95 protein-coding genes, 1 tRNA gene and 1 pseudogene (1 of these 97 running past the window's edge) are annotated in these 115,343 nt (G+C 44.9%); 48 read left to right on the forward strand and 49 right to left on the reverse strand.

What is annotated here, in order from left to right:
- Positions 1–251 precede the first annotated feature (251 nt).
- On the reverse strand, positions 252–719 hold the full coding sequence (locus ABDW33_RS09690; protein ID WP_343689861.1) for a hypothetical protein: 468 nt from the start codon (positions 717–719) through the stop codon (positions 252–254).
- Positions 720–1,154: 435 nt separating this feature from the next.
- Positions 1,155–4,106: a DUF4157 domain-containing protein gene (locus tag ABDW33_RS09695; protein ID WP_343689862.1), complete on the reverse strand. Its 2,952-nt coding sequence runs from the start codon at positions 4,104–4,106 to the stop codon at positions 1,155–1,157.
- Between the two features lie 83 nt (positions 4,107–4,189).
- Between ABDW33_RS09695 and ABDW33_RS09700 the strand changes: the two genes are divergently transcribed.
- Positions 4,190–4,762, forward strand: a complete 573-nt coding sequence (locus ABDW33_RS09700) for a PDDEXK nuclease domain-containing protein (protein ID WP_343689863.1) — start codon at positions 4,190–4,192, stop codon at positions 4,760–4,762.
- Between the two features lie 452 nt (positions 4,763–5,214).
- Here ABDW33_RS09700 and ABDW33_RS09705 read toward each other — a convergent pair whose 3' ends face one another.
- From ABDW33_RS09705 to ABDW33_RS09715, 3 genes are all read right to left on the reverse strand, one after another.
- Positions 5,215–5,991: a hypothetical protein gene (locus ABDW33_RS09705; RefSeq protein ID WP_343689864.1), complete on the reverse strand. Its 777-nt coding sequence runs from the start codon at positions 5,989–5,991 to the stop codon at positions 5,215–5,217.
- A 137-nt stretch (positions 5,992–6,128) separates the two neighbouring features.
- A complete protein-coding gene (locus tag ABDW33_RS09710; protein ID WP_343689865.1) occupies positions 6,129–6,545 on the reverse strand; it encodes a DUF5958 family protein in 417 nt (138 codons plus the stop codon).
- Between the two features lie 3 nt (positions 6,546–6,548).
- Positions 6,549–6,872, reverse strand: a complete 324-nt coding sequence (locus tag ABDW33_RS09715) for a nucleotidyltransferase domain-containing protein (protein ID WP_343689866.1) — start codon at positions 6,870–6,872, stop codon at positions 6,549–6,551.
- 83 nt (positions 6,873–6,955) lie between these two features.
- Between ABDW33_RS09715 and ABDW33_RS09720 the strand changes: the two are divergent.
- The 3 genes and pseudogenes from ABDW33_RS09720 to ABDW33_RS09730 form a co-directional block, all read left to right on the forward strand.
- Positions 6,956–7,021: pseudogene (locus ABDW33_RS09720) on the forward strand (Fic family protein); the annotation flags it as partial.
- 9 nt (positions 7,022–7,030) lie between these two features.
- The gene (locus ABDW33_RS09725) at positions 7,031–7,435 is read left to right on the forward strand and encodes a hypothetical protein (RefSeq protein WP_343689867.1); all 405 of its coding nucleotides are present in this window, start codon (positions 7,031–7,033) and stop codon (positions 7,433–7,435) included.
- A gap of 83 nt (positions 7,436–7,518) precedes the next feature.
- On the forward strand, positions 7,519–8,643 hold the full coding sequence (locus tag ABDW33_RS09730; RefSeq protein WP_343689868.1) for a hypothetical protein: 1,125 nt from the start codon (positions 7,519–7,521) through the stop codon (positions 8,641–8,643).
- A 146-nt stretch (positions 8,644–8,789) separates the two neighbouring features.
- Here ABDW33_RS09730 and ABDW33_RS09735 read toward each other — a convergent pair whose 3' ends face one another.
- Complete coding sequence (locus ABDW33_RS09735; protein ID WP_343689869.1) at positions 8,790–9,218, reverse strand: hypothetical protein; 429 nt, start codon at positions 9,216–9,218, stop codon at positions 8,790–8,792.
- Between the two features lie 904 nt (positions 9,219–10,122).
- On the opposite strand from ABDW33_RS09735, the gene ABDW33_RS09740 reads away from it, so the two are divergent.
- The gene (locus ABDW33_RS09740) at positions 10,123–11,163 is read left to right on the forward strand and encodes a PDDEXK nuclease domain-containing protein (RefSeq protein ID WP_343689870.1); all 1,041 of its coding nucleotides are present in this window, start codon (positions 10,123–10,125) and stop codon (positions 11,161–11,163) included.
- 129 nt (positions 11,164–11,292) lie between these two features.
- Here ABDW33_RS09740 and ABDW33_RS09745 read toward each other — a convergent pair.
- The 3 genes from ABDW33_RS09745 to ABDW33_RS09755 form a co-directional block, all read right to left on the reverse strand.
- Positions 11,293–11,379: transfer RNA gene (locus ABDW33_RS09745), tRNA-Ser, on the reverse strand.
- An 85-nt stretch (positions 11,380–11,464) separates the two neighbouring features.
- Positions 11,465–12,499, reverse strand: a complete 1,035-nt coding sequence (locus ABDW33_RS09750; protein ID WP_343689871.1) for a type I asparaginase — start codon at positions 12,497–12,499, stop codon at positions 11,465–11,467.
- 56 nt (positions 12,500–12,555) lie between these two features.
- A complete protein-coding gene (locus tag ABDW33_RS09755) occupies positions 12,556–13,326 on the reverse strand; it encodes a TatD family hydrolase (RefSeq protein WP_343689872.1) in 771 nt (256 codons plus the stop codon).
- A 126-nt stretch (positions 13,327–13,452) separates the two neighbouring features.
- Between ABDW33_RS09755 and ABDW33_RS09760 the strand changes: the two genes are divergently transcribed.
- Positions 13,453–14,340: a hypothetical protein gene (locus tag ABDW33_RS09760; RefSeq protein WP_343689873.1), complete on the forward strand. Its 888-nt coding sequence runs from the start codon at positions 13,453–13,455 to the stop codon at positions 14,338–14,340.
- Between the two features lie 97 nt (positions 14,341–14,437).
- Here the strand turns inward: ABDW33_RS09760 and ABDW33_RS09765 are convergent, their stop codons facing one another.
- Positions 14,438–15,064 carry a polysaccharide deacetylase family protein gene (locus ABDW33_RS09765; protein WP_343689874.1) on the reverse strand — a complete coding sequence of 209 codons (627 nt, stop codon included), beginning with the start codon at positions 15,062–15,064 and terminating at the stop codon, positions 14,438–14,440.
- Positions 15,065–15,137: 73 nt separating this feature from the next.
- Between ABDW33_RS09765 and gltX the strand changes: the two genes are divergently transcribed.
- The gene (gene gltX, locus ABDW33_RS09770) at positions 15,138–16,670 is read left to right on the forward strand and encodes a glutamate--tRNA ligase (RefSeq protein ID WP_343689875.1); all 1,533 of its coding nucleotides are present in this window, start codon (positions 15,138–15,140) and stop codon (positions 16,668–16,670) included.
- A 127-nt stretch (positions 16,671–16,797) separates the two neighbouring features.
- Here the strand turns inward: gltX and ABDW33_RS09775 are convergent, their stop codons facing one another.
- Complete coding sequence (locus ABDW33_RS09775) at positions 16,798–18,486, reverse strand: glutamine--tRNA ligase/YqeY domain fusion protein (protein ID WP_343689876.1); 1,689 nt, start codon at positions 18,484–18,486, stop codon at positions 16,798–16,800.
- 241 nt (positions 18,487–18,727) lie between these two features.
- Between ABDW33_RS09775 and ABDW33_RS09780 the strand changes: the two genes are divergently transcribed.
- From ABDW33_RS09780 to fumC, 7 genes are all read left to right on the forward strand, one after another.
- The gene (locus ABDW33_RS09780; RefSeq protein ID WP_343689877.1) at positions 18,728–19,147 is read left to right on the forward strand and encodes a cobalamin B12-binding domain-containing protein; all 420 of its coding nucleotides are present in this window, start codon (positions 18,728–18,730) and stop codon (positions 19,145–19,147) included.
- Positions 19,148–19,200: 53 nt separating this feature from the next.
- Positions 19,201–19,944 carry a hypothetical protein gene (locus ABDW33_RS09785; protein ID WP_343689878.1) on the forward strand — a complete coding sequence of 248 codons (744 nt, stop codon included), beginning with the start codon at positions 19,201–19,203 and terminating at the stop codon, positions 19,942–19,944.
- 242 nt (positions 19,945–20,186) lie between these two features.
- Positions 20,187–20,963: an enoyl-CoA hydratase-related protein gene (locus tag ABDW33_RS09790; RefSeq protein ID WP_343689879.1), complete on the forward strand. Its 777-nt coding sequence runs from the start codon at positions 20,187–20,189 to the stop codon at positions 20,961–20,963.
- A gap of 111 nt (positions 20,964–21,074) precedes the next feature.
- Positions 21,075–21,257, forward strand: coding sequence for a hypothetical protein (locus ABDW33_RS09795; RefSeq protein WP_343689880.1), 183 nt, complete (start codon positions 21,075–21,077; stop codon positions 21,255–21,257).
- 55 nt (positions 21,258–21,312) lie between these two features.
- Positions 21,313–22,377, forward strand: coding sequence for a S41 family peptidase (locus ABDW33_RS09800; protein ID WP_343689881.1), 1,065 nt, complete (start codon positions 21,313–21,315; stop codon positions 22,375–22,377).
- 25 nt (positions 22,378–22,402) lie between these two features.
- A complete protein-coding gene (locus tag ABDW33_RS09805) occupies positions 22,403–23,461 on the forward strand; it encodes a histidine kinase (protein ID WP_343689882.1) in 1,059 nt (352 codons plus the stop codon).
- A gap of 811 nt (positions 23,462–24,272) precedes the next feature.
- Positions 24,273–25,673: a class II fumarate hydratase gene (gene fumC / locus ABDW33_RS09810; protein WP_343689883.1), complete on the forward strand. Its 1,401-nt coding sequence runs from the start codon at positions 24,273–24,275 to the stop codon at positions 25,671–25,673.
- A gap of 156 nt (positions 25,674–25,829) precedes the next feature.
- Here the strand turns inward: fumC and ABDW33_RS09815 are convergent, their stop codons facing one another.
- The 8 genes from ABDW33_RS09815 to ABDW33_RS09850 all read right to left on the reverse strand — a co-directional run bounded on the left by ABDW33_RS09815 (position 25,830) and on the right by ABDW33_RS09850 (position 38,083).
- Positions 25,830–26,804 carry a sulfite exporter TauE/SafE family protein gene (locus tag ABDW33_RS09815; protein ID WP_343689884.1) on the reverse strand — a complete coding sequence of 325 codons (975 nt, stop codon included), beginning with the start codon at positions 26,802–26,804 and terminating at the stop codon, positions 25,830–25,832.
- Positions 26,805–27,009: 205 nt separating this feature from the next.
- Positions 27,010–29,883, reverse strand: coding sequence for a TonB-dependent receptor (locus tag ABDW33_RS09820; RefSeq protein ID WP_343689885.1), 2,874 nt, complete (start codon positions 29,881–29,883; stop codon positions 27,010–27,012).
- 224 nt (positions 29,884–30,107) lie between these two features.
- Entirely contained in the window at positions 30,108–30,764 is a 657-nt protein-coding gene (locus tag ABDW33_RS09825; protein ID WP_343689886.1) for a lipoprotein signal peptidase, read from the reverse strand.
- A 53-nt stretch (positions 30,765–30,817) separates the two neighbouring features.
- The gene (locus ABDW33_RS09830) at positions 30,818–33,319 is read right to left on the reverse strand and encodes a bifunctional UDP-N-acetylmuramoyl-tripeptide:D-alanyl-D-alanine ligase/alanine racemase (protein WP_343689887.1); all 2,502 of its coding nucleotides are present in this window, start codon (positions 33,317–33,319) and stop codon (positions 30,818–30,820) included.
- Between the two features lie 278 nt (positions 33,320–33,597).
- On the reverse strand, positions 33,598–35,304 hold the full coding sequence (gene gldG, locus ABDW33_RS09835; protein ID WP_343689888.1) for a gliding motility-associated ABC transporter substrate-binding protein GldG: 1,707 nt from the start codon (positions 35,302–35,304) through the stop codon (positions 33,598–33,600).
- Positions 35,305–35,339: 35 nt separating this feature from the next.
- Positions 35,340–36,074 (reverse strand): gliding motility-associated ABC transporter permease subunit GldF, encoded by a 735-nt coding sequence (gldF, locus tag ABDW33_RS09840; RefSeq protein WP_343689889.1) that lies wholly within the window; start codon positions 36,072–36,074, stop codon positions 35,340–35,342.
- 249 nt (positions 36,075–36,323) lie between these two features.
- Complete coding sequence (locus ABDW33_RS09845) at positions 36,324–36,764, reverse strand: iron-sulfur cluster assembly scaffold protein (protein ID WP_343689890.1); 441 nt, start codon at positions 36,762–36,764, stop codon at positions 36,324–36,326.
- 101 nt (positions 36,765–36,865) lie between these two features.
- Entirely contained in the window at positions 36,866–38,083 is a 1,218-nt protein-coding gene (locus tag ABDW33_RS09850; protein ID WP_343690074.1) for an IscS subfamily cysteine desulfurase, read from the reverse strand.
- Between the two features lie 100 nt (positions 38,084–38,183).
- On the opposite strand from ABDW33_RS09850, the gene mce reads away from it, so the two are divergent.
- A complete protein-coding gene (gene mce / locus ABDW33_RS09855; protein WP_343689891.1) occupies positions 38,184–38,585 on the forward strand; it encodes a methylmalonyl-CoA epimerase in 402 nt (133 codons plus the stop codon).
- A 400-nt stretch (positions 38,586–38,985) separates the two neighbouring features.
- Here the strand turns inward: mce and murF are convergent, their stop codons facing one another.
- Positions 38,986–40,266, reverse strand: coding sequence for a UDP-N-acetylmuramoyl-tripeptide--D-alanyl-D-alanine ligase (gene murF, locus ABDW33_RS09860; protein WP_343689892.1), 1,281 nt, complete (start codon positions 40,264–40,266; stop codon positions 38,986–38,988).
- A 327-nt stretch (positions 40,267–40,593) separates the two neighbouring features.
- Here murF and ABDW33_RS09865 point away from each other — a divergent pair, with 327 nt between their 5' ends.
- The 6 genes from ABDW33_RS09865 to ABDW33_RS09890 all read left to right on the forward strand — a co-directional run bounded on the left by ABDW33_RS09865 (position 40,594) and on the right by ABDW33_RS09890 (position 45,306).
- The gene (locus tag ABDW33_RS09865) at positions 40,594–40,965 is read left to right on the forward strand and encodes a hypothetical protein (RefSeq protein ID WP_343689893.1); all 372 of its coding nucleotides are present in this window, start codon (positions 40,594–40,596) and stop codon (positions 40,963–40,965) included.
- 33 nt (positions 40,966–40,998) lie between these two features.
- Positions 40,999–41,547 carry a YceI family protein gene (locus tag ABDW33_RS09870; RefSeq protein ID WP_343689894.1) on the forward strand — a complete coding sequence of 183 codons (549 nt, stop codon included), beginning with the start codon at positions 40,999–41,001 and terminating at the stop codon, positions 41,545–41,547.
- Positions 41,548–41,579: 32 nt separating this feature from the next.
- Positions 41,580–42,500 (forward strand): DUF5777 family beta-barrel protein, encoded by a 921-nt coding sequence (locus tag ABDW33_RS09875; protein ID WP_343689895.1) that lies wholly within the window; start codon positions 41,580–41,582, stop codon positions 42,498–42,500.
- Between the two features lie 138 nt (positions 42,501–42,638).
- Positions 42,639–42,965 (forward strand): DUF4157 domain-containing protein, encoded by a 327-nt coding sequence (locus ABDW33_RS09880; protein ID WP_343689896.1) that lies wholly within the window; start codon positions 42,639–42,641, stop codon positions 42,963–42,965.
- Between the two features lie 119 nt (positions 42,966–43,084).
- On the forward strand, positions 43,085–43,471 hold the full coding sequence (gene apaG / locus ABDW33_RS09885; protein ID WP_072364286.1) for a Co2+/Mg2+ efflux protein ApaG: 387 nt from the start codon (positions 43,085–43,087) through the stop codon (positions 43,469–43,471).
- A 92-nt stretch (positions 43,472–43,563) separates the two neighbouring features.
- Positions 43,564–45,306: a c-type cytochrome gene (locus ABDW33_RS09890; RefSeq protein ID WP_343689897.1), complete on the forward strand. Its 1,743-nt coding sequence runs from the start codon at positions 43,564–43,566 to the stop codon at positions 45,304–45,306.
- A gap of 5 nt (positions 45,307–45,311) precedes the next feature.
- On the opposite strand, the gene ABDW33_RS09895 is transcribed toward ABDW33_RS09890, so the two are convergent.
- Both ABDW33_RS09895 and ABDW33_RS09900 read right to left on the reverse strand, forming a co-directional pair.
- Positions 45,312–45,605 carry a helix-turn-helix transcriptional regulator gene (locus tag ABDW33_RS09895; RefSeq protein ID WP_343689898.1) on the reverse strand — a complete coding sequence of 98 codons (294 nt, stop codon included), beginning with the start codon at positions 45,603–45,605 and terminating at the stop codon, positions 45,312–45,314.
- A 387-nt stretch (positions 45,606–45,992) separates the two neighbouring features.
- Entirely contained in the window at positions 45,993–47,042 is a 1,050-nt protein-coding gene (locus tag ABDW33_RS09900; protein WP_343689899.1) for a hypothetical protein, read from the reverse strand.
- A gap of 67 nt (positions 47,043–47,109) precedes the next feature.
- Here ABDW33_RS09900 and ABDW33_RS09905 point away from each other — a divergent pair, with 67 nt between their 5' ends.
- The 5 genes from ABDW33_RS09905 (at position 47,110) to ABDW33_RS09925 (ending at position 52,638) form a co-directional block, all read left to right on the forward strand.
- Entirely contained in the window at positions 47,110–47,793 is a 684-nt protein-coding gene (locus ABDW33_RS09905; protein WP_343689900.1) for a porin family protein, read from the forward strand.
- Positions 47,794–47,893: 100 nt separating this feature from the next.
- Positions 47,894–49,558, forward strand: coding sequence for an NAD+ synthase (locus ABDW33_RS09910; protein ID WP_343689901.1), 1,665 nt, complete (start codon positions 47,894–47,896; stop codon positions 49,556–49,558).
- 95 nt (positions 49,559–49,653) lie between these two features.
- On the forward strand, positions 49,654–50,925 hold the full coding sequence (gene serS, locus ABDW33_RS09915; RefSeq protein WP_343689902.1) for a serine--tRNA ligase: 1,272 nt from the start codon (positions 49,654–49,656) through the stop codon (positions 50,923–50,925).
- A 92-nt stretch (positions 50,926–51,017) separates the two neighbouring features.
- Positions 51,018–51,563, forward strand: a complete 546-nt coding sequence (locus ABDW33_RS09920) for a GNAT family N-acetyltransferase (protein WP_343689903.1) — start codon at positions 51,018–51,020, stop codon at positions 51,561–51,563.
- 1 nt (position 51,564) lies between these two features.
- Complete coding sequence (locus ABDW33_RS09925; RefSeq protein WP_343689904.1) at positions 51,565–52,638, forward strand: HesA/MoeB/ThiF family protein; 1,074 nt, start codon at positions 51,565–51,567, stop codon at positions 52,636–52,638.
- A gap of 21 nt (positions 52,639–52,659) precedes the next feature.
- Here the strand turns inward: ABDW33_RS09925 and ABDW33_RS09930 are convergent, their stop codons facing one another.
- The 3 genes from ABDW33_RS09930 to ABDW33_RS09940 form a co-directional block, all read right to left on the reverse strand.
- Positions 52,660–53,793 (reverse strand): PepSY-associated TM helix domain-containing protein, encoded by a 1,134-nt coding sequence (locus tag ABDW33_RS09930; RefSeq protein ID WP_343689905.1) that lies wholly within the window; start codon positions 53,791–53,793, stop codon positions 52,660–52,662.
- Positions 53,794–53,874: 81 nt separating this feature from the next.
- Positions 53,875–54,840, reverse strand: a complete 966-nt coding sequence (moaA, locus tag ABDW33_RS09935; RefSeq protein WP_343689906.1) for a GTP 3',8-cyclase MoaA — start codon at positions 54,838–54,840, stop codon at positions 53,875–53,877.
- Between the two features lie 3 nt (positions 54,841–54,843).
- Positions 54,844–55,206 carry a hypothetical protein gene (locus ABDW33_RS09940; protein ID WP_343689907.1) on the reverse strand — a complete coding sequence of 121 codons (363 nt, stop codon included), beginning with the start codon at positions 55,204–55,206 and terminating at the stop codon, positions 54,844–54,846.
- Positions 55,207–55,263: 57 nt separating this feature from the next.
- Here ABDW33_RS09940 and ABDW33_RS09945 point away from each other — a divergent pair, with 57 nt between their 5' ends.
- Together ABDW33_RS09945 and ABDW33_RS09950 are read left to right on the forward strand one after the other, a co-directional pair.
- Positions 55,264–55,494, forward strand: coding sequence for a MoaD/ThiS family protein (locus ABDW33_RS09945; RefSeq protein WP_343689908.1), 231 nt, complete (start codon positions 55,264–55,266; stop codon positions 55,492–55,494).
- Between the two features lie 11 nt (positions 55,495–55,505).
- Positions 55,506–55,922 carry a molybdenum cofactor biosynthesis protein MoaE gene (locus ABDW33_RS09950; RefSeq protein ID WP_343689909.1) on the forward strand — a complete coding sequence of 139 codons (417 nt, stop codon included), beginning with the start codon at positions 55,506–55,508 and terminating at the stop codon, positions 55,920–55,922.
- Between the two features lie 620 nt (positions 55,923–56,542).
- Here the strand turns inward: ABDW33_RS09950 and ABDW33_RS09955 are convergent.
- The gene (locus ABDW33_RS09955; protein WP_343689910.1) at positions 56,543–57,118 is read right to left on the reverse strand and encodes an NTP transferase domain-containing protein; all 576 of its coding nucleotides are present in this window, start codon (positions 57,116–57,118) and stop codon (positions 56,543–56,545) included.
- A complete protein-coding gene (gene moaC, locus ABDW33_RS09960) occupies positions 57,118–57,600 on the reverse strand; it encodes a cyclic pyranopterin monophosphate synthase MoaC (protein ID WP_343689911.1) in 483 nt (160 codons plus the stop codon). Before moaC ends, ABDW33_RS09955 begins: the two co-directional genes overlap by 1 nt.
- A 40-nt stretch (positions 57,601–57,640) precedes the next feature.
- Here moaC and ABDW33_RS09965 point away from each other — a divergent pair, with 40 nt between their 5' ends.
- Genes ABDW33_RS09965 through ABDW33_RS09975 form a run of 3 tightly spaced genes read left to right on the forward strand, consistent with a single transcriptional unit; the run spans position 57,641 to position 61,517 of the window.
- The gene (locus tag ABDW33_RS09965; RefSeq protein WP_343689912.1) at positions 57,641–58,846 is read left to right on the forward strand and encodes a molybdopterin molybdotransferase MoeA; all 1,206 of its coding nucleotides are present in this window, start codon (positions 57,641–57,643) and stop codon (positions 58,844–58,846) included.
- Between the two features lie 15 nt (positions 58,847–58,861).
- Positions 58,862–60,304 carry a DUF1800 domain-containing protein gene (locus tag ABDW33_RS09970; RefSeq protein ID WP_343689913.1) on the forward strand — a complete coding sequence of 481 codons (1,443 nt, stop codon included), beginning with the start codon at positions 58,862–58,864 and terminating at the stop codon, positions 60,302–60,304.
- Between the two features lie 10 nt (positions 60,305–60,314).
- Positions 60,315–61,517: a DUF1501 domain-containing protein gene (locus tag ABDW33_RS09975; RefSeq protein WP_343689914.1), complete on the forward strand. Its 1,203-nt coding sequence runs from the start codon at positions 60,315–60,317 to the stop codon at positions 61,515–61,517.
- On the opposite strand, the gene ABDW33_RS09980 is transcribed toward ABDW33_RS09975, so the two are convergent.
- The 3 genes from ABDW33_RS09980 to ABDW33_RS09990 all read right to left on the reverse strand — a co-directional run bounded on the left by ABDW33_RS09980 (position 61,514) and on the right by ABDW33_RS09990 (position 66,027).
- Positions 61,514–62,017 (reverse strand): hypothetical protein, encoded by a 504-nt coding sequence (locus ABDW33_RS09980; protein ID WP_343689915.1) that lies wholly within the window; start codon positions 62,015–62,017, stop codon positions 61,514–61,516. The two genes, ABDW33_RS09975 and ABDW33_RS09980, sit on opposite strands and share 4 nt — an antisense overlap.
- 131 nt (positions 62,018–62,148) lie before the next feature.
- Positions 62,149–64,206 (reverse strand): OPT/YSL family transporter, encoded by a 2,058-nt coding sequence (locus ABDW33_RS09985; RefSeq protein WP_343689916.1) that lies wholly within the window; start codon positions 64,204–64,206, stop codon positions 62,149–62,151.
- Positions 64,207–64,332: 126 nt separating this feature from the next.
- Positions 64,333–66,027: a peptide MFS transporter gene (locus ABDW33_RS09990; protein WP_343689917.1), complete on the reverse strand. Its 1,695-nt coding sequence runs from the start codon at positions 66,025–66,027 to the stop codon at positions 64,333–64,335.
- 174 nt (positions 66,028–66,201) lie between these two features.
- Between ABDW33_RS09990 and purD the strand changes: the two genes are divergently transcribed.
- The 9 genes from purD to ABDW33_RS10035 all read left to right on the forward strand — a co-directional run bounded on the left by purD (position 66,202) and on the right by ABDW33_RS10035 (position 75,646).
- Complete coding sequence (gene purD / locus ABDW33_RS09995; protein ID WP_343689918.1) at positions 66,202–67,479, forward strand: phosphoribosylamine--glycine ligase; 1,278 nt, start codon at positions 66,202–66,204, stop codon at positions 67,477–67,479.
- 297 nt (positions 67,480–67,776) lie between these two features.
- On the forward strand, positions 67,777–68,799 hold the full coding sequence (locus tag ABDW33_RS10000; protein WP_012787871.1) for a rod shape-determining protein: 1,023 nt from the start codon (positions 67,777–67,779) through the stop codon (positions 68,797–68,799).
- A 74-nt stretch (positions 68,800–68,873) separates the two neighbouring features.
- Complete coding sequence (gene mreC, locus ABDW33_RS10005) at positions 68,874–69,764, forward strand: rod shape-determining protein MreC (protein WP_343689919.1); 891 nt, start codon at positions 68,874–68,876, stop codon at positions 69,762–69,764.
- On the forward strand, positions 69,761–70,270 hold the full coding sequence (mreD, locus tag ABDW33_RS10010; protein ID WP_343689920.1) for a rod shape-determining protein MreD: 510 nt from the start codon (positions 69,761–69,763) through the stop codon (positions 70,268–70,270). Before mreC ends, mreD begins: the two co-directional genes overlap by 4 nt.
- 57 nt (positions 70,271–70,327) lie before the next feature.
- Positions 70,328–72,286, forward strand: coding sequence for a penicillin-binding protein 2 (mrdA, locus tag ABDW33_RS10015; RefSeq protein ID WP_343689921.1), 1,959 nt, complete (start codon positions 70,328–70,330; stop codon positions 72,284–72,286).
- Between the two features lie 2 nt (positions 72,287–72,288).
- A complete protein-coding gene (rodA, locus tag ABDW33_RS10020; protein ID WP_343689922.1) occupies positions 72,289–73,578 on the forward strand; it encodes a rod shape-determining protein RodA in 1,290 nt (429 codons plus the stop codon).
- Positions 73,579–73,686: 108 nt separating this feature from the next.
- Positions 73,687–74,436 carry an MBL fold metallo-hydrolase gene (locus ABDW33_RS10025; RefSeq protein WP_343689923.1) on the forward strand — a complete coding sequence of 250 codons (750 nt, stop codon included), beginning with the start codon at positions 73,687–73,689 and terminating at the stop codon, positions 74,434–74,436.
- Complete coding sequence (locus ABDW33_RS10030) at positions 74,437–75,249, forward strand: helix-turn-helix domain-containing protein (protein WP_343689924.1); 813 nt, start codon at positions 74,437–74,439, stop codon at positions 75,247–75,249.
- A 58-nt stretch (positions 75,250–75,307) separates the two neighbouring features.
- A complete protein-coding gene (locus tag ABDW33_RS10035) occupies positions 75,308–75,646 on the forward strand; it encodes a nuclear transport factor 2 family protein (protein ID WP_343689925.1) in 339 nt (112 codons plus the stop codon).
- A 66-nt stretch (positions 75,647–75,712) separates the two neighbouring features.
- Here ABDW33_RS10035 and ABDW33_RS10040 read toward each other — a convergent pair whose 3' ends face one another.
- The 8 genes from ABDW33_RS10040 to ABDW33_RS10075 form a co-directional block, all read right to left on the reverse strand.
- Positions 75,713–76,192, reverse strand: coding sequence for a hypothetical protein (locus tag ABDW33_RS10040; protein ID WP_343689926.1), 480 nt, complete (start codon positions 76,190–76,192; stop codon positions 75,713–75,715).
- Positions 76,193–77,917, reverse strand: a complete 1,725-nt coding sequence (locus ABDW33_RS10045) for a hypothetical protein (RefSeq protein WP_343689927.1) — start codon at positions 77,915–77,917, stop codon at positions 76,193–76,195.
- 122 nt (positions 77,918–78,039) lie between these two features.
- Positions 78,040–78,591 carry a sigma-70 family RNA polymerase sigma factor gene (locus ABDW33_RS10050; RefSeq protein WP_343689928.1) on the reverse strand — a complete coding sequence of 184 codons (552 nt, stop codon included), beginning with the start codon at positions 78,589–78,591 and terminating at the stop codon, positions 78,040–78,042.
- Positions 78,592–78,849: 258 nt separating this feature from the next.
- Positions 78,850–79,815 carry a transketolase C-terminal domain-containing protein gene (locus ABDW33_RS10055; RefSeq protein WP_343689929.1) on the reverse strand — a complete coding sequence of 322 codons (966 nt, stop codon included), beginning with the start codon at positions 79,813–79,815 and terminating at the stop codon, positions 78,850–78,852.
- Positions 79,816–79,955: 140 nt separating this feature from the next.
- Positions 79,956–80,984, reverse strand: coding sequence for a UDP-glucose 4-epimerase GalE (galE, locus tag ABDW33_RS10060; RefSeq protein WP_343689930.1), 1,029 nt, complete (start codon positions 80,982–80,984; stop codon positions 79,956–79,958).
- 373 nt (positions 80,985–81,357) lie between these two features.
- Positions 81,358–82,221 (reverse strand): glucose-1-phosphate thymidylyltransferase RfbA, encoded by an 864-nt coding sequence (gene rfbA / locus ABDW33_RS10065; protein WP_343689931.1) that lies wholly within the window; start codon positions 82,219–82,221, stop codon positions 81,358–81,360.
- A 286-nt stretch (positions 82,222–82,507) separates the two neighbouring features.
- The gene (locus ABDW33_RS10070; protein ID WP_343689932.1) at positions 82,508–83,512 is read right to left on the reverse strand and encodes an inorganic phosphate transporter; all 1,005 of its coding nucleotides are present in this window, start codon (positions 83,510–83,512) and stop codon (positions 82,508–82,510) included.
- A gap of 38 nt (positions 83,513–83,550) precedes the next feature.
- Positions 83,551–84,204, reverse strand: coding sequence for a DUF47 family protein (locus ABDW33_RS10075; RefSeq protein ID WP_146970137.1), 654 nt, complete (start codon positions 84,202–84,204; stop codon positions 83,551–83,553).
- Between the two features lie 277 nt (positions 84,205–84,481).
- Here ABDW33_RS10075 and ABDW33_RS10080 point away from each other — a divergent pair, with 277 nt between their 5' ends.
- The 5 genes from ABDW33_RS10080 (at position 84,482) to ABDW33_RS10100 (ending at position 94,152) form a co-directional block, all read left to right on the forward strand.
- On the forward strand, positions 84,482–85,318 hold the full coding sequence (locus ABDW33_RS10080) for a UDP-2,3-diacylglucosamine diphosphatase (protein ID WP_343689933.1): 837 nt from the start codon (positions 84,482–84,484) through the stop codon (positions 85,316–85,318).
- A 373-nt stretch (positions 85,319–85,691) separates the two neighbouring features.
- Positions 85,692–86,021, forward strand: coding sequence for a hypothetical protein (locus tag ABDW33_RS10085; protein ID WP_343689934.1), 330 nt, complete (start codon positions 85,692–85,694; stop codon positions 86,019–86,021).
- Positions 86,022–86,245: 224 nt separating this feature from the next.
- The gene (locus ABDW33_RS10090; RefSeq protein WP_343689935.1) at positions 86,246–89,020 is read left to right on the forward strand and encodes a TonB-dependent receptor; all 2,775 of its coding nucleotides are present in this window, start codon (positions 86,246–86,248) and stop codon (positions 89,018–89,020) included.
- A gap of 38 nt (positions 89,021–89,058) precedes the next feature.
- A complete protein-coding gene (locus tag ABDW33_RS10095) occupies positions 89,059–90,471 on the forward strand; it encodes a hypothetical protein (protein ID WP_343689936.1) in 1,413 nt (470 codons plus the stop codon).
- Between the two features lie 438 nt (positions 90,472–90,909).
- Positions 90,910–94,152: a TonB-dependent receptor gene (locus ABDW33_RS10100; protein ID WP_343689937.1), complete on the forward strand. Its 3,243-nt coding sequence runs from the start codon at positions 90,910–90,912 to the stop codon at positions 94,150–94,152.
- 726 nt (positions 94,153–94,878) lie between these two features.
- On the opposite strand, the gene ABDW33_RS10105 is transcribed toward ABDW33_RS10100, so the two are convergent.
- The 6 genes from ABDW33_RS10105 to ABDW33_RS10130 form a co-directional block, all read right to left on the reverse strand.
- Positions 94,879–95,202 carry a DUF1398 family protein gene (locus tag ABDW33_RS10105; RefSeq protein ID WP_343689938.1) on the reverse strand — a complete coding sequence of 108 codons (324 nt, stop codon included), beginning with the start codon at positions 95,200–95,202 and terminating at the stop codon, positions 94,879–94,881.
- Positions 95,203–95,262: 60 nt separating this feature from the next.
- The gene (locus ABDW33_RS10110; RefSeq protein WP_343689939.1) at positions 95,263–96,336 is read right to left on the reverse strand and encodes a helix-turn-helix transcriptional regulator; all 1,074 of its coding nucleotides are present in this window, start codon (positions 96,334–96,336) and stop codon (positions 95,263–95,265) included.
- Between the two features lie 326 nt (positions 96,337–96,662).
- A complete protein-coding gene (locus tag ABDW33_RS10115) occupies positions 96,663–97,067 on the reverse strand; it encodes a hypothetical protein (RefSeq protein WP_343689940.1) in 405 nt (134 codons plus the stop codon).
- A 269-nt stretch (positions 97,068–97,336) separates the two neighbouring features.
- Positions 97,337–97,651, reverse strand: a complete 315-nt coding sequence (locus ABDW33_RS10120) for a YHS domain-containing protein (RefSeq protein WP_343689941.1) — start codon at positions 97,649–97,651, stop codon at positions 97,337–97,339.
- A gap of 9 nt (positions 97,652–97,660) precedes the next feature.
- On the reverse strand, positions 97,661–97,879 hold the full coding sequence (locus ABDW33_RS10125; RefSeq protein ID WP_343689942.1) for a hypothetical protein: 219 nt from the start codon (positions 97,877–97,879) through the stop codon (positions 97,661–97,663).
- 261 nt (positions 97,880–98,140) lie between these two features.
- Positions 98,141–100,198 carry a M13 family metallopeptidase gene (locus tag ABDW33_RS10130; RefSeq protein WP_343689943.1) on the reverse strand — a complete coding sequence of 686 codons (2,058 nt, stop codon included), beginning with the start codon at positions 100,196–100,198 and terminating at the stop codon, positions 98,141–98,143.
- A gap of 133 nt (positions 100,199–100,331) precedes the next feature.
- Between ABDW33_RS10130 and ABDW33_RS10135 the strand changes: the two genes are divergently transcribed.
- Together ABDW33_RS10135 and ABDW33_RS10140 are read left to right on the forward strand one after the other, a co-directional pair.
- Positions 100,332–100,835, forward strand: coding sequence for a hypothetical protein (locus tag ABDW33_RS10135; RefSeq protein WP_343689944.1), 504 nt, complete (start codon positions 100,332–100,334; stop codon positions 100,833–100,835).
- 18 nt (positions 100,836–100,853) lie between these two features.
- Positions 100,854–102,113, forward strand: coding sequence for a replication-associated recombination protein A (locus ABDW33_RS10140; protein WP_343689945.1), 1,260 nt, complete (start codon positions 100,854–100,856; stop codon positions 102,111–102,113).
- Positions 102,114–102,250: 137 nt separating this feature from the next.
- Here ABDW33_RS10140 and pbpC read toward each other — a convergent pair whose 3' ends face one another.
- Positions 102,251–104,614, reverse strand: coding sequence for a penicillin-binding protein 1C (gene pbpC / locus ABDW33_RS10145; RefSeq protein ID WP_343689946.1), 2,364 nt, complete (start codon positions 104,612–104,614; stop codon positions 102,251–102,253).
- A gap of 189 nt (positions 104,615–104,803) precedes the next feature.
- Positions 104,804–110,383, reverse strand: coding sequence for an MG2 domain-containing protein (locus ABDW33_RS10150; RefSeq protein ID WP_343689947.1), 5,580 nt, complete (start codon positions 110,381–110,383; stop codon positions 104,804–104,806).
- Positions 110,384–110,891: 508 nt separating this feature from the next.
- Between ABDW33_RS10150 and ABDW33_RS10155 the strand changes: the two genes are divergently transcribed.
- Positions 110,892–111,338 (forward strand): GNAT family N-acetyltransferase, encoded by a 447-nt coding sequence (locus ABDW33_RS10155; protein ID WP_343689948.1) that lies wholly within the window; start codon positions 110,892–110,894, stop codon positions 111,336–111,338.
- 181 nt (positions 111,339–111,519) lie between these two features.
- Here ABDW33_RS10155 and ABDW33_RS10160 read toward each other — a convergent pair whose 3' ends face one another.
- From ABDW33_RS10160 to uvrA, 3 genes are all read right to left on the reverse strand, one after another.
- Positions 111,520–112,401, reverse strand: coding sequence for a DUF6048 family protein (locus ABDW33_RS10160; protein ID WP_343689949.1), 882 nt, complete (start codon positions 112,399–112,401; stop codon positions 111,520–111,522).
- Entirely contained in the window at positions 112,367–112,843 is a 477-nt protein-coding gene (locus ABDW33_RS10165; protein ID WP_343689950.1) for a DUF6452 family protein, read from the reverse strand. Before ABDW33_RS10165 ends, ABDW33_RS10160 begins: the two co-directional genes overlap by 35 nt.
- Positions 112,844–113,127: 284 nt before the next feature.
- On the reverse strand, positions 113,128–115,343 hold the 3' portion of the coding sequence (uvrA, locus tag ABDW33_RS10170) for an excinuclease ABC subunit UvrA (RefSeq protein WP_343689951.1). 661 nt of this gene lie beyond the right edge of the window; only the last 2,216 of its 2,877 coding nucleotides appear in the window; its start codon lies off the right edge, out of view — the gene reads right to left on this strand; the stop codon is at positions 113,128–113,130.

Here is a 115,343-nt window from a genome sequence, read left to right on the forward strand (position 1 = left end):
ATACTACGGATAAAGTTTTACCTCTTGCCATATTTAAATATAGGAAGAGTTAATAAAATATTGATTAACAATACATTTTTTTATACAAATAAAAGAGGGTGCCTCATTTATTTATGAGACACCCTCTCGCGGGCTACGAGGGATAACATTCGAACCAGTTTACAGATAGTTTATCTGGAATTGATACATTTATAAGTTTTTTATGTAGCTGATTTTTCATTTAATAAATCCAATCTACTTATATAGAAAAGTTAAATATATTGTTTCTGTATGTTTGAAAGTTCGACGCCCCACATTTTTAATTCTTTATAATAGTTAATGCATGCAACTCGATAACCTTGTTTGAGATAAAACCAAAAACATTCCCCGGTGGACTTTTTGATAAGTAAAACGGGTGGATTTTTTTTCATTGAATAATCAACATCAATAACTTTTACCCGCGGAAAATAAGGTTTGTGAGTAACGATTTTAGAGTTATATATAATATTATCGTCTAATTTGATTAAAATGCTATCATCAAAATTTTCTTCAAAAATCAAACGGATACATTTCGTTAATGTGTCAGAAAAATACTTTTCTCCTGAAAGCGTTTCTCCTGAACTGTCAATTGATGGTACAATTTGATTATTACAGCAGATATTCTGTTGCCCAAACGATTTTAATACGCATAAGAGGAAAGAAAATATAAAGAGAATATTTTTAATGCGGATTTTTCTCATCCTTATCTATTTGATTAGAGATTTGATTTAATTGTCCCTGGTTCAAAGAGCAAATCCAGCCATTATTGAGAGGAGGCTGCTTTATCATCCGCTTTGCGGATGATTTTCTGTTAGGGTTTACCAACCGGGAAGATACAATACGAGTGATGGAAGTACTCCCCAAGCGATTAGGGACTCCGGAGAGATTTTGAGAAAACAACGGATTCCCTCACCCACCGACGGCTTCGATCCGGCAGTCCATTTCCCTCAACATATTGGAGAGAAACTGATCCTCCTGGATAATGAAGGAGCTATACATGTATATAATGTATTGACACAGTAGGTTACGACGAAAAGAAGTTCGGTTTACATAAATATTAAACTTGCGGAAATAATTCGAACCGAACCCCCTTTTTAATTTTCTCAATCCGGCACATCGGACAGATCTATGTGTGCTCATAGCTCATTGAGGTTGATCACCATTTTTGCAGCAATTTCATAAGCATCTTTAGCTGTTACATTCATTGGCATATCATCCGGCGCAGCCCCCACATACAGATCTCTAAGGTCAGATAGCCCCGCTGTTGTATCAAGCTCCCGGCCATAGAAAATACGATTAAGGCTCTTGGCTTCTTCGATAAGCATGGTAGAAATGGTCACGATCTCATAAGCCTCATTTATTGTTTCGTCGGCGGCAAGTCCGGCTAAATGGCTCATTCCTACTAGCAGAACACCCGATTCGTCATGCTCTACCAACGTTTTAGCAATACCTTCATTTCTTTTTTTAACATTTAATTCTGCAAGCACAGCTTTCAATTCAGTACGCTCTTTCTCTGATATTGGTTCTGTCGTCGTACTTTCTGAACCTGTATTTTTATAAATATCCACACCGGTAACGTTTGCCCCTTGTTGATACAGGTTACGGAAAAAATGTTGGCGATGCGCTATATCACTGCCATCATGTTGTGTTGGTTCGTTATCATGATATGGTTCTACATGCTGCCTTACCTGGTCGGGTGTTGATTCGATATAAAAGCGGCTCACATTTAAACGTTGCATAGCTCCTACTAAAATAGTTACCATCACACGGCTGTAAGGATCATCATGGCCTTCGCCGACTATCACCAGCAATTTTTTGCCCAAGCGCTTCGCACGCTCGTGTGCCGCATCGATCTTTGCTCCGACAAAGGGCACATGTATCTGCAAGGCCTGGCCGATTAATTCTTCAAATTGCTTTATACTACTCCCCGACCCTAAATCTGACGAACTTGCATCCACTTTTTGCGGTGGGTTAGCAATCAACTCCAACAAAAGTGTGGCAAATGCTTCGTTACCTTGGTTGAGCGCTGCCTTTAAAGATGCTGCTACCTGATATTCAGGGTCCTTCACCCAAAGAAGTACCGACTTAAGATCTTTTTCAGTCACGTTGTCCAACTCGGATAAATTGGATATCTCTTCAGCGCGATCTTCATTCTCAAACGTTTCGAGCAACCAGTCTAAGATCGGCTCAATATCATCTTTTGCATCCTCATACATACGCTGAATAATTGCAAGCTGGCTGAACTGGCCAGGCTGTAGAACACGCTCCGGACCAGCCTCCTCATTATCCTTTATAAGTTGTTTTACCTGGGTAACAGCGTTAACAGTAGTATAGTACTCATCATAAATTTCTTGGAACTCAGCCCGGGTCAGTAGGTTATAGCGGACTGGTGATACATTTCCTTCATCTAACATTCGTAGAATGTCGGATACGTGGTCCTCCCCGATCTTCCATACTCCCGGTACCGTAAAATTTTTATTTGCTGCAAGGTGCATCACGAAAGATCGATATTCTTTAGCATCATTCATTGCCTGAGCCGGCGAATTTATCATCTGTTCGCCATTAGGGATCCATCCGTTTGCCTGACAACGATCGTGCAAATCCTTTAGTTTGTAGGTAACTCCGGTCAATGGCTCTGTCAATTCCTGGAATTCAACTACCAGCACAAGCGCTGTAACCATGTCCTTTAACTCAATGGCAACTCTCTGGATGTCGCTTACCCCTACGATCTTCGTTGCAGGTGGTTCAGGTTGTGTTAGATGATGTGTGTGTTTGTAAAATTCTTCTATGACGGCAATGTCTATCTGGATGGCCAGGTCGGTAGCACTTTTCTTCAGGCTCACTAAGGTGTTGCGCAGCTCTTCCCGGAAAGCTGCTTCAAGATCGACATCTTCCACTTCCTTGTCATGATCATCATTTTTTACGTTGGTTTGTGCCTGGTGTTCTACCTGAGATGAGTTATCGGGTTCAACCACCGGCACATCCTCCAGTGGTGCATCATCCACCTCCCCTGGTAAAACGTGATCAAGTTTAGTGAAAGCCGACTCCAACTTTATGGAGAAATCGGCCATGATATAGCGTACCCGTTCAAGGGTGGGATCGGCACTCTGGGTATTCTCACTTTCATCTTCCTGGTGTACTTGTGACCAATCTAGCTTAAACATGCTCTCGAGCCAGTAGTTATAAGACCCGGTTTTTGCAACCGACAAATTGTATTCCTTCTGTCTGCGGGGGCCACTGCTTTCTTCATGATCTTCGCCCACTACATTAAGCTTGTCTACCGCCAATGCAGCCAGTTGGGCAACAGGCATATACTGAGAAACTTCATTTTGTGTTGATTTGGTACTCTTAACCTGGTCAGCAACTGCGCTACTATTATTTTCTTCAGACTTTAGTTGCAGGGCTTTTGCACCCATTATATCGGCCTCACTTTCCAGACCGGGATCGTTATTTATAGCGGTACCATCTGTTTTTATGGTAGGCTTTACCTGCCCGCGCGCCTGTTGTACCACGTGCCAGGCCTCATGTGGCAAATGCCTTTCCTCCCCGGGCGCTATGTGGATATCGGTACCCTGTGCATACGCATGGGCATTAAGCTGGGCTGGTTTGGCCGAATTGTAATGCACCTTGACATTATCCAACGAATGGCCCGACAATTTCTCGATACCAGCTTTAAGGCTCCCGGGTAAACCTGTATTATCCGGCTTGTTTTGTTTTAACTGGAATGTCTTTGCCAGCGATGGCGCATTAACTGTTTTTTGGGGCCTTGGAGGATCGAATCGTGTTACTTGATGAGCTTGTGTAACTGCTTCGGCAGTAACAAACGGAATAAAAGGTGTTAATTGCACGACAGCATCGGCAGAGTTGATCACACCTTGGGTGTTGAATCCACGCTGTAAGAGGTCATTGCCCGTGACTGAATCAAATACTGAAACCACTGCAGGCTGTTTTACTTGTAAAGCATTGTCCTGGTCTTCGTCTTTTTTCTGCCAAACAGGCACTGCGGGATGGCTTGCCCCTCCACTTGTAATGTGCTGAGCTGAGGGCATTAACGGGTTTGAAACATCATTAGCATATGCTTGCGCCATAGGTGGACTTAATATTGGGTATTTATATTAAGGTAAGAAGAATAACTAAGATTACATTATATTAATTAAATATCGTATTTAGGATGCTACTGGTTGGTTACGCTATTGATGGAAATTGGAATAGCCGTACATTACAACGTAACGTAGATAGTCAATATCTAGGAAGAATGCTTAAACTTCCTGAAAATGAATCAAAGGAGGCTGCGCATTTTATTAAAGACCCATACCTTTTTGAGTTTTTAGGTTTACCGCTGGATAAGGAACAAACGGAGACTAAAATAGAATCAGCACTAATAAATCATCTGCAGCAATTTTTAATGGAGTTAGGAAAGGGTTTTGCATTTGTGGCCCACCAACAGCATATCGTTACCGATACTTCTGATTTTTATATTGACCTGGTGTTCTATAATTATTATTTGAAGTGTTTCGTATTACTCGAGTTAAAAACACATAAACTTACTCATGAAGCAATTGGTCAGATGGATATGTACGTAAGAATGTATGATGATTTGAAAAAGAGCGATGATGATAACCCTACGATTGGTATTCCCGAAGGATTGTTATGCGTTATATTAGTACTTAGTAACTTATTATTAAAGTCATACAGGGAGCTTTGTATGTTTTTACCCCCGACATTGTTATCAGCAATAGCTTGAATAGTGCGGCCCTCGTCATCGTAATATGTAGTCGTAGTCAACCAATTGTCAGTTCCAATCACCCTAACCTTGCTACCGCAGTGAAGCGATTTTTACCTAAACGCCAATTATTTTCATACTTCAGAGAAAGATGCAGGTATCCTCAAACGCCAGATTATTAGGCCTTGTTACTCCTTCATCTTGAGGTGATTTTTGTGTCCTTAAAATCCTCTAAAAATTCCAGGCAATTGAAGCAGGCGTGCACAGTGGACGCATGAGGTAAATATTTCATTTGAGGGCGAAATATATAAAAGCTTGTAAAATAAGTCAATGGCATTAGTCGTCATACCTCTGGCTGGCCCAACTTTTATGAACGCTAACTTAGTGTAATAGTGTATAAGAAATCTATTATTTAAGGGCTGGTGGGAATTTTTTCCCACCAGCCCTTAAAATAGCCCGAATAATCGCGTGTCTTATTCGTTAAAGATGGCTTTTATATATTCATTTTCCAGTTCTTTCACAACTACAGCGGCAAGCTGAGAAAATGCATTCATACCTATAAGAATATGTGGTGCGACGGCGAAATAGCTGAGTGCTTCCCACTCACTGCCGGACCAAAGATAGAGGAATGAATTTCCATCTCTCATTACTTCCATAGGATGTTCGTCATTTTCAATATCCGGTCCATCGGTATGGATCTTACAGGCATAATATGCTTCCGGAACAGACAGGTCTTTCAACTGAAAGGTCCCAATTGCAGATTCATCCATGCCAATGATCGAAATATCATACAACGTCATACCGTCCTTATCAAATTGAATTTCTATTTGATTAAGATCACAGAAGTTGTGCCTGTAGAGGATCGACTCTGGCTTGTGTCCTGACACACCAAATCTGAAATTGATAGGTATAGGATAAGGTTCATACCAATTGATAATCTTAAAGAATGGAATTGTATTTATTTTTTCAAAACTTATATTAAGCATATTATTGAATTTTCCATGTTCCCTTTGGTCTGATGACGTATTTTCATCCACGTCCAATCTATTTTCGATGAGGGCGACTTCATGTGGACTAGTCGAAGTCGTGTGCTCGGCGAGTAGAATACCATTAGCGTCAGTTATAACCATGAGCTTCATGCCTTTGCCACGCATGGTCTTTCCAACTCTTAGGCCCCTTTTTGCCACCGCAATTGTGCCATCTACAAACCATTCATGAACCTCGAAAAGTAATGGAATATGCCGCTCCATAATTGGGGACTGTTGCTACATCAGTATATTACTATCTTTGAAAACCGATGTCGAATTTGATCAGTTGAGTTTATTTTTACTCAATATATTTCATATTCTCAAAAGCTCGCAATTGCGAGCTTTTGAGAATATCAGTTTTAAGGTATTTTACTAATATTCATTTCATCAGACAAGTCCCAATACCACCATTTATTAGGATGATTCTTCTCTATTGCAAATCTTCTTTGATAAGCTACTTTGAATAAACTCAAAAGCAATAAGAATACTTTATTAAGTTCATTCTCTGGCAAATTTATAAGCTTTTCTAAGTTATGGGTTGCAACCCCTTTCTTCAATAAAACACAAGGCGTATAAGTAGGTTTCAAACCACTTCCTAAGATAGCTGGCTCAATATCACTAACTGTTGGTTTGGATTGTTGAATAAGGAAAAGCATATCGTTTAAAAAACTTCTCTTAGATACAACTTCTAATCCTTTAAAAATCAACAACAACGGTTCTGAATTAATTAAACCTTGTCCATACTTATTGATTAATATTTCGTATTCTATTATCATTTATCAGGGATTTATAGTTATGTAAGGCTTGGTAGGGTCAAGCTTTTCAAAAATATCAATATTCCTTGGAGTAATGTCTAATAAAGATTTTGAACCGGGCAAGGAATTCTTAAGTGACTTCTGCTCTTTATGAGTCAATCCCTCAATAACATAATCCCAATCAGAAAAAGATTTTGCCTCTCCTCTTGCACGACTACCTACAACAGTTATCGGCTGCTTTATTTTCGTTGCTGCATTTTCAATTCGCAAAAAATCTCCAGCACTTATTACTTTGGGGTCCACCCATTTTCCAAATTTGGTTGGACCAGCACCCAAAATTGGTGCCATAGCTTTTGAGGCAATTGTCCCCACTTCATCAGTTATTACTGTTGATAAATGCTATAATTAACCGACTCTTCAACTGACAAATCATAAAGGCTGCTATTGCACATCTATGGTTTGTTACTATTCATCCTTTTGATAATGGAAATGGTTATATTGCGTATTTGAGTGATTTCATAATAAAGAATAAACCTGACTATTATAGACTATTACAGAAAGTGCGCATCAGTGGAGAATGGGAAGAGTGGATTCTTTATATACTGAATGGAATTGAGCAAACGGCAAAGCAAACAATTAATCAGATTAAAGAGATTAATAGGTTATTTATTACCACACAGGAGAAAATAAAAATTGAAGCAGAAAAGCTATATGATAAAGAGCTTGTAGAACTATTATTTGAACAGCCTTATTGTAGAATTGATTATGTAATTGAACGGTTAGGCGTATCAAGAATTACAGCCTCTAAATATCTAAAAGGATTGGAAGAGATAGGTGTCTTAGAAGACAGGCGTGTGTGGAAGGAAATATTATATATCAACAAAAACTTGTTTGCACTGCTAAAAAGTTAATTAATCAGGCCTGATAGATATATGAACGAATTAGTTTATTCTTGCACCATAATCAACTAACATTCCAGTAATTCAAAGCGATAATGAAACGAAGCCTTTTCATTTCCCTCATGTTCTCACTAAAGTTGTTCGGTCAGAAAAATAACGAAGTGGTTTTTCGCTCTATGAAAGACGCTTTAGCTAACCCGGCAATTGTACACTCGCTTGACCTTTCCGGCCAAAATATGCTAGTACTTCCGAACGAAATAGTCCAATTCACAAATCTTGAAAAAATTGACATTGGTTCCAATACCAAACTGGACTTGAACCAGGCATTTGATCTTCTCACACAAATCAAAAGTCTAAAAGGACTTAGTCTGACAGACTGTAAAATACAAGTAATACCTAATAATATTTCTCAACTTATAAGCCTCGAAGATCTTAATTTAGATAATAATGAACTAACCGACTTTCCTGAACCTATCAAGCAATTGAAGGGTTTAAAGTATCTAAGTTTAATTAGCAATAAAATCAAAAAACTAAATTTCAAAAAAGGAGAATTATCAAATTTGATATATATAAATCTCTGTTATAATGAATTTATGAAATTCCCTGTTCAACTTTCAGTCCTCTCCAATCTCAAACGAATAATTATTTGGTATAACTCGATCAATGAAATTTCTAAAGAAATAGGACAACTAAAAAATATCGAAGAAATAAATCTTGACGGCAATGATCTTACTTCGTTACCCAAGCAATTTGAACGGCTTAGATCAATTCAAAAATTAGGTTTAAGAGATAACAATCTTTCGGAAACAAGTATTAATGTCGTTTACAAACTCCGTAATTTAAAAGATCTTGACCTACAGGGGAATAATATTAAGGTGCTATCAAATGAGATTGAAAATCTCCAAAAATTAGAACGCCTTTCTGTTTGCGACAATCCTTTAAAAGAGCTACCTGTTAAACTAGAAAAAGTCAAAACACTTCAGCAATTAGGATTGGGGGACCTGCACTACTTAAACTGGATAAATGCTTTTTCTATAATGGAAAAGCTACCGAACTTAAAAAGTGTTGGAATGTACACGATGAAACTTTCAACTATGCCTAAAGGCTTTGAAAAGCTTCAACAAGTTGATGTATTTTGGTTAACATTCAATTCATTTGACAGAAATGAGAAAAAACGAATTCGAGAACTGGTACCAAGAGCAAAGATTGAATTCGAGTGACGAACATTGGTGTTGCTAATAAGTTATACAGCACGTTGGTGTAATGATTACTGGAGGCTTAAATACAAATTTCCGGCTAAATAATTTAGATGATTTAGTCTGCCGTCTGCCGCAGTGATGCGGCTTTTGTTGCTTATTCTTTTTCATTATTCGATATAGCACAACCCTTTTATATTAGGGGTATGATATAAATCGTAAATGCCTTTCTTTGGTTCAATGCAAATGTTAGTAATTTCATCGTAAGTGTAGCATTGAACATCAAGAGAGTTTACAGGTTTAATTTTCACACCATTTATCTCTGGCACTTCATTTTTTCTAGAATGTAATTCAAAATTATAAGATTGTCCAATCGTTATTACCCTTTTACATTCTATGTTTTGATAATTTTCTTTTCTCACTACAATTTTATAACTACTGCCATTTCTAGTTGCATATATGGTGTACCAGTTGTTTACTGAATCGATTGATTTTATTAAATATAATGAATCGCTTTGGGGCATGTTGGTTAAAGTCTTTGTGTCAGCACAAGAACACAACTTTACAAATATCAGTATAGTACTTCCTAAAGTTTTCATTATGGTAATGTTTGAATTATTATTCTAGCTCCTTTTTACTAGTAACAGACCATTCAACTCTTGTAACACCTGCAGGATATCCTCCTTCAGGCGTCATGGACAGAATCTGTCCGGCGGCATCGTATAATGTTTCATTTATTGTACCAGACTGCCTAGTTGCTGTAGCAACTGGTAACCCGATGACGTATTTTAAGATGGCTGCCGTTGATTTTGGGTTTAGCGAGTAATAAAAAAGAGAAATTTTGCAAAAAGGAAGGTATAAAATTGGGACTAACTTCAAATGGACATCATAGTAAATATAAGGACATCAACGAAAAATTTTTATGGTTGGATGATATAACAAATTTAGATTTCGAACACCAAAAGAATTCAGAACAAACAACTTAGGAAGTTATCAATTTTCTTTAAAAAAGCAAGACCCGCTCATAGAGCGGGTCTTGCTTTTTCTGCGGGCTGCGGGGGACGAAGTTCGAACCAGTTTGTAGAAGATTTGTCTGCCATTCAATGTTTCAGTGGTGAATTAAATATAAAGATGCATTGAAAGCTGGAATATTATCTAATCTATCTATGTCACAGTGTATCCAGCAGATCTGATCTGTTAGTACTAAATACAACCATCCTTATTAGAGCATTTAACAATTAAATCGCTTTGCTCAGAGGCAATTGAAAAGCTAATTATCAACCTGTATGTTGCTCACGGTTGAAAATCCTACAACTGCAATGTCAATTGAATATAAAGGCTTATAACTCGTTGTTACATGTACTATTCTTTAAATGAAAATCAAGTTATTTAATTGAAAATAAAATACTTACATCGTAATACATCCTTTAAGGAGATTTGTTGTTAGTCTATGGATGTAGTAATTTTAATACATTCAAATATTTCAACCAAACAATCTCTGGAATGGAGGATAAATTGATAAAAGAAGAGAAAAAATTATTTGACGAAATAAGTCAGATAATTGAAAATAGTAAGCGCACAGTGCTAATAGCAGTAAATACTGAACTAGTGCTACTATACTGGAATATTGGCTCAAAATTAAATAATTATGTTCTGGGAAATCAAAGAGCTGGCTATGGAAGAGAAATAGTTAAGAAGTTATCTATTTCGTTAATAGAAGCCTTTGGTAAAGGCTGGGATGACAAAACATTAAGGCATTGCCTTCGTTGTGCGGAGATTTTTACAGAAGCACAAATTGTCTCCGCAGTGCGGAGACAATTGAGCTGGACCCACATAAAAACGATTGCCTATATAAAAGACGAAGTTCAGCGAGACTTTTACCTGACAATGGCCTCTAATGAAAGGTGGAGCAGCAGGCAGTTACAGGAGCGAATTAATTCTATGCTGTATGAGCGTACTGCTATCAGCAAAAAGCCTGAAATTGTAATCAAGAATGAGCTTGAATTATTACAGCATAAGAAAGAAATGACAGTAGATCTTACTTTCAAAGATCCATATATACTTGATTTTCTCGGTTTACGCGATACATATAATGAAAGAGATCTTGAGCAGGCAATTATATACCAGCTACAGTTATTCATATTAGAGTTAGGCAATGATTTTGCTTTTCTCGCCAGGCAAAAGAGAATTTCCATTGATGATACAGATTATTATATAGATCTGTTATTTTATCACCGTAAACTAAGGCGTTTAGTTGCTATAGACCTTAAACTAGGAAAGTTTGAGCATAGTCATAAAAGCCAGATGGAATTGTATCTCCGGTGGCTGGCTAAACATGAACAACAGCCTCATGAACTTTCTCCAATTGGATTAATTCTTTGTGCAGATAAGAATGATGAATTGGTTGAACTGTTAGAACTTGATTCAGCGGGTATACATGTTGCACAATATCTTCTTGAATTGCCATCAAAAGAATTGCTGAAACAAAAGCTACACATGGCAATACAGTTAGCACAACAGAGAATTAGGAAAAAAAATGCTTAGATGGCTAATTACATATCTTAAAGCAACTGATTTCGAATGCTGATGTAATTGACAACAAATATCTTAGATATTCATCAAAATAGGCTTAAACAATAAGACCCGCTCATAGAGCGGGTCTTATTGTTTAAGCGGAGAAGAAGGGATTCGAACCCTTGAAACCCTTTCGAGTTTACACACTTTCCAGGCGTGCCAGTTCAACCACTCCTGCACTTCTCCTTGGTTGAATTTTATTTCGGATGGCAAAGGTAGCCTTTTCATCCACATTTCCAAAATATTCTCAAAAGAATAATCCTGATCCTCGTCACCAATCATGATTTATCGGCGTCAACTCCCCCCTCAACGACGTCTCTATCATCTCCCTCGTCGCCACCGCATCCAAATTCTGCCCCAACACAAACATCAATTTTGTGATCGCCGCCTCAAACGTCATATCATGCCCGCTAATCACCCCTATCTGCGCCAACAGCGAACTCGTCTCATACTTACCTAACTCTACAGATCCACCATCACACTGCGTAATATCCACTATAATCACCCCCTTGTCTATCGCCTTGCGCAAACAATCTATAAACCACGGCTGCGTATTCGTATTCCCACTTCCAAACGTCTCCATTATCACCCCCTTCAACCCCGGTACACCCAAAATCGCCTCCACCACCTTCCGCGTTATCCCCGGAAACATCTTCAATACCGTCACATTATCATCCATATGCTTATGCACCTTCAATGGCGCCGTCGGCAATGGCAATACCGCCTGTGTCTTATACTTGATATCAATACCCGCCTCTGCCAATGGCACATAGTTCATCGAATAAAACGCCTCAAATTTCTCCGCATTATACTTCTTTGAACGATTCCCCCTAAACAACGAAAAATCAAAGTAAATACATACCTCCGGCACCACTACATGCCCATTATGACGGGTAGATGCTATCTCCATCGCCGTAATAATGTTCTCCTTCGCATCCGTCCTGATCTTACCTATCGGCAACTGCGACCCCGTCAGAATCACCGGCTTCGCCAGGTTCTCCAACATAAAACTCAATGCCGACGCCGTAAATGACATGGTATCTGACCCATGCAGGATCACAAAACCATCATACCGGTCGTACCTGTCCTCAATAATCGAAGCCAGCTCTACCCATATTTCCGGCTGCATGTCAGACGAATCTATAGGCGGATTGAACGCATAAACATAAAAGTCTATGCCCATACGGTATAATTCGGGCAAGTTGTTCCTGATCTCGTTAAAGCCAATTGGTCGTAATGCCTTTGTCTTTTCATCGTAGATCATACCCACTGTTCCACCCGTGTAAATAATCAGGATTTTACTCATTGCAAGCTGCTGTATCTGCTGTATCTAAAATGCGTGCAAATTTACCGCGTAATCAGTTAGTTAGTTTTGAATAATTTCAGCGCATTGCTTGTCGTTATTGCAGCCACCTCTTGTATTTTTAGATTTTTTATATCTGCAATTTTTTCACCGATCAATGGAATGTACGCACTCTCATTCCTTTTCCCCCTATATGGAACAGGCGCCAGATAAGGCGCATCTGTTTCTAATACAATGTGTTCCAGGTCAATCTCCGCCAGCGTTTTGTCCAGCCCCGATTTCTTGAATGTCACCACACCGCCAATGCCTAAGTAAAAACCAAGATCTATAATCTCACGCGCCTCCTCTACAGTACCCCCAAAACAATGAAAGACACCACTCAACCGGCCATCCTGCAACGCCCTCACCTCATCTATACACTCCCTGGTACTCTCCCGGCTGTGTATCGCCACCGGAATACCATACTGCCGCGCCAGGTCCAGTTGCCTCCTGAATGCTTTATATTGCTGCGCCGTAAATGTCTTGTCCCAATAAAAATCCAGCCCAATCTCCCCGATCGCCTTAAACGGCCTCTTCTCCAGCCAGCTTTCCACCGCCCCCAGTTCCATATCCACATTGTCATTCACATAACAGGGATGTACCCCCATCATCGGTATACATACCCCCGGAAACTGCTCCTCCAATGCCAGCATCCCCTCAATCGACTGACTGTCAATATTAGGCAAAATCAACTGGTAAACACCCGCCTTTATCGCACGCTCAATCGTCGCCGTCCTGTCTTCCGAAAAATCTTCCCCATATAAATGGGCATGTGTATCAATCCATTGCATTTTAGCAGAAATATTAATCCTTTTAAGAGATTATAAAAAATATTATATTTGTATAATATAAATGTTTCAGCGATCTCCCGTACAAAAGTACGGCCGCAAAACCTCATTAAAAATTATACTTATCCTATGAGAAGCTATTTTTGCTTTAACCGTATCCTTGCAGGTGTTGTGTGCCTTTTATTGACAGCCACTTTGTTCTACGCTTGTTCCAAAAGTAGTACCGACGTAAAAACAAACAACACAAACGACAATCTGACTATCACCGCTGCCAGCGATCAGGCTGTTGCAAACAGCTATTTCGATGATCTCTTCGCAATCGCACAGGAAGTATGTCAGGACGCCGGTTATAACCAAACCGGTCGTAAAGCTTCTCCTACTACAGAAATGACTTCCAAACTCGGCGCCTGCTATAGCTACACAGTCGACAACGTACAGTATGATAGCTGGCCTAAAACAATATTAGTAAGCTTCGCCTCAAAGTGTGCGGACGCTGACGGCCGTCTTCGCGCAGGTAATATCCAGATCACGATGACCGGTTACTTTTATTATACAGGTTCTGTGATCACCGTAAAGCCACTCACTTATACCGTAAACGGTAAGAGCATAAGCGGTACACAAACTATCACAAATACCAGCACCAACAGCGTATATAAATACCTCTCTGTCATCTCCGGCGGTACTGTTACCCTGGATACGACCTCTGTAGGTTTCGGCGGAAGCGGAACTTATACACAAACTTCCGGCACTGCTACCCTGGGTGATGTAAGTGATGATATCTTTACTTATGTAGGTACTGACTCCCTGGTATATGCAACAGGCAAAGCTGCCTATATCACTGTAGCAGATTCTTCTGCACTGGAAAGAAAACTGAGCTGCCCTTATATCGGCAAAGGTAAAGCAGCCGTGACGTTCAACTCCCTGACTGCTATCGTAAATTATGGTAACGGGATATGCGACGACTCTGTAACGGTTGCTGTAGGCGACAAAGTGAAAAGCATCGCACTGCCTAAATAATAAATAATTACCCAGGTTGCTGATTGCCCGAAAGCGCGAATGCCATTAGGGTAGCAAGGAACCTGGGTTTTCTGTTTTTATTGAGGAAAAATTATAACTATACCGGTATTGCCTCCATCTCCAGCCCCTTCTTCTTAAAATATTCCATCACCCTCGGCAATGCATACTCCAACCGCTCCCATGCCTTCGTACTGTCATGAAACACGATGATAGATCCCGGTTTTGACTTAAATACCACATTCTGCACACAGGCTTCCCCATTGATCTCCGTATCAAAATCCGCACTCAATACATCCCACATCACAATCTGCGCCCCCGGCACCAGCCGCTTGATCTGCCTGATCTGGAAGGGCGTAATCCGCCCATATGGTGGCCGGAACAAAGTTGATTGAATATATTTCCTCGCCTCCATCACATTCTCCACGTACTTATCTGTCCCCGTCTTCCACCCATTCAGGTGATTATGTGTATGATTACCCGTGGTATGCCCCTCCTCCAGGATCCGCTGGTAAATATCAGGATGCTCCACTACATTCTTCCCAATACAAAAGAACGTGCCCCTGGCATTATACTTCTTCAATAAATCCAGGATGAACGGCGTCGCTGTAGGATGCGGACCATCATCAAATGTAAGGTACACCGATGGCCGTGCAGGCGATAAGCTCCAGGTACAACTGTTATAAATGGCTTTCAGGATAGCCGGCGTCTTGGTCAAATAAAACATGGATGGGTTCGGATTTATTTTAAAGGTAGCATAAATTGAACCGTATTTCGTAATTCCATTTTACCTTTGCGACATGCAACAACAGAAAGTTCGGGTACGATTTGCGCCCAGTCCTACCGGCGGATTACACCTGGGTGGTGTACGCACCGTCTTATTCAATTACCTATTTGCAAAACAGCACAATGGTGAATTTGTGCTCCGTATTGAGGATACTGACCAGACCCGTTATGTGCCCGGTGCAGAAGAATATATCATGGAATGCCTGAAATGGTGTGGCCTCAATCCGGATGAAAGCCCTGTAGTAGGTGGCCCTTATGCCCCTTACCGTCAGAGCGAGCGTAAGCCCATGTACCGCGAGTACGCAGAACAACTGGTTAAAGCCGGTTATGCTTACTATGCCTTCGACACACCCGAAGAGCTGGAAGAAATGCGTACCCGTCTTAAAACTGAAGAAAACCCGTCGCCTCAATATAATCACGCTGCCCGCGCTCAGATGAAGAACTCCATTTCTTTGTCCGAAGAGGAAACAGCTACCCTGCTGAAAAATGGCACCCGCCACGTGATCCGTATCAAAATGCCGGACAATGAAGAAGTGAGCTTTACCGACCTGATTCGTGGCCATGTACAATTCAATACCAGCACTGTCGACGACAAAGTATTGCTGAAAGCCGACGGTATGCCTACCTACCACCTCGCTGTAGTAGTAGACGACTACCTCATGAAGATCACCCACGCCTTCCGTGGTGAAGAATGGTTACCATCAGCACCGGTTCACCTGTTGCTGTGGAAATACCTGGGCTGGGAAGCGCAGATGCCTCAATGGGCACACCTCCCACTGATCCTGAAACCCGATGGCAATGGTAAATTGTCTAAGCGTGATGGCGACAGACTCGGTTTCCCTGTCTATGCCATGAACTGGACCGATCCTAAAACCGGCGACCTGACAAAAGGCTTCCGTGAAAATGGATTCCTGCCGGAAGCATTTGTAAATATGCTGGCTATGCTGGGTTGGAATGATGGATCCGGTCAGGAAATTTTCTCTATGGATGAACTGATCGCCCGTTTCTCCCTGGATCGCGTGAGCAAGTCCGGTGCTAAATTCGATTACGAAAAAGCAAAATGGTTCAATCACCAATACCTGCTGAATGCAGATAACAACAAGCTGGCAGCACTGTTCGCACCCGTACTGAAAGAGAAAGGCGTCACCGCCGCACCTGAATACGTAGCCACCATCGCTGGCCTGGTAAAAGACCGTTGCGATTTCGTAAATGATATCTGGAACCATGGATTCTTCTTCTTCGAGGCGCCTGGAACATGGGATGTCACTGCAGTGAAACCGAAGTGGAATGCAGATAAGACACAGTTCTTTATGGACTGGGCATCTGTGCTCGAAACACTGTCCGATTTCTCACTGACCAGCGTAGAAGAAAGTTTCAAAACACTGGCAACGTCTATGAATATCAAAGTAGGTGAACTACAATTGCCTTTCCGCATTATGCTTACAGGCGGCAAGTTCGGTCCTCCTGTCTTCAATATCGCAGAGACACTGGGCAAACATGAAACGATTCAACGAATCATGAATGGCCTGAAAGCCATTAACGCATAAAAATGAAAGCATTCACGCCAAAGAATTGCACACAATAAAAAAGGCTCGCTGTTTTAAGCGAGCCTTTTTATTCTGAAAAAATGGTTTTCACTCCCATGGGTGAATCCCCCTTTCATCCATATTTTGCTTATTTCTTGGTTTCTTTAGCCCAGGTATCTTTCAAAGTCACCGTTCTGTTGAAAACCATCTTCTCTGCGGTACTATCAGTATCTACTGTAAAATACCCCTTCCTCAGGAACTGCAGTTTGTCTCCTGGCTTCGCATCTACCAATCCCGGCTCTATCAGCGCATTCGGTATCACAGTCAGTGAATCAGGGTTGATATAAGATTTAAAATCACCCTCTTCATTACCCGGATCCGGTGTATTGAACAGGCGATCATACAATCTTACCTCGGCAGTCTTCGCATGTGCCGCACTCACCCAGTGAATGGTCCCTTTGGCCGTCATACCAGATTGATCACCACCACTCTTGCTCTCCGGGAAGTAAGATGCATAGATAGTTGTGATATTGCCATTTTCATCTTTATCAAAACTTTCGCCCTTGATGATGTAGGCATTTTTCAAACGTACGATCAGACCGGGCCCCAAACGGAAGAACTTCTTAGGAGGCTCCTCCATAAAGTCTTCTCTCTCTATAAACAGCGTCTTGCTGAATGGTAGCGTACGGGAACCAGCTGCAGGATCTTCCGGGTTATTATCCGCCGGCATTTCTTCCACCAGGTCATCCGGATAATTAGTGATCACCAGTTTCACAGGATCCAATACCGCCATCACACGATTCGCCGTTTTATTCAGCTCATCACGTACCAGGAACTCCAGCAGACTCACGTCAATTACGTTTTCACGCTTCTGTACCCCGATCCTTTCGCAGAATTCACGGATACTTGCAGGCGTGAACCCTCTTCTGCGCAGACCACTGATAGTTGGCATACGAGGATCATCCCAGCCACTTACATGTTTTTCATTGACCAGCTGCAGCAATTTACGTTTACTCATCACAGTGTAAGTCAGATTCAATCTGGCAAACTCATACTGATGAGATGGGAAAATGCCCAGCTGTGCAATGAACCAGTTATACAGTGCACGGTGAGGAATGAATTCCAGCGTACACACAGAATGTGTAATACCTTCAATGCTATCACTCTGCCCGTGGGCAAAGTCGTACATGGGGTAAATACACCATTTGTCGCCGGTACGGTGGTGATGTGCATGCTTGATGCGGTACATCAATGGGTCACGCATATGCATATTGGAACGCTCAGGTGAGCCTTCCTCAAATTGTTCAGTATCTATTTTAGCACGCAGTACTTTCTCTCCATCCTTAAATTCACCGTTCTTCATACGCTCGAACAGATCAAGGTTCTCTGCTACGCTACGGCTGCGATAAGGCGTCGGCTTCCCGATCTGGGTAGGGGTGCCTTTAGATGCAGCGATCTCCTCCGGAGTAGAATCATCCACATAAGCCAGCCCTTTCTTAATCAGTTGTACAGCGAAGTTGTATAGCTGGTCGAAATAATCAGACGCATAGAGTTCCTGTTCCCATTGGAAGCCCAACCATTGGATGTCGGCTTTAATAGACTCCACATATTCAGTGTCTTCGGTTACCGGATTGGTATCGTCGAACCGAAGATTGGTCTGGCCACCATATTTCTTTGCCAGTCCAAAGTTCAGGCAGATGCTTTTCGCATGCCCGATGTGCAGGTAGCCATTGGGTTCAGGCGGGAAGCGGGTTAATACCCTTCCGTCATTGACACCGTTGGCAATATCCTCTTCGATGATTTGTTCAAGGAAGTTCAAGGACCTTTCTTCGCTCATAAGGTTTAAATTATTTCGGACGACAAATGTAACGAAATCTGCCAAGCCGACCACAGACCCCATCCATTTATCGCATATCTGCCGTGGTAATGGCTTTTACACGCCTCTTATACCCGGCCCTGCGTACAAGTTGAAAAGCCCACCCTCATCCCCCCACTGATTTTTTCTCCCTGAAGCGAATACACTTTTTAAGAGAATCGTACATTTAGGGAATAAATTCACGGAAAAACTACAAAATACAATGGTCACCCCCCTGCAACGTCCCATCCGGGTACTCGTCGCCAAAGTAGGCCTTGATGGCCATGACCGTGGCGCCAAAGTGATCGCCGCAGCCCTCCGCGACGCCGGCATGGAAGTGATATATACCGGTCTTCGCCAAACACCTGAAATGGTGGTGAACGCCGCCCTTCAGGAAGACGTAGACGCCATCGGGGTCAGCATCCTTTCCGGTGCTCACATGACCGTATTCCCCCGCATCATGGCTATCATGAAAGAAAAAGGCATGGACGATGTACTGCTGACAGGCGGCGGTATCATTCCTGAAACAGATATGCTTGCACTGCACGAAATAGGCGTAGGTAAACTATTCCCACCCGGTACCCGGACCGATGATATTGCCACTTATATCAACGAATGGGTCGCCAGCCACAGGAATTTCTAAAATTTCTGTAACCTTTTGACGAGCTGGTCGTCTTTCCCTGAAAAGAAGTACGTATGAATCTTAAGCGCTCCCTGTTTGTCTTGTTATGTTGCCTGTGCCAGTTGGCAGTGTCTGCCCAGGATACCACAACTGTCGAAAAACCTGTCAAACTCCGCCAACATGTATATCCATCCGTAGGTGGAGATGGTCCCATCCTCAATTTTGCGGATGTAAAATATGGCGGCGAACATGTAAGCACCGCTCCCCGCTTTACCCTGTTCTTCAATATGGGACGTAATTATAATTACGACTTCTCAAAGTACGTAGGGATCTTTTCAGGTATCAACCTCAAAAATATAGGCATTATCACCAAAGCAAGCGATACCCTGGATGTAAAACTGAAACGGCGCGTATATACCCTTGGTGTACCTTTCGGGATCAAAATAGGCGATGTAAGAGGACAGAATTTCTTTTTCTTCCTGGGTGGACAGTATGACCTGGCCTTTAATTATAAGGAGAAACAATTCGTAGACGGTAAAAAAGTTAAGAAATTCAATGAATGGTTTAGCAACCGTACCCCGCTGCTCATGCCGTCCCTGTTCGCCGGCTTCCGCTTCTATCCCGGTATCGGCCTCAAGGTACAGTACTATCCAAATGACTTCTTTAATAAAGACTATAAACAAACCATAGCCGGTGTCACCACTTACCCTTATCGTAATACCACATCGAAAATGTTCTTTGTAACACTCACCTACGATTTCAGAGATCCTATTCTAAAGAATTATCACCACTTTAAAATGATGAGGTCAAAATCCTGATGATATTTTCACGTGTTCGATGCTTCGCCGTCGCTTGTTCGACGCTAGTTCGATGCTAGTTCGACGCTAGTATACGTGAGCTTATAAAAATGAGTATGAAAAATGTAAAGTCTTTCTCAATCAATGATAGAGAAGGACTTTTTTATGAGTATATGTGATGTATATAAGAATAGTTGAATGTTAATATTGTATTAGTGACGCTCCGTAAAAATTCGTTACATTAGATATCCAAACAGAAAACCATGTACCAGACGATCAATACGACTATAGAAAACAACACCCTGTTCATCTACATCAACCGTCCCGATAAAATGAATGCCCTGAACCAGCAGGTCATGGCAGAACTGGCGCTTGCAGTAGACGAGATCTATAAGAACAAAGAAATAAAAAGTGCAGTTATCACTGGTACAGGAGAAAAAGCATTTGTAGCAGGTGCAGATATCTCTGAATTTTTGAAGTTGTCTCCACAGCAAGGCGTAGAACTGGCAAACAAAGGTCACATGATCTTCAAGCGCATTGAAGACTGTCCCAAACCTATCATTGCCGCTGTAAATGGTTTCGCACTGGGAGGCGGATGTGAACTGGCAATGGCCTGCCACTTTCGCATCGCTGCTACCAATGCAAAATTTGGTCAGCCGGAAGTGAACCTGGGCATCATTCCCGGCTATGGAGGTACCCAGCGCCTCACCGCACTTATTGGCAAAGGCAAAGCTATGGAACTGATGATGACTGCCGATATGATCAATGCACAGGATGCATTGCAATGGGGACTTGTGAACCATGTGGTGGCACCAGAAGAACTACTCACAAAAGCCAAAGAAATACTGGCAAAAATTCATGCGAAAGCACCGCTTGCAATCGCCAGGGTTATTAAATGTGCCAACGGTGCCCTGGACAAAGATATTGATGGGTACGATCTGGAAATCAATGAATTTGGTGCCTGCTTCGCCACGAAAGATATGCAGGAAGGCGCGTCCGCATTTATTGAAAAACGCCCTGCTTCATTCATTGGTGAATAAATAACATCTGTACTTTTAAATCCAATATCCGTGTATAATAATTGATGGGAGTAACCCGTTGTGATAATTTCATGAAATATATTAACCAGGAATAACCTTAAATGCCTACTCATGAAGACAACAACAACCCTTACCCTCAAAGCATCCAAAAAACTGAAATTGAGAAAAGTAACAATTTCAAAATTAAACACCCATCAATTTTTACCCATTCTGATCGATGGCCCCGGACAATCGACACACCCCGTGTGCGATTTTACACAAAGCCAGACGGTACTGGAATCTTTTATTTTTTAACTCAATGCTTACTATCAGGGAAACCGTTTTTCCCTGATAGTAATATTAACCATTCATGATGACACGACTCTTATTGACCCTCTTTCTCTGCTGTTGTTTATGCCCGGCCATCGCACAGGATTGTGCCTGCAAACCCAGCTTGCAGCACCTGATTGATAAAGTAGAAAAGAACTATATCGGCTTTACTGATAAAGTCACTGCTGCGAACAAGCTGCAATACCAGGCATTTACAGATAGCTTACTGCAGGTGGCCGATACTGCCTCCATCCCCGTATGCTTCACCGTACTACAGAAATGGACGAGCTTCTTCCACGACAAACACCTGCTCGTCATACTCAATCGTGCAGGAAAAAATCCCCTGCTGAATACTTATTTTCCTAAGAAAACTCCCGCCCCGGCAACCACAATTTCACTCACCCCTTCATTCAAAATAATCAATGATCAGACCTGCCTGCTTACTATCCCCAGCGCCCGCCTGGAATACAAAGGCATGATCGATAGCCTGCTTGTACTGCACAAAACAGTCCTCCTGAAAACACCCCATCTCATCATCGATGTCAGGGAAAACAGAGGTGGCTCTACACTGTGTTTTGACAACCTGATACCTTATTTATATACCCAGCCCATCATCTCAGAAGGCGCGATGGTACTGGCTACAGAAGAAAATATCCGCAATCTGTACGAAGTGACGGATTATCCCAATGTAAGCGATAGTATGAAAGCCGTCTTTAAAAAAGAAGCTGCTGCATTACGGGCACATCTGGGTAGCGAGTATCAACTGTGGAATAATGATACAACCCGGATGGAACAGGTATTGCCCTATCCACAAAAAGTATCGCTCATCATCAATCAATATGTAGGTAGCAGTACAGAAATGTTTGTATTGAAAGCACGACAAAGTAAAAAAGTACAACTGTTCGGCACACATACCGCCGGGGTTGTAGATTATTCTGATGTAGTGCCGTACTCTATGCCCTGTACTTTATTCGCATTTGGCGTACCCAGCTCCCGCACACTTCGCATGCCGGCAGTTGTCATTGATAATATTGGCATCGCCCCAAACGTTGAAATCCCAGCAAACACGACTGACTGGGTGCAGTACGTGATCGAACATCGCTGATTTATTTTTTTATCTTCATGGAATAATGGAATCGTTGACGAAAACCCGGGCCTACGCTAAACTCATAGCCTATCACATCTTAGCATGGTCGATTTATATTTTCTTTGGATTAGCCCGAAAAATATTTCTGACCAAATATACCTTCGACCTGCTCGACTTCATATTTACTGAGTTGCCGGTGGTATACTTATTCTATGGCCAATATTTCGTGCTTAAAAAATTCCTGAGCACGAAAAGATATGCATGGCTGATTGCCGCCGAGGTAATCCTCTATTTTTCCGCAGCAGGTTTATATTGGTTGTGTGGTACTATCATCAGGCCTTTTGTTCCACCTGGCACTATACCACCCTATATATTCTCTGAGCTTTTGGTAGATCTGATGTGGATCTACCTGGTATACAGCTTTTTCTCTTTTGGCTATTACTTCGCTATGGAGTCGGTGACCAAGGAAAAACGATTGCGCGTCATGGAGCAGGAAAAAGCCCGTATAGAAGCAGATCGCCTGAAGTCAGAATATGCATTCCTGCGGGCACAGATCAATCCCCACTTTCTGCACAATACCCTGAACCTGTTTTATACCAAATCTATCATGGTGAGTGAAGAACTGTCAGAAGGGATCCTGACCCTCTGCGAGATCATGCGCTACTCTATGCATACCGGTGAGCAGGATGTAGATACCGTACCGCTGTCGAGAGAAATTGAGCACGTACAGAACGTGATCAAGATCAACCAGCTCCGGTTCAGCAACCGGCTGCAGGTCATCTTCGACATCGACGGCGAGATGAACGACATCCGCATCATCCCGCTGGTCATTATCACCCTGGTAGAAAATGCCTTCAAGCATGGTGAACTCAATAATGACCGGCACCCATTGGTCATGCAACTGAAAGTATCAGAAGAAGAGGGTACGATTTATTTCTCCACCCACAACAGGAAGAAAACAGGCCCCAAAGAACTGTCCAACGGTATCGGTATGGACAACATCAAAAGAAGACTGGAAGCTACCTATAAAAACAACTATTCCCTTACTACCACCGAAGAAGCTGACAATTATACCGTCTCCCTGTGGATCACCGTCTCCTGATTCCCGGATTTTAAAAATATGTGCAATCCTGCTATCCGTACCTTGAAAAGATGGATCGGTGTAATGTATTTTCTCCACCCCACAGGCAGACTTACCTTTGATTCAACGATTCCTTTAACCCCTATACCAGAAGTCACCTTACATGTTGGGGGGGACAACCCAACAAGCCCCCTCCCGGGAAGTGCAAAAGCGGAATTGACCGCACCGGGAGGGAAGGCTTACCTTAATAAGGTCATGTAGTCCCGGTTGTTAATAACACCCCAAAGGATATTGAAGGCGGGTTTTCATCCATTTGTGTAACCCGGAAGGCACCTGCCAGCTTTTTTCGTCCATTCGCCCCCAAATTTTTTGCCTGCAAGAGGCCATGTTTCGTCCATTCGCCCCCAAAGACTTTCGCCTGTAAAAGGCCATCCATTGATCCCCATAGATTTTTCTTCATTCATTCGCCCCCAAACCCCTGGGCCAGCAATGGCCCGTTTCATCCATTCGTCCCCGAAATTTTCGCCTCCAGGAGGCCTGTTTTATCCATTCGCCCCCAAACAACTTTGCCGGTCCGGCCATCCATTTTAACCTGGTTTTCATTCATTCGCCCCCAAACACTTAGGCCTGAAAAGGCCTTTTTTGTCCATTTACCCCCATCTTTTTAGACCTATCCTATACCCATCCATTGGCCCCAGAGCCCGCTTGTACAGGCCGTCTGTTGTTTATAACCCATTTACCCGTTTTTCATTCATTCCCCCCAATTTTCAGCCTGTACAAGCCATTTTTTTACTGACATTTAGTACGTTTGTACCGCAAAAAATCAAGCATTATGGAATATAGAATAGAGAAGGATACGATGGGCGAGGTACAAGTACCAGTAGACGCTTATTATGGTGCTCAAACCCAACGTTCTATCGACAATTTCAGGATAGCACAGGATATTAACAAAATGCCGAAGGAAATCATTCAGGCATTTGCTTACCTCAAAAAGGCAGCCGCCCTCACTAACCTGGACGCCGGCGTTCTCTCCCAGGAAAAAGCAACACTCATCGCTACCGCCTGTGATGAAATCCTCGCAGGTAAACTGGATGACCAATTCCCCCTGGTAGTATGGCAAACGGGTTCCGGTACCCAGTCTAACATGAACGTAAATGAAGTGATCGCCTACCGCGCCCATGTAAACAATGGCGGTAAACTCACCGATAAGGATAAAGCAATACACCCGAATGACGATGTGAATAAGTCACAGTCATCCAATGATACTTTCCCGACCGCTATGCACATCGCGGCTTACAAAATGCTCGTCGAGGTCACCATCCCAGGCATTCAAAAGCTCCGCAATACCCTCGCTGCAAAGGCAGAAGCCTTCAAGCATGTGGTGAAAATAGGTCGTACCCACTTCATGGACGCTACCCCACTCACCCTGGGCCAGGAAATAAGTGGTTATGTATCTCAGCTGGATCACGGTCTCAGAGCCATCAACAATACCCTCGCTCACCTGAGCGAACTGGCATTGGGCGGTACTGCCGTAGGTACTGGTATCAACACCCCTAAAGGTTATTCAGAGAATGTAGCCAAACACATCGCGAACCTCACCGGCCTGCCTTTCATCACTGCTGAAAACAAGTTTGAAGCCCTGGCTGCTCACGATGCAATCGTAGAAGCACATGGTGCACTCAAAACGGTAGCCGTAAGTCTGATGAAGATCGCGAACGATATCCGTATGCTCAGCTCCGGCCCACGCTCCGGCATCGGCGAACTCCACATTCCTGACAATGAACCAGGTTCTTCTATCATGCCAGGAAAAGTGAACCCTACACAGTGTGAAGCCCTCACCATGATCGCTGCACAGGTAATGGGTAACGACGTAGCGATCAACATAGGTGGTGCTACCGGTCACTTTGAACTGAATGTGTTCAAACCCGTAATGATTTATAACTTCCTGCACTCCGCACGCCTGATCGGTGATGGTTGTGTAAGCTTCAATGATAAATGCGCAACAGGTCTCGAACCAATCGAAGCAAATATCAAAAAGCACGTAGACAATTCCCTGATGCTGGTAACTGCACTGAACACCAGGATCGGTTACTATAAAGCAGCCGAAATTGCACAGAAAGCACACAAAGAAGGAACAACCCTGAAAGAAATGGCGGTGAAACTGGGCTATGTAAAACCAGAAGAATTTGACGCGTGGGTAAATCCTATTGACATGGTCGGAGAGATCAAATAGTTCGTCTCCATAAGGCAGTGAAAGCAGGAATAAATCGACAGTAAAAACATGTTCCTGGCATCTTCCTGATGCAATGCCTGTTCAGATGAGACACAAAAGCAAAAGAGCCTGTATCTTTCTAGGATACAGGCTCTTTTGTTGGGTATAAATACCTTATTAATGATGTAATAATGCGATGATAATTGTTCGTAAGCTAGTGAGGATAATCAGGCAGCCCACCATAATCATCAGCGGCTTACGCTTGATCTTCCTTACCAGCAGCGCTGCAAAAGGAGAAGCAATCACCCCGCCTATGATCAGCCCTATGATCACCGGCCAGCCGGTAATAGCGCCAAACAGCAGGAAGGTACCCGCACTGCTCAAAGAGATAAAGAACTCTGCCGCATTCACAGATCCAATAGTATAGTGTGCAGAACGGCCTTTGCTTAACAAGGTAGACGTCACCACCGGGCCCCATCCACCGCCGCCAATGGCATCCATAAAGCCACCAAACAACGCCAGCAGTCCCAGTCTTTTCGTTTTACTCTTTCCTTTCTTATGCTGAAAAGCTTTACGCAGTACAATCACACCTAAGATCAGCAGGTAAGCACTCATAAAGGGCTTAATGATATCACCATTAATCACCCTGGATAATAAAAATGCACCTGTGACAGCACCAACAATACCCGGTACCAGCAAGCCTAGGAACAGCTTTTTATTCACATTCCCAAAACGGAAATGAGAAATACCAGAAGCCCCCGTCGTAAATACCTCCGCCACATGCACACTGGCACTGGCTATAGACGGCGGTATACCCAACCCCAGCAGTAAGGAAGTTGAAGTCGCACCATACGCCATACCTAAAGCCCCATCCACCATTTGAGCAGCCAGACCTACACAGATGTAGAATAAAACCTCGCGGGTGAATAAGTTGGCCGTAAAGTCGTAGATCCGGGTATGGGTAGCTTCGGAAGTATTAAAATAATACAATATCCCCGCTCCTACGAGTACCGCTATCCCTATAAGACCAATCAACAGCCATAATGCAGGCTTCTTACGATTGTCATCATTGACAAGGTCAATAAGGACCTCCTGGCGTTCAGGACTGGCTACCTGATTCTCTAGTTGCTCTATCTCCTCGTTATGCGACATTATTTTCTTTAGTTATAAAGTCTATAGATATTATAGACTAAGGTAGGGGGAATAAACGGTTTATCCAAGCAGGTCACCTTAAAAAGTTATTAGAAAGCGGAAAAATGAGAAAGGTGTACAACCAATATGGCCGCTCTGGCTGCGGTCAGGCATTGTCTTAAAAAGAGAAAAGCTTTTGCCTCCGGCAAAAGCTTTTCTCTTTTGTTTATTTCTTCGTAAATGGCAGATCATAAGTGATCGCTACATAATATAATCCCTTGATCGTAGGCCCACCCACATACTGGAAGTAAGCCGTATTAAAGATATTCGACCCACCCACTTTCACTGAAGTATGGATCTTTGGTAATCCGTAAGTCACCTGCGCATCCACCGTGCTGTAAGCAGGTACATCGCCATTACCGAACAGGTTTTGCCAGTAGAAAGTATCCTGCCAGTGCCATACCACGTTGAAACCTACATTCTTAAATACCTGCCTGTTACCAAAGCTCACATTCGTGAAGTACTTCGGGGTATTGAAACCCGGGATCAACGCGTCATCTTTTGTCTTATCCTGGGTCAGTGTATTGTAATTCAGGTTACCACTGATGGTATATCCCTTGTCGAAATTGTAAGTCACACCCAGTGCAAACCCATAATTCTGTACGGTCGACTTACTGTTTGTCCACACCCTGTACCTGTTCTGGTATTGCTTATCGTACATCTGATCCAGCACTGCCTGTGTCGGGTTGTTCACACTACCCGTCTTTGGTACGGCCACTTCCACCTGTCCAATGAAATTCTTGTAACTGTTGAAGTAACCATCCACGTCGATAAATACCTTGTTGTCAAACAGTACACTCTTATACCCTGCTTCAAATGAATGGATCTGCTCAGGCACAATCGCATCCAGGTTCGCTACTTTCAGCACACCAGCACTCTGCTGCTCTGCCTCCGCCCTTGTTACACCAGGATTTGCATTCGTGATCTTATTCACAGCTGTGGTAAATGCGGTGGCACTGGAAGTCAGGTATGAATTCTTGAAATATCCCAACCCATCTTCAATGAATGCCAGACCACCCACACGACGTACACCACCATTGTTCACAAAAGAATAAGCTTCGAACAGGGAAGGGAACCTAAACCCATTCTGCCAGCTGGCCCTGAAGTTGTGACGCTGGTTAGGTGTAGTATACACCGCGGCAATGCGGGGATTGAACTTACCATCAAACTGCTGGCTCTTATCATATCTCACAGAAGCTGTCAGTTTCAACTGATCGTGGAAGAAGGTCTTGCTACCCTGTACAAATCCACCCGCTTTACCATACCAGATATGCTTACCTCCCGGTGTATTACGACTAGCCAGTGGTTTAGTGAAATCCACAAAGTTGTTGCCATCAGGAATAATCTCGTAAGTACGATAATCAGCACCTACCAGTACATCCGCAAAGTGGATATATTTACGCAGGTTCCAGGTACCTTCTGCATGATAGAAGTGGCTCATCTGTAACAATGCAGCACCACCACTTTTGTTCGTGCTGTCTTTTGATGTAGGATAAATGTCCCAGTCATTGATGCTTTTGATCAAAGCAACTTGTTTGTCAAAAGCAGCAGTACCTGGTGTCCATCTGCCTTTATCTGCAGCTGCACGGGCCGCGCGATGTGCTGCTGCAATATCGGCGCCTTCATCCAGTGCACCATTCAGCGCCTTGGTATAATCCGCCTGCCAGACCTTGTCAGTTTTGAATGACTTTTCCAGGTTATCAGCCAGCGGGTTCATATTATAAGAATCTCCGGTATTCTCCAGGGACATGTAGGAACGGATGGTGAAATCCTGCCCCTGTAACTCTACTTTATGGTTTTGTACGACTACGTTTTTCAACCCGATACGGTTACCACGCTGAAAAAAACCATCCATCTGGCCAACACGGTAGTTATAAGAAACCTGCAGTTTAGGCGTGATCTTATAATAAAGACCTCCATCAAATTTCAGGTTGCGAACTGTATAATCCCCTACCAGGTCCTTTTCCCAGTAACCGGTACGTGATACGTTGTAAGACTTACCATTTTTATCAGTAATAGGGAAAGTACTCTGGTCAGCGTATTTATTCCACGCATCGTTAGCCACATTATTGGCGCCTACCAGGGTGGGGAAGTCAGGATTCGCCTTAGTACCCGGATTGAAGTCATTGTGACTATCCGCATACCAGTCAGTACCCTGCATATAAGAGAAATTGACCTTAAAGGCAAATTTGTCGTTAAACGCCTGTGCATATCTCACAGAGGTCTCTGTCAGTGCTTTTGGAGAACCACCACTACCATCAAAGTGGTTAGCCCCGATCTTCTGATACACACTGATACCCTGGTACTGGAAAGGATTCCTGGTAATCAGGTTCGACATACCGTTGATCGCATTCATACCGTATAATGCAGAAGAGGCGCCGGGCGTTACTTCAATGCTTTGAATATCCAGTTCTGTAGGACCAATGGCATTACCCAGTGGTACCCCCAGCGTAGCGGCCTGGTTATCTACACCGTCTACCAGCTGCATAAAGCGGAAGTTGTTCGGCACATTGAAACCACGGGTATTGAACACCTTAAAGGTCAAACCGGCAGTGGTCATCTGAACACCTTTCAGGTTACCAATGGCATCGTAAAATGAAGCGGCAGGCGTTTCTTTCAGTGCTTTCACATCCAGTTTTTCAATTGCCACGGGTGACCGCATGAGTTTTTCCTGCTGGCGGGAAGCCGAAACCACCACCTCGTTCACGAGCAGGTTCTGGGTAACCAGTTGTATCTGCAAGCGGCTATCGCTGTTCTTAACATCAAATTCCTGTGGTTGATAGCCGATAAGACGAACTACTAATTTGAAGGGGAACTTAGTATTAGCGGTGAGGTGAAAAGCACCCGTTGTGTCGGTAGTGGCGCCAAAAGAGGTACCTTTTATCTGCACAGAGGCGCCTGCCAGTGGTTCCCTGTTATCCCCGGTGATCTTCCCGGAAATAATATAGGAACCGTTGAGTTGTGCCTGCGCCATCAGCGGCAGGAGGACGGTCAGGAGCCACAGGTAGATAATACGTACGGGGCGTCTGGTGTTTTGCATATAATTGATATGTATTAGTAAAAAGACTTCGGTCGTTGTAGATATTTAATGAATTACAGATCAGTACTTTACCCTAAGTATCTTTCATTATGTCTATTAGTCTATAGAATTTGTGGACAAATGTAATGCGGGGATTTAGTATTTCAAAATATTTAATCGAACTGGACATAAAAAAAGCTCCGGTCACATGACCGGAGCTTTTCTATATAAATAATGTATAGTGCTTACTTACTCACAGCGATCTGTTCTTTCTCTCTTTGCGCTCTCTCCTTTTCATGGTGCTTAGCAAAGAACTTTTTCTGGAACACCAGGATGGTGATCACACCCACTGAAATCGCAGCATCTGCCACATTGAAGATAGGTCTGAAGAACACGAAAGACTCCCCGGCATTGAATGGGAACCAGCTGGGGAAGTGGCCTCTCAGGATCGGGAAGTACAGCATATCCACCACGTTGCCATGCAGGAATGAACCATATCCGCCACCAGGAGGCAGGAACTGTGCTACATCAGAATAGTTGGAAGAAGAGAATATCATACCATAAAACAGACTATCGATCAGGTTACCGGCAGCACCAGCCAGGATCAGAGATCCACAGATCAACAGGCCCTTGCTATAATCCTGAGCGACCAGTTTCTTCATATATCTGAATCCTATGACCACTGCAAACAGGCGGAATAAGGTCAGGATGATCTTTCCAAAATCACCACCGAACTTCATACCATAGGCCATTCCATCGTTTTCAATGAAATGGATCCTAAACCAGTTAGGGAAAACAATGATCTCATCAGAGAAGTTCATATGGGTTTTGATCCATACTTTTAATGCCTGATCTACTACCAGCACCAGTACAACAATCAAGATTACGTGACGATATTTCAAAGGGTATAATTTTTATCAAAATTAATAATAATGTGCAAAATCGGAATTTCCAATCATTCCTGGAAATATACCCGCTTCACACGCTGCGAAATTCCTGTTAATATTTCATAGGGTATAGTACCTGCCCAGGCCGCCAATTGCTGTACAGGTAAGGATTCGCCAAAAACAATTACCTCATCACCTTCCGTCACATCCGGTATATTAGTTACATCCAGCATCACCATATCCATCGCTACGATGCCTGCCACGGGTGCCAGTTGTCCTCTCACGAGCATCTTGCCGACCCCATTGCTGAGCCTGCGCGGATACCCATCTGCATATCCGATTCTTACAGTTGCCGTCACAGACGGCCCTTTTGCCTTCCACTTGGCACCATACCCTACCGTATCGCCCTCTTTCAGGTGTTTTACCTGCGAAACGGTGGTTTTCAGCGTGCTCACCGGTTTTAGCTGGCCCTGCATTTCCTCACTGCTGTCTACCCCGTACATGCCAATCCCTAACCGCACCATATCCAGTTGTAAATCAGGATGACGTAAAATGGCTGCACTGTTCGAAATATGCCTGATCACCGGGTAGCCAAGCGCCTTTTGCAACTCATAGCTCATTTCATAGAAAAGCTTACCCTGCTGTTTGGTCAGCTCATCCAGTGCCGGATCTTCACTGCCTGCCAGGTGACTGAATATAGATTTAACGGTAAGGTAATTATTATCCGTCAGCATGGCCGCCAGCTCCGGAATCTCTTTCTTCTCAAATCCAAGCCTGTGCATACCCGTATCCAGCTTGATATGTACCGGGAAACCAGTCTTGCCCGCTATCTGCACTTCTTCTTCAAACTGCTGTAATAAATGCAGGGAGTAGATCTCGGGTTCAAGGTTCCACTGCAGGATCGCGTCAAACGAACTGGGCTCGGGGTTCATCACCATGATTGGCATAGTAATACCTGTTCTTCTCAATTCAACACCTTCATCAGCATAAGCAACGGCAAGGTAATCTACGCCATGGAACTGCAACAGGTTTGCAATCTCAAAACTTCCGCTACCATACGAAAATGCTTTTACCATCGCCATCAGTTTGGTAGTGGGTTTCAGCAATGCCTGGTATTGTTTGATATTATGTGCTACAGAGCTCAGGTTGATCTCCAGAATGGTCTGATGTACCTTTTGCTCCAGCAACTTGCCTATCCGCTCAAACTCAAAAACACGGGCACCCTTCAGCAAAATCGTCTCATGCTGGAAATCCTGTTGGTTGAATTGCTGGATAAATTCCTCCGTAGTAAGGAAGAAAGAACTCTTTAACCCCTCTACTTGCTGGAAACACTTCTTTTCACGGAAGATGTTTTTACCAATGCCCACCAGTTTGTCAATCTTCTTTTGTTGCATCAGGCTGGCGACTTCTTCATAAAGAGAAGCGTCGCTCTTACCACTCTGCAGAATATCGCTGAGGATAACGGTGCGGGTAGGGTGCTGCTGTTGCTGCTGCAGGAAATCCAATGCTATATTAAGAGAGCCAAGATCTGAATTATAACTGTCATTGATCACAGAACAGTTGTTGATACCCTGTTTCAACTCCAGTCGCATCGCAATATTACCCAGCTGATCCATACGCTGCTGAATCACCTCCGGAGAGATCTTCAGGTGTAGCATCAGTACCCAGCAATGAATGGCGTTCTCAATGGAACCCTCATCCACAAAGGGTATGGTTATATTCAGTGCCTCATTTTTGTACAATGCTTCGATGTGAGAATGAGTACCGTTCTTTTCCACACTCAGCACCCGGAGGTCAGCCTCCGTTTTGCGGGACCAGGTGCACAATTGCAACCCTTCCTGGTTCTCCTTTTTCCCTACCAGGTTGTGAAACTGGTTCACACACTCATTCAATGCCAGGTAATCCTTACAGTAAATGAGTAATTCGCTTTTGGAGAACAGCACCAGCTTTTCGTTGATCTTCTGGCGAATGTTCAGGAAGCCTTCATTATGAGCCTCTCCAATATTAGTAAAAATGCCAATGTTTGGACGGATAATCTTTTCCAGGTGCTCCATTTCCCCGGGTTGGGAGATGCCGGCTTCAAAGATGGCCAGCTGGTGCTCAGGTTTCATTTGCCATACAGAGAGGGGTACCCCTATCTGCGAATTATAGCTCTTTGGACTGCGAACAATGTTGTAATCCTTTTCCAGCAGCTGGTACAACCATTCTTTTACAATGGTTTTCCCATTACTACCAGTGATACCGATCACAGGAATATGAAATTGTTGACGATGATAAGCTACTAATGCGTGCAAGGCATTCATTGTATCTTTCACCAATATGAAATTGGCAGCTGGATATTCCGCCAGGTTAGGCGTTTCGCTTACAATGAAGTTGCTGACCCCCTTTTCGTACAGTTCTTTAATATATTGATGGGCGTTCCTGCGACTACTGACCAACGGAATGAAGACAGAGGTGGCCGGATAAATAACCTTCCGGCTATCCAGCAGCACATGTTCGATCTCCGGGTTCCCTGTTTGCTGTAATAGCTCACCTTTCAGCACCTTGCTGATACTTTCTGCGTTATACACTTGTGGTTAATTTATTTTGACGGAACAATGACCAGTTAGCTGTCTCATTGTTCCACTTCCCTTGATAGAATTAATTAAAACAAAGTTGACGTCTACTTCTAATGTGGGGTCATGGTTGCCGCAATTTTTTAATGAATGAATGGCAAATATATGAGAATAACCGTTAGCACATTGTTATAAATGTGTGCTTTCCGGTTATTAATAAAGGCTTTATCTCTTGGTCCCCCGTTCTGGAATTGCAGGCGGGTAACCCATTTTTCCAAAACAGGAACCTCCGCTTATCGTTCGAACTTGCGTTGCCTGATGAACTGGAAAATCACCCTGAACAACAGGATGAGCAGAACGGGAACAATGACACAAATAGCCTGCCACATAGACTTATTTTGTTTGATCTTTTCAGCATCCAAAAGGCGCAGGGTCAATTCTTTATTGCGCGCTTCCATGATGCCGGCATTGTTGGTGAGGTACCCCAGTGAGTTGAGCAGGAATTCTTTATTGGCATACACCATCGAGGGGTCGAACAGGTTTACGCCCATCTGCATAGGACCATTTTTCTGGGAGACAGCATTGGTGATGAGATCGCCATCGCTCACAATGATCATTCTATTAATAGTATCACTATAATCTTTGAAGGGTTTACGGGTCACCTGCGCAATCAGCTGCTGTTCATCTACACTCAGCCTGTTGCGGAACAGGGAGGTAAACCGGCCTTCCAGTAATACCGCTACCGGCAGATCATGATCGCGGAACTGGCGTGGATTAGGTTTTACACGCAGGTCATTCCAGCTCAGCTGTACCGGCGCCCGCTCCTTTTTAGAATTGGCAGATGACGTGAGTAACACCGTTTTTGAAATGTCTCCACCTTTCACCGTGTCAATTGAACTGGCAAAATGACTCAGCACCAGGTCCATATTTTTTACAATCGGATGGGCACTGGTAGGGGAAAGCAATGGGAAATAGGGAAAAGGCAACAGGTCAAACTGTGGTTTATCCCCAACATGCCCCACTACCTGTGGAAGGCGATCACATTGCAGATCCTGGATCAGGTCCTGGTTGATCCTCACACCGTAGCGGAACAGGATGTCTTCCAGGTTCAGGTCCCGGTCCATGGCTACATAAGTATCGTGTTTTTGCAGGCTGTCCATACCTACATTCAGCTCATCCACAAACCAAAGCACCTTTCCTCCATTCATGACATACTGGTCAATCTTCAGTTTGTCTTCGTCTGTAAAGCGGTCAATCGGTTTGGCAAACACGATCGCGGCAAAGTCCTGCGGAATGTGAGAAACGTATTGCAGCGTAATGGTGTCAAGGAGATAGCTGCTTTGCATACTGGTGAGGGCATCCAGTACTTCGGCACCCAGTAGTTCATGGTGACCGAGCATATAGCCAACCAGCGGCAGGTGTTTTTGCTTGAGTTGATATATCGCGTTGGCAAACTGGAATTCCAGCAGTGCTTCCGAATTGTTCATGGTCTGCATCGGATCCTGTCCACCCTGGTTCTTCAGCAGGTTGACACCGATGGTTTTACTACCATACTGCACCAATGCACCCGGGAAGATCAGTTTTTCAGAGTAGCCCTGGTTCGCATCTTCCTGTACCTGCATATTGAAAGGCATGATTCCCTGCTCTGCCAGCGACTGTTGGAAAGCCAGGCGATCGGAGTCATTCATGCCCTGACCCGGGTTCTCGAAAGAAAACTGTACACGGTTACCACCCACTTCCCGAAACTCTTCGAGCATTTCCTTGGTCGATTGTGCCAACTGACGGAAAGACGCCGGGTAATCACCTTTTAGGAAGACCCTAATAGTAACAGTGCTATCCAGCCCCTTGAGTAATTGACGAGTGCTGGGCGTAAGGGTAAATCTTTTTTCGGCGGTAAGGTCCCATCTTGTATGAACGTACATGGCCAGGATGTTGACGCCGACTAGTATAGCGATGACGAGTATTGCCCGTTGCAGGTATTTTTTCTTACTGTTAACCACAATCTGATTAATTACTTAGTGTGACAGCCTTATTTTCAATCCCAGATTCTTCTTTGTAATGACAATCTTGTTAGATAGAGCATCAGTGCAATGATACTGAGGAAGTAAACTACATCCCGGCTATCGATGACCCCTCTGCTGATAGAGGTGTAATGGAAGCGGATGCCTGCCATTTGCAGGTAGTAGTCCGCCGAACCGGTGAAGGTAGGCAACTTACTCAGTGAATCGAATCCATAATAAAATATAAAACAGGTAAAAATAGCGGTCAGGAAGGCTACCACAGAGTTGGTAGTAAGGGAAGAAGCCCATACGCCGATGGCGGTGAATACGGCTCCCAGCAGGAAAAGGCCAATGTACGAACCGGCAATGCCCCCGTTGTCCAGCAAAGTATTGTGAGCACTGAGCTTGAGGATGGCGATATAATAAACAAATGTAGGAACCAGTGAAATCAATACGATCAGCAGGCCGGCAAAGAATTTTCCATTCACAATCTGCCACCAGCTAAGCGGTTTGGTGCTCAGGAGTTCCATCGTGCCTGATTTGAATTCATCGGCAAAGGAACGCATGGTGATAGCGGGAATGAGGAGCAGGTAGATAATCGGCGCCAGGTTAAAAAGCGGGTCCAGGTTGGCGTAACCATAGTCCAGCAGGCTGGTATCCGGGAATACGAATAGCAATAAGCCATTTGCCAGCAGGAAGAGGATAATAGCGATGTATCCCGTGATGCTGCTGAAAAACTGATGGATTTCCTTTCTGAATATTGCTAGCATAGTAATTTGACTGAAAGTACAAATATATATATTATTTAAGCTGCAAGCGTTATAATATAATCACCTGCAGCAGGGATGTGTACTTTGCAGCAGTTCCAGCTGGCTGCAGGCCTATTCCCCCCTGTGTGGCCGGCTTAAATAATAAATCCCCTATATAGCGCAGAATTCAGAAAAATATTGCAGAGAGTAAACCTTACCACCCGGGGAGAACCCCCGGATGTATGTAAAAAAATAAGAAATAATCGTCACTCAATCCCTCTCGTCATAGTAATCAGCTGGCTCTTCATACTCTTCCACTGCCGGCTCCATCCCATTTTTCGCCCTGTAATCATTAATCGCAGCCCGTACAGCATCTTCAGTCAAAATCGCGCTATGAATTTTTGAAGGAGGTAAACTCAACGCTTCCACGATCTCCATATGATCTAACCGGAAAGCTTCTTCAATCGTTTTCCCCTTGATCCATTCAGTAGCAATAGAAGAACATGCAATAGCTGAACCACAGCCAAAGGTTTTAAATCGTGCTTCTCTGATTACATGAGTGACAGGATTCACTTCGACCTGAAACCTAACCACATCAACGTATTCCGAGACATGTACTAACCCCGTACCTACCTGCTGGGAATTCTTATCCAGCGTGCCGGCGTTTCTGGGGTTGTTGTAGTACTCCAGTACTCTTTCAGCGTAAGACATAAGCATAAGTATAAAGCATCAAATAATCCAGAGACCTACTCAGTGCTCTGTTGGCCACTTACGGTTGGTTTATAGCAATCATGCGGCCAAATTTTTCCGTTTTATGAATGATGCGACCATTCAATCGCATTCATGTCCACTCCCTCCTTGAACATTTCCCACAAGGGACTGATTTCACGCAGTCTGTTCACGGTTGCTGTTACAGCATTGATGGTATAGTCTATTTCTTCTTCTGTGGTAAATCTTCCCAGTCCAAAACGCAGGGAAGAATGGGCAAGATCATCCCCCAGGCCCAAAGCTTTGAGCACATAGCTAGGCTCCGGCGATGCAGATGTACAGGCAGAGCCGGAAGATAAAGCTACTTCCTTCGCAAACCCCATCAGTAGGGCTTCTCCTTCTACATACTTAAATGAAATATTACTTACGTGCGGCAGGCGGTGTGTACGGCTGCCATTCACATAGGTTTCTTCAAGTTGTAATAATGCATTTTCCAGTTTATCACGTAGAGCCCCCAATCGCTTTCCTTCCGCCTCCATCTCCTGCAAAGCCAGTTCACATGCTTTGCCAAACCCTGCAATAGCAGGCACATTCAGCGTACCGGAACGCATACCACGTTCGTGGCCACCACCATCCATTTGCGCAGTCACCTTCACCCTGGGCGATTTACGACGTATATATAACGCACCGATCCCCTTGGGACCATATAATTTATGTGCACTAAAGGCAGCGAGGTCAATGCCATCTCTATTGACATCGATTGAAATCTTGCCGGCAGCCTGTGTGATGTCACTCATCATCAATACACCATGGCGCTTGGCAATGGCACTGATTTCTTTGATTGGATTGATAGACCCAATCTCATTGTTGGCATACATTACAGCTACGAGAATCGTTTTAGCAGTAATGGCAGCTTCCAGTTCTTTCAGGTCAATCATACCTTCATGATTCACCTTCAGGTAGGTCACAGATGCACCCAACTTTTCAAGGTGCTTACATGTATCAAGTACAGCTTTATGTTCTACTTCGGTGGTGATAATATGATTTCCCTTGTCAGCATACATTTCAAATACACCTTTCAGGGCGAGGTTATCGGCTTCTGTTGCGCCGGAAGTGAAGATGATTTCTTTAGGATCAGCACCTATCAGGGCTGCTACCTGTTCCCGGGCCAGATCTACCGCAGCTTCTGCAGCCCATCCATAAGCATGATGACGGCTGCTGGCGTTGCCAAAGTGCTGTGTAAAGAAAGGAAGCATCGTCTCCAGCACCCTCGGATCCAGGGGCGTAGTAGCATTGTTATCAAGATACACAGGCAGTTGCAACATACACAATAATTTATACTACAAATTTAACGAATTGCTATCATCAAGGTACGAATTCATCGCGAATGGGATTTAGCCATTTTGTGTTAATTTGCTTAACATGCTGAAAGTAGAACACATAGGTATTGCTGTAACCTCATTACAAAAATCTATTCCGCTGTTTGAAGCGCTGCTCAACACTTGCTGCTATAAACAGGAACAGGTAGATAGCGAGGCCGTCAGGACAGCTTTCTTCCGGAAAGGTGAAACAAAAGTGGAATTACTGGAACCAACAAACCCCGAAAGTGTGATTGCGCGTTTTTTGGAGAAAAAAGGAGAAGGAATGCACCACATTGCGTTCGATGTGGCTGATATTCATGCAGAAATGGCTCGCCTCGCTGCCGCTGGTTTCACCCTGCTCAACCCCGAGCCCAAAAAAGGGGCAGACAATAAACTGGTCTGCTTTTTACACCCTAAAGATACATGTGGGGTGCTTGTAGAACTCTGTCAGGAAATTTTTTGAAAATTTCCAGTTTTTTAAAATCCACCTTCTATCTGGTTACGTAGATATTGTCAGACACCGAAGAAAACACGTTAATTTCAAAAAAGAAAAACATTTTTAAACAATAGTTATTATTATTTGTTAGGATTTATAACTTGGGAATGTTCGGGATATGCAAACATCATTATCGATATACCTAAGAGTTTAGATTACACAACCAAAAGCAACTGATTACCGCTAATAATTACCTTAAACATATTGTATCATCCCCATTCATTGGAAAATGAAAACGGGATTGGTATTTCAAAATACTCTAAAGTTGGCATAGGTTATGAACACCTGCGGGCTTTTTAGCTTGCAGGTCTCTTTTTTTATAGAAAGATCTATTCCCGCCACCGCAGGAATAGATCTGACAAAGAACTTACTGAATCACCTTCTCCATACCCATACTTCTCGATCCCTTGATCAATATATAGGTATCTGTAAACTCCTGTTGCTTCAGCCATTCCGCTGCCGCCGCGGCGTTTTCCATGTATATATAAGGATGCTTCACCTTGCTGAAATCTCCACCTACCAGTACCACTGCATGCCAGTGAGTTCGCTCCAGCATGTCTACCAGTGCCTGGTGCTCATTCACACTGTCTGCCCCTAACTCCATCATACCACCTAAGAGTAATACTTTTTGTGCCGCTGCTAACCCCGCAAAGTTTTCAATGGCGGCTTTCATACTCGATGGATTGGCATTGTATGCATCCATTATCACTGTATTGCTGCCGTGCTTGATTACCTGCGAACGATTGTTGGAAGGAACATAGCCTGCAATCGCTTCCCGTATCACTTCGCCCGGAATATTGAAGTATAAGCCAACAGCTACCGCTGCCATTACATTCGGGAAATTATAAGCACCTACTAATTGAGTTGGAATCAATCCTGTCACAGCATCGCTCGTTACTTTTACACTCAGCAGTGCTGTATCAGCCAGCGGATCACCTGTATAGGTGGCATCCTTCTGCCCGTAAGTGATTACCTGGGGAATCCCCTTACTCATCTCTATCAGATAAGGATATTCATTACATAAAAAGACTGTGCCCTCGTTCGCCCGCAGAAAATCATATAACTCGCCTTTTGCACGACGCACTCCCTCCGGTCCTCCAAAACCTTCCAGGTGAGCCTTACCGATATTAGTAATAATACCATGCGTAGGCAGTGCAATTTTACAATACGCTTCTATCTCATGTTCATGGTTCGCACCCATTTCAATCACTGCTATCTCAGCATCTGCAGGTATACGCAGGATCGTCAGTGGTACGCCGATGTGATTATTGAGGTTGCCAACGGTCGCCGTCGTCTTGAACTCCGCTGCCAGCACCGTACTTACCAGCTCTTTGGTAGTCGTTTTACCATTGGAACCAGTGATCGCAAGAAACGGAATATTCAACTGCTTGCGATGATGTAACGCCAGTTGCTGCAAAGTGGTCAGCACATCCGTTGTCAGCATCATTTTTTCAGGCTGCGTATTGAATTCAGCTTCATCTATAACCGCCAGTACAGCACCGGCTTCCAGCGCTGCTGCTGCATAGGCGTTCCCGTTAAAATTGGGCCCTTTCAGTGCAAAGAAAATGTCGCCTTGTTTGAGCTGGCGTGTATCAGTCTGTATAGATGGATGGTTGCGATAAACTTCGTATAACTGCGCTATGTTCATAAAAACAAATGTAACATATAATAAAATATCTTGGTAAGCAGATTAAAAGGCTTTTTACCGGCCTCAAAAAACCAAAACTGCTGTGAGCAAAACGCAGTTTCTTCAGGTATACCTGTAGGTTTACGTATAATCCACTCTACTTACACCGCAAAAATCCCCCCAAATTTCCCGGGAAAAATGAAATAAAATTAAAAATTATATCTTCTATATTTGGTCCAACATATAACCATATCAAGACTCAACAAGACTCAAATAACCATCACTCGACTATATTAAAAGACCTGGCTGGACAAAACCAGCCATTGCAATCACCACATGAAGCAACCTATGCAAACACGCCTATTCGTACTGTTTCTATTTAGCCTGCTCGTCTATGGCTGTACTGCCGAAAAAGCACCCGCTCCGGACTCAGGAATCACTGTTACTGCATGCGATACCGCAGTTATTACCTCCGCTTACATTCTGACCGCCGTCTCAGATAAATGTACCAGCAGAGGATGTCACAAAGGAACCGGTTCTACCGCATCTACAAACTTCACTACTTATAGTGGTATCAAAGGTTACATTACTGCGAATGAAGCCCTTTGGAAATCACGTGTGACTAGTGCTGATGCCGATATGCCTCCCGGTCCTACTAAGTTGAGCCAGGGCATGAAAGATTCTATCAACTGCTGGATCTCGCACGGCATGCCCGAATAAGTTACTATTCAAAAATCCTAAAAAAGTAAAACAATGAAACATTACATTGTGCTGTTGACAACCCTGCTTTTGTTAGAACTGCGCACTACCGCACAGGATGTCTTTTCCTGCAAAAACACCACCCTGTCTTTCTTTTCTGCTACTCCCATGGAAGACATTGATGCTGTCACCAACAAAGCAGTATCTGCTATCAATGGAAAAACAGGCGCAGTATACTTCAAAGTCGCCATCAATACTTTTAAATTCAAAAAGACATTGATGGAAGAACACTTCAATGAAAACTACCTGGAGAGCGACAAGTATCCTACCGCAGAATTCAAAGGTAAAATCATGGAATTACCCGACCTGCACAAAGACGGCACTTACCCCGTAACAGTTGAAGGCACTATGAATATGCATGGTGTTGATAAAGTGTATCGTGAAAAAGGAACCATCACCGTCAAAGACGGTAAGCCTACCCTCGATGCCAAATTCAACGTTAAATTGGTAGATCACAAAATTAAAGTACCCACCATCGTAGTTAAAAATATCGCAGAGGTAATAGAAGTGACCGTAAAAGGGGTCTATTCTCCTGCCTCCTGAACCATTTAAAAAAATAACCACACTACTTTTCTATGAAGCAAGTATATCTGTTATTGCTGGGCTGTTGCTACAGCCTGGGCACTTTCGCGCAGGATGAACTGGCGGGCATGTTTCAGGATAGCATAAAGAAGCATGAACCTGTTATTGCAACATTCAAATCAACCCGTATCATTCAGGGCAATTCAATAGAAACCCTCAAAAAACATGAGCTGGATTTTCGCGTAGATCACCGTTTTGGAGACATCGGTGGTGCATTTGGTGGAGGGAAAACAGCTTTTGGCCTTGATAACTCTTCCGATATCCGTATCGCATTTGAATATGGTGTAACAGATCACCTGATGGTAGGTCTGTCCCGCTCAAAAGGCTCCGGCGGGCTTACACAACTATATGAAGGGCTGGCCAAATATCAGCTCGTCACACAGACAACAGACGATCATGTGCCCGTTACTGTTACCCTGTTTGGTAACGCAGTGGTTAGTGGCGTAACCTCCAGCACCGTAAAATCAGACGCTGCCTGGTTTGACAAATTCAGTGATCGCGTTTCTTATACGGGACAGGTGATCGTTGGGCGCAAATTCAGCCGCCGCCTGTCATTGGCAGTATTGCCTACATTAGTTCACCGCAACCGGGTAACATATATGGACGAAAACGACGTCTTTGCATTAGGTGCAGGTGGCCGCCTGAAGTTCAGCAACCGCATGGCATTGCTGGTAGAATACTTCTACCCCTTCCGTAGTCAGGAAACAAAAGATTATTTCAAAAATAAAGGCCGCGAATTATACAATCCACTCTCAGTCGGATTGGAAATCGAAACCGGTGGACACGTATTCCATATCAATTTCACCAATTCAACCGCCATACTGGAAAATCAGTTCATACCAGAAACGACGACTTCCTGGTTACAAGGGCAGTTTAGATGGGGATTCAATATCTCCAGAAGATTTTCACTGTAAAAATAAACCTGATAACCGGTTACCAAATGCTTTTGCCCATAGCAAAAGCATTTGGTATTTATAGGATGATCTCTTCGCTGTGCACGATTTTTGCCCCTGCGACTGGCATATAGAATTGATTCGTATTTTTATAATGTAATGGAAAAACTTGTTTGCCATATCAAAGAACATTCTTTCCTGGCCCGATTGGCTGCCCGCCGCATGAACAGTGAACAGCTGGCCATGGTGATCGGAAAAACTATCCACCTCCACGGGGTAACCCGCAAAGAATTTTTACGGCATCCCTGGTGGGTACGCCACGAAGTGTGTCACATTATGCAATACCAGGAGCTGGGTTTGCTCCCATTTCTCTGGCGATATCTCTGGGAATGTATGAAAGTGGGGTACTATGCCAATCGTTTTGAGGTAGCGGCCCGGGCCGCAGAAAAGAATACAACAATCACTAATCGGGTAGTATTTAGCTAAGTAGTTGTAATTCAATATATTGATAAATTTAAAAGAAAGTGTTAAAGTCTGGGCCCGTTCATATTTTTTGATAACACTGGATTTATTTTGCTTATTTTTACGTGAAACGGAGGTGTTCTATGGTAAAAAAAGTAACAGACGGAATCACCATCAGCGTGGAAACATTTTATCAACCGGATTATTCTAATCCGATTGGTAGTGAATTTATGTTCGCCTACCGTATCACTATCGAAAACAATAATACCTTTCCCATAAAGTTATTGCGCCGTCACTGGTACATCATTGACTCTAACGGTACACATCGTGAAGTAGAAGGAGAAGGTGTAGTAGGGGTACAACCACTGCTCGCCCCTACCGAGAGCTATCAGTACGTATCAGGTTCCAACCTGCGTACCGAGATCGGTAAGATGTATGGCACCTACCAGATGGAGAACCAACTTAACAAGAAACTGTTTGAGGTTAAAATCCCGGAGTTTCAAATGATTGTGCCCTTTAAGCTAAATTGATTTATTGATTTACACAGGTCTTATTGATCATGGCAACTAATTGCCGTGATATCTCTTTTTGTTCGCACAGGTCTACCAAAATCCAAGATATCATGTCTCGTTCGTTCCTCATGCTATTGCTGGTGCTTGCCCAGTGTAAACCATCTGTTGTACATACTACTTTGCCTGCACCAGATCCTGATAACGGCGGGCTTATTTTACCAGACAGTTTTGCTGCGGTAACGGTCACACAAGGTATAGGGCCTGCCCGGCACCTGGCCGTAAATAATAACGGGGATATCTATGTGAAACTCACTTATAATGAACCACTGGAAGGACGTGGTGGCTCCGTAGCACTACGTGATAAGAATGGCGATGGCAAGGCTGATGTAGTTGCGTATTTTGGTGATTACCAGGATGAAGGCGGACTACCCGCAGGAATGTCTATCTATAACGGCTACCTGTATTTCTCGACAGTGAAATATGTGTTGCGAACAAAACTCATTCCCGGTCAACTCATTCCCGAAGGTAAAACAGATACCATCATCACCGATACAGATACCGCACTTTTTAAACACTGGCATAGCGCAAAACCCCTGGTATTTGACCATGATGGACACATCTATGTTCCATTTGGTGCGCCAACAGATGCCGCACAGGATATCAATACCGCAGGTCCCGGAGGCATGCCCGGTGGTAAAGGTTTAGACCCTGCGCCAGACTTATTAAGACATGGAGGCGTCTGGCAATTTGATGCCGATAAAACCGGGCAGACGCAGGATGATGGCGTACTATATGCCACCGGTATCCGAAGTGCACTGGGCCTCGCCTGGAGCCCCCTGGACAATACATTGTATATCGCCATGAATGGAATGGACAATTTCCATAACCGCTATCCGAATATTTTCTCTGCCTGGCAGGCAGCAGTACTGCCCTCAGAACCACTCCTGAAAGTAACACCACATGCTAACTTCGGCTGGCCTTACGCTTATTTCGATCAGCTGCAGGGAAAGAATATGCTAGCCCCCGGCTATGGTGGTGATGGAAAAATCACCGCAAGAGCAGATAGTTTTGATGTACCTGTATTCGGCTTCCCCGGCCATTGGGCACCAATGGACCTCCTGTTCTATGAAGGCAATCAATTCCCCGATCGGTACAAAAACGGTTGCTTTGTAGCTTTCCATGGTTCTACCGACAGAGCCCCTTATCCACAGGCAGGCTACATCGTCTGTTTCGTGCCTTTTGAAAAAGGTAAACCTACCGGTAAATGGGAAGTCTTTGCAGATGGCTTTACCGCAACAGATACCGTATTCAATACCAGCGATGCCCGCTATCGCCCCATGGGATTAGCTACCGGTCCTGATGGTTCCCTGTATATAGCGGAATCCAACAAAGGGAAAATATGGAGAGTAATGTATACAGGAAATAAACAATCATTCAGCGCCGCTCAACTCACAACAATGGAAGCAAGAAAGTCACGTACCTATATCAAAACACCAGATCCCATATTAGACATGGTAGGTAAAGGCAATGAAATGCACGGCAGAATGCTGTACAATTCTTACTGTGCCACCTGCCATCAGCGGGACGGAAAAGGAGATAATAACCGCTATCCACCGTTAGTCGGATCACCTTATCTTGCTTGTCATAAAGAACAGTTGATCGATATCGTATTGAATGGGCTAAAAGGGAAAATTACCGTGAATGGAAAAACCTTTGATGGTGTAATGCCGGCACATGGTGCTTTCCTGGACGATCAGTCGGTAGCATCTATCGTGGCATATATCAAAGACAGGTTCAATAACGAAGAAATACCCGTAACGGCCGAAATGGTGAAGAAGGTAAGGGGTAAATAATAGGGTTATTCGGCTTTTGTAACGGTAAAACCTTCTGCAAAAAACTCCTGCGGTGTCATTTCGAGTCCATCGATGATCTTCAGGAGGGTGCTCAGGCGGATATCATCGAACTTACCTGATTCGTATCTTGACATTCCGACACGGGAAATATCAATATCATAGGCAAATGTCTCATAAGACCTGAATCCTCTCTCTTTTCTTAAAAATTTTATCCTTTTTCCCAGTTCTTCGAGGAAAACCTCATGATCAAAATGACCCAGAACCGCCTTCTTCTTAGGCTCCTTCTTTTCTTTACCCATGATGCAATTAACAAACTAAGTTTACTACAATCAACTCAATAATACAAGTTGTATTATGATATGTATATTATATTGTACATTTTTCAGAAATACCACTTATATTTGTGTTGTAATCATACGGAACACAATCAACTCATTATAGGCAAACAACCGGGTAAAAAAAGTATGGACATTTTGGGGTTAAACTGGTATGCGACAGGCGCTGAAATGTTTATTTCAGCCCTCTTTCTTTCGCACTAATAGTAATGCCGTGGTTGGGGAAGGCTTAGATACTTCCCATGCATAGTGGCTTTGGCCGGAAGACGGCATCTCCCCGACCCGGTATTTATTTGTTACGTTGAGCTAAGAAACGCGGTGGGCTGATTTTTCAGCACCACCGCTACTATTTTATTTGGGTCTGTATTTAGATTGCTGAAATATACTCATCGCATCTTTGTTATCCATCAATTGCTTCAACGTCACTTCCGGATGTGCTTTCATATAGGCTTGTACAATTCTCCATCCTACAAAGGCACCGATCTTACCCGGAGATCCTTCCGGCATTCCCTGCGTAGAAGGGCCATCATTCATGAAATGCATATTGTTTTGCCAGTCAGATTTATACAACAGATCCTGCTGTACAAAATACTGCCAGATCATTTGCTCATTGTCAAAACACCACTTTACCTGCTCTCCGGTATAACCCAATCTTAAACTATCATCCGTATATGGCAGTACCTGCTCCATAAAGTACTGCTGCTTGCCGGCATTTACCAGCTGAATCACCAGTTTGTCGCCCGGCTGGCCACCCGGATATAATTGCTGCGCCAGCACCTGTATACAGTTCGGTACAATGTACTCAGGTGAAAACTTCCTGACCATATACCCGGGGTAATCAGGCAGCATAGCATAAATCGGAAAACCTTCACCCAGATACATATCCAATCCGATGCCCAGCGTAGAATCAACTGTTACCGCCCCGTAATTGCTGATCATAGAACTGAACGTCACCACTTTGGTTGGAGGCTGAAATTGAGGAAAGTAATATTTGATGAACTTAAAACTTTGCGCCAGCTCATCTTCAATATGCTTCAGGTCTTTATAATGTGCATTGATTGAATCCTGCAATAACCGGAAATCCTTGTTACCCACCAGCATTTTGGTCTGTAGCAGGATCATATGGCTGGTATCGGAATAAGGACCGAAATTCATGATATGCTCTATATAACTCGGCAGAAATAAAGGATATTGCTGCTCCAGTTTTTGTAAAGCAGGGGTGATATTCGAGGTGTCTAATTTATCCAGCGCCTGATCGAAACGGTCAATATGTACACTGATGGCAATTTTACTGACATCTGGTACGTTTTTATGCGTACAGGCCGTCAGGCAGAACAATAAGAGGACATAGGTCGATAACTGCTGACAAATACCGGTTAATTTATTAGTCTTATTTTGCATACTTCTACTAAACTACTGATCGGTAAAAATATTATATACCTTGTATTAAAAAAAAGATAAAATTAACATGAGAAAGGCATTTTTGGTGATCCTGCTTTTAAATATTGCATTGATAAGCAACGCACAACGTAGTTATTATGTAAAGGAACACCGTGTTAGATTGGGTTTTCGGCTGGATCCTACAGTATCCCTGCTGGTACCACAGGAGTCCGGAGTAGATAGAAATGCTGGAAGACTAGGGATAAGTTTCGGCGTCATGGCCGATTTCATGCTGGATGATGCCGGACATTATGCTTTTGCTACAGGTCTGCAGATCACGACTGCGGGTAGCAAACTTAAATATGATGCCGGAAAAGGACTGGATGATTATAAAGCTAACCCTGCTGAATACAATATCAAAGCTACCTATGTAGAAGTCCCCCTGGCATTGAAACTCAAAGCAGAGACAGCTCCGGGAATGAATCTCTTCGGTCAGTTCGGTACTTATGTGGGTTTCCCCGTAAGAGGCCGTGCCGATGTAGTGAGCCTGACACAGACTTATGATAAAGTAAATATACTAAGGGATTTGCAGCCTGTGAATATCGGTCTGCTGGTAGGTGCAGGCGTAGAATATCCAATCAGTGAAAGCCTGACAGGCCTGGTAGGCCTGGATTATAGAAACGGATTCATCGATGTGACCAGGAATGCAAAGTGGAATGATGGCAAGGTGAATATGAACAGTATAGCACTGAAATTAGGGTTATTCTTCTGATACATTTAATTCAACCGTGTAAAAAATCGCTTCCGCCAAAGGTAGAAGCGATTTTTTGATTTAAAATCAGGAAATTTGTGTTAGTCCAACGCTATTACAGATGAAAATTATCCTGGCTCAACAAAATTATCACATAGGCAATTTCGAATGGAATACCCAGCAGATCCTGAATGGTATCAAGGAAGCTGAAGCGCAGGGCGCAGATCTCGTAGTCTTCTCCGAACTTTGCGTGAGTGGCTACCCTCCGAGAGATTTTCTCGAATTCGAAGATTTTATTCAACAATGTTATGCTGCTATTGACACGATCAGGGCACATACTCAAAATATAGCCGTACTGGTAGGTGGCCCCTGCCGTAACCCGGCACCAGAAGGCAAAGACCTCTTCAACGCTGCCTGGTTCCTGTATGAAGGCGAGGTGAAGCAGATCATTCACAAGACCCTGTTACCTACCTACGACGTGTTCGACGAATACCGTTATTTCGAACCCTCCTTCGCCTGGAACGTCGTTCCGTTCAAAGGCAGGAAACTGGCTGTCACCATCTGTGAAGATATCTGGAACCTGGGCGATAACCCACTCTACCGTATCTGTCCAATGGATCAGCTCATGGAACAACAGCCAGACGTGATGATCAATCTCTCTGCCTCTCCGTTTGACTACGATCACGATGAAGACCGCAAAGAGATTATCCGCGCCAATGTTCGCAAGTATAAGTTACCCATGTTTTACTGTAACACGGTAGGCTCACAGACTGAAATCGTATTCGATGGTGGTTCTCTCATCTTCGATGCACAGGGCAATATCGTAAAGGAATTCCCTTACTTCACAGAAGCCATTGATGGCCTGGAACTGGAATCCTTGCAACAAACAGCCGCTGCGGTGACAATCAAACCATACATCCCGGTTACTGAATTGTTGTTCGATCACAATATAGATCGCATCTACCAGGCCATTTTGTTGGGTATCAAAGATTACTTCCGTAAAATGGGCTTCAAAAAAGCGATCCTGGGTTCATCAGGGGGCATTGACAGTGCAGTGGTGTTAGCCCTGGCGGTAGAAGCACTGGGCAAAGAAAATGTACGTGCAATCCTGATGCCCTCTCCCTATTCAACAGAACATTCTGTTGATGATGCAGTAGCCTTATCCAAAAACCTGGATAACCCATACGACATCATCCGCATCAATGATATTTATGAATCCTTCCTGCAAACATTGCAACCCTATTTCCAGGGGCTGCCCTTCAACGTGGCGGAAGAAAATACACAATCCCGTATCCGTGGAAACCTACTGATGGGATTGTCCAATAAATTCGGTTACATCCTGCTGAATACCTCTAACAAAAGTGAGTTATCCACAGGATATGGTACCCTGTATGGAGATATGGCTGGTGGCCTTTCTGTATTGGGTGATGTGTACAAAATGCAGGTGTATGCACTGGCCAGGTACATCAACCGGAATGGTGAGATCATCCCGCAGAATATTATTGACAAAGCGCCTTCTGCAGAGTTACGCCCTAATCAGAAGGATAGCGATAGCCTGCCTGACTACTCCGTACTGGACAAAATACTCTATCAATACATAGAGCGCCGGCAAGGGCCTAAAGAGATTATCGCACAGGGATTTGATGCTGCGCTGGTAGCGCGTACCCTTAAGATGGTAAACAATAATGAGTATAAGAGGAATCAGTTCTGCCCTATTATCAGGGTGTCATCGAAGGCATTCGGTGTAGGTAGAAGAGTTCCGATTGTAGGTAAATACCTGAGTTAAAAGTATTAAACCACATTAAAAACCTCTTCTGCCGCAGGCGGAAGAGGTTTTTTAATGCTTTCTCTTATCTTTGGCAAAATTTAATTGATCGTACAATGTTACAAGTTCCGTTCATTCGTCAAAACAAAGAACTGGTACTGGAACGTCTGGCTTTGAAGAATTTCAAAGAAACCCAGCTCGTTGATGAAGTACTGGCACTGGATGACAAGCGCAAAAAGCTGACGCTGGAATATGATGAAACCCAAGCCCAGGTAAACTCCGCTTCAAAAGAAATCGGTAAGCTGATGGCTCAGGGTCAGAAAGATACTGCTGATCTGCGCAAATCGGAAGTAGCATCCTTAAAAGAAAAATTACAACCTATCAATGAAGAACTGATCGCCACTGAAAAGTTGCTGCACGATACATTGGTACAACTCCCTAACCTCCCCGCTGCCATCGTTCCTCCCGGCAAAACCCCGGAAGAGAACCTGGAAGTAGGCAAAGGTGGTAATATCCCTTCTCTTTACGAAGGCGCTGTACCTCACTGGGACCTGGTTAAAAAATATGATCTCATCGACTTTGAACTGGGTAATAAAATCACCGGTAGCGGTTTTCCTGTGTATAAAAACAAAGGTGCCCGTTTACAGCGTGCTATGATTCAGTACTTCCTGGATTACAACATCAGCAAAGGCTACACCGAATACCAGGTGCCGCACATGGTAAACGAAGCTTCTGCTTATGGCACCGGTCAGTTACCAGACAAAGAAGGACAGATGTACCACATCGGCGAAGATGGTTTCTACATGATCCCTACTGCCGAAGTACCCCTGACCAACATCTACCGCGATGAAATCCTGAAAGATTCAGACCTCCCTGTGCGCATGACCGGCTATACTCCTTGTTTCCGCCGCGAAGCCGGTTCTTATGGTAAAGATGTACGTGGTCTGAACCGCCTACATCAGTTTGACAAAGTTGAACTGGTACAACTCGTTCACCCGGATAAATCTTACGAAGTACTGGACGAAATGGTGGCACATGTAGAAGGGCTGATCCAGTCCCTGAACCTGCCTTACCGTATTCTGCGCCTGTGTGGTGGCGATATGAGCTTCACTTCTGCCCTCACATACGATTTCGAGGTATACAGTACTGCACAGCAGAAATGGCTGGAAGTTAGCTCTGTATCTAACTTCGAATCTTACCAGACGAACCGTGCCAAGATCCGCTTCAAAGATGGTGGTGGTAAACCGCAACTGGTTCACTCCCTGAATGGTAGCTCCCTGGCCCTGCCACGTATCCTCGCCTGCATCCTGGAAAATAACCAGACAGCAGAAGGTATCGTGATCCCGGAAGTACTGAGAAGCTACTTCGGCAGCGATAAGATTGCGTAACATATCATTACATACATAAAAACGCTTCTGCCACCGGCAGAAGCGTTTTTATGTATAGCCACCCCTGATTTCTTATTACATTTGTAGCTAATATGCAGCATTTTCTTCCCAATGGTCAAACCCTGGAACTCCGCCAGGCCGTGCCGGACGATGCCCCGGTGCTACTATCCTATTTCCGCCAGTTAATCAGCGAAACAGACTTCCTGCTCTACACCAGGGAAGAAGCCGCTACCTGGACCGTGGAAGAAGAAAGGGAATTTATCCTCTCCTTTTCTAAAGACACCATCGACCTGCTGCTACTAGCCTTCGCCGGCAATCAAGCCATTGGTACCCTTTCCGTTCGCCAGAATTCCTTCTCAAAAGAAGCTCACATCGGCAACCTGGGTATCGGCGTTCTCCACAGCTACTGGAACATGGGCATCGGCAGGAGAATGATGACAGCTGCCATGCGTTGGGCCGAACAACATCCCCGGTTAGAGATCATTCAATTAGGCGTACTCGCGAATAATGAAAGAGCGATCCAGTTATACCGTAACTTTGGCTTTATGGAATATGGACGTATGCAAAAAGGCATTCGCCAGCCAGATGGATCTTATGTAGATAATATCCTGATGTCAAAAAGAGTAAAGCCATTGTAACATGAGGTACGACAGACATTTGAAACTGGAAGGATTTGGCCCTGCCAAACAAGCATTATTACAGAACGCAGCTATATTAGTCATTGGTGCAGGCGGCCTCGGTGTGCCTGTATTGCAATACCTGACAGCAATGGGCGTAGGAAGAATAGGGATTGTAGAACACGATACGATTTCTATCACCAACCTGCAAAGACAGGTCTTATACCACACTGCAGAGCAAGGCCAGTCTAAGCTCCTGATCGCTATCAGGCGATTACAACAACTCAATCCCGAAGTGAAATTCGCGCCATATGATACCTGGCTCTCCCCGGAAAATGCACTGGCTATCTTTGATCCATACGACGTCATCATCGATTGCTCTGACAACTTTGGAACACGCTATCTTGTAAATGATGCATGTGTGTTGCTCAATAAACCCTTTGTATACGGCGCCATCCACAAGTACGAAGGACAGGTAAGTGTATTTAATTATAAAGAGAGCGCTACATATCGTTGTCTCTTCCCGGAGCCACCAGCCCCGGGGACTATGCAGAATTGCAGTGACATCGGCGTATTAGGCGTACTGCCCGGCATTATTGGTACTTACCAGGCCAATGAAGCGGTGAAGATTATTTGCGGAATTGGAGAGCCATTGAGCAATCAATTACTGACCATCGATACATTGAGCAATATCCACCAGGTGTTTCAGTTCAAGCCTGTAAGACAACCGGTCACTGCATTGCAGGATGAATACGATATTCCCTGTGATACAGGGGGCGTAAAACACCTGAGCGTACAGCAATTACACCAATGGCTCAAGGAAGGGAAAGAGGTGCAATTGATCGATGTAAGAGAGCCCGACGAATGGGAGGTGTGTAAACTACCGCAGGCACTCTTTATCCCCATGGGTATGGTTGGTAGCATGCTTTCTCAGTTGAGAAAAGACATTCCTACAGCCGTATTATGCCACCATGGTATGAGAAGTATGATGGTGGCCCAGCAACTGGATGCTGCCGGTTTTCCTAAAGTTTATAATGTAACTGGGGGTATACACGCCTGGGCTTATGATATAGACGATGAGATGGATACTTACTAAATGATAGCAGGTGTGAACCGTTTAAGCGATGACGGTTTGCGGCCTTACTTGTTTTCTTACCACTGGCTTCTTACGCTTTTTGCCCCACCAGATCAAAAATCCGGTCACCGGTAAGGATGCGGCTACAATCGCGCAGATAAACGCAAGAATCTTGGTTGGCCAGCCAAACAACCCTCCTGTGTGAATCGGGTAAACTAACCTCCTTGCCTGCGTGCCTTTTGTATCGTTGGCAAATAATTTATCACTGATAAATACACCACTACCTGACTGGAAATAAAGTATATCCACAATATGCGTGGTAATCCTGTCAGTATTCTCTTTCCCCACACTGATCGCCTGATCTTTCTTTTCCGGAAAGCGAATATTCACAATTCCATTATAAGTCAGCCGCTGGTTAGTCTCCGCATAAATCTTGTCTAACCATGCGATCTCATTGCCTTTTACCGCCTTGCTTTCCGGTACTTCTACCTTTTTCTGCGGCTTGCCATCAAATGCATAGAACAACAGGTTATTGACCCACTTATAACTCCACACTAACCCTGTTAATGCAGTAATGAAAATAACAACGTGAATATAAAATCCAAATACCGCATGCATGTCCCAGTTCAAACGCTTGAAGCTTGCATTCCACTTCACTTTCAATCTTTGCTTGCGGGCATTTCTTTTAGGCCACCACAGGATCAGTCCACTGATGATGAGCAAAGTAAACAGGCTGCAGGAAATACCTGTGATCACTTTGCCGGTTTCACCCATACACAAATACCTGTGCAGGTTCTTAACCACTACAAAGAATCGTTTGTCCTGCGCAGCCGTGTGCGTAATCTGGCCGGTATATGGATTCATTACCACCATCAGCAGTTGCCCTTTCGCTTTCCCTTTTTTCAGGTAAAAGGTGACCGTGCTGTTCGCAGCAGGTTGAATCTCAATATTATTCGGTTTTAACGTTGGGTATCTATCGTGTACAATCTTTGCCAATTTATCCAGTGACATTCTTTGTGCTCCCACTGGTGCCTGTACACTAAAAAGAGAAGGTTCAAAAAGGTGCTCCAGTTCATCCTCAAACACCAACAGGCTGCCACTCAGTGCAACCACTATCACTATCAGACCAGAGGCAAGCCCCAGCCAGAGATGTAACCAGCCTATAAATCGCTTCATTATCAAAGGATCCCATTTTCAGATCCTTCACAAGGTACTGCGGGAAATAACACCGGGTTACTCAAATCGGGAAAATTTATATCATCCGCCTATCACAGACATGCTATCCCAATGCTGGTTCTGGCGCTCCGCCTCAAAACCATCGGCGGCTCTATTGCTCAGGGCGGTTTGAATCTCATTCAGAATGAAAGCACTGCTGGCTCCGCTGCGGAGTAAATCCCGCACATTCAGTACATCTCCGCCATACAAACAGGTCTTTATTCCACCAGTAGGTGTAATCCGTAGCCGGTTACAGGTACCACAAAATGTTCTGCTATAAGCCGGAATCACACCTATCTGCCCCTGATAACCACGGATCTGGTAATTGATACTCGTAGCCTGTGGGGCATTCGGCAATTTCTCTATAATAAAATCTTCCTGCAGGGCATCCAGAATGCGCAGGTAGTGCCATTGGTTCCCTGAAAAACTATGCCCCTGCCCGTTGAACGGCATTTCTTCAATGAACCGCACGGATATAGGGGCTTGTCTGGTCAGGTCTGCAAACGCTTTCAGCTCATCGGTATTCACTCCACCCATGACCACCACATTCAGTTTTACCTGCATGTCATGCACCAGCAAACTGTCCAATGTCTGCATTACGGCAGAGAACTGATCTCTCCGCGTGATTTCCATGAACCGGTCCCTTTGCAGGGTATCCAGGCTCAGGTTGATCTTCCGTATCCCTAAAGCTTTTAATTGAGGAATATAAGGTTGGGTCAATACACCATTGGTAGTGATCGAAATCTCGGGAATGAATGCTTTGAGCGCAGCCAGCAAGGGCATCAGGTCTTTGCGCAAAAATGGTTCACCCCCCGTGATCCGCAGTTTGTCAATCCCGGCTGCTGCCAATGGTTGTAAAAGGGCCAGGATCTCTTCATTTGTGAGGAGTGCTTTCCTTTGCAGAAACTGCATCTGCTCCGGCATACAATAGGTACAACGCAGGTTACAGCGGTCAGTCACTGCCAGCCTGATGTAATTGATAATACGGTTATGTGCGTCTTTCAACATATTTTAACAACTCTGCATCGGATTCTCGAAAGCCTGGCTTTCGTCCTCATCTCTTTCGGTCAGACATTTAAAATCCTTTTCTATCAGCAGGTGTAATACAGAGCCGTCTGCATTGGGCAACTCATGTTTAAAGCCCACCTGCTCAGTCGTTACCCATGTTGATACCTGGTCTGCCGGCAGAAATAATTGAACCCCGTTTGCATGCAGCGTTATTGCTGGCTCACCAGCCTTTGCATGTATTGAAAACTGCAGGGTACCAGTGCCAATCGTAGTGATTTCCTCCACCCGCTGCTGTTCCTGCAGGGTAGCGATATCTGCTTTATCCAACCGGTAGCGGATACTATTTCCGCGAATTCTTATTTTCATCCAGTAAAAAGTTTGACGTATGTAAATTACTACATTATCGTAGCTTTATCGATAACTATGCGTGTGTTATTATTTGGTATTGCAAAAGATATTGCGGGAGCACCGGCTATCACCACTACACCAGTTGCAGATGTCGCTGCCCTGAAAGAATGGTTGTATGCACAATATCCACCGTTACGGGAACTGCGCTCACTGATGATAGCGGTGAACAAAGTGTATGCAAATGATGCGCAACCATTACTACCCGGTGATGAGATTGCTGTAATTCCTCCGGTAAGCGGAGGGTGAAAAATGTAAATATGAACGTCCTTGTAAAGATCTCTCCTGACATCAATGTGCCGCAGGCACTGGACTTTGTGGAATCACCAGATTGCGGCGGCGTGGTGCTCTTTGTGGGTAACGTGCGTAATGAAACACAGGGGAGAAAAGTAGAGAAGCTATTCTTCGAATGTTATGAGCCTATGGCGATCTCTGAAATGGAGAAGATTGCACAATATACCGTCGAAAAATTGGGTATCAGGCGCATTGCCATTCTTCATATTACCGGCGAGAAATTTCCCGGTGAAACTGTTGTTGTTATTGCAGCTGCTGCGCCTCACAGGGGTGTTGCATTTGAAGCATGTGAGTATGCGATTGATACTTTAAAACAAACAGTGCCTATCTGGAAAAAAGAATTCTTCGAAGATGGTGCTATCTGGGTAGCGGCGCATCCATAATGGGACTCAATGCATTAATCCTTCCTGGATTTTTTAATGCCCCGGCGCTTTTCGAAATGTTTTGACACTTCTTCTTTTTTAGTGGTATTTCAACACGCCGGCACTTTTCGCAGTGTTTTAACACTTCTGTTTTTTCCGAGGTATCAGTATTTCAACACGCCGGCACTTTTCGCAGTGTTTTAACACTTCTGTTTTTTCCGAGGTATCAGTATTTCAACACGCCGGCACTTTTCGCAATGTTTTAACACTTTTGTTTTTTCCGAGGCATCAGTATTTCAACACCCAGGCGCTTTTCGAAATATTTAGCACTTCTCCTTTTTTAGCAGTACTTCGCCGCGTCGACAACTTTCGCAATGTTTTAACACATCTGTTTTTTCCGGGGTATCAGTATTTCAACACGCCTGCACTTTTCGAAATATTTTAACACTTCTCCTTTTTTAGCAGTACTTCGCCGCGTCGACAACTTTCGCAGTGTTTTAACACTTCTGTTTTTTCCGAGGTATCAGTATTTCAACACCCCGGCGCTTTTCGAAATATTTTAACACTTTTCTTTTTCCTGCAGTACTTCAACGCGTCGACAATTTTCGCAATGTTTTAACACTTCCTCTTTTCGCATCCTTTTACGCCTTCAATTCTTGCTGAATCGTCTGCAAAGCTGCTGCTCTTTCCTCCGGCGTATTAGCATTAAACTGCTCTATCGCAAATGGATTTTCAATCAACGCGATATCCGCTTTCATTAACGTTTTCCGCGGGCATCCTTTTTCTGCATCCAACCTTTTCAAACCAGCAATTTCCCATATCGTCATCAATGGTTCCGGTGATTGCTTGAATGAACTGATGAATGCAGTAGCTTCTTTATTCACCTCTCTCTTCGAAACTAATAACGATAAACTCTGTGCACTGACTAAAGGCAGATCACACGCCAGCACCAGCCACGCCCTGCCAGGAAATGCTTTGAATGCACTCAGTATACCAGTAGCAGGACCTGCTTCTTCAACACTATCCACAATAACCGGCAAATCAGTATCTAACTGCTGGTCCACACGACAGGAAAGATATACCTGGTCCGTTAGTGGCGCAAGCAACTGATACAAATATTGCCACTGCGGTAACCCATGATAATCCAGCTGGCTTTTATCCTGCTGCATGCGAAGACTTCGCCCTCCACATAATATCAATCCATATAAACCTGCCATCAGAAATCGCGTTTACCGCCCGTTTTACTGATTAATTTTGTTTGCCTGATCTCCATGCCATGAGAGAATGCCTTGCACATATCGTAGATCGTCAATGCCGCAATACTGGCCCCTGTCAGCGCTTCCATCTCTACACCCGTTCTGCCGGTAGTTTTGATCGTGCATCTCACCACTGCTTCCTCTCCTTCCAGTTTAATATCTACATTACACCCTTCCAGCAATAAGGTATGACAAAGCGGTATAAGATCTGGCGTTTTTTTTGCAGCCATAATACCGGCCAGAATGGCCGTCTGAAACACAGCACCTTTTGCCGTATGAATATCCGATCCGCTAAATTGCTGCCGGATCACTGCCGGTAAAAAGATCCTGCTTTCTGCTACCGCTATTCTTTCTGTCACCATCTTGCCGCTTACATCTACCATAGTTGGTTGATCTGCAGCATTCAGGTGAGAAAAGCCCTGTTTACTTGAATCATTGCTCATAATAGAATAAATTTACAAAGAAAGCTGTTAACATATGCTAATGGATGTCATCGCTGCCTATGCTGCCGTTATGGGGATAGCCAGAGACTTCGGAATGGAACAGGTGCCATTTACCTCCGCTAACGGAAGGGTACTCCGTGAACCCATACTTTCCGATCGTGACTTCCCGCCCTACGACAGAGTCATGATGGATGGGATTGCCATCAATTTCGAAGCCTATGCCAAAGGCCAGACTGTATTCGGTGTTGAAGATATGCAGGCCGCTGGTATGCCGCGCAAGCAACTGGGCAGCATGGCTGATTGTATGGAAGTGATGACCGGCGCCATTTTACCGGAACTAACTGATACCGTCATTCAATACGAACACCTGGAAATGTCGGAACACGATGGTTTCCGGCGCTTTACTATCAAAGCCGGCGTTGCACAAGGACAGCACATTCACCGTCAGGGAGCCGATGCTGCCGCTGGCCAGGTGTTGATCGCAGCCGGTACCCGTATCACTGCCGCAGAAATAGGCATACTGGCCGCTGTGGGGAAAACAATGGTGAGCGTAAGCCGCTTGCCTAAGGTGGGCATCATTGCTACCGGCGATGAACTGGTACCTGTTTCGGAAACCCCTGATATCCACCAGGTGCGTATCTCTAATTCTTATACACTCGCCGCAGCACTACAAACAGAACTGGGTATCCAGGCTCCCTGTTATCATGTCAATGACGATATACCCGCTATTCAGCAGTTATTGGGATCGTTGCTGGATCATGATGTTCTCATCTGCACAGGAGCCGTTTCCGCCGGTAAGTTCGACCACCTTCCACAGGTATTGGAAGAGCTGGGTATGCAGCTGGTTTTCCATAAAGTACAACAACGCCCGGGAAAACCTTTCCTGTTTGGTTATTTTGAAAATGGACCTGTTGTATTCGCGTTACCTGGCAATCCTGTGTCAGGGGTAATGTGTTGTTTTCGTTATGTTTTACCCTGGCTCAAGGCATCTTTGCAGATCACTACTACCCCTGAGCCATATGCTGTTTTGGGCGCAGACGTCCATTTCAAGCCTCCATTGACCTATTTCATGCCTGTGCGTTTGCACCCTGTAGCCGGTGGCCAGCTCATTGCCTTGCCACCACCCTATCACGGTTCCGGAGATCTGGCAGCTTTATTGCAGGCAGATGGATTTCTGGAATTGCCATCAGAAAAGGAAATGTTTGAGAAAGGCAGTAGTTATCCCGTATGGAGATTCAGATCCTGATTTAAAAACAAAACTATGGTCCCTGAAAAATTACAGATGCAGCACCTCGCATGGAGGGCTGGCTTTGGAGAACGCTATCCTGTGATAGCAGATTGGACCCACCGGCGCCGCAAACAAATTGTGAGCAAGATCCTCATTGGTCCTGCTAAAGACGAGACCACACCTATTAAGATCATTGACCAGTCCGACCTTCCTGATTACAGAAAGAAAAAAGACCTGGATGCCGACACCCGCAAGATGGTGCAGCAAATGAATACACAGGGTATCAAGGATCTCAACGTTTCGTGGGTAGACGAAATGGTACGCAGTACCCATCCCCTGCGGGAGAAAATGGCACTCTTCTGGCACGGACACTTTGCCTGCCGCACACAAAATGTGCTGTTCAACCAGCAATTGCTGAATGTGATCAGGGTCAATGCCCTGGGCAATTTTGGTGACTTGCTCACCGCTGTTTCCAAGACACCTGCCATGTTGCAGTTCCTGAATAATCAGCAGAATAAAAAAGCGCATCCCAATGAAAACTTCGCCCGCGAGGTAATGGAACTTTTCACCATGGGACGTGGCAATTATACAGAACAGGATATCAAAGAAGCTGCCAGAGCATTCACCGGTTGGGCTTTTGATGATGACGGCAACTTTGTGTTCAGAGAAAAAACACATGACGAAGGTGTGAAAAACGTGCTGGGTAAACAGGGCAACTTCAATGGTGATGACGTATTGAAAATACTCCTGGAGAAGAAAGCAACCGCCCACTTCATCACTGCCAAAGTGTATAAATTCTTTGTAGACGAAGAAACACCAGATGCTGAGAAAATCAATACACTCGCTGATAAATTCTATAACTCCGGGTACGATATCAAAGAACTGATGCGCAACATCTTCATGGCAGACTGGTTCTACGATAGTCAACTAATCGGCACACATATCAAATCTCCCATCGAATTACTTGTTGGTTTTCGCAGAACAATTCCTGTCGATTTTGACCGGGAAGAAGTGATGATCTCTTTCCAACAGGTATTAGGCCAGACATTGTTCTATCCGCCAAACGTAGCCGGGTGGCCTGGTGGAAGAAACTGGATCGATAGCTCCAGCTTGATGTATCGCATGCAGTTACCATCGATGATCCTTTATGAAAAAGATTTCAATATCCAGCCAAAAGAGATCACACCGGAAATGGGAATGGGTAGTTACAAAGTGACGCAGCAGGTGAATGAAGCAGCAAGAAAACAATACGCACGAAAGATCAAAGGTGTGATTCACTGGGATGATTACCTGCAGGATTACAAAGACGTCACGCGCGATGATCTGGCTGCTACTATCGCAGATACGCTCCTGCAGAATAGTAAAAATGTCAGCAGGAAGATCCTGGAGAACTATGCTGACATTACATCCAGAGAGCAGTTCATTAAGACAGTCACCATCGCTGTGATGAGTACACCCGAATATCAATTGTGTTAAAACTTATTGTATGTTAATATTGAACAGGCGTCGTTTTTTACAGGCAGGTTCACTGGCCTCTGCATCTTTGTTCATACCAAAGTTCCTGAAAGCATTGGAAAATCCGGCACATGTCATGGTGCCGCCAGGCAATAAAGTCCTTGTCATTATCCAGTTGTCCGGCGGTAATGACGGTTTAAATACCGTAATACCTTACCGGAATGATATCTACTATCAACTTCGTCCCAGCCTGGGTATTCAAAGAGAGAAAGCCTTGTCGCTCACAGATGAAACAGGTCTGCATCCTGCCCTGGTAGGCATGAAAGCATTGTATGATGATGGGGGAATGGGCATCCTGCAAAATGTAGGGTATCCTAATCCCGATCGGTCACATTTCCGCTCTATGGACATCTGGCAGTCTGCCAGTGATGCTGCCGATTACTGGGGCAATGGCTGGGTAGGCCGTTATCTGGATGCACAATGTAAGGATTGCGATAAACCTGTGCAGGCACTGGAAATAGACGATACATTGAGCCTGGCCATGAAGGGCGAATTCCAGAAGGGATTAGCCTTTAATGATCCCGCCAGGTTAAGTGCAGGCATGAATGCAGGTCTTTACAATGACCTCATGCGTCAGCATCACGATGAAGAAACCAATGTAGATTATCTCTACAAGACGCTTGGAGCGACGCTATCATCTGCTAATTACATTCAAAAACAATTCAAAACATACGATACCAAAGAAACTTATCCCTCCACACAGCTGGGCAAGAGCCTGCGTACCATTTCAAAACTGATCATGTCGGACATCAGTACCAAAGTATACTATGTATCTCATGGTAGTTTTGATACACATGTCAACCAACAGGCACAGCAGCAAAACTTGTTCAAACAGCTGGATGATGCAGTTACGGTATTTGCCAGAGATCTGAAGAACAACAACCGCTTCCAGGATGTAGTGGTCATGACTTTTTCTGAATTTGGCAGAAGGGTGGCGCAGAATGCCAGCAATGGAACAGACCATGGCACGGCTAATAGCATGTTCCTGATCGGTGGTGGGTTAAAGCAACAGGGCTTACTGAATGAGGGACCTGATTTAACAAATCTGAAAGATGGAGACCTGCAATACAAAGTCGACTTCAAGCGTGTATATGCCACACTGCTCAACAAATGGTTGGCGGCAGATGACAAAACCATCTTAAAGCAGCACTACGACTATTTATCTTTTATTTAGAGTGTATCTCTGACAAAGACGGCTCTGATAAAGCCTTTTCTAAGTGTCTTGGGTGAGATGGTACCGGTACTGTCTACCAGTTCTCCGTCAAAAGACCCTTCAATAAGGGTATCCACTACTTTGGAGATATTGAAGTTGAGTTCACCATAGGTATAATTTGCCTGCAGGTTGTAATCAATACCTTCAAAACCAAGCCGCATACTATTGCCCTGAATGGTGGACGAATAATTGCCGGGCTGAATGTTGGATGATCCTGAGATCAGGGAAAACCGGATTGACTCACCATGATTACCGGTAGCGGTGATATGGAGAATGGGGTAGTCGTTGGTAGCATCGTTATCTGTGAGATTAGCTGGAGAGAGTACCGCAGTTGGGTTTTCCGCGAGCACAATCAGACTGTCTGCCTGGAACGAAGTGAATTTTCTGATGGGTTCGTTATCGTCGTGCTTGCAGGCGCTAATCAGTAATACAATTCCGGCTAAAGCAAATAATTGGCGCATGTGATTTTGGGTTTATATACCTAACGAATAATGTAAGAGGTTAATTGTCAACCGATAATTAAAAGTAAATAAAAAAGCGTTTTTGACCATCGGCCAAAAACGCTTTTTGTATTTTATAAGGAAATATTCCTTTAAGCAGTAGCTTCTTTTTTCGTTGCAATGCGATAGAGCACCCATCCCATAAACACGAATCCGATCACCCCAAGTATATAATAGCCTTCTTCACCCAGTGAGCCGGATAGCGCATTTTCAAAGTTCATTTTATCCAATGCACCAGCAGTGCTGTTAAAGCCAGCCATGATCGCAATGATCACACCAGCCACCGCGCCACCAGCTACCAGACCTGTTGCAAAAAGATTACCCTTGCCCAGCTCCTCTTCTTCGGCAGATAATTTGATGTTCTTTTTCTTGTTTCTGTTATCAACAAAACCACGAATTGCGCCACCAATAAAGATTGGCAGGGTAGTAGACAATGGCAGGTAAGCACCTACTGCGAAAGACAGTGATTTGATACCACACAGTTCCATCACGATGGAGAGGAATACACCTACAAGTACAAACTGCCAGTCAAGGTTATAAGACAGGATACCTTTTGCCAATGTCGCCATCAGGGTACCTTGTGGCGCAGGAAAATAAGTACTACCAATTGCGTGGTCAGTGACACCATTTGCTATCATTGCCGCAGTAGGCTTATCCAGGAATTTTACGGTTAAACCGATCACGATCGAAGATACGATTGCACCAATGAACAGTGACAGCTGCTGGTACATAGGCGTTGCACCTACAATATAGCCAGACTTGAGATCCTGCGATGTTCCGCCGGCATTAGCAGCAGCAATACAGATCATACCTCCTACAACCAGTGCCATTGGCTCATATACTTTACCACTCCAGCCTACAGCAATGAACACCAGACAGGTACCCATCAGGGTCGCGATGGTCATACCAGAGATGGGATTGTTGGAAGAACCGATCAAACCTACGATTCGGCTGGATACTGTTACGAAGAATGCTCCAAAAACAACTACCAGCAAACCTACCAGCAGTTTTTTACCTACAGAATCTCCCGGCAGCTGTGGCAAAAATGCCATCAGGATGATCAGGGCAATGCTACCAAATAATACCAGTTTCACATTCAGGTCTCTTTCCGTACGTGGTACTTCAGCATTGGCACCATCTTCACCTTCACTTTTCTTCAGTGAACCAAGGCTACCTTTAAATGAAGAGATAATAGTCGGAATGGTTTTAATCAGGGTAATGAAACCACCTGCTGCTACCGCACCAGCACCAATCTGACGAACATAAGCAAAATAGATGGCCGCAGAGTAGTCAGCGAAAGTGTGTGTAGCTGGGTTCCAGTTTCCTTTTCCCCCTGGAGTGGCCAGGTCAGCCAGGTAACCCAGTTTTACCAGCTGGGTAGCAATCAGGTCGCCAGGCAGCAAACTTGCCAGCAAAGGAATTAATACCAGCCAGGACAATACACCGCCCGCTACCAGTACGCCGGCAATACGGGGCCCAATGATATAACCCACACCCAGGTATTCAGGGGTAATGTCAGCACTTATTTTAGCAGAAGGGAAGAATTTATTTACCTGTTTGGTCATATAGGCAGGTGTTTCCGCAATCACGTGAAATACCTTTTGGAACAGTGCATATACTACCGCAAAGCCAAGACCATAAAACGCAGTTTTGGCAAAATCGCCCCCTTTCTCTCCTGCGATCAATACATCACCACAGGCAGTACCTTCAGGGTAAGGAAGGGTGTCATGCTCTTTTACGATCAGGGATCTGCGAAGCGGGATCATCATCAGGGTACCAAGAATACCACCAAAGATGGCCAGGATGAGGATCGTGAAATAATTAAAATACTGATCACTGTTCTTATCAGACAGGAACAAAAAGCCCGGTAACGTGAATACCACACCCGCAGCAATAGACTCACCTGCTGAACCGGTGGTCTGAATAATGTTGTTTTCCAGAATAGTGGTCTTAAAGAATCTCCGGCCAAGTGTGATAGCAATAACGGCGATCGGAATAGACGCGGAAACCGTTAAACCCGCTTTCAGTGCCAGATACACTGTCGCGGCGCCGAATATAATACCAAACATGCAGCCCAGTAAAATGGACTTGACCGTAAATTCCTTCATCTTCACCTCAGGTGAGACAAAAGGCTTAAAATTATCTGCCATAATAAGTGTTGGTGGGTATAGTTAGATTTTGTTCGGGGGGCAATATAGCATTATATGCCCTTTTATCCATAAAAAAACGCTTCTGCCAGCCGGCAGAAGCGTTTTTTCCACTTAGTGGACATATTATTAAATACCGCCAGTCTTCTCTTTTACCACACCAGCGATCCATTTACTGATCATCATCATCACGACAAAAGCAATCGCTGCCGCTACGGTCAGGATCATGAAGTACACCTTCTTGTCTGTAAAGCTATCCCAGAACGTACCCATCATACCAGCTACTTTGCCGGCAATAGAGTTCACCAGGTACCAGCCACCCATCATCAGCGCCGTGAGGCGGGGAGGCGACAGCTTGGATACCATAGATAATCCGATCGGACTTACCAGGATTTCGCCCACCGTGAAAATTGCGTAAGTACCTACCAGGAAGGCCATAGAGCTCTTATCCACGTATACATTGGTCATAGAAGCCGCAAAGATCATGAGCAAAGAAGATAAACCGGCAATGAAGATACCCATTGCCACCTTTACTGGGGTAGTTGGTTCCTTTCCTCTCTTGGCCAGCCATGCGAACAGGCTAAGGACTAAAAGTGTAAATAGTACAATAAATCCAGGGTTGGCAGACTGGAAGATCTCCGTAGAAATCAGTTTCATTTCTCCGCTGGTAGGCCATTTATCCTTCGGGAGGTTCTGGAAGTAAGGATCCGGACCCTGTACTGTAATGGTGTTGCCCTTTCCATCAGTCACAGCACGGAATTGTGCATCGATCTGTGTTACAGGATGTGGATGGGTGGTCACTGTTTGCAGCATCCCCATTGGTTTAGCCACCTTTTCTACACTTTCAGACATGGAGCGGTCGGTATACTGATCGGCCCAGATAGTGAGACCCGTGCTATTCTGGTTATATATTACCCAGAACACGATCGCTACTACAAAGAATGCCAGCAGGGCACCCAGTCCGCGCTTGTCTTCCTTGTTCGCAGTGGTGTACAAACGGATATAAAATACGATGATCGGTACACAGGCAAACATGAATGCATCGATGGATGGAGTACCGAATAAAGGATGGCCCAGGAACTGGTGAATAAAGTAACCCAGTATAGCAGCAATTAAAGCCGGTAGCAATACAAGGCCGAGGATCTTGCTCATCGGCATATCATCCTTCTGAACAGGCTTGCGGATATCTCCTTCGGCAATCACCTTGGATTTGGCCACAAAGATGAACAAGCCAATCAGCATACCAACACCCGCAGCAGCAAAGGCATAACCCCAGCCCAGGGAGTTGCGGAGGTAAGCAGCCACAAAGTTACAGATGAAAGCACCGATATTCACCCCCATATAGAAGATGTTATAGGCAATATCTTTCTTAGGTTTCAGGTCTTCCCTGTTATAAATGTTACCCAGTATAGTACCGATGTTGGGTTTGAAGAAACCATTCCCGATAATAATCAGGGTCAGGGAAATGTACATAGCAGTTTCTCCGGGAAATGCCAGTCCGAAATAGCCGGCGGCAAGCAGGGTGCCCCCTAAGATAACCGCTCTGCGATAGCCGAGATATCTGTCGGCCATCAGCCCTCCAATGAATGGCGAGAGGTAAACCAATGCAATATATGTACCTACAAGGTCAGAAGCGTGGCCGTTGGTAAAGCCTTTACCGCCATTGGCAGTTGGATCTATCAGGTATAGGAAGAAGATCCCGATCATCAGGTAGTACCCGAAGCGCTCCCACATTTCCGTAAAAAAAAGAACATAAAGGCCTTTGTGATGGCCACTATTCTGTTTTGGTGTAATTACAGGCTGCTCAACTGCAGATTGAGTCATAATTGGTCAGTTTTGTTGATAAGTAAGTCCTATGAATGCGGCAAGATAAATAAATTAGGCTTTTTATATAGAAAAATGGTGTTTTTGGTTAAATTTTGGCCTTTCTTTGCAAAAAATTTGGAAGAACGGGGCAGAAATGGCTGAATTCGCTCAAATTACACACTGATATACAATATGAAGATTTTACTATTAGGAAGTGGTGGCCGGGAACATGCACTGGCCTGGAAAATGACTCAAAGCACTTTATGCGAACAGTTGTTCATCGCCCCCGGTAATGCCGGAACTGCCCAACATGGACAGAATGTAGACATTGCGGTGTCCGACTTTGAAAAGATAAAGGCTTTTTGTCTTGAAAACGCCATTACCCTGGTAGTACCTGGTTCTGAAGAACCGCTGGTAAAAGGGATCTACGATTTCTTCCAGCAGGACGAAGCTTTGAAACACATTCCCGTAATGGGACCTTCTGCATATGCTGCACAACTGGAAGGCAGTAAGGCATTTGCAAAGCAGTTCATGAGCCGTCACAACATTCCAACTGCCGCCTACAGGGAATTTGACGAAAGCACTTACGAAGAAGGGGTTGCTTATCTGCGTCAGCATACTACACCGATCGTACTCAAGGCCGATGGCCTGGCTGCCGGTAAAGGTGTTGTAATCCTGGAAGATCGCGAAGCTGCGGTGACAGAGTTCACCCAGATGATCCGCGAGGCGAAATTTGGAGATGCCAGCAAAAAGGTAGTTGTGGAACAATTCCTTTCTGGCATAGAATTATCTGTATTTGTGCTCACGGATGGCAAAAGCTACCAGCTACTGCCGTCCGCGAAAGACTATAAACGCATTGGCGAGGGTGACACCGGCCTGAATACTGGTGGTATGGGAGCTGTATCCCCTGTTCCATTTGCTGACAAAGCATTCATGGACCAGGTGATCGAACAGGTTGTAAAACCAACGGTAGATGGGTTGGCTAAAGAGAACATAGTTTATAACGGCTTTATTTTCTTTGGGTTGATTAAAGTGGATGGTGCTCCTTTTGTGATAGAATACAACTGTCGCATGGGAGATCCTGAAACTGAAGTAGTGATGCCCCGCCTGCAAAATGACCTGCTGGAGCTGTTTCAGTCAGTGATAGACGGTAAACTGTCTGCACAAAAAATCTATGAGGATAGCCGCGTGGCCACCACAGTAATGCTGGTAGCCGGAGGATATCCGGAAGCGTATGAGAAGGGGAAGATCATTACCAACATTCCTGGGCAAACACAGGATCAGCTGGTATTCCAGGCAGGTACAAAGGCATCCGGTGGTGATATCCTCACCAATGGCGGCCGGGTACTCACCATCACTTCACTGGCTTCTGATCTGGGTATTGCGTTGTCGCATAGCCGGCAAACCGCAGAATCTATTGATTTTGAAGGCAAATATTACAGGAGGGATATTGGATTCGAGTTCGTGTAAGCCCAGCACGGATAGCCTGTGGCTATGCAGGCACCGTTACTGTCGCATAACTCATTCATTCATAGAGAGCAATACCATTACATTAACGATCATTCGTTTAAGCGTTTTCGAGAGTCATACTATACCGGCTGATTAGTTGTTTTTAAACGTTGCAACTACTAACCGGCTCATCAAATACAATAAATAACATTTTTTAATATTATAGTTGTATTATTGAGAAAACATACAATTTTAAGATTGTATATTCGTTGGAATTATTCATTTTTGCACACAATAATATTTTGACCATATTAAGCAATGGGGTTCTTTAATTTTTTAACACAGGAAATAGCGATTGACTTAGGTACAGCTAATACGCTGATCATTCACAATGACCAGGTGGTGGTGGATGAACCTTCCATTGTTGCTATAGAACGCGCTAGCGGGAAAATTGTGGCTGTTGGTAAGAAAGCCATGATGATGCACGAAAAGACACATGAGTACCTGCGCACCATTCGTCCCCTGAAAGATGGTGTAATCGCGGACTTTAACGCAGCAGAAGGTATGCTTCGTGAAATGATCAAACTGGTGTATCCAAAGAAACCTTTGTTCTCTCCTAGCTGGCGTATGGTAATCTGTATTCCATCCAGCATTACAGAAGTAGAAAAACGCGCCGTACGCGACTCTGCTGAACAGGCAGGCGCTAAGGAAGTGTTCTTAATACATGAACCGATGGCCGCTGCGCTGGGTATCGGTATTGACGTAGAAGAACCGGTAGGTAACATGATCATCGATATCGGAGGTGGTACCACCGGTATCAGCGTGATCGCCCTCGCTGGTATTGTATGTGACCAAAGTATCCGTATCGCCGGTGACGAATTTACCGCCGACATCATGGAAGCCCTGCGCCGCTATCATAGCCTGCTGATTGGTGAAAGAACTGCTGAGCAGATCAAGATCCAGATCGGTTCTGCACTGAAAGAACTGGACAACCCACCAGATGACGTAGCCGTAAATGGACGTGACCTCGTTACCGGTATTCCTAAACAGATCATGGTATCTTACCAGGAAGTAGCCGAAGCGCTGGACAAATCTATCTTCAAGATCGAAGAAGCCATCCTGAAAGCACTGGAAACAACACCTCCCGAACTGGCTGCCGATATCTACCGCAGAGGTTTATACCTGACCGGTGGTGGTGCACTGTTACGCGGCCTGGACAAACGCCTCACCCAGAAGATCAAATTGCCCGTTCATGTGGCTGATGATCCGCTGCGCGCCGTAGTAAGAGGTACCGGTATCGCACTGAAACACGTAGGTAAGTATCCGTTCCTAATGCAATAATAAAGAGAGGCCTGCAAAACAGGAAGTTCAACAAACTACCAGCTTTGCAGGCTTCTTTATAGAAATAAAATCCTGTGCGTAATCTCATCATTTTCTTAAGGCGCTATTTTAATTTTTTTCTGTTCCTGCTGCTGGAAGTGATCTGTTTAGTGCTGGTCTTCCAGAACAACGATTTTCAGAAAACAGCTTACCTCAATTCCGCCAATAACATCAGCGCCAGGTTATACGAACGTTACAACAACGTAGAATACTACTTTCACCTGAAAGCAACAAATGACAGTCTGGTAAAAGAGAACGCCCGTCTGCACAACATGCTGCGCACAAGTTTTGACACTGTTATCCTCGACAATATTGTAAAAAATGATACCCTGCGTCAGTACGGTACTGATACCACCCGCAGGGTGATCAGCACTTCTGTACGCCGCTACCTGTACAAAGCAGCCAAGGTAGTCAACAACTCAGTGACCAATCCAATCAATTATATCACCATCCACCGTGGCAGTGCCGATGGCATCCGCCGAAATATGGGTGTAGTTGGGCCAAGTGGTGTAGTAGGTATCGTTCGCAGCGTAAATGAACACTATGCAGTGGTGCTTTCCCTGCTCTCCAAAGGTCGTAACTTTGGTACCAGCGCCCGCCTTAGCCGTGGCAAAGAAATGGGTATGGTTCGCTGGCATGGCGGCGAAGCCGGTTACGCTACCATGGAAGATGTGCCTAAAAGCGTACACCTCGTAAAAGGTGATACCGTAGTCACCAGTGGTTACTCCGCCTTCTTCCCTGAAAATATCCCGATCGGTTACGTAGAATCAACCGAAGAGGTAGACAAAGCCAGCACATCCTTCAATATCAGGATCCGCCTGGCAACGAACTTCTACAATCTGCAATATGTGTATGTAATTGACAACCTCTTGCAGGATGAACAAAAATCTTTGGAGGATTCAACTTACAAGATGATCAAACAATGAGCATACTGTTAAGAAATATAATTCGTTTTGTGCTTTTGCTGTTGCTGCAGGTATTTGTTCTGAACAGAATTTTGCTGCACCAATCTATTAGCTTCAACCTCTATTTACTTTTCGTGCTGCTGTTGCCCTTTAACCTGCCTCGTCCGGCACTCATGTTGCTGGCGTTGCTCATGGGCCTCAGCCTCGATATGTTTATGAATACAATGGGTATGCATGCCGCTGCCTGCGTATTCATTGCCTACCTGCGACCTTTCATTATCAATGTCCTTTCACCACAGGGTGGATTCGAAACCACACAGAGAACACCTTCCATGACAAGCATGGGAGTATCCCAGTTCCTGATCTATGCAGCTATTCTGGTATTCCTTCACAATCTGGTTTTCTTTTCACTGGAGGTATTCAATGTAGGTAGCTTCTTGTATCTGCTGTTAAAGATCGTCTTCTCTACCGCTGCGAGCATTTTCCTGATCGTGCTGTATGAGCTGTTGTTCTTTTCGAGGAAGTAAAATGTATAGTATCTTTATAAAGAAGGATACTTTTGTTAATAATGCATCTCCGGGGAAATGTCTGTTTATAACCAACCCAGAAAACGGGTCATACAATTTATATTCCTTGGCATGGTCGTACTGATCATGACAAGGCTTTTCTTTTTACAGATCGTCGAAAAGAAGTACTCCAAGCTGGCAGATGCCAACGCGGTACTCCGCAAAGTAGTTTACCCAAGCCGTGGTATTATCTTCGATCGCAAAGGTCGTAGTATCCTTAGCAACGATATCATGTACGACCTGGTCGTAACACCTATCAATGTCAAAAACATCGATACGGCTTACATGTGCCAGATCCTGAATATCAACAAAGAAGAATTCAGAAAACGTATCACCGCCTCCATCCTTAAAAATGGCAGCCGCCGCGTTTCCGTATTCGCTCCCCTGCTCTCCCCCGAAGCCTTCGGTAAATTGCAGGAAAGCATGTATATGTTCCAGCCCGGATTTGAACTGGTTCCCAGACAGATCCGCTCCTATCCATTTGCCGCCGCTGCAAATATCTTAGGGTATATCGGCGAAATCTCCCCCCAGATGATGCAACGCCCGCAGTATGCGGATTATAACCAGGGAGATTACCTGGGTATGACAGGCCTGGAAAGAACTTACGAAGAAGTGCTGATGGGACAACGTGGTATTCAATACCTCGTAAAAGATAACCTGAACCGCCCGCAGGGCCCTTACGAACACGGGGAGTTCGATACCGCCGCCATTGCCGGCAAAAACCTCCGCCTCTCGTTAGATGTCGATCTGCAGGTGCTGGGCGAACACCTCATGCGTAATAAAATTGGTAGCGTCGTAGCCATCGATCCGCAAACAGGAGGTATCCTCTCTATGGTGAGTGCACCTACATTCGACCCAAACCTGTTGACCGGATCTTTCAGAGCACGCAACTTTAGCCGCCTCTTTACCGATACTACCAAACCACTCTTTAACCGTGCCATCCAGGCAGGCTATCCACCGGGATCTTCCATGAAACCGCTGACCGCCCTGATCGCACTGGATGAAGGCGTTATTACACCCAGCTACGGTTTCCCTTGTTTTGGCGCATATACCTACTGTGGTCGTCCTATTGCCTGTACCCACCACAACCCCGGTCACGCAGCCAACCTGCGACTGGCTATTGCCAATTCCTGTAACGCATACTTCGTGCACCTGTACAGGCTGGAAGTGGATGCACCTAAATGGGGTGGTGTGAAAAAAGGACACCAGAAATGGCATGACTATATTTCTTCGTTCGGTCTCGGTCACAGACTGGGTATCGATATTCCGAGTGAGTCAGGTGGTAAAGCCATCGATACAGCTGGTATGAATAAATTGTACCGTGGCCAGTGGAACTCCTGTTCAGAACTGTATGTAGGTATGGGCCAGGGGCAGGTAGTAGCCACACCCTTACAGATGGCCAATGCCATGTGTATCATCGCGAACCATGGCTCCTATTATGTACCTCACTTCGTGAGCAGCATTGACAACGATAATACCCACCTGCTGGATAAGTATAAGGAAAAGCACGTGGTTGCCCACGTATCAGATACTTCTTACCGTTCAGTAATCTATGGAATGGAGGATGTGGTGGAAAAAGGTACTGGTATGATCGCCCGTATCGACAACATCATTGTGTGTGGTAAAACAGGTACTGCGGAGAACAATGCCATTGTAAACGGTAAGCTCACCAAACTGAAAAACCACTCCGTATTCGTAGCTTTTGCGCCAAGAGACAATCCAAAGATCGCCATTGCTGTAATAGTGGAAAATGCGGGTTTTGGTGCTACCTATGCTGCTCCTATCGCCAGCTTGATGATTGAAAAATACCTGAACGATACCATATCATTAAAACGTAAGCCGCAAATGATGAAAACATTGAATGATGTGACCATCGATCCTGTGGTGAGAGAGAAGTCCAAGCTGGATTCGCTGAACGGAGCTTCGGCAAAAATGACAACAGAACAAATACTTAAACTCTATTTTCCGAATAACTAATTATGAACCGCCGGCAGCAATTAAAGCTTACAGAAGGTATCGACTGGCCTATAATGGGGCTCTATCTGGCATTGGTGTTCGTTGGCCTGTTATCGATCTTTGCTGCTGAGTACAGAGAAGGCGATAATATCTGGAACGATATCATCCACCTGAATAAAAACTACTCCCGTCAGATTATGTGGCTGGGCGTATCCGCCATATTGGCTACCATTATCTGGCTCACAGATAGTAAATTCTTTACCGCTACCGCCAATCTGCTATATGCTGGCGGTATCTTATTATTGCTGTTGGTAATTGCGATCGGTAAAGATGTAAAGGGGTCACATTCCTGGCTGGTAATAGGCGGGTTCCAGTTCCAGCCTGCGGAGTTGACGAAACTATGTACTAACCTGGCTTTAGCTAAATACCTCTCCTCGCTGGAAACGGATTTTACCAAACTGAGGGCGCGGCTGATCGCCGCAGCACTGGCCCTGATCCCTTGTGCGATCATTATCCTGCAGGATGAAACAGGTCTTGCGTTGGTGTATTTCTCTTTCTTCCTCGTCATGTACAGAGAAGGTTTGCCTGCAGTACTGCTGGTGATTGCATTCTCGGGAATTGTGTTAGTACTGTCAGCACTATTGGTGGATAAGAATATTCTCTTTTATATATTCACAGGTATTACCGCGCTTGTTATTTATTTCATGCGCAGGGATATCAGAAGGCACCGGTCAAAACTGGCCCTGATTGTTGGTATCTATGCATTCTGTTCCGTGTTTGTAATGTTCATCGTGCCTTTTGCATTTACCAAAGTGCTGAAAGACTACCAGGTAAAACGTATTAACGTAATGCTGGGTAAAGAGAACGATCCGAAAGCAACTTACAATACAAGGCAGAGTATGATCGCCATCGGTTCGGGTGGTGTGATCGGAAAAGGATACCTGAAAGGAACACAAACGAGATACGACTTCGTACCGGAACAAAGTACCGACTTTATCTTCTGTACAGTAGGGGAAGACTTTGGTTTCCTGGGCTCCCTGATCTTTATTGGCTTATATGTGGCACTGCTCTTACGGATCATATTTGTCGCTGAACGACAGCGATCGACATTTAGCCGGGTGTATGCATACGGGGTGGCCAGCATCATCTTCTTCCATATGGCCATCAATATATCGATGACGATTGGTCTGGCGCCGGTTATCGGTATCCCATTGCCGCTCGTGAGCTATGGTGGTTCGTCACTGATGACATTTACGATGTTGATCTTTATTATGCTCAGACTGGATGCCGACAGGCAGATGGTGTTACGGTAATATATATATTGCCACAGGAATACTCATCCAAAGGAACGCTCCTGCCGCAGGCAGGAGCGTTCCTTTTTAATTTCGTACCTTTGTTCCCGCACTTTGGCAAATGAACATATGGCACGTATTATTCCATTATCAGAAGGGTCTTTCACTGTAGATGCTACAAAACAGTTCGTACCTTACAATCCATCGGTAGACACCATGCAGCAACGCTCGGGTGGCTCCCTGCTGGTAGAAATCCAACCTTTCCTCGTCATCACCAACCAGGATTACATCCTTTTCGATACAGGTCTGGGCCTCCGCAATAAGGATGGCGTACTGCAAATCCATCAACATCTCATCGATCATGGCGTGAACCCCATGGAAATTACCAAAGTACTGATGAGCCATCTGCACAAAGACCACTCTGGTGGCGTTTCCGCAGAAGATCCTATCACCGGCCAACGTCAGCTAACCTTCCCACACGCTACTTATTACGTAAACAGGCAGGAATTCGAGTATGCAATTGAGCATGACGGCAAATCCTACCTTGCTGCCGATATCTCCCTCCTCAAAGATTACGACAACGTCATCTTTACCGAAGGCAATGGTACCATCGATGATTACATCTCTTACGAGGTAACCGGCGGTCACTGCCCTTATCACCAGGTTTTTCTTATCGACGATGAAGATGGTAAGATCTTCTTTGGCGGAGACGAAGCCCCGCAAATGTCTTACATGATCCGTCGCTTTGCAGCCAAATACGACTTTGACGGAAAGCGCGGTATGGAACTCCGCGAGCAGTTCAAACAACGCGGCATTGCAGGTGACTGGACATTCCTCTTCTATCACGATACAAAGACACCTTTCAATAAATTCAAATAAATGTATACTGCGTATGATAACCTCTGTTTTACCGGCCATGCACACATGCAGGCCTGGCAACAGGGATCATACAACTGGGCTGCGTACAGCAGATATCATCGCAAGGCAGATCATGAAGTATACACCCCCGTTAGCATCCTCAACCTGGTGCTGGAGGGAGAAAAGCGTATGTACGATGGACAACGCATTCACCATCTGCATGCCGGAGATGTATTCCTTATCCCAGCCGGTACGCTTGTCTGCTCTGAAATATTGGGGCGAAAAGAAGGGTATGCAAGTATCAATATAGTACTGCCTGATACATGGACACGGTTGCTGCCTGCACCAACAACCCCCATTGAAGTGGCTACCTGCCGGCTCAATAATGCACCTACCTGGCAGGAGCTTTCGTTGGAACTATATACCGGTTTTCAACAATCGTCCCAGCTCCATCCCGGCTACATTATCCCCAAAGTGCTTGCACTGCTTCCGCTACCGGCCTTACAGATGCTCCGGCAGTCGCATGAGAGTCATCTCCCTGTACAGGCAATCGGCGGCGAACTGGCCTCTCCTTTACAGGTGGAAGATCTGGCCCGCCAGAGCTGTATGAGCAAAGCCACCCTGAAACGACGTTTTCAACAACGTTATCTTAAAAGTCCTATGCACTGGGTATGGGAAAAGCGGCTGGAAAGAACCAGCTTTTTGTTAAGAACCACTTCCCTTTCCATACAGGAAATCGCCTACAGCAATGGCTTTGAGAACATTCCTCATTTCTATCGATTATTTCGTCGTGCTTATGGTATGACACCAGGGGAATGGCGTTCCATAAAATGAGCCTTTCAGCAAATAGTCCTGTCATCCCACTATCTATCTTGTTTTAAAAAAAGTAATTATGAGCAATTTCGCGCAGGAATGGCTACATGCCTGGAACTCTCATCAGCTGGACACCATTATGGCTCACTATGCAGAAGACGTGGTGTTTTACTCTCCTTTTATCATCAAAATTAATAACGATCCCGCCGGCAATCTCCACGGCAAAGCCGCCTTGCAAGCTTATTTCTCCAAAGCATTGCTTGCCTATCCAGACTTACATTTTGACCTGATACAGGTATTGGAAGGCGTGAATTCTGTGGTATTGTATTATCGTAGTGTGGGTAACAGACTTTCTGCCGAGATGATGGTCTTGAATAATGAAGGGAAGGTAGTAGAAGTAAGAGCACATTATGCTTAAGAAAAACAAAGCCTCCCCGACAGGGAGGCTTTGTTCACATATTCCGTTTATAATATTTTCTGATTATCAGTTTCTAAACCTGCGGGCCCCTGGTCCACCTACATTTCTCACTTGTCTTTCTTTCAACTGCTGGATCAATACCTTCCTGAATTCTCTTTCTGACCTGAACACCGACCCCGCTTTATTTGCAGGTAATACTTTTTGAAATTCTTTGTCGTAGTGGTTTTTAATATCCAGCATACGCTGCTCATATTTCAACTCCGGATCTGGCTTGGGGTCAGCATTGCTTGTCTTAGCGGTCGTATTCCGGTTATTTCTTTCAGCAATGAGAATTTCAACCTCTTTCGTATACTGGTTATACACCGGCCAGAATTTCTGGGCTTCATCTGGTGTGAGATCAAGCTTCTGAGCCAGGTAGGCTATTTCAGCAGCCCGGATCTTGTCTTTTATCTCAGCATCGCTGCCACCATTCTGTGCCACACCCGGTGAGGGTCGACATAGAAGGCAGGTGATAAAAAGTAAGCACAGTATGTAGAAATGTTTCATTTAGTTTGTAATTGGACTTTCTTCTTTTAAAGAACCGGTGTTCTCCAGATAGCTCTTAATGTCTTCGGTAGACAATCCACCAGGCAGTGGTGAAGTTTCTGTAGTCGCCGTCGTTTTGGATGTTCCTGCTGTCAATCCCATGAGATCTTCTTTATCAAAAGCATCCACGTGATTCTGCAGGTACTCCAGGATTTCCTGGTCACTTACATCTGATAAACTAGCTTCGGCCAGATTAATGGTGGCAGTAGTTGTTGACTGATGTTGTGTATTTCGCATATAATACAGGCTACTGGTGCCCACGAGCGCTATCATGCAGGCTGCTGCCGCCCATTTATAGAACTGCATTCTGCGTGGGCGCATGTTCACCACTTTGGCTGGTTGCTGAACAAGGGCCGTAACCTTTGTATCCAGCTGATTGAAGTAACCAGTTGGAACAGAGAACGGCATTGTCTTAGGTACACCTGCCAGCAGCGGAGAAATGGCGGCCAGTTCATCAGCTACTTCCTCACTCCTTACTTTTTGCAGGATCTGGTCAGACAGCTGCGCAAAGTAACCTTCCGGCATAGAGAATGGGGCCGTTCTTGTCAGCTCTGCAAAAGGCGATACGTTTTCTGTATCGGCTGCTTCCATTATCTTTTGCATTACCAGGGATGGTAGTTGCCCGAAGTATTCGTTTGGAGGAGGGGTAAGCGGAGTTGTCCGGGATATACCAGATAATTCCGGGGCCAGCTCTTCTTTTATAAGTGCAACGATCCGTTGTGGAAGTTGCTCAAAATATGCCGGTGGCGGAGCCGAGAAAGGTACATCTCTTGAAATTCCCTGCAGAACCTGTTCCTCATTTATCCGGGCAAAGACCTGCTGTGACAGCTGCTCGAAATACCCTGCCGGCGGAGCTGAGAAAGGTACATCTCTTGAAATTCCCTGCAGAACCTGTTCCTCATTTATCCGTGCAAAGACCTGCTGTGACAGCTGCTCGAAATACTCTGCCGGCGGAGCGGAGAATGGTAGTTCTCTGGAGATCCCCTGCAGAACCTGTTCCTCATTTATCCGTGCAAAGACCTGCTGTGATAGCTGCTCGAAATACCCTGCCGGCGGAGCCGAGAAAGGTATATCTCTGGAAATTCCCTGCAAACCCTGTTCCTCACTAATCCGTGCAAAGACCTGCTGTGGCAGTTGCTCGAAATACCCTGCCGGCGGAGCCGAGAAAGGTACATCTCTTGAAATTCCCTGCAAACCCTGTTCCTCACTGATCCGTGCAAAGACCTGCTGTGGCAGTTGCTCGAAATACCCTGCCGGCGGAGCCGAGAAAGGTACATCTCTTGAAATTCCCTGCAAACCCTGTTCCTCACTGATCCGTGCAAAGACCTGCTGTGACAGTTGATTAAAATACCCGGCGGGCGGAGCGGTAAAAGGTAATACCCGGGTTACCCCTGGCAATTCCGGCTCCTGCGCATCGTGGATATGTGCCATGATGGCTTGAGGAAGTTGATCAAAATAACCCTGTGGCGCGGACAACGGGAGCGTTTTGGGTGTAGCCGCGAGTAGGGGGGAGAGGTTTTCCAACTCTTTCTGCACATCTGCCTCACGCACCCTATCAAGGATGATTGCTGGCAAAGTCTCAAAGTAACCAGCAGGAACCTCTGAGAGGGGCGCCTTTTGTGGCCATTGAGCACCAGGAATCAGCTCCTGAATTTCGTTCGCAATATCGTTGCCTTTGGGTATCATTTGGTATTTAGACGGCAAAAGATATGAATAGTTTAAAGACTTAACTGTTTCGTCTTTAAATATTTCATTTTCATCTCAAAAAATAACGATTTCACCTCAAAAATTCAGCAAATGTCGCATTTTTAGCTGTTCTTGATAAATTCTTCTATCTTTTTTACGGCGTGGTGGTAGGAGGCTTTCAGCGCACCCTCTGAGGTATCCAGCACACGGCTCATTTCTTCATAGGGCATCTCGTCATAGTATCGCAGGTTGAATACGATCCTTTGTTTTTCAGGTAGTCCCAGGATAGCTTTCTGTAATTTCCATTCCAGTTTATTCGCGTCAAACTGGCTATCAGCTTTCAGCGTATTACTAAGCCCTGTTTCCACATCGGAGAGGGACACGGCTGTATTTTTCTTTTGCTTTTCCAGGAACGTGAGGCACTCGTTAGTCGCTATTTTATATAGCCACGTGTATAACTGGGCGTCTTCACGAAACCCTTCCAGGTTCTTCCAGACTTTCACAAATATGTTCTGCAACACATCATTTGCGTCATCATGATCCAGCACTAACCGCCTTACATGCCAATATAAGCGCTCCTGATATTTTTGAATAATATACGTAAATCCTTTTTCCCTTGTGGCAGGATCGCGGTACAAACTCAGCAATGTCTTATCATCCTGGATAATGGCCATACTAAGGTTAAATGGTTAAAGAATGGAATTTAATTAAAAACCACTTATTAAGATCGTTTTTACCCCGGAAAGTTTAATCTGCTTTCGAAATGATAGGTCGCATTTTTTGCATACTGGTATAGGAATAAAGCGGGTTGTATCAATTTCGTACTGGCTTTGAGCAAGATAGCCACCGCCTGATAGCCACCCGGTAAAAAAATATAGGCTGACTGGTATCCAGTCAGCCTACAGTCTTATAAAAAGCCGTTCAATTGCTACTTATTTAGCCTTTTTTCTGGCAATTGCTTTTTCAGCAGCTGCTACGATATGATCTGCATCCAGACGATATTTCTTCAGCAGTTCCAGTGGCTTACCGCTTTCGCCGAAGGTATCTTCAGTACCTACATATTCAATAGGAACTACATGGTTACGAGCCGCTACCTGCGCGATGCTATCACCCAGACCACCGAGTACATTGTGTTCTTCTGCAGTTACAGCACAACCGGTTTTCCTGATGGAAGCCAGTACTGCTGCTTCATCCAGTGGCTTGATGGTGTGAATATTGATGATTTCCACGCTATAACCTCTTTCTTCCAGGATCTTACCTGCCTCGATAGAGAGCCATACCATGTGACCACAGGCGAAGAGGGTAACGTCAGTACCTTCATGCAGGATCTGCGCTTTACCTACCTCAAATTGCTGGTCTTCAGGTGTGAAGTTAGGCCATTTTGGACGGCCGAAACGCAGGTAAACAGGACCATGATGTTCCGCAATCGCAATAGTGGCAGCTTTGGTCTGATTGAAATCGCAAGGTACGATCACAGTCATACCTGGCAGCATTTTCATCATACCTATATCTTCAAGGATCTGGTGAGTAGCACCATCTTCACCCAGGGTTAAACCTGCGTGTGATGCACAGATCTTCACATTCTTGTCAGAATAAGCAACGGACTGACGGATCTGATCGTATACGCGCCCGGTTGAAAAGTTGGCAAACGTGGTAGTATAAGGGATTTTACCGCCAATGGTCATACCAGCAGCGATACCTATCATGTTGGCTTCTGCAATACCGACTTGTACAAAACGATCCGGAAACTCCTTAATAAAGGCGTTCAGTTTCATAGATCCCAGCAAATCAGCAGTCAGTGCCACTACATTTGGATTTCTACGTCCGGCCTCCAGGATTCCTTCTCCAAATCCTGCGCGGGTTTCCTTCTCATTTAACGGTTTAATGTCTTTTACCATAGCCTTTATTATAAGTATTGAGCCTTAAAAGTAATAAAAAAGATGAGCATGTTATACCTTTTTATAGTTAGCACAGGGTATGCTCTTTTATTTAAAAAAGGGTTTCTTCTGCCTAAGGCGGATGAAACCCTTTTTTAGCATTAATTATTTAACACCCTGTCTCTCAGTGCTACTTCCCACTGCCAGGCTGTCCTCATCATATCTTCGATACCTGTTTTAGGCTCCCATCCCAGGGCTGATTTGGCCTTGGTATTGTTTGCATAGATCGCGATCACATCGCCCGGACGATCCGGACCCAATTCGTAATTCAGCTTGACGCCGGAGATCTTTTCAAATGCCTTGATAGCCTCCAGTACAGTGACACCATTACCGGTACCCAGGTTGAATACCTCGCAGTTGGTACTGTTTTTCTTGTCGATCAGGTATTGTAACGCCCTGGTATGCGCATTCGCGATATCCATTACATAGATATAATCGCGGATACAACTACCATCGCGGGTATCATAATTATGACCGAATACAGTCAGCTTAGGAATTTTACCAATTGCTGTCTGGGTGATCACAGGTACCAGGTTATCTGGCTTTCCCAGCGGCAGCTCGCCGATCAGGGCAGAAGGATGTGCCCCTACCGGGTTGAAATAACGGAGCAATATAGACTGGGTGCTGTTTACACGGCTATAGTCCTCAATGATCTGTTCTCCCATTTGCTTGGTACGTGCATAAGGAGATTGTGCTTCTCCCAGCGGCGTTTCTTCTACTACCGGCAATACATTGGTGTTGCCATATACAGAGCAGGAAGAAGAAAACACCATGTTAGGAATGTTGAATTCCTTTACACATTTCAGTACGTTCGTCAGTGATGTGAGGTTGTTGTGGAAATATAACAATGGCTCTGACACCGATTCTGGTACTGTTTTCAGGGCTGCGAAGTGAATGACACCTACGATGTCACGGTTTTCGTGGAATACGGCGTGTGTATCTTCCAGGTTGCAGAGGTCAACTTTGTAGTTACGGACTTTTTTACCTGTGATTTTTTCTACGCCTTCCAGCAATTGTGTACTACTGCGGATATTGCTGTCTACAGAGACTACGTCAAATCCATTATTGATCAGATCTACGATAGTATGAGAGCCAATATAGCCACAACCGCCGGTAACAAGAACCTTCATATAATTTGTTTTTAGAGTTGGTATCAAAGTAACAAAAAGCGAATTACGAATTTATGTCGTAAATACCATATTCTCAAAATATTGGTCAGCCAGTATGCATTCCCCGGAAAAATTTCCTCTTTTCACATTCTTTTTAGCTGACTCATGCCGGGTTTTTCAAAACCGGCAGGCGGTAATTTATTGATGCTGGTAGGTATTCTCTGCAGGAATCACACGCACTTACTTCTTTTTGAGGCGGCCTTTTAATGCTGGTTGCAAGGCTGCCTGCTACCCGGATCATTTTTCCTTGTATAAGTATCAGGGACGTACATACACCAAAAAAATCGCTTCTACCTGGCGGCAAAAGCGATTTTTTGGTGTATGAATATCAATATTATTGTTTCAGCAATGACTCAAGGTAGTTGCCATAGCCGCTCTTCAGCAGTGGCGCTGCCAGTTTATGCAGCTGCTCTATGTCTATAAAACCTTGTCTATAGGCGATTTCCTCGATACAGGCAATCTTGATACCCTGTCGTTGCTCTATCACCTGAACAAACTGAGAGGCCTGCATCATAGAATCGAAGGTACCGGTATCCAGCCATGCAGTACCGCGTGGTAAGATAGATACTTTCAGTCTGCCAGCTTCCAGGTATGCCTTATTCACATCTGTGATCTCGTATTCACCGCGGGCGCTGGGCTTCAGGTGAGCTGCAATCTCCACCACATCATTGTCATAGAAATACAGCCCCGGTACAGCGTAGTTGCTCTTTGGTTTCGCTGGCTTTTCTTCGATAGATACAGCCTGCATCTTGTTGTCAAACTCAACCACCCCATATCTTTCAGGATCCGATACCTGGTAGGCATATACGATCCCCCCCTGCACATGTACGTTGTTGGCCAGCTGGGTACCCAGACCTGCACCATAGAATATATTATCACCTAATACCAGTGCGACATTATCCTTGCCAATAAAGTCCTTTCCGATCACAAATGCCTGTGCCAGGCCATTAGGTTCCGGTTGCTCAGCATATTGAATATCCAGACCCAGTTGCTTACCATCGCCGAAAAGGCGCTTAAAAGCAGGTAGGTCATGAGGTGTGGAAATAATAAGGATCTCCCTGATGCCAGCCAGCATAAGCGTAGACAATGGATAATAGATCATCGGTTTATCATACACCGGCATGATCTGCTTGCTGATGGCATAAGTAATGGGGTGTAAACGTGTGCCGGAGCCTCCGGCTAAAATAATACCTTTCATTGCGGTTTATTATATGATAAACAATAATCAATACGAGGGTCATCTCAAAAGTGATGCCTTACAACCGGAATTAATTACTGGATGCAATTCTCCCTGCTTTTGGCTGACTTTTGAGGAAACCTTCTCATTGACGTAATAGGATACTGGGTCTGTCAAAAGCCTTACAAAAATAGGGGGATGGGGGAGAAAAAAAAGCGGCAGCAGGAAAATATCCATAAAAAAAGCCGGCGTGAGAGATATCTTTAATATTCTCACGCCGGCCCGGATGTATCGATTCGAAGATCGTTTAGATAAAGAGATTCACGATGAAATACACAGCAGCAGCCAATAACGCACTGATCGGAATAGTCAGTATCCATGCCCAGAGCAGGCTGACAGTAACCCCCCAGCGCACAGCGGACAGGCGTTTGGTAGCACCAACCCCGATAATAGAACCGGTAATGGTGTGTGTTGTACTCACAGGAATGGCCAGTGCTTCAGTGAGGTAAAGCGTAATCGCACCTGCAGTTTCTGCGGCCACACCTTCCAGCGGAGTTACTTTCGTGATACGGGATCCCATCGTTTTTACAATCTTCCAGCCACCACTCATGGTACCCAGACCAATTGCAGCAAAACAGGAGAAGGGTACCCAGTTCGGTATATGCGCCAGGTCAGGAATCACACCATGTGCAACCAGTGCTGCAGCGATGATACCCATTACCTTCTGTGCATCGTTACCACCATGGGCAAGGCTCAGCGCACCTGAAGATACCAGCTGCAGGCGTTTGAACCAGCTTTCTGCCCTATATGGGTTTGCCTTGCGGCAAATGTTCATAATGATGATGGTGATCACAAAGGCTACGGCCATACCTATGAAAGGCGCGAGCGCAATGAAGTAAATGATTGGCATCACCTTACCATAGTTGATCACATCAAAGCTACCATGAGCAGCAGCAACGGCAGAACCAATAAAACCACCGATCAGGGTATGTGAAGAACTGGATGGAATACCATACCACCAGGTAAGCAGGTTCCATAAAATAGCTGCAATCAGTCCGGAGAAGATCACTTTCAACGTGATAAACTGCTCAAACACCGATTTGGCAATGGTATTACCTACCTTAAATTCCCCGTAAATGTACTTTGAAATAAAAAAAGCGGCAAAGTTGAATATAGCAGCCCACAATACGGCCTGAAACGGAGTCAGCACTTTTGTGGATACGATCGTAGCTATAGAGTTGGCAGCATCATGAAACCCGTTGATAAAGTCAAAGATGAATGCCAGTATAATAATTGTGACAAGTAGGACCATTAGAATACAGTTTGCATTGAGCCATTAAGACCGGGCCATTATGCATATTTAATGATGATGGATTCGATCACATTCGCACAGTCTTCGCATTTATCGGTAGCGATTTCAAGTGCCTGATACAGTTCACGCATTTTCAGCAGCTCGCCTGCATTGTTGGATTCCTTTTCAAACAGGTCAGCAATAGCCATATCATAAATATCGTCAGCATGGTTTTCCAGGCTGTTGATTCTTACACAGGCATCAGTGATATTACGCATATTGGACATGTTTCTCAGTTCAGGGATCGCCTTGTGTAATTCCAGGGTACCCTGATAGATCAGGTCTGCCAGTTTACGAACGCTATCGTTGATATCTACAACTTTATAGAGATCAAGTCTTTTCGCGGAACCATGAATATAATCTGCTACATCGTCCAGGGTAGCTGCCAGGTGGTGAATATCTTCACGGTCAAAGGGAGTGATGAAGTTCTGGCCCAGTTCTACGAATATGCGATGGGTAAAGTCGTCATTCTTATGCTCCAGTCTCTCGATCAGGTGCGTCTTATCCTTCCTTACAGCAGGGTCTGTAGCGTTTACCAGTTCAATCAGAACCTTGCCCATCTCTACCAGATTGGCAGCTACATCTTCAAATAATGAATAGAATACCCTGTCCTTAGGAATAAACAATTTTACAAAGGAATTAAAGCCTCCCATACGCTATATAGTTTGAATTTGGCGCAAAAATAGCTTTCCGCGACCAATACCTCCAAGAAATAATTTTTCTTAATGATTCCTTAACACTGGATTAATATAAAAGTAATATAGCAATTTTTTCTTTGTATCGTAAAAATCTGCAGTGTATGAGCCTGGTTTCCAGGGGTGTTTTATCCCGAAAGGCCGAGTACAGGGCAGCGTACACCTACAGCGAGCGAACAACTATTTATCACCATTAGAACAATGAACCTGGCTTTCCGGTTCACCAGCGTAAACAATGTCCGATAAACGCCCACTTGATATAGTCGTTATTTCCGATGTGCATCTCGGAATATATGGCTGTCACGCTAAAGAGCTTGTCCAATACCTAGATAGCATCGATCCTAAGATACTGATTCTCAATGGCGATATTATCGACATCTGGCAGTTCAGCAAACGCTACTTCCCTAAAGCGCATACCAAAGTGATCCGCAGGATCCTGAAAATGACCGGAAAAGGTACCGATGTCTATTACCTGACGGGTAACCATGACGAAGCGCTCCGCAAATTTGCAGGGTTCGGTCTGGGTAATCTCACCATCGATAACAAACTTATCCTGGACGTTGACGGCAGAAAACACTGGTTCTTCCATGGAGACGTTTATGACGTGACCATGAAAAACTCCAAGTGGCTCGCAAAACTGGGTGGTAAAGGTTATGACCTGCTCATCATTATCAACCGCCTGGTAAACAATATCCTGGAAAGCATGGGCCGGGAAAAGATGAGCTTTTCCAAAAAGGTGAAACATGGTGTGAAACAAGCAGTGAAATTCATCTCCGATTTTGAACAGATCGTGGCCGAAATAGCTGTAGACAAAGGATTTGACGTAGTTGCATGTGGGCACATCCACCAACCCATCATCAAGGAAATGGTACACAACGGTAAAACCGTTACTTACCTGAACTCCGGCGATTGGGTGGAAAGCCTCACTTCTCTTGAATATGTAAATAAGGAGTGGACACTCTATCAGCACCCGGTTACAAAAGCAAAAGTGGTACTGCCAGAGGAGGAAGAAGATCAGCAGGTATGGGGAGATCTCGATTTATCCAAAGCTGTGACGTTCCCGAATTCTTAAGATCCGTTTTTCCCACGCACCAATATGGCGGATGGGGTAAGCCACCACATTGTGGGCTAACCCGGCAGTCAGGCTGCCTGCAGACCCCGGAGCCGTCCCTGAATAGCTCGTTTTTGCCCCAGGTAAAAACGAGCTGTTTCAAAGAATAACCCTAAACTTATATATGTTTTACTTTAACATATATTTATGATTAGATAACACACCCTTAATATTCACTTAATACGTACAAACTAAGTTTGCAAAACAAATTCAGTAAGACTGGACATACTAATCCAAACACGAAATGAAAGTATTGAAGTTACATCCTTTAATGACAGTATCCCTTTTGCAGATGCAGTTTCAACGGTTACTCTCGTGTAACATTGCAGTTTATATGCGGAACTCCCCGGCGAATGCTTTCGATACATTGCAGGAAGCTGGCTTTCTGGAAAATATGCTCATTGAATACCCCATCGACGAAACCCTGAGCCTGCGCGAATTCGAAGAAGAACTGGAAGACAGATTCAATTTCACCCTCGAACTTTGTAACAAGGACAATAAACCGTTTACCAACAAAAGTATGCACCTGTTTCAACTGATCAAAAGTATCAGCGACATCGCAAGACCAGGCCATACTAACGGTAATGAATATAACATCCAGCTCGAAAGATTAATAAATCTCCATAATAATAACAGACAAGGACCACAACCCTTTTCCTGTTAATTATTATATTGCAACTATGTAAAACCTTATATTCCTATACCTAGAACGTACCTACGAAAAACAACAACTGTTAACATACTGGTAATGTCCTGTTAACACTGCGGTTATATTACCCCTCTACTTTTGCTTTACTATCAATCTATAACTTACGAACGAACAACTCTACTGTGAAGCAACTTTTTGAGTCCGCACTCTTATGTGTATGCCTATTATTGTGTACTATCTTGCCGTCCTTTGCTTTCGATAATGGAAGAATTACTGGTAAAGTAACTGATCAGAAGACAGGCGAACCTTTGATTGGGGTAACTGTACTAATCCAGGGGACATCGCAGGGAACCGTTACTGATGTAGCGGGAAATTATACGCTTAATATCGCTGCCGGTACCTATACACTCGAGTTCAAGTACATGGGATATCAGACCAAAGCAATCACTGAAGTGATTGTAAAAGGTGGCAACGCTACCAGTCTGCCTGTTATCATGGACGAACCTACTTCCAAAAATCTCGCGGAAGTAGTGATCAAAGGCTCTTTCAAGCAGGAAACTATCAATGCATTATATACATTACAGAAAAATAACGCCGCTGTATCTGACGGTATTTCTGCTGATGTAATTAGAAAATCTCCGGACCGCAGTACCGGCGAAGTATTGAAACGAGTAAGCGGTACCACTATCCAGGATAATAAGTTCGTAATCGTACGCGGTCTCAGTGACCGTTATAACGTAGCACTGGTAGATAATGCCGTGCTGCCCAGTACTGAGCCTAACCGTAAGGCTTTCTCCTTCGACATTATTCCTGCGAATATGATCGATAACATTGTTATCACTAAATCGGCTACACCTGAATTGCCTGGTGACTTTGCGGGAGGTGTGATCAATGTACAAACAAAAGAAATTCCTGCACAACAGTTCTTCGATATCTCATTAGGTACCGGTTTCAATACCGTTTCTACTTTCCAGCCTTTTAAGACTGGTTATAAAACCAGCACCGATATCTTAGGTTTTGATAATGGTGACCGTCAGCTGCCATCTGCCTTCCCTTCTACCGTAGCTATCAAAAACAGCGAACTTAGTCTGGAGCAGACGCGTGCAGCAGAGAAATCACTGAACAATGACTATCGCGTAAGAGAGCGTAATGGTGCACCAGCCATTAACCTGCAAGGTAGCTGGGGGAATCACTGGGATACTAAGAAACATGGTAGCCTGGGCATGATCGCAGGTGTGACCTACTCACACAATGAAACGGTGGCGAAAGATATGATCAGGCACTACGATAACTTCGATTATATTGATAATGTATATAAGTATTCTTCTAACCTCGGTGCAGTTGCCAACGTAGGCTATACTACAGGTAAAAGCAAACTGGTTTGGAGAAATATTTACAACAAGATATTCGACGATAACTTCCTGTACAGAACCGGTGATAACATTGGTAGCTCTAAGTACGTGAACTACTACGCGTTTGACCTGATCCAGAAATCATTGTTCAAAACATCCGTTGAAGGTGATCACCAGGTAGGACAAGGGCAAAGTAAAGTCAACTGGTTCGTGTCTTACAATAAGGTTACTAACAACCAGCCTGACCAGCGTAAAGTTTCTTACGGAAGGGCTATCAACGATGCTTCTGCACCAATGATCGCTGAAGTGGGTTCAGTAGGTAAAGCAAACAGCCGGCTGTTCTCCAACCTCGATGAAAATATTTATATCGCTAGTGCCAACTATACACATCCTTTCCGGTTCCTCGATAACAAGAGCAGCTTCAAAGCTGGTGTATTAGGTCAGTATCGTTCCAGGGATTTTCATGCACGTTACGTCGGTATGAAACTGGATGCGATCAAAGATGGTGGTGATGAGGTAGCACAACGCCCTATCAGCACACTGTTTGGGAATGATGTAATTGATCAGGATTACTATTTGCTGGATGATATTACTTCTACAGCTGATGAATACAGGGCCACGACACTGACTACTGCCGGATATGCTCAACTTGATAACCGCTTATCTGATAAGGTCCGTATCGTATGGGGAGTACGTGTAGAGTCATTCGGTCTGAAACTGAAATCACCTATTCAGAATGCATCTGTAAACCTGGATAATAACTGGCTGGATGTACTGCCTTCAGCAAATATCACCTATGCACTGAATGAGCGTTCCAACCTGCGCGGTTCTTATTACAGAACAGTAGCCAGACCCGAACTGCGTGAGATTGCACCATTATCTTATTATGATTATGAGATGTCTTCACTCATCAATGGCAACATCAACCTGAAGCGTAGCCAGATTGATAACGCAGATCTGCGGTATGAGATCTTCCCCGCAGCCGGTGAAATTGTATCAGGATCTGTGTTCTATAAATACTTCAACAACCCGATAGAAAGCAGGGTAACATCTTCTGGTCTGAGCCAGTATGATGTTACACCTTACAACTATCCAAATGCATATAATATCGGTGCAGAAGTAGAAGTGAGAAAGAAACTGGGATTCATAGCACCACATAGCTTCCTGGATAATGTGACTTTTTATGCGAACGTAGCCTATATCAAATCTGTGGTATCTGACAATACAACTACTACAGCGAAAGACAGACCGTTATCCGGTCAATCAAATTACGTAGTGAATACAAGCCTTGGTTATGCACTGCCCAATGATAAGGTAAGCTTCAACCTCCTGTATAACAGGATAGGTCAGCGCCTGTACCTGGTAGGTGAAGGTGGTGGTGCAGATGGTTCCGGCAGACTCGGTAACATCTACGAAAGCCCAAGAGACCTGCTGGACTTCCAGGCCAACCTGAATGTAAGCAAGCGCAGTGGGTTCCGTCTGAACATCAAAGACCTGTTAAATGCACGTTATCAGTTCTACTACGATCAGAATGGTAATAACAAGTTCGATAATCCTGTATATAAAAAAGGAAGTATTAATTCTGGCGAAGACTACCTGTTACAGCGGTACCGCCCCGGGACATCATTCACATTGACATTTACATATCATTTATCAAAGTAGTTTAAATTTTTCTGAACCTAAATTCAATTCGACAATCCATGAAAAGGTATCTTTTAGGCTTGCTGGTAGTGGCATCTATTGGGGCGATGACCTCATGTAGCAAAGATGATAACGGATCTACACCTACAACCGATTCTACGTCTGCGTACGTTACACTGTCTGGTGACATCAAGACAAATACAACTTTGTCCGCTAACAAAAAATACTTCCTGAAAGGGTTTGTATATGTAATGAGCGGTGCTACCCTGACCATCGAGCCAGGCACTGTAATTACTGGTGATAAGGTGACCAATGGTACATTGGTAGTAACCCGTGGTGGTAAAATTAATGCAACTGGTACCGTAGATAAACCAATCGTATTCACTTCTGCACAGCCAGCTGGTTCACGCAGAGAAGGCGACTGGGGTGGTGTTATCCTGCTGGGTAAGGCGCCTGTAAACGCTGCTGGTGGTGAAGCTAAGATCGAAGGTGGTCTGACTCCTACTGCAGGTGGCGACGAAAAAACTTACATCTATTATGGTGGTAGCGATGCTGCTGATAACTCTGGTACACTGAAATATGTACGTATCGAGTTCGCTGGTGTTGCTTACTCTCCTGATAACGAAATCAATGGTCTGACCATGGGTGGTGTGGGTAATGGTACTACCATCAGCTATGTACAGGTATACCGTTCAGGTGACGATGCTTTCGAATGGTTCGGTGGTACTGTTAACTGTGATCACCTGATCGCTACTTATGCATGGGATGATGATTTCGATACTGACAACGGTTTCTCTGGTCGTGTGCAGTTCGGTCTTTCTCAGCGTTACAGAACAATCGCTGACCAATCTGGTTCTAATGGTTTTGAGTCTGATAACGATGCTAACGGTTCTACCAACGCTCCGCAGACAAAGGCAGTATTCTCTAACATGACGATCGTGGGCCCGGGTTCTACCGGTTCAATCAATGCTAACTATCAGCATGGTGTACAGATCCGTCGTAACTCTTCTATGAGCCTGTACAACTCACTGATCATTGGTTTCCCTTATGGTTTCTACCTGGATGACAGCAAAGTAGTTTCTCACAAAACTTCTGCTAATGCCACCGAAGGTACCCTGGTATTCTCTCACAACATCATCGCTGGTAGCACACAGGCTGCAACGAAGAGTGAGTGGGCAAATGCTGATCCTACCGCATACGCTGCATGGTGGACTGCAACCAAGACCACTGTCCTGCCTAATGCTACAGACGTAATGCTGGCGAACCCTTATCAGTTCTCTGCTGGTGTAGCTTCTTCTAACGTCGGTACACCTAGCTTCCTGCTGAAAACAGGTTCTCCTGCGCTGACTGGTGCTGATTTTGCTAATCTGACAACTGGTTTCACCGCAACTACCTATGTTGGTGCATTTGATGGTACTAACGACTGGACGAAGACCTGGACAACCGCAGGTGCAGAAAAGACAGTTTATTAATAGCTGCAGATACATATATTAAAAAGCGCTTTAGCATTTAGCTAAAGCGCTTTTTGATTTTTTAGCAGATTGACCCTTCTTTTTTCTTTGTTTTCCGCTCCCATGGCTCACTTATTGCACTCCCGTCTTATGAAAATTTTAACAGTTATCAGAGATAAAGTTAATATTAGCGTAACACTCCCTTAACATAGACCTCCTATTTTTGAACATATTGCGAACTAAGAGAATACCTATAGCGAACGAACGAATTCTTCTTATCCGCACCTATATGCTGGCCTGCTATACAAGCCATTTTTAAATTATTTTCCACAAATTATCAGCGAATTCATATGTAATTCACTGGTAACTAATGCTGCATGCGCTCGTTAACATTAATTTAATATTGTGTTAACACACGCGTAATGTTGTCGAAATACGTTTGCGTCAAATTTAACAGACGTGAATAAGATTTACTCTTCACTAATTTTTCTTTTTAGCATCCTTGTACTAGCTGCTACTAACGTAGAGGCACAAATCACTACATCACAATTAACAGGTAAGGTAGTAAGTGCAAAGGGCGAACCTTTGCCAGGTGTAACTGTCCTCGCTGTAAACACAGGAACCGGTACCAAATACGGTGGTCAAACCAATGCCGAAGGCCGTTACCTGATCAACAACCTGAATCCTGGTGGTCCTTATACCATCACCGTTACCTTCATCGGATTTAAGAAGGAAGAAAGAACTGATGTAAACTTATCTCTGGGTAGCGTTACCTTCAACTTTCTGCTCCAGGACGAATCAACAGCACTGAGCGAAGTTGTTGTAAAAGGTAACAATACTGGTAAACCAGGTGGTTTCCGCGTAGGTCAGAATGCACTGAAAACATTGCCATCTCTGAACCGTAGCTTCCAGGACTTCACCCGTGGTACTCCTCAAAGTAATAATAACTCCTTCCTGGGTTCTAACTTCCGTTATAATAACGTGACCCTGGATGGTGCTATCAATAATGACGCTATCGGTTTTAGCCCTTCACTGGGTGGTCAGACTAACAGCTCCGGACAGCCAGGTAGCTCTACCCGTACTAACCCGGTTTCTCTGGATGCCGTTCAGGATATCCAGGTATACCTCGCTCCTTACGACGTGAAAATTGGTAACTTCCTCGGTGGTAGTATCAATGCCGTAACCCGTAGCGGTACGAACGAAGTACATGCTTCTATTTACGCTTTTGGTCGTAACGCAGCAATGATTGGTAAGAACAATGCAGGTGATGGTTCTAAAGAGCCTTCCAGCTTCCATGAATATCAAACAGGTGTTCGTGTAGGTTTCCCAATTATCAAAGATAAATTGTTCTTCTTCACAAACGAAGAGATCACCCGTCGCCAGGATCCTGTGATCCTTGCTGCCGGTTCTGCTGACATGCCTTTGCTGACTGCTGATCAGGCACAACAGATCGCTGCTCACATGGAAGCACTGGATGTGGATAAAACAGGAAAATATAACGCCGGTACTTACGGTAACTATAATATCTATTCTCACTCTAACAAGTTCTTTAACCGTTTAGACTGGAATATCAACGACAAGCACCAGCTGTCTATCCGTAACAATACCATCTTCTCTGAAGCTACTAACCTGGAGCGTGACCAACAGAACTTCCGTTTCAGTGGTATTGACTACAAGCAAACCAACAACCAGACATCTACTGTTGCTGAGTTGAAGAGCCATTTCAACAACACTGTTTCCAACAGCCTGATCCTGGGTTATTCCAGCATCCACGACTTCCGTGATCCACTGTCTGATCCTTCTCTGCCTCAGATCCAGATCGCGAGCAATGGTGGTACTATCTTCTTAGGTACTGACCGTGAAGCTGCTATCTTCAATATGAAACAGAAAACCTTTGAATTCACTGATAACGTGAATATCTTCAAAGGCAGACATAACATCAACATCGGTACACACAATGAGTTTTACAACATCACTTATGGTTTCGTAAACTCCTGGAACGGCCGTGTTGACTATAGCAGCATTGCTAATTTCCTGGCTGACAAGCCAAGCCGTGTACGTGGTAACTTCAACTACACAGATAACTCCCGTGATTATATCATGGCAAACCCACCAGCAGCGTTCAAGATCAACTTGTACTCACTGTATGCACAGGATGAGATCCAGATCTCTGACCGTTTCAAACTGACTCCTGGTGTGCGTTTAGATTACACCAGCCTGCCTAACAAGCAGCCACTGAGTGCGAAGACAACTGGTGCGCCAACCGACGCTAATTACGGTACTACCTATACTTATACTAAACCAAGCGATATCAAGAATAAGTACCTGAACAACGTACAGATCTCCCCCCGCTTAGGTTTCAACTTCGATATCAATGGCGACCAGAGCCTGGTACTGCGTGGTGGTACTGGTATCTTCACCGGTCGTATTCCTTTCGCATGGTTAGGTTATGCTTATTACAACAACGGTGTAACTTATGGCGCGTATGATAAGAAATTCGGTTATACAAGCGCTACTGATGCTCCTGCTGCTGGTTCTAATCCTGTAAAGGTGAGCAACCAGGGTGCTGCACAGTTCGTGACTGCACAGGGTGTAGACGTACATGATGCAAATGGTGCTACCCAGGTGGATATGATCGATAACAACTTTAAGATGCCATCTATGTGGAGAAGCAGCTTAGCGTTGGATTACTCTACTTCTAACCAATGGCGTTTCACAGTTGAAGGTATCTATACAAAGACCATCAACGATCTGAAATTCCAGCAGGTGAACCTGGTTGATAATCCTTATTATCTGCCTTATGATACTAAACACCAGCAGCCTATTTATTCTGGTGCAAAGATCAACTCTAAATTCACAAACGCTTACCTGTTGTCTAATACTAAACAGGGTTACCGTTACAGCATCACCGGTCAGGCTAACAAAACCTGGAAGTTTGGTCTGAATGCAAGCGTAGCGTATACTTATGGTCAGTCTAAAGATATCACCAACGGTATCCGTAACTCCATGGAGTCTAACTGGCAGCTGAACCAGGCACTGAATCCTAACAATCCTGGTCTGGCTTATTCTAACTTTGATATCCGTCACCGTATCGTAGCAACTGCTTCTTACAAAGTTGACTGGACTAAGCAGAATCGTTGGGTAGCTAACTTCGCTTTGTTCTTCAATACATCTTCTGGTGTTCCTTTCACTTATGGTTTTGTGAACAGTACTATTCAGGGTACTCCACAGCAGGTAAGTCTGGTGTATATTCCAAAAGATCAGACAGAAGCCCGTACCTTCTTCACCGGTGCTAACCAGACAATGGCGGATGCATTCTGGGCTTACGTAGAGAAAGATAAATATCTGAAGACACGTAAGGGTGAGTTTACAGAGCGTAACGGTGGTCGTACACCATGGAATACTTCAGCTGATTTCCGTTTCACACAGGACTTCAATTTCAAGAGTGGTAAGACCCTGCATACGCTTACACTCACTTATGATATCGTGAATGTGACTAACCTGATTAATAAGAACTGGGGTATCCAGTACTTCTCTCCAAATACATTCAACTCAACAGCGAGTGTAGGTTTGAAGACAGCTACAGCTGGTACCGCTACAACTAATCCGGTGTATACATGGTCTGATCCAGGTACTCCTTATTCAAAGGATTTCTTTGCGAGCAGACATCAGATGCAGTTAGGTTTGAGATATAGTTTCTAGTTGATAAAAGTATGTAAAAGTCGAAGGGCGTATCGTGAGATACGCCCTTTTTTTGTGGGAGGCGGCTGACAAGACCAGACATACTTTCCACTAAATGATACAAAAAGAGTGGCCGCTATTTTGTGTCTTACACAAAGTTATGGGAACCTTGCGTACGATGCGTGTGTAAAACTTTTTTTGAAAATTTTGTCTGAATGGTGCGCTCGAAATGAATGTAGAAATGATGTTTTGATAATGAATGGTGGTGTGGTGGAAATGATTGATAGTAAAGGATTTGGTAGGAGTTATTAAGACAAAAAATACTTGTATTTGATCGGTAAAGTTGAATGGTTCCCGTATAGTTATTTGCGATAGATTTGTAGTAATGACTGTGAATCAGGGCTGTTAAAGTACCGACTAATGGCTGGTATTTCTGATTGCTGTAGTTAGCCGCCTTGCGGCTTTCGTTGCAGTGAAGCGGCTGGCAAAACAGCCGAAAAAGAAATATGAATAAAATGAAAAAACCGTCCCGGTTTTTAGTCACCCTGGACGGTCTCACCAAATTGGTCGAGTTCGGCATAAAACTAATAACGCTTTGGAAGATTTTTTTCTGAGGCGTTCACAAGGTCAGGTGTTCACAGCACCTGGCTTTTTAGTTTATACAAATATAAATCAATTTCTTTATTCCGGTATCCTCTCCTCCACCATCATCCCTCCATTCACATCAAAATCCGTACACTTCATCTGTCACATACTCACCACCCACTTCTCCACCCCAGTCTCCGCACACATCCTGCAAAACCCCATATAATCACTCTTTCCTTCCTGATGCTCCCTCAACCCCTCCTTAAACTCCTCCAAACTACTCACTTTTTTTACCTCTAAAAAACCGTACTTCTCCTCAGAAATAACCGTCTCCCCATGCTCACTATAATACCCCGTATGCCCATCTGATACATACGTCTCAAACCCAACGACTCCTAACCCCTTCAGATCCCTGATAAACTGTGGGAAATCAGCTCCCGATTTTACCTTTGCATGTGCATTTTTAATCTCTTGTAATGTAAACATCTGTCTAAGTATTTATGCAAAGATCCATTTCACCACCTACCCCCGATTGTAAAAAATCGTTTATTTGAACTCCTCCGGTGTCTTCCCCGTAAACTGCTTAAAGTCTTTTATAAAATGTGCCTGATCAAAAAATCCATATTCGTAACAGATCTCTGTTAATGACCTGGCGTTTCCCAATCCCTCCAGCACCGCATTAAACCGTACAATCGACGCAAATTTCTTCGAAGAACTCCCTACTACTTTTCTAAATCGCTTCTCAAACGCACTCTGACTGATAAACAACTGGTCCTGCAACGTCTTTATCTTTATCATCCCCTTTGCAGCATAGATCCTGCGCACCGCTTCTACAATCAACCGGTCTATTTCCACCTCTCTCAATAACGATAAAAAGAACCTGTTCATCACTTCAATCCGTCCTGCATCATTCTCCGCCAATACAAGCCTTTCTTCGGCTTCTCTTACCTTAGATAAGGGAAATATATTATCTACTCCCACGCTCTGGTTAAACAACTCATTTGCCGGACAGGATGTAAAATGCATTAACCCAATCTCCGTAAAGTATACCAATACTGTCCCGATATCAGGAGAATTTCTAAAAACCTTTGATGTATTTGTTAACCCGGTTATCCCGGAGGTAGATAATGGCGTGACAAAGGACGTGATAAGACGAGCATCTCCCACCTGCGCATGCGTGGGGTCGGGTTCCGGACCTTCGGATGGGGCACTTCCAATCCCAAACGGCGCATACATGTTGCCAGGTCCTGCATCTTCAGATTGAGCACTTCCAATCCCGGCATGCCCAGACCTGGTATCTCCCGATTGAGAGCTCCCGATCTTAGCCTGCCTGCACCCGGAATCTCCTGATTGAGCGCGCCCGATCTCAGCCTGCCTACACCCGGAATCTCCCGATTGTGCGCGCCTGATCTCAGCCTGCCTAACCTGCGCCGTAGTACCTGGGTAATGCCCAGTCCCGGAACCCCTGACCTCCGCCAGGGTTCCCCTGTACTGGAACCCAATCACCAAACTTGTAGAAGGAAAAACTGTATACTCGCCAGCCTGCGTGTTCTCTGCGATCACATAATGCTTTATATAAGGAGCAAGGGCGGCTGATGGAGAAACCTTGTCAAATCTCATATATGTCGCTACAACTAATTGTTAATACGTTGGTAATCCTCTGGTAACACTGTCATAATATTAACTACCGAACTTCAGGTTAATAATCTGAACGTAAGCGTAGATTTTCATAAGCTGTTTAACTGACCGTCCCGGGAATTATCCCGGGATGTTTCTTTTAAAAACCCGGAATGACTTGCTGCATGAGAAAGGAAGGATCGTTATTGCTGTAAGTGTTAGAACATCTGATCTATTGCTGAAGGCTTATATTCCTTGCCAGGTTGAGAAGGTTATTGATGTGCATCCCGAAGCTATTTAACCATATACGGCTTGTCCGGTTAAGGAGGCTATTCATTCACTTTTACAAACTGCTTACTCGTATACCCTTTATTCACTGCTTTCAACCAATCATCTACCCGTATTGTAGAATCACTCGTGCGCTCTACCTCCAGGTACTGTGACAGTGAATCTGTACTGATAATCAACTTCACCTTACTTCCATCTGCAATCACCTTATAAGTGCCCTTCGTGTGCCACCCCTTGGTTGAATAAGTCACCAGCCCGTTCCCATCAAAAGAATACGTCACGGAATCCCCGATCGCCACTGCCTGCCAGGTGGTATCAGGCAGCTTTCTGCTGGCGGCCAGTTCCCAGGAACCAGTCACATCGATAGAAGGCGTTGCCTCCGTATCATTTTTCTCACAGCTGCAGAATAACATGAGTAGCAGCAGCCACGTAAATATAGATCTCATGCGCACGTTTTTGTATGATCAATTAGAACGCGAAATACTATAAGAAGTTACATCAGGTTGGAGACGAAAAAAGGCGGCTGGTCGATTCGGAAATGTTAAAGCCTGATTGTCAATCAGTGCGTTATGCTCAAAAATGCTTATGTACCTCAAAGGAGTGGACCTGCAATCAAAGTCCATCCCATGATCTTCAAAAGGGGCTTATTACATCTCACTCCGCCGGAAATAATTCCCAACGTTGCTAGAACTAAAACTAGTTGATATGTGGATCCTTACAGACCCAGCTTAGCGGCAAATTTCTCCGGATTCTTATCGAATACCCTTTTACAGGTTGGAGAACAAAAATGCACTGTATCTTTCTTATAAACGCTAAATTCATGGAACATAGTATCATAAGGCATGCCACATACCGGATCACCCATTTTCCCGGCGATTGGCTGTAAAGCTGTCGTATCCTCTGCTGGACGAGTGACAGTACTCATCGCTGAGTCTGCCTTTGCGGCAGCTTTTTCACTGGAATGCTGGTTGCAGGCGAAGAATGCACCTGCTGCTAACGTGGCAAATACTATGGAAAGCGTCTTTTTCATCAAATGTGATTAATTTTCTTTTGTAATACGCAACACTAATATGCGGAAGTAAAGTTTCAGTACCATAGCCAGCACAAATGCGCCCATGATAGCTGCTGATAAAATCAAACCCTTGGCAGTCAGGGCCAGACCTGCAAATGCAGGAAGGTAAGGTAAGGCGAGTACGATCAGTGCCAGGATAAAGATGTTGCGTAATTCCGTGCGGTATTGTCTGAAGATGCCTGTCATATGGATCTTTTTTACATCTGGTGAAAGGATACACAAATTTACATAAAAAAGAGGTTGTAGCATAAATAAATGAAACCGCTTCCTTACCATAAATGAAAACCTGCTGCCAGCAGGGATGTCAATCACAAGAAGGATGTTTGTCGGGTGTTTTTTACCTGAAATGCTCATTGATACCTCCCAGCTTTTTACATTCAGTTGAATAAAAAAGGCGTGTATCTAAGCCAGATACACGCCCTTTATTTTATCTCATTCAATATTATTTTACCAGATCACTACTCTCGCAGTATCTGCCAGTACCATTTTACCACCAGTACATCCAAATGCCGCACTGAATTCTTTCAAATGCGCCAATGGTCCGTCAATACGACTGCTGGCCGGAGAGTGAGGATCTGTCTGCACCTGATTGCGCAGGGCTGCCTCTGTACTGTTGCCATGCCATACCTGCGCCCAACCCAGGAAGAAACGCTGCTGCCAGGTAAAGCCATCAATTTTTGCAGGTGCCGGCTTGCCTTTCAGTGATTTCTCCAGTGCATGGTAAGCCAGTGTCAGACCACCCAGGTCCGCAATGTTCTCACCAATTGTCAGCGCACCGTTAATATGGAAACCAGGCAACACCTCGATACCATTGAAGTAGCGGATATACCTGTTGGCCAGGGTCATGAAGTTCTTACGATCTTCAGGTGTCCACCAGTTAGTCAGGTTACCCTCTGCATCAAATTGTGAACCCTGGTCATCAAAGCCATGGGTAAATTCATGCCCGATTACCGCAATGATACCACCATAGTTGATTGCATCATCAGCGTCCGCATTGAAGAATGGAGGTTGCAGGATACCTGCCGGGAACACCACCTCGTTGTTCAGCGGATTGTAATACGCATTTACGGTCTGCGGGGTCATTTCCCACTCTGATTTATCCACCGGCTTACCGATCTTGTCGATCTCTTCCTTGTGTCTGTAGTTGGTAGCTGACACAACATTCTCGATCAGCGTACCCGGTTTTATCTCAATGCTGGAATAATCTTTCCATTTATCAGGATAACCAATTTTATAAGTAAAGGATTTGAGCTTCTTATGCGCCATTTCCTTGGTCGCAGGGCTCATCCAGTTCAGGCTATCGATCCTTTCGCCATATACTGCGCGAACGTTTTCGATCATTTCAGATACTTTCTGCTTGGAACTTTCCGGGAAATACTGTTTTACGAACAGTTTACCCAGCGGATAACCCATTATTGCGTCAGTTGCACGGATGGAACGCTCCATACGAGGTTTCTGCGCTTTGGTACCACGCATAACGGTTGCGAAGAAATGGAAGTTCTCCTGGTCAATTGCCTTAGGCAGGTAACCCGCAAAGTTGGACAGGGTCTGCCAGCGGGCATATGTTTTCAGGGTTTCCAGCGGAGTGGCTTTTACCAGTTTCGCTGAGTTAGTAACATAAGCCTTATTTTCCAGGATGATGGTATCGGTTTTCACCTGCTGTACATCTGCATAACCCTGCCAGTCAAATTCCGGCGCCAGTTTTTTCAGCTCTGCAAAAGCTACTTTATTGTAAGTAGCCACCGGGTCACGGAGCTGTACATTAGTCAATTGCAGTTTGGCCAGTTTAGTTTCGAAGTCCAGGATGGTCTTACCCGGGTTCGGATCTTTGAAACCTGCCTGTTCGAACTGTTTATCCACATGCTTTACGAATTCATCGCGTACTGCTTTAGTCGCGCTGTCTGTTCTTTCGTAATAGCTTTTTTCACCAAGGCTCAGTCCGCCCTGGTTCTCGTATACCGCATTCATCTTACTGTTGCGGGAGTCAGCGCCAATATAGAAACCAGCCACTGTGCTGATACCCAGGTTCTGGAGTTCTCCCGATACTTTCGTCCAGTCTTCCAGGGTCTGGATGGCATTAATCTTATCCAGGTATGGCTGTAATGGCGTAATACCCAGTTTTTCGATAGTTGCGGTGTCATAGAAAGAGCGGTAGAAATCAGAGATCTGTTGCTCCTCAGTACCTTTTTTCAGGTCTTTTTTGCTGGCCAGATCCAGGATAATGCCTTTCAATCTTACCTCTTTGTTCTGTTTATCAAGAACATTGAAAGCGCCCCAACGGCTTTCTGTAGAAGGAACCGGGTTCTTCTTCTTCCAGTTGCCGTTCACATAATTGTCAAAATCGTCGCAGGGATTTACTGTACTGTCAATGGAACTCACGTCAAACGCGGGAATTTTTAATGTGTCCTTGGTTGTCCCCGCCTGCTCTGTTGTAGTGCTGTTGTTGCAGGCAGACCATGAGATGGCAGCCAACAACGATAGTTGTAAAGCGTAAATGCTCTTCATAAAATAAACAGGTTTAGTATTTAAAGATAGCTAAATCAAGGATTGTGAAAGAAATGGATTTTTACAGATGGCGGTTTTTATCTTGCTAAAAGCGAAGATTTAGTAGGTTTGTACCTCGATAAACCGGAGATCAATGACTTTTAAGTTTAAATTATTCAGGGGACTGACTGCTATCAACATCATGTTCTCGACCTTCTTTCTGATGGGTCTTATTATTCTGCTGTTCACCACTGGTAGCATACAGGTACTTTCGTTTGGCATCTTGCTGGGAGCAATATTAATTCATGCTATATTATCACTTCATTTGCAAAAAGCGCTGCTAGACAGTAATATGGTATTGAAAGAGAGCACTCCAGGCGGTATCCGCATCATTGGCGGTATCTGCATCTTTGTGGGTGGATATATGGCCCTGTCTGGGTTTTCACTGTTCGTAATGCTCAGAACAGGGAACCTGGGACCATTGGAAGACATGATGAAACAGTTCCCTGCCGATCAGCAGGCAGCTATGACAGCCATGCTCAAGCCTATGGCTACCTTCTTCCTGATCATTGGAGCAATAATTGTTACCAATGTAGTGCTCTCCTACACTTTCCTGAAAGAGTGGAAGAACAGGAAGGACGAGGAGCCTTTATTTTAACCCGTTCAAATCTTTTATATGGAACCATTAGCAGAGCGGTTACGGCCTCAGACACTCGACGAGCTGGTGGGACAGGAACACCTGACCGGAAAAGATAGCATTTTACGCAAAGCCATTACACAGGGCAAGATCCCTTCCATGATTCTGTGGGGACCTCCCGGCGTGGGTAAAACGACTATTGCCAACATTATTGCACATACCCTGGAAGTGCCTTTTTATACCCTCAGTGCTATTGCTGCCGGTGTAAAAGAAGTACGCGAAGTGATTGAGATAGCCCGCAGACAGGGATATGCGGTATTATTCATTGACGAGATTCATCGTTTCAATAAAAGCCAGCAGGATGCCTTGCTGGGTGCTGTGGAGAAAGGGATCATTACCCTGATCGGTGCTACTACCGAAAATCCCAGTTTTGAAGTAAATGCGGCCTTGCTGAGCAGAAGCCAGGTGTATGTACTGAAGCCATTGAGTGAAGAACAACTTCTGCAGCTGTTGCAACAGGCTATGGAAAAGGATGAGTGGCTGGGAAGCAGACAGATTGAGCTGAAGGAAACACGCGCCCTGTTCAATATCTCCGGTGGAGATGCCCGCAAACTGTTGAACTTATTCGAGCTGGTGGTGAATACCCTGCAGCAGGAATCGCCTATCGTGATCACCGATCAAAAGGTGATGGATATTGCCCAACAGCGGGTAGCTATCTATGATAAGTCTGGCGAACAGCATTATGATATCATCTCGGCATTTATTAAATCTATCAGGGGGAGTGATCCAAACGCCGCAGTATATTATCTCGCCAGGATGATTGAAGGTGGAGAAGATGTAAAGTTCATTGCAAGAAGATTGCTCATATCTGCTTCTGAAGATATCGGCAATGCGAATCCCAATGCCTTGTTGTTAGCTACAAGTTGCTTTCAGGCAGTGACGATGATCGGGTATCCTGAAGCAAGGATTATTTTATCGCAGTGTACTACTTACCTGGCCTCATCGCCGAAGAGTAATGCTTCTTACACGGCGATCAACAATGCCTTGTCTGTTGTGAATAAAACGGGTGATTTGCCGGTGCCGATGAATATCAGGAATGCACCTACAAAGATGATGAAAGAAATGGGGTACAACAAAGGATATGAATACTCCCATGATTACGAAGGGAACTTCTCCCCACAGGAATATCTGCCGGAGCAGATCAAAGGATTGAAGTTGTATGATCCGGGAAAGAATCCGAGGGAAGATGAGCTGAGAAAACACCTGAGAAGCTTGTGGAAAGAAAAATATGGATATTAAAAAAAGCCGGTTCGTAAAAGAACCGGCTTTTTTTATGACGCACTCACATTTTCTGAGAGACTCATTTTTTATGAAAATTTTATCCAAACGTTCCATGTTGTGAAAATACCCTTTATCCAACCCGCTTTTAGGAATACCTACTTCTCCTTTTCCTTCGCCAGTATCTCAAATGGCACATGGATCTCCGTGCCCGTTTCATCCACTAATGTCAGCATATGTTTCCCCGCTGCCGGGTGCATCGCCATCTGATGAAACTCTTCTGTGGTGCCAATAAAGTTATTATCCAGGTGCCAGAATATCTTCGCTTTCGTATCTCTGTGTGTGGCTGTAAACACCGTCTCTCCAGGCATTCCATCGATCTCTATCGGCACATAAATCCGCGCATTTGGTCTTGGATAGATCACTTCCATTGTGGGCTTGTCGGCAGACAATGTTGCAATACAATCAGGCCGGTATGGCGGCAGCGCTGCATAATTATGTTTGGTACGATAATAAAACTCCATGGCTGGTGGCAATACGAACCAGGGTACATGCTGCATAAGAGATGGCGATTCACAATTGGCGGTTACGCGGTATTGCCCTGTATGATCCAGGTGTATCAACTGGTGATAAGGGCACACGCCAGAACGTAATCCATTCACCGGTACCCACAGCGAATCCTTGTCCGGGCAAAGTTCGCTGGCTCTGTAGCCACTCTGCTTACACACTTCTACTTTTCTCAGTTTATTGTAAGGTGTTGCAAACCAGCCGCTAGTATGCAATAACCTGAATACGTCGAACATAACCGGTGCTGCTGTTGCTACGCCCAGTAGCCCTGGTCTTCCTTCACCATCCGCGTTACCCACCCATACACCTACTACATACTGTGGTGTGACGCCTATTGCCCAGCCATCTCTGAAACCAAAAGAGGTGCCTGTTTTCCACGCTATTCGCTGCGACGAAGAGAACTGTTGCCAGAGCATTTCTTCACCAGGTCTCATCACTTCTTCCATTGCCTGAAATGTATACCAGATGGCACCTGCATCCAACACTCCAAAGTTTGTCAGTGCGTGTTCCGATGGCCTTTTCATACCATGGATATAGTTAGGGGCATGTATGTCATCTGCATCGTACTTACCATTGTATTGATCTAAATGCAACAATGTGCGCGCCATACTGGCGTACATGCCTGACATCTCCCAGAGATTCGTTTCTCCGCCACCTAAGATCAGCGACAATCCATAGTGATCTGCCGGCTGCCGCAACGTAGTGATACCCATTTTTTTCAGCAGGGCATGAAAGCGTTCATAGCGGTATTGCTGTAGCATACGTACTGCGGGAATATTCAGTGACCTTGCCAATGCCCTGCTGGCAGGTACCGCACCATCATAGCCCAGGTCAAAGTTCTGCGGTGTATATCCTGCGATCTGCGTGGGAATATCAGGTACTAAACTATGTGGCAGCAACATGCCATCTGTCATCATTGCTGCATACAATACTGGTTTCAGTGTACTTCCCGGACTGCGCGGACTCTGAATAATATCCACATGGCTTTCCATATCAGGGTCTTCCGGGTGATAGATGTTGCCAACATATGCCAGTGTATTTCCTGTCTCTACATCCAGTACTATTGCAGCGGCATTGTTGATACCATTCGCTTTATAAATATTATGATAACGTTCTACAATGTTCGATACATTTCTTTGCAGGTCTGCTTCCAGTGTGGTGGTGATGCGGGTAGTGCCGGTACGGTAGTCTTTACGAAACCGGTCTAACAAGTGAGGTGCATCCTGAGGCAGTGCCTGTGGCTGATCTGGCAAGGGTTCCAGTTTAGAGAGTGCACAGGTTATACTGTCAATGGTTTCGTTCTTCCACAGCCTGTTTAACAACTGGTTTCTTTTCGTTAATAAGATCTGCCGGTTACGCCCCGGGTGTACCAGTGCCGGGCTATTCGGTAGTACTGCCAATGCCGCTGTTTCACCCCAGGAAAGCTGTTCTGCACTACGACCATAATACCGCCAGGAGGCGGCTTCCAATCCTACTACGTTGCCTCCAAACGGGGCGTTCCCTGCATATAACTGTAAGATGCTTTTTTTAGAATAAGAGAATTCAAGCCGGGTTGCCAATATGGCTTCAATCATCTTTTGGAATATAGTACGGGGCTTATTGCGCGAAAGGCGGATCACCTGCATAGAAAGCGTGCTGCCGCCGCTGATTACCGTGCGGTGTTGTAAGTTCTGTTTAATAGCACGTGCCAGGGCAATGATATCTACCCCCCAATGGTAATGAAAGCGCTTGTCTTCATAGGCAATAATGCATCGGGCAAATTTTTCAGGTACAGGTTTGTCAACGGGGAAGCGCCATTGTCCATCAGTGGCGATGGTGGCGCTCAGTAATCTGCCGTTACTATCTTCAATGACAAAAGATGTGGGTGCCGTAAATAAACGGGAAGGGAGACAAAAGATATAAATGATTAATAAGATGGCGGAAATAAGCCACCATTTTCGCTTACGGAACCACATAGTCATTTCTTTATAGCCTGCCGCAGGCCATCATTCTCGCGGCAAAAAAGGATGTGTCAAAAATGAAAATACATCCTGTGAATTTGTACAAATGATACCTGTTCCAGTCAGGTATCTGAATAAAATGAGCCTGTATCTTTCGTTTCGATACAGGCTCATTTTATTGTACGGATGTAAATGTAGTCATTTTTACTTAGTACTTATATCTACCCACTTACCTGGCAGGAAGGCCTGTATGGTATTATCATACATTGCCTCACAATTCACAGCCGGCAGGTAATAGTGCCCTAAGTAGGCTGCATTCAGCAACACATTGTAAGTATGTGTTTTATTTTCTTCCAGGTTGAAGTAAGTGTACACCCTGTCATCGCGGATATCTATGTAAGTAAACGGTGAGTTGTGGAATGCACTGTCACTTTCCATGAGACGGGTATTGATCACCTCCCATCCACTTGGGAAGATCTGTGTCAATGCCATCTGCTCGTAATAGCCGCGTTTACCTGGATTGGTGATCTTCACTGTTGCCATGAAGTCTGTACCCTGCCGCAGGTTCGTTACATCCAGCGGATGTCCTTCGCGGGTACTGTAGGTCACTGTCAGTCCCAATACTTCAGGATTGTTAGGCACGGTAGGTTCCTGGCCTGCATCCGGACGACCTTGTAAGATCAGTCTTGCATAGAGGATATTACCACCTGTGTTCTGCACATTTACATTCCCCTGAGCACTGTTGAATGTAACAGGCACCTGTGTGATGTAAGAAGTGGCATTTACGTTGGCAGTCTTGCCGTTCAGGCGATATGTGAAGGTTGCTTTTGCACCACTCTTATTGGTACCACAGAATTTCGCAATGGCAATTAAAGTATATGCTGTTGTCTGTGTGCTGTAATAATCATCTTTTGACATATCAGCCGCCAGTTCTTTCACCAGTGCATTGGCACGGGCTGTCTGGCCTAAGATAGTCAGTGTTTCCAGTATCATAGCCTTATCACGGGTATCAGAGCCAAAGGTACCGCCTAATTGTTTATACGGTTTAACACTGGTAGGCAGGTTCCTGATCAGCATGTTGGATACTTCCGGCTGACCAGCAAGTTTGTATGCAGCTGCGAGTCTCCATTTCGCTGCGTCAGACAGGTATGCAAATTCTTTCAGCCGGTTCATCGCGCCTAATTCAGGTACTTTCGCCAGCGCAAGCAGATACAGGCGATAGGCCTGGGTGAGGTCACCACCATAGAAGTTCGTGCTGCGAGGTGTCCAGGAAGCAGCTTTGTTACGCTGGTATTTCTTCCATTGGTCCAGCATGCTTGCAGGCAGTTCATAGCCTCTGGCCTGTGCTTCCAGCAGGAAGTGACCTGCATAGTTAGTGCCCCATTCATCTGCTTCAGCATTACCTGGCCAGTAAGCCAAACCGCCATCAGAGGTCTGGAATCCTTTCAGTCTGTTAATCGCTGCTTTCACATTGTGATCAGCGTTGGCAGCTTCACTACTCTTCAGGTCTACCAGCTGGTTCAGTACCAGTTGGGGGAAGGCGGCGGAAGTGGTTTGTTCAACACAGCCATGGGGATATTGTACCAGGTAATTGAGACGCTTAGCCAGGTTCATAGGTGGCACGGTAGAGATTTCCAGCACGCCGGTATTTGTACCTGCCATACCTGCTGGTTTGTAGTCAGCACTCCAGCTCTGGCCACCCGCTATCGTTCCATCCTGAACAGTGGTGATCACAGGATTCGGGTTGCGCACTTCCAGTTCGGTTTGTTCTTCCGCTTTTGCCGCGCCGCTGGTAGCGGTTACTTTTACTTTGGCAACGCCTACTGCTGCTTTTACTTTCACATCGAAGTAAACCAGTTGTTCACCAGGTTGATTGAAAGTAACGGTCTTGGTGCTTTCACCCACAACTTCCAGCAGGGAGCTGGTCACCAGGGTAACTTTTGCAGACCTGATATTATTTTCCAGGCCAAATACGGTTACCGGCAATTGTATCGTCTCTGAAGGACCTAATACGCGTGGCAGTGAGGTGAGCAGCATCAATGGTTTCTTTACGGCAACTGTTTTTTCAGCAGCACCGTAAGCGCCATCCTGACCTGCTACTACCATGGCTTTCACGGAACCAATATATGGCGGTAGTTTAAAGTTGTGAGTTTTCTTTTCACCACCTTTCAGGGTGAAAGGACCCATGTATAATACCACTGGTTTGAAACGGTTTGCTTTTGCAGCACCTGCGTTTCTGTTCAGACCTTCGTCACCACCAATACTGAGAATGCGTTCCATATCGCCACCATAAGCGCCGATCACATAGTCGAAGATATCCCAGGTCTTTACACCGAGGGCTTCTCTTGCATAGAATGCGCTATGTGGATCAGGTGTTTTGAAGCGGGTCAGATCCAGCAGTCCTTCATCAACGATTGCGATGGTATAGGTCATGGATTTGCCTTTGGCTTCAGAAACGGTGATGCTGGCGTTCTGCTCAGGCTCCAGTTTGTCGGCCATGGTGATCACCGGATTGAGGATGGTATTCGCATCTTCGATTGTGAGCGGTATTACGCCATACATACGGATAGGCAGGTCGTTCACTGTTTGTGCATGTGGTTGTAGCAGACTTACATTCACGTATATATTAGGCGCCATAGATTTATCAGCCTTGAAGCTAAAGGTCGTCTGCCCTTTTTTGGTGTTCACCCAGAAGGATTTCAGCACCCTGCTACCAGATTCAATGCTGATGAGACCTCGTCCACCTTCACTGCTTGGGATTGTGAGGTTGATGTCTTCACCTACATTATACTTGCTCTTGTCAGACGTGAATACGAGCATAGATGCTTCGGACGGGTTGTCTTTCTGCACTCTTTCATACCAGCCCGGGTAGTCAATGTATACAGCTTTACCGGTGGTATGGCCGCTCTTCAGGTCCTTCACTCTTACGAGGTAACGGCCCCAGTCAGGAGAATTTACCCGGAGGTCCCAGGAGCCTTTACCATTATTCAGGTTAATAGTTTCTTTCTTCAGCAGCTGGTTATAGCTATCCTGTGTGAAGTTGGTAAATTCATTTTCGCCATCTTCATCCCACCACCAGCGCCAGCGAACTTTATACAATTCTACCTGTACGCTGCTGGAGCCACGAACCAGGTTACCGTTATTATCAACATTTATAATGTCGATGGGGTGAGACTGGTCGGTGAGCAGCATGCCCGTGGTACGATCACCTTCCGGCATGCGGATACCTGCATAGGTAGAGAATGGATTGTAGGGCATAGAGAAGTGGTCGATGCTAAAGTCGCCACCTGGCTCAAATACCTTGATTTCGAAATTAGCCTTCAGCTGACCTGGAGCGGGCTTGCCCAGTGGCAGATTTACTTTTACAGGGGCGGTACCGTTTTCACTCAATGAGCTTTCGAAGATGGTTTTATCTTCTGCATCAAAGTGTGTGACAGGGTCGTCGAAGGTATAGTTGGCGAAGCTCTTGAAGCTGGTAGTTTGTTGTGTGAGAGACACGTCTACTTTTGCTTTCAGGTGCTGGGCAGTGGCGCCGAACAGCCATTGTGCGCTCAGTGTACCTTCAGAAGCATCGTCTTTGGACAGGGTGGTTCTGGCGCCGAAGTCCAGTTTTACTTTCAGCCTGTTAGGCTTTACAGTTTCGATGCGCAGATTTTTAGTAAAGAGGGCGCCGCCTACTTTCACTTTCGCGGTCCAGTTACCCGTAATGTCGTCAGGGTTGGTAGCGGTGATGAAGTTGTAGAAGCCATTGACAGACTGCAGGGAATTGATCCTTTTGTACAGCTGGCCTTTGGGGTTGTAGAGTTCCAGTGTCACAGGGTGATCTGCCGGCAGTTTCTGTTGTTTATCTTCCAGGATGAAGGTCAGGTACAGGGTATCGCCTGGGCGCCAGACACCGCGTTCGCCGTAGAGGAAGCCTTTGATACCACTTTGAACTTCTTCACCTTTTACGTCGAAGCGGCTCAGCGGCAGGGAGTTTCCATCGTCCAGTTTCAGGTAGCCTCTTTCATCACCTTTTTTTGCGACCAGCAGGTAAGGTCTGCGTTTGAGGTCGAAGGTGGCTAAGCCGTCGCCATCGCTTTTGGTTTTGAAGATCACCTGGTTCTGGTAGTCGAGCAGTTCGAGTTCCACGCCCATCAGCGGTTTGGTATCGCGGATGTCGGTAACGGCAATGAGCATGCTGTTGTCATTGCCTCTCTTGGCAGTCAGACCGATATTGGAGGAGAACACGTTGCGGCTGGCCCATTTATCTTTGTTATAATAAGAGTTAGAGCAGGCGTCGTCGCGGGTTTCCCAGTTATAACCATATGGATAGTAGCTATCATAGCGGGACCAGAAGTCATCATCTTCGTCGATCTTTTCGCCGTAGCTATCACCGTAATATTCTTCTTCGGATTGTTCATCTGCTTTTTTCGTATCATCTTCTTTGGCTGCACAACCCATGAGGGAATATGCTTTACGGAAGCCGATGGTTACGCGGTAGATCGCTCCTGGTTCGGTACGGATCAGTTTGTCCATATCGAGGTAGAAGCGGTTACGTTTATGCAGGTTGAGTGATTTATCGGTATCGAGCCGGATGGTTTTTTCAACTACCGGGCGGCCTACGCGACGCAGGTCCTGCGTACCATTCAGGTCATTCCTTTGCAGGTATTGAGGAATGTTGTTCTCGTATATTTTGATAATGGTCACATCAACGGCGCTGAGGTTCACCGCTTCGAAGGGGAACACCAGTTTATTGCTTTCCGGGAGTATCACCCCTTTGCCGGGGATAGATACGGAAGGCTGGATATTTTCGAAATTGATATTGGCGGAGAAGCTTTGTAGTAGTTTGTCGTCGTAGGTGTTGAGGATGCCTTCGTTGATGACAACGGAGAAATTACCTTCAAGCCGTTTAGGTGTAAATACCTTTACTTCACTGCCTTCGATGGTATAGCGCAGGTCGCTGATGCCGCTGATACCGATAAGGCCATCGAGGTTCTGGGCTACGCTGATAGGATCGGAGAATTGAACGAGCACATATTGTTCCGGATCGACGATCGCTTTTACATCGAGAACTTTGAATTCGCCGATGGCAGGGATTTCGACTTGTTTTTTGCCGGCAGTGCCTACTTTGATAGGAGCGCCGTCCCAGGCGATGTCGAGGTTATATCCATCGGCACCGCGGGTAATATTTTCGATGGTGAATTTGGATGTTCTTTCGGCAGCGTTGTGTTCCCATTTGATAGAGAATGATTTGCTACCTGCCTGGGCAGTGACTATTTTTTCGATCTGTTGAGGGTCTTCGGCATCGGCGGTGACGATGGCGCCGGTGTAGACCATTTTTTCGCGGGAGATGGTGCTGGCTGTTTTCAGGCCGAACTCCTGGAACTCATACGAAGGTGGCATGACACGGAACTCGAAGTCGAAGGAGCGAAGGGCTTTCTCGACTTTCAGTACTTTTCCTAGTTTGAAAGTAGCGGTGTAGGTTTTTCCGGGAGTCAGGTTGGCATCCGGACGAAACTCAACGGTGGTGGCATCTACCCAGTAGGCTTTACCCTTGATGGAGGGGCTGAAATCGAAGAGTTCTTCGCTGACAGGTTCATTCTGGGTGTGGGTGACGTTGACGTTACTGGTGAGCTGTACCCTGATAGTACTTTGTTTGGAAATTACACCGGCGGTATAGGCTTCGATGTATTTTGCCAGTTCAGGGTTCATGGCTTTCCTGGATTGTTTGCAGGCTGAAAAACATGACAATAACAGACAGAAAATACCAGTAAGTATGGCAATGTTTCTTTTGGGATGCATGTGGATATGCTGGTTTAAGATCTAAAGGTATGTTAAAATATATTTTAAAAACTAATATGGTGGAGCGGGGGTTGGGTTACATCCGTTTACGAGCACATACAGGTTACATTTAGTCCTCCCCTTTTCCTGCCTTGGATCTTCGTAGCCATTGGGTTAGGAAGATAGCTATCAGTTCGATGAACTTGTACAATGTATCAGCTGCATGATCGTTTGTTACTGACAAGGCTCGTCAAAGATAAGGAAAGGAGTGGCTTTAAACCAGTTCAATTGTTAATAAGTTTGATTGTGTTTGAGTTTGGGTGGTTGAGGTGTGTGGGTGGGGAGAAAAATGGGGATTGAGTGGTTGGGTGGCTAAGTGCTCCTCTTTTTGGGATTGGCTGGTTGGGGTATGTAGCGGGGGCATTGGGGTATTTTCGTACAGGCGGGGGGTAGGGATATGACGGGCAATGGACTGAGTATTTAAAAATAGGCCCTTGTTACTTGCTGTCCAGCTGTTAAATTTGTTAGTATGATACAATGGTTTACTAAGTCCTTCGGGGAGTTAACAAATGAAGAGTTGTATGCCATCATGCAGATCCGGTTCAATGTGTTTATCATTGAGCAGAATTGTATGGCGGAAGACCTGGATGATTATGACCAGCAGGCGTTGCACCTGTTTGGGGTAGATGAGGAAGGGAAAGTGGTGGCATATACCCGGATTTTCGGTCCGGGAAAGAAATATGAAGAGGCGGCATTTGGCAGGGTACTAACGGCGAAGTCGGTACGTGGACAAGGTGCGGGGAAGGAGTTGATGAAGCGTACATTGGCGGCGATAGAAGCGCATTTTGGTAAGGTGCCGGTGAAGATCAGTGCGCAGTCGTATTTGCTGAAGTTTTATGGCGAGTTAGGTTTTCAGCAGGTAAGTGAGGAGTATGATGATCATGGGTTGCCACATATAGATATGATCCGGCCATAAAGTGGCTATACATCATTGCCTTGTAGAAAAGGGAGGTGTCATTACTAAGTGAGCTTCCCGGGAGTTATATAAAAGACACCAGGTAACTGAATTTAAAAGCCCGTATCTGTACTAAGATACGGGCTTTTTTTGCTGAAAATGGTTTCATTTCTGTTGGGAAATGCCCGCTTTCCTGCATGTATTATTTCTTTTGATCTCTTGGTACATGTACTTTCACTTTGTACAGTGGTAGCAGGTAGGAGATGGTATAAGTCATGTCGAACTGGGAATTTTTGGTACCGCTGCCATATCCTGGTATCACGATAGGTGGGTGTGAGGCGGGAGCACCATTATGTATCATGATTTTTTCTCTTACACCCCATCCCAGGAAGAGGTTTTTGGCGGCTTCCACTCTCAGGCCGAAAACCAGTTCGATCCAGTGGGAGGTGACGGTTGTTTTTGGATAACTACCTTCGACAGTCGCATCCCAGTAATTATTTGTCATGCGGTAATGCGGAATTTGGTAGGTATTACGTGCAATACCATACCGGATGCCACCATAGAGCATATTCTGTTCAGTGGTTTCCTTCTTTTTCATCAGGTCATAGTCGATACCGATCGTGCTGTAGATACCATTTCCTTTGTAGGAATAGGTGGAGTCTGTGCTATGGGAGGTACGGTTCCAGCCTGTTTCGATAGCGCCGTAGATCTTTTGTCCGAGGCGGACATCTGCCTGTACGGTGATATCGGTTCTGTAGGGTTGGAAGTAGAGCAGGGCGAAACGACTGATGTCGAGGCCGATGCGGACGCCGCCGTTTGAGAGGTAGGTGCTGTCTGCAATTTTAGCTACCACCGGTTTCCCTTTGAGGGCGGCGGAATCTTTGGCAGATTTTGCTTTCAGGCCGGTGGTGTCTTTGGGAGCGATTGGTTTAAAGGCGGTGGCCTTCATTTTTGTGCCCGTATTTGACGACGCCTGATGAGTTGTATCCTTTACAGGCGCCGGGATTGTATCCTTCTTCACCTGTGCCTGTGCGGCGACCGCAGCCAGGCTAATAAATAAAGTATAAAGAAACGTTCGTAGCATTATCACTTGTTACCTCCCGGTTATTTATATGTAAAGAGTCAATTGTATGGTAGGTGCAGATTACGGTATCCAATGTGGAAAAAGTAGCGAATCCACAGCCTGGCGAAACAAAGTGTGGGGTGCGTGTATACCTGAAGGTCAGGGTATCTGCCACGGCGGCGGAGTCCAGTTTCAGGTAGAAACGGCTGGAATCTTTCAGGGGGTCGAGCGCGAAATATACACTGGATCTGGCTTGCTGGCTGATAATGGTATCCTTGTCAAGGGCACACAGGGTCACTTTGGGCCAGGTGGTATCTTTATTAATGTACCCATTCAACGAGTCTTTTTTAAAGTTAATACCAAGGTCTGCGAGCAAGGTTTGGTCACAGGTCTTGGTCTCATCCTCACAAGCCGCAAATACTGCCAGGAGTAGGAGGGCTATAATGCCGGGAATATATTTCATGCCTATTGGTTATAACAATTCTGGAGGCGAAGATAATGACTTGTAGGGTAGAATCTGTTTCCAGGAAAAAGAAAAAAGCCCTAAAAAATCGCTTTTGCCTATGGGAAAAACGACTTTTTAGGGCTAAAAATTTTAGTTTTCTGGTGGTAAGAAATGTCGGTCAGGAACCGGACTTTACTTTTGAGACAGGTTGAAACCTGTGAGGTTTTTAGCTTGTGGCAGTAATAGAATAATCTTAAAACTGTTATTACACTTTGAAAAAGGGAACAGTTGACGATTGATTACTACCCTTTCAACTCCTGTTTCAGGAACCTTGCTGTATGACTCTCCTTACATTCACTTACCTGTTCAGGTGTACCTGTACATAGAATCGTACCTCCACCAGCACCGCCTTCCGGACCCAGATCAATAATATGATCTGCCATCTTGATCACATCGAGGTTATGCTCGATTACCAGCACGGTATTTCCCCTGTCCACCAGTTTATTCAAAACGTTCAGTAACAGCTGTATATCCTGAAAATGCAAACCTGTCGTAGGTTCATCTAAGATATATATTGTTTTCCCGGTATCTTTCTTTGACAATTCAGTGGCCAGTTTCACACGTTGGGCCTCTCCGCCTGACAATGTCACTGCTGATTGTCCCAATGTGATATAACCCAGTCCTACATCCTGTAAGGTCTTGATCTTCCGGTAGATATAAGTAACGGGCTGAAAGAATTCCACTGCTTCATCCACAGTCATATCCAGCACATCGGAGATAGATTTGCCTTTGTACCTGATTTCGAGTGTTTCGCGATTATACCTGCGGCCATTACATTTCTCACAGTGTACGTATACGTCGGGGAGGAAGTTCATTTCTATGACTCTCATCCCTCCTCCTTCACAAACATCACAGCGACCACTTTTCACATTGAAGGAGAAACGGCCGGCGTTATATCCCCTGATCTTCGCCTCAGGCACTTGTGAGAACAGGGTACGGATATCTGTGAAGAATCCGCAATAGGTAGCCGGGTTGCTGCGTGGAGTACGACCAATCGGGGACTGGTCGATCTCGATTACTTTGTCTATATTTTCCAGGCCCTTGATGCTCTTATAAGGCATAGGGTCTTGTTTGGAATCGTAGGCGTGCTGACTCAGGATGGGGTATAGCGTTTCATTGATGAGGGTAGACTTACCGCTACCAGATACGCCAGTCACACAGATGAAGGTACCCAGCGGGAATTTCGCACTCACATTTTTCAGGTTATTGCCGGTAGCGCCTTTCAGTTCCAGTGATTTCCCGTTGCCCTTTCGTCGTTCGGCAGGAAGGGTACCTGCAGCTTTGCCGTTTAGATAGCCGGCAGTTGGGGTATTGAGTTTCAGGATCTGGCTGGGAGTGCCCTGGGCAATGATGCGGCCTCCATGTACACCGGCTCCCGGGCCAACGTCAATGAGGTGATCGGCATGGAGCATGATATCTTTATCGTGTTCCACCACGATGACGGTATTGCCCATTTCGCGCAGGTTGCGGAGGGCATCGATCAGCTGCATGTTATCACGCTGGTGCAACCCGATACTAGGTTCATCCAGGATGTAGGTGATACCCATGAGTTGGGAGCCGATCTGGGTAGCGAGGCGGATACGCTGACTTTCGCCACCGCTCAGCGTGCGGGTAGCGCGGTTGAGGGTGAGGTAGGTCAGGCCTACATTGAGCAGGAACCCTAGTCTTTCCCTGATTTCTTTGAGGATGTCTTTGGCGATGGTATTTTGTTTCTTATCCAGTCGCTTTTCGATGTCTTTGAACCAGATGGCCAGTTTATCCAGGTCCATGTTCCCCAGTTCGGAGATATTCTTTTCATCTACCTTGAAGAAGAGGCTTTCCTTTTTGAGGCGGGAGCCATTACATTCAGGGCAGGTATGTAGTTTCATGAAGCTTTCGGCCCAGTTACGTACAGCGTCGGAGGAGGTGTCGTTGAAGTAACGGCGAACGGTGTTGATCACTCCTTCGAAATCTGCGTTGTACCCGTTTTCCCCGTTTTCACTGAACTCCATATCCATTTCCAGGCTACCATTTTCATCTCCAAACAGCAGGAGGTTCAATGTTTTCTGTGGCAGGTTGCCGATAGGAGCGGTGAGGGAGAATTTATTCTTTTTGGCGAGTTGCTGCACCTGTTTGAAGGTGTAGGTATCCCTGGCTTCACCGAGTGGAGCGAGGCCTCCGTCATTGATAGAGACGTTGGGATCCGGGATCACGGCGTCCATATCTATCTGGTAAATGGTGCCCAGTCCTTTACAACGGGGGCAGGCGCCATAGGGAGAGTTGAAGGAGAAGGTGTTGGGAGATGGCTCTTCGTAAGAGAGGCCGGTATCCTCACACATGAGTTGTTTGGAGTACTGGCTGACCTTATTGGTGTCATTGTCCATGATGAAGAGCAGGCCTTTCCCCATCTGCAGGGCTTTTTGGATGCTCTGGCTGATGCGGGTACGGGCATCGTCCTGCACTTGTACTCTGTCTACCA

Source organism: Chitinophaga sp. (assembly GCF_039596155.1).
Classification (GTDB): domain Bacteria; phylum Bacteroidota; class Bacteroidia; order Chitinophagales; family Chitinophagaceae; genus Chitinophaga.

Coding starts and splice junctions, on each gene's coding strand:
- ABDW33_RS09690 (WP_343689861.1), bottom strand. CDS start 719: ATGAGAAAAATCCGCATTAAAAATATTCTCTTTATATTTTCTTTCCTC.
- ABDW33_RS09695 (WP_343689862.1), bottom strand. CDS start 4,106: ATGGCGCAAGCATATGCTAATGATGTTTCAAACCCGTTAATGCCCTCA.
- ABDW33_RS09700 (WP_343689863.1), top strand. CDS start 4,190: ATGCTACTGGTTGGTTACGCTATTGATGGAAATTGGAATAGCCGTACA.
- ABDW33_RS09705 (WP_343689864.1), bottom strand. CDS start 5,991: ATGGAGCGGCATATTCCATTACTTTTCGAGGTTCATGAATGGTTTGTA.
- ABDW33_RS09710 (WP_343689865.1), bottom strand. CDS start 6,545: ATGATAATAGAATACGAAATATTAATCAATAAGTATGGACAAGGTTTA.
- ABDW33_RS09715 (WP_343689866.1), bottom strand. CDS start 6,872: ATGGCACCAATTTTGGGTGCTGGTCCAACCAAATTTGGAAAATGGGTG.
- ABDW33_RS09730 (WP_343689868.1), top strand. CDS start 7,519: ATGAAACGAAGCCTTTTCATTTCCCTCATGTTCTCACTAAAGTTGTTC.
- ABDW33_RS09735 (WP_343689869.1), bottom strand. CDS start 9,218: ATGAAAACTTTAGGAAGTACTATACTGATATTTGTAAAGTTGTGTTCT.
- ABDW33_RS09740 (WP_343689870.1), top strand. CDS start 10,123: ATGGAGGATAAATTGATAAAAGAAGAGAAAAAATTATTTGACGAAATA.
- ABDW33_RS09750 (WP_343689871.1), bottom strand. CDS start 12,499: ATGAGTAAAATCCTGATTATTTACACGGGTGGAACAGTGGGTATGATC.
- ABDW33_RS09755 (WP_343689872.1), bottom strand. CDS start 13,326: ATGCAATGGATTGATACACATGCCCATTTATATGGGGAAGATTTTTCG.
- ABDW33_RS09760 (WP_343689873.1), top strand. CDS start 13,453: ATGAGAAGCTATTTTTGCTTTAACCGTATCCTTGCAGGTGTTGTGTGC.
- ABDW33_RS09765 (WP_343689874.1), bottom strand. CDS start 15,064: ATGTTTTATTTGACCAAGACGCCGGCTATCCTGAAAGCCATTTATAAC.
- gltX (WP_343689875.1), top strand. CDS start 15,138: ATGCAACAACAGAAAGTTCGGGTACGATTTGCGCCCAGTCCTACCGGC.
- ABDW33_RS09775 (WP_343689876.1), bottom strand. CDS start 18,486: ATGAGCGAAGAAAGGTCCTTGAACTTCCTTGAACAAATCATCGAAGAG.
- ABDW33_RS09780 (WP_343689877.1), top strand. CDS start 18,728: ATGGTCACCCCCCTGCAACGTCCCATCCGGGTACTCGTCGCCAAAGTA.
- ABDW33_RS09785 (WP_343689878.1), top strand. CDS start 19,201: ATGAATCTTAAGCGCTCCCTGTTTGTCTTGTTATGTTGCCTGTGCCAG.
- ABDW33_RS09790 (WP_343689879.1), top strand. CDS start 20,187: ATGTACCAGACGATCAATACGACTATAGAAAACAACACCCTGTTCATC.
- ABDW33_RS09795 (WP_343689880.1), top strand. CDS start 21,075: ATGAAGACAACAACAACCCTTACCCTCAAAGCATCCAAAAAACTGAAA.
- ABDW33_RS09800 (WP_343689881.1), top strand. CDS start 21,313: ATGATGACACGACTCTTATTGACCCTCTTTCTCTGCTGTTGTTTATGC.
- ABDW33_RS09805 (WP_343689882.1), top strand. CDS start 22,403: ATGGAATCGTTGACGAAAACCCGGGCCTACGCTAAACTCATAGCCTAT.
- fumC (WP_343689883.1), top strand. CDS start 24,273: ATGGAATATAGAATAGAGAAGGATACGATGGGCGAGGTACAAGTACCA.
- ABDW33_RS09815 (WP_343689884.1), bottom strand. CDS start 26,804: ATGTCGCATAACGAGGAGATAGAGCAACTAGAGAATCAGGTAGCCAGT.
- ABDW33_RS09820 (WP_343689885.1), bottom strand. CDS start 29,883: ATGCAAAACACCAGACGCCCCGTACGTATTATCTACCTGTGGCTCCTG.
- gldF (WP_343689889.1), bottom strand. CDS start 36,074: ATGCTAGCAATATTCAGAAAGGAAATCCATCAGTTTTTCAGCAGCATC.
- ABDW33_RS09845 (WP_343689890.1), bottom strand. CDS start 36,764: ATGTCTTACGCTGAAAGAGTACTGGAGTACTACAACAACCCCAGAAAC.
- mce (WP_343689891.1), top strand. CDS start 38,184: ATGCTGAAAGTAGAACACATAGGTATTGCTGTAACCTCATTACAAAAA.
- murF (WP_343689892.1), bottom strand. CDS start 40,266: ATGAACATAGCGCAGTTATACGAAGTTTATCGCAACCATCCATCTATA.
- ABDW33_RS09865 (WP_343689893.1), top strand. CDS start 40,594: ATGCAAACACGCCTATTCGTACTGTTTCTATTTAGCCTGCTCGTCTAT.
- ABDW33_RS09870 (WP_343689894.1), top strand. CDS start 40,999: ATGAAACATTACATTGTGCTGTTGACAACCCTGCTTTTGTTAGAACTG.
- ABDW33_RS09875 (WP_343689895.1), top strand. CDS start 41,580: ATGAAGCAAGTATATCTGTTATTGCTGGGCTGTTGCTACAGCCTGGGC.
- ABDW33_RS09880 (WP_343689896.1), top strand. CDS start 42,639: ATGGAAAAACTTGTTTGCCATATCAAAGAACATTCTTTCCTGGCCCGA.
- apaG (WP_072364286.1), top strand. CDS start 43,085: ATGGTAAAAAAAGTAACAGACGGAATCACCATCAGCGTGGAAACATTT.
- ABDW33_RS09890 (WP_343689897.1), top strand. CDS start 43,564: ATGTCTCGTTCGTTCCTCATGCTATTGCTGGTGCTTGCCCAGTGTAAA.
- ABDW33_RS09895 (WP_343689898.1), bottom strand. CDS start 45,605: ATGGGTAAAGAAAAGAAGGAGCCTAAGAAGAAGGCGGTTCTGGGTCAT.
- ABDW33_RS09900 (WP_343689899.1), bottom strand. CDS start 47,042: ATGCAAAATAAGACTAATAAATTAACCGGTATTTGTCAGCAGTTATCG.
- ABDW33_RS09905 (WP_343689900.1), top strand. CDS start 47,110: ATGAGAAAGGCATTTTTGGTGATCCTGCTTTTAAATATTGCATTGATA.
- ABDW33_RS09910 (WP_343689901.1), top strand. CDS start 47,894: ATGAAAATTATCCTGGCTCAACAAAATTATCACATAGGCAATTTCGAA.
- serS (WP_343689902.1), top strand. CDS start 49,654: ATGTTACAAGTTCCGTTCATTCGTCAAAACAAAGAACTGGTACTGGAA.
- ABDW33_RS09920 (WP_343689903.1), top strand. CDS start 51,018: ATGCAGCATTTTCTTCCCAATGGTCAAACCCTGGAACTCCGCCAGGCC.
- ABDW33_RS09925 (WP_343689904.1), top strand. CDS start 51,565: ATGAGGTACGACAGACATTTGAAACTGGAAGGATTTGGCCCTGCCAAA.
- ABDW33_RS09930 (WP_343689905.1), bottom strand. CDS start 53,793: ATGAAGCGATTTATAGGCTGGTTACATCTCTGGCTGGGGCTTGCCTCT.
- moaA (WP_343689906.1), bottom strand. CDS start 54,840: ATGTTGAAAGACGCACATAACCGTATTATCAATTACATCAGGCTGGCA.
- ABDW33_RS09940 (WP_343689907.1), bottom strand. CDS start 55,206: ATGAAAATAAGAATTCGCGGAAATAGTATCCGCTACCGGTTGGATAAA.
- ABDW33_RS09945 (WP_343689908.1), top strand. CDS start 55,264: ATGCGTGTGTTATTATTTGGTATTGCAAAAGATATTGCGGGAGCACCG.
- ABDW33_RS09950 (WP_343689909.1), top strand. CDS start 55,506: ATGAACGTCCTTGTAAAGATCTCTCCTGACATCAATGTGCCGCAGGCA.
- ABDW33_RS09955 (WP_343689910.1), bottom strand. CDS start 57,118: ATGGCAGGTTTATATGGATTGATATTATGTGGAGGGCGAAGTCTTCGC.
- moaC (WP_343689911.1), bottom strand. CDS start 57,600: ATGAGCAATGATTCAAGTAAACAGGGCTTTTCTCACCTGAATGCTGCA.
- ABDW33_RS09965 (WP_343689912.1), top strand. CDS start 57,641: ATGGATGTCATCGCTGCCTATGCTGCCGTTATGGGGATAGCCAGAGAC.
- ABDW33_RS09970 (WP_343689913.1), top strand. CDS start 58,862: ATGGTCCCTGAAAAATTACAGATGCAGCACCTCGCATGGAGGGCTGGC.
- ABDW33_RS09975 (WP_343689914.1), top strand. CDS start 60,315: ATGTTAATATTGAACAGGCGTCGTTTTTTACAGGCAGGTTCACTGGCC.
- ABDW33_RS09980 (WP_343689915.1), bottom strand. CDS start 62,017: ATGCGCCAATTATTTGCTTTAGCCGGAATTGTATTACTGATTAGCGCC.
- ABDW33_RS09985 (WP_343689916.1), bottom strand. CDS start 64,206: ATGGCAGATAATTTTAAGCCTTTTGTCTCACCTGAGGTGAAGATGAAG.
- ABDW33_RS09990 (WP_343689917.1), bottom strand. CDS start 66,027: ATGACTCAATCTGCAGTTGAGCAGCCTGTAATTACACCAAAACAGAAT.
- purD (WP_343689918.1), top strand. CDS start 66,202: ATGAAGATTTTACTATTAGGAAGTGGTGGCCGGGAACATGCACTGGCC.
- ABDW33_RS10000 (WP_012787871.1), top strand. CDS start 67,777: ATGGGGTTCTTTAATTTTTTAACACAGGAAATAGCGATTGACTTAGGT.
- mreD (WP_343689920.1), top strand. CDS start 69,761: ATGAGCATACTGTTAAGAAATATAATTCGTTTTGTGCTTTTGCTGTTG.
- mrdA (WP_343689921.1), top strand. CDS start 70,328: ATGTCTGTTTATAACCAACCCAGAAAACGGGTCATACAATTTATATTC.
- rodA (WP_343689922.1), top strand. CDS start 72,289: ATGAACCGCCGGCAGCAATTAAAGCTTACAGAAGGTATCGACTGGCCT.
- ABDW33_RS10025 (WP_343689923.1), top strand. CDS start 73,687: ATGGCACGTATTATTCCATTATCAGAAGGGTCTTTCACTGTAGATGCT.
- ABDW33_RS10030 (WP_343689924.1), top strand. CDS start 74,437: ATGTATACTGCGTATGATAACCTCTGTTTTACCGGCCATGCACACATG.
- ABDW33_RS10035 (WP_343689925.1), top strand. CDS start 75,308: ATGAGCAATTTCGCGCAGGAATGGCTACATGCCTGGAACTCTCATCAG.
- ABDW33_RS10040 (WP_343689926.1), bottom strand. CDS start 76,192: ATGAAACATTTCTACATACTGTGCTTACTTTTTATCACCTGCCTTCTA.
- ABDW33_RS10045 (WP_343689927.1), bottom strand. CDS start 77,917: ATGATACCCAAAGGCAACGATATTGCGAACGAAATTCAGGAGCTGATT.
- ABDW33_RS10050 (WP_343689928.1), bottom strand. CDS start 78,591: ATGGCCATTATCCAGGATGATAAGACATTGCTGAGTTTGTACCGCGAT.
- ABDW33_RS10055 (WP_343689929.1), bottom strand. CDS start 79,815: ATGGTAAAAGACATTAAACCGTTAAATGAGAAGGAAACCCGCGCAGGA.
- galE (WP_343689930.1), bottom strand. CDS start 80,984: ATGAAGGTTCTTGTTACCGGCGGTTGTGGCTATATTGGCTCTCATACT.
- rfbA (WP_343689931.1), bottom strand. CDS start 82,221: ATGAAAGGTATTATTTTAGCCGGAGGCTCCGGCACACGTTTACACCCC.
- ABDW33_RS10070 (WP_343689932.1), bottom strand. CDS start 83,512: ATGGTCCTACTTGTCACAATTATTATACTGGCATTCATCTTTGACTTT.
- ABDW33_RS10075 (WP_146970137.1), bottom strand. CDS start 84,204: ATGGGAGGCTTTAATTCCTTTGTAAAATTGTTTATTCCTAAGGACAGG.
- ABDW33_RS10080 (WP_343689933.1), top strand. CDS start 84,482: ATGTCCGATAAACGCCCACTTGATATAGTCGTTATTTCCGATGTGCAT.
- ABDW33_RS10085 (WP_343689934.1), top strand. CDS start 85,692: ATGCGGAACTCCCCGGCGAATGCTTTCGATACATTGCAGGAAGCTGGC.
- ABDW33_RS10095 (WP_343689936.1), top strand. CDS start 89,059: ATGAAAAGGTATCTTTTAGGCTTGCTGGTAGTGGCATCTATTGGGGCG.
- ABDW33_RS10105 (WP_343689938.1), bottom strand. CDS start 95,202: ATGTTTACATTACAAGAGATTAAAAATGCACATGCAAAGGTAAAATCG.
- ABDW33_RS10110 (WP_343689939.1), bottom strand. CDS start 96,336: ATGAGATTTGACAAGGTTTCTCCATCAGCCGCCCTTGCTCCTTATATA.
- ABDW33_RS10115 (WP_343689940.1), bottom strand. CDS start 97,067: ATGAGATCTATATTTACGTGGCTGCTGCTACTCATGTTATTCTGCAGC.
- ABDW33_RS10120 (WP_343689941.1), bottom strand. CDS start 97,651: ATGAAAAAGACGCTTTCCATAGTATTTGCCACGTTAGCAGCAGGTGCA.
- ABDW33_RS10125 (WP_343689942.1), bottom strand. CDS start 97,879: ATGACAGGCATCTTCAGACAATACCGCACGGAATTACGCAACATCTTT.
- ABDW33_RS10130 (WP_343689943.1), bottom strand. CDS start 100,198: ATGAAGAGCATTTACGCTTTACAACTATCGTTGTTGGCTGCCATCTCA.
- ABDW33_RS10135 (WP_343689944.1), top strand. CDS start 100,332: ATGACTTTTAAGTTTAAATTATTCAGGGGACTGACTGCTATCAACATC.
- ABDW33_RS10140 (WP_343689945.1), top strand. CDS start 100,854: ATGGAACCATTAGCAGAGCGGTTACGGCCTCAGACACTCGACGAGCTG.
- pbpC (WP_343689946.1), bottom strand. CDS start 104,614: ATGTGGTTCCGTAAGCGAAAATGGTGGCTTATTTCCGCCATCTTATTA.
- ABDW33_RS10150 (WP_343689947.1), bottom strand. CDS start 110,383: ATGCATCCCAAAAGAAACATTGCCATACTTACTGGTATTTTCTGTCTG.
- ABDW33_RS10155 (WP_343689948.1), top strand. CDS start 110,892: ATGATACAATGGTTTACTAAGTCCTTCGGGGAGTTAACAAATGAAGAG.
- ABDW33_RS10160 (WP_343689949.1), bottom strand. CDS start 112,401: ATGCTACGAACGTTTCTTTATACTTTATTTATTAGCCTGGCTGCGGTC.
- ABDW33_RS10165 (WP_343689950.1), bottom strand. CDS start 112,843: ATGAAATATATTCCCGGCATTATAGCCCTCCTACTCCTGGCAGTATTT.